The sequence below is a fragment of the Paraburkholderia youngii genome (assembly GCF_013366925.1).
Lineage (GTDB): Bacteria > Pseudomonadota > Gammaproteobacteria > Burkholderiales > Burkholderiaceae > Paraburkholderia > Paraburkholderia youngii.
In genome coordinates this window covers 455,215-569,804 of sequence record NZ_JAALDK010000001.1, presented here as the reverse complement: position 1 = coordinate 569,804, position 114,590 = coordinate 455,215, and the positions used below count along the sequence as shown (strand labels likewise).

The following is a 114,590-nucleotide window of genomic DNA, read 5'->3' as shown; positions in this document are numbered from 1 at the left end:
ACCGACGCCGGCAAATCGCCGTGCGGCGCCGACATCGGCTCGCCTTCCATATGGCGCATGCCGTGCGAGCACAGCAGCCGGTACAGCGTTACCCGCGAGATGCCGAGCTCCTGTGCCGCGTCTCCGAGCCGCCCGCGATGCCGCAGCAACGCAAGCTCGATCGCCTGACGTTCCGCCGCTTCGCGCGCCTGCGCGAGCGACACCGGCACGATCTCGACGTATTCGGCGAGTTCGAGGTCGCGCGCGGTGATCGCGCGTCCTTCCGACATCACGATCGCGCGCCGCACCCGGTTGATCAGCTCGCGCACGTTGCCGGGCCAGCCGTAGTTATGCAGCGCGGCGATCGCGTCGGGCGCGAAGCCGCGCAGACGGCGGCTCGCATCCTTCTTGAAACGTTCGAGCATGTGCCGCGCGAGCAGCTCGATGTCCTTGCCGCGCGCACGCAGCGGCGGCTCGTCGATCTGCAGCACGCAGAGGCGGTGATACAGGTCGGAACGGAAGCGTCCTTCGATCATCGCCGCGGTCATGTCCACGTGCGTCGCCGAAATGATGCGCACGTCGACATCGATCGCGGTATGTCCGCCGAGCCGCTCGACCTTGCGCTCCTGCAGGAAGCGCAACAGGCTCGCCTGGCTTTCGAGCGGCAGATCGCCGATTTCGTCGAGAAACAGCGTGCCGCCGTTGGCCGCTTCGACGCGGCCGATCTTGCGCTGGTTCGCGCCGGTGAACGCACCGCGCTCGTAGCCGAACAGTTCCGATTGCAGAAGATGCGGCGGAATCGCGCCGCAATTGATTGGCACGAACGGCGCGTTGCGCCGCGCCGAGCGTTCATGAATCGCGACCGCCGTCAGCTCCTTGCCGGTGCCCGATTCGCCGGAGATAAACACCGGTGCGTCGGTCATCGCGACTTTGCGGATCGAGCGGAACAGCGCGAGCATCGCGTCGCACGAGCCGACCATCTCGCCCTCGGCGCCTTGCAAGCCGTCGTGCGGGGTCGTATCGCTCAGCGAGATCATGCCGTACGCATGACCGACCGAGTCGACGATACGGTCGCCAGAAGACGGCACCGTCACATAATCAAAACAGTAGTCGCGCACGAGCCGGCGCAACGCGGCGTCTTGCAGTTGGCCAGGCGCAGTGGCAGCGACCCAGCCGACGTTCGGCATGGTCAAACAGGATTCAAAAGCGGCGATTTCGTGCGGCTGGAAATCGCTGGACAAATCGAGCAGGCCGCCAGCTGCCGAGCCGGTGCGCACTGCCCGGCGCGCATCGCGCGCCGATCCCACGACTTCCACATGCCAGCCACGCTGCATAAAACGCGTATTCAGTTCCGCGCTCGGGTCACGCGAAACGTAAATCAGTTGCCGCGCTGCGGGTTCCATTATTCAGATCCTCTCGTCAACGAACGTTAAGGACGACGCATGCACCTGAAACTGCGGTTCAGACACGCTGACTCGTCCGGGATTCGCGAATCGCAAAACCCGAACGGCCATTCCATTCCGTGCGGACAGCTGATCCCCAAGAAAGCGGCGTGTGTGTTTGAGACGGCCCGATATGGGCCTTTTTTAAATCTGAAGCTGTTTTCGAGAGCTTACTATACGTGCGCCGCTTCGAAAACAATTATGCGAATTTAATCGATGGACCCCTTGCCCATCATGGTTTAGCGGCCGATCGCCATATATTCAGCCGACAAATAAAACATTAGTGGAAGCGCTTTTCGTGGCGTTCCCGCGACGGTAGTTCGTACCTTACAGATTATCGAATTATAGGTATTTTCTGCTGACCCGTTTCAGGGCTGCAACGTTTTTTTCCGATTTGGAACGCATTAGTTGTCATTCCGCCGGTGGGCGCCAGACGCATCAATGGATTGCGAGTGATGGCACATGTTTCGCTAATTGGCGAACACCAGGGAGACACATCATGCGACTCGCATTCCGCATCGATCTGATAAGACGCCGCGCACCATTCTTCGCAATTTGCGCAGCCCTGGCGCTCAGCGCCCTGCCGGCGAGTGCCGGCACCCAGACAACGGTAGCCGCCCCGACGCGTTCCGTCACGCCGGCTGATTTCAACGATGCCACCGACCCCGCCTCCGCCAGCCCGCAAACCGCTTCGCCGGTTGCCGCGGAGGACGGCAGCCAGCTTGCCGCCAACGCGTCGAACCCGGCCGGCGATGCTGCATCGATGAACGATATTTCGCTCGACGACCAGATGCTGTCGCGGCAACGCGGCGGCGCGGTCGGCATGTTGATGGTCGCCGCGACGCCACAGTTGATGCAAGGCGGCGGCAACCAGGTGACGTTGTGGGACGAGATCGCCCCGCCCTCGCCGCTGCCCGTGCCCGTCGATGCGGCACGCGCCGCCCAGGGCAACGTCGCGACATACCAGCGCAAGTGAGCAGGACGAAGCAACGAACCGATAGCAAATAACCAGGGAATGCGGGACCGGTGGCCGCGCGAAAGTTGACGCGCCCCACGACGGCGGGACACAAGCAACAACAGAGAAGGGACCGGGACATGAGCACGAACCACCAGACGCCGCGCGCCCTCGGGCTGCCGGCGGCGTCGTTCAGCAACGCTCCCGTCGTGCCGCGCACCGCTTTGGCCGGCACCGCCCTCTTCGCCAGCGTCCTCGTCAGCGCCTGCTTCGCGAGCCATGCGTATGCCGAGCAGGTCGCCGATCCGGGCGACATCATCGTCGAGCGCAGCGTCACGCCGCGCGACGCGTTCGTCCCCGTGCCGCGCGACCAGGACCCGGTCGCGGTGCGCGCCACCACGTTCCCGGCCAACTCGTTCGACCCGACGATCGCGACGCTCGTCGGCGACACCGATCTGACCAACGCGCACGGCTCGAACGGCGTCGGCGCCGGCGGCGTGCTCGGCGGCACGGGCATGCAGGCCGTCACGCAGATCCTCTCCGGCAAGGCGACCGGCAATACGATCCCGCTGAACGCGGGCGGCATCGGCGGACCGGCGACGGGCGTCGGCGGCACGATCAGCTCGTCCGTGACGGGCGCGCTCGCGCCGCTATCGAACGTGCTCGGCGGCGCACCCGGAGGTCTGAAATGAGCACGCGCCTGCGCCCCTCGCTGCCATCGCTCGAATCACTGCAATTCACTTCGGCGCGCACTGCCCTGCGCGTCTGCGCGTGCCTGTGCATGGGCGTCGCCGCGCTCGTCGCCGGCGAGGTCCACGCGCAGTCGCCGGCGGCGCCGGTCGTCGGCGCCACCGCGACGATCGGCAGCGGCGCGGGCATGGGCGCGACGGGCGCGCTCTCGGTCAACGAATCCGCTGGCCTCGACAACGCGCAGATCAACCAGATCACGGTGACGAATGGCGCCGCCGTCGGCAACGCGAACGCGAGCGTGCAAAGCGCGTCGGTGGTCGCCAACGTGCCGCGCGCGCAAGCGTCGATCGAGGCCAATGCGTTTTCGAACACATCCGGCGCGGTGCTGGTGAACCAGTCGGCCGGAGCAGGGAATCTGCAGCGCAACAGCACCCGGATCGGGACTGCGGCGCTCGGAGTCGAGACCGTCTCGGATGGGGAGCTATCCGCGACGGCCCCGAAAAACGGCAGTCCGGGGCGGTCGAACACGATTCACGGCGTGCGCGAGGCAAGCATTTCCAGCGATGCCTTCCGTAACGCGAGCGGAATCGTGCAGATCAACCAGGCAGCCGGCGCCGGTAATGCCACGGCAAACAGTTTTGTGCTCCGTCCCCCGGCGGGCACTTTTTTTAACTGACCACACTTAAGTATCGGAGCGAATCATGAAGCGCACTCTTATTGCCACGGCCGTTCTCGTTGCCGCATCCGGCAGCGTGCTTGCCGCGCCGCAGAAGGCCTACCTGTTCAATACGACGGTCGTCGGCGAGATGGTCGGCGTCGAGGGTATGGTCGGACTGTTTGGCTGCGTGCATGTCTCCAGCACGGCTAACGCGGTGATCAACAACAATCAGATGGTCAACGTCAACGCGACGCTCGATCCGCAGGCGCAGACCTACACCACCGGCACCGTGACCACGACCATCAACAACAACAGGTCGTCGGTCAGAGGCGGCGGCACGGCATTCGCGTTCACGACGCAAAGCCATACCTCGTCGAGCTCGAGCGCGCAGGGCTTCGAAGCTTCGGGCGGCTATGCGTACGGCAGCCAGAGTGCGAGCGTGACGAGCGGCGGCTATGAAACGAGCCAGCAGGCAGCCGGCATCGCGGGCAGCTTCTCGCACACGAGTCAGAACTCGGGCGGCCATATCGCGGCGGGCGGCTCGATCGGCGGCAGCTACAGCTATCAGGACCACAACACGCCCTCGCACGGCAGCGGCTCGTTCAGCGCCCACGGCGGCCTGCACGCCGGTTATCGCGAGTCGAGCTACTCGAACTCGTCGGGCGTCGCCGGCGCCTTCGAAGCGAGCGAAGCGTCCGGGCAAAGCCGTTCGTGGGGCTTCAAGGCGAGCGAAGGCTCTGGCTTTGCGAGGGTCGGCGAGCAATCGTCGAGCTACTCGCGCAGCCGCTCTTCGTCGACCAACGCGTACGGCGCCGTATGGGGCATCGACGAAGGCCTCGCGACGACCGACGTGACGACGCGAGGCTCGATCACGCAGCACATCAACAACGAACGGGCCGCCACGCTGAACGCGACCACCGGCACCAACGCGGCCAGCAACGTGTCGGGCAACCTCGGCATCAACATCGCGGAAGGCATCGACAACGCACAGAGCAACGACGTGTCGCTCGCCTCGGTCGACGTCGGCAACGTGTTCGGCAACGCGCAGGACTTCAACGTGCAGTCCTCGGGCGGCAGCGCGGCGATCCATAACTTCAATCTGAACGCGTCGGTCGGCAACGGGTCGCTGTCGGGCGTGACGGGCAACGTCGGCGTGAACGTCGCGTCCGGCATCGGCAACGCGCAGGACAACGCGCTTGCCGGCGCAGTGACGACGACCTCGCCGGGCAAGGCGCTGACCACCGCGATGGATGCGACGGATGACAACTCGCAATCCGCCACGATGGTCGTTCACGGGCAATTCCAGGGCACCGCAAGTCTGGGCGCCGATACGTTGAAAGGCGCCTCCGGCAACATCGGCGTGAACATCGCCGGCGGCGCGGGCAACTTGCAGCACAACGGCCTTGCCATCGCGGCGCTGAACAGCGGCAAATAAGCCGACGGCGCGACGACCGCGGGCAAGCAGAAGAAGCAAAAGCAGTCGGAAGGGCGCGCCGGCAGCCATAGAAGCTGCCGGCGCGGATCGGGCAGGAGACCAGCATGACCGGGTTCAAGGGGTTCCCGGCGCTACCGCTCGCCGTAGCGCTGGCAGGCTGTGTGCTGTGCGCGAATCACGCCGCCGCACAGTCGAGCATCGACACGTCCACGTTCGTCGGCGTGCCATTGACGAAGACGGTCCGTTCGATGAAGGACCTGCGCTACAACCATATCGTCAATCAGCAGTTCGACTACAGCTGCGGCGCGGCGGCGCTCGCCACCCTCCTCAAGTACGGCTACGGCATCGATATTCCGGAAACCGAACTGATCCGCCGGATGATGGTTTTCTCGACGCCCGAAGTCGTCGTCAAGAACGGCTTCTCGATGCTCGACATGAAGCACTTCGTCGAGACCATCGGACTGCGCGGCCGCGGCTTTCGCGTCAACGTCGACGCGCTCCACCATCTTAAGATCCCCGTGATGGTCCTGATGAACATCGACGGCTACGAGCATTTCGTGATCGTCAAGCATGCGCAGGACGGCCGCGTGTTCATCGCGGACCCGGCGCTCGGCAATCGCGTCGTGCTCGAAGACGACTTCGCGAAGACCTGGAACGGCCTCGTGTTCGCGGTCCTCGGCAAACCCTTCAGGGAGGATTCACCGCTGTTGCAGGACAACGAGTCGCTCGCGCTGAAGCTGCGCGCTGCCGCGCTGGCAGCCGGCACCGCCGCGACGCCCTTTTTCGAGTACGGCTTGAACAAGGCAGACATGTTCTGATCCCGCCATGAAGTCACACCTGACACCGCTTGGGTTCGTGCTCTGCTCCATCGCCTGTGGCGCAAGCAGCATTGCCCATGCTTCGGAGGGCGCCGCCTCGCCACCGGCTCCCGAAGTTTCGACACGGTCCGCGCCGGGCGCCGAGCCGCTGCGAGTGCAGCTGGTCGGCGACGACGTGCTCGCGACCCAGACCGGCAAATACGCCGGCGCGACGATGATCTCCGGCTTCGTGCTGAACGTCATTTCGCAATGGCAGTTGCCCAACGGCGCGAGCGCGCTCGCTCAAGGCTCGCTGAGCGCGGTACAGAACGGTGGCGGCCAGCTCACGAGTTCCGTCAGCACGTTCGCGAGCGTGAGCGGCGGCGCGCACGGCCATGCCGGCGATTCGGGCGCCAATCCGAATGCGCAGGCGCGCGGCGGCCAGAGCATCGGCGTCAACGGCGTGTCGCAGGTTAGCCAGGTCGCGGGCGATCGCAACAGCGGCACCAACTCCGCGCTGATCGACTTCAACAACAGCGCCGCGACGCTGACCGGCTCCGCCAACGCGCCGTCGGCGACGGCCAGCAATTCGACCGGCTCAGTGAAAGCCGGCATTTCGTTCGGCAGCAACGGCGTGAAAGTCGCGCTGCAGACACCCGCTGGCCTCGCCACCCAGACCATCGCGCCGAGCAACGGGCAGATCGCCCAGTTGCTGCAGATTGCAGGCAATAACCAGCAAGTCGCCAACGCCCTGCAACTGCATCTGCAAACCCAGCAGATGTCGGCTTCGATGCTTCGTCAGTTGGGCGTACTGCAGGCACTGCAAAACAGGAGATAACGGAGCGGGCCGCCACCCGCCAGTTGCACCACAAGCAGAAAAGAGACGGCCGCGCAGTCAGGACCGCGCGGCCGGACCACCGGGGGAGCAAATAATGAAAAAAGTGTCATCGACCAGGGCACCGCGCATGGCTCTCGCGGCCATTCCGGCCGCCGTCATGCTTTGGGCTCTTTCTCAGCCAGCGAGCGCGCAGGCGCTCGCCGGTCAATCCGTGGAGGACCGTCTGAACACGCTGATGCGCGTCGTCGACGAGCAGCAGCGGCAGATCCATTCGCTCGAACGCCAGGTCACCGAACTCGAGATGGCGCAACGCGGCCGTGGCGTGCCGGGCGCCGGCGCTCCCGCGGGCAGCGGCGCGGTGGCCGAGCAGCCCGGCGCCGACGGCCTGCCGGTGCCGCTGCCGCCGCTCGCGCAGATCGCGCCTGGCGCGCCCGCGCCGGCGGGCACCACCGGCACCGCCACCGGCGTGCCGGTCAATCCGCCGACGCCGGACGGCAGCAACGCGGGCACCGCAAGCGCCGGCGGACTGCCCGCCGCCACCGACGGCAGCGGCGCGGTCGGCCAGACCCAGCGCGCGAACGAACCGGTGCGCACGCAAGCCGAGCAGGCGGTCGTGCAGCGCGAGCATGCGCCGCTGTTCGACCACAAGCTGACGATGGACTTCGGCATCAGCGACACCTACTACGACCGTCGCCAGTTGCAGTTGTCGGGCTTCCTCGCGCTCGACGCGATCTTCCTCGGCAACATCAACCTCGGCCAGACCAAGTCGCACCAGGTGATGGCGGACCTCGACACGCGCTACGGGGTGTCCGACCGCGTCAACGTCGACGTCGACGTGCCGTACGTGTACCGGCGCAGCACCTTCATCGTCGGCGGCGCGGGCGGCGCGGCCAGCACGCTGTCGGACGCGACGGTGTCGAGTCACGACATCGGCGACGTGAATTTCGGCATCTACTACCAGTTCGTCAGGGAAACCAATGCGCTGCCGGACGTGGTCGGCAGTCTGCGCGTGAAGGCGCCGACCGGCAGCTCGCCGTTCGGCGAAAAAGTCGTGCAGATCGACCCGAACAACACCAACCTCGTCGCGCCGACCCGACTGCCGACCGGCACCGGTTTCTGGAACATCACCGCGGGTCTGTCGGTGCTGAAGACCTACGACCCGGTCGTGCTGTTCGGCAGCGTTTCCTACACCTACAACATCGCGCGTTCGTTCGCGGACATTTCGTCGGTGCAGGGACAAACCGAACCGGCGACGGTCAAGCTCGGCGACATCGTGCAGTTCGGCGGCGGCGTCGCGCTCGCGTTCTCCGACAAGGATTCGGCCAGCGTGTCGTTCACGATGGCGCTCGAGCCCGAGTCGGAGACCAAGGCGCCGGGCGGCAGCTACCAGAAGGTGCCGGGCAGCGAAACCACGGCCGCGGCGATGAATTTTGGCCTGAACCACGTCGTGAACAAGCACCTGACCATCAACGGCTCGGTATCGATCGGACTCACACCCGACGCGCCGAACTTCGTGGTCGGCGTGCGCTTTCCGTACACCTTCTGACGTGTCAACGATACGAGGTCGAACGTGCGTGAATCACCTCATCTGAGCAGTGTGGCTTCCGTCGCGGCAGCGGGATCGCATCTGTCGCTCGCAGTGCCGAAGCAGCGCGCCGCGGTGTCGTCCGCCGGGGCCGCCGCGGCGCCGGCCGTCGGGTCACCGGCTAGCAACCAAACCGGCGCGCCCGCGAGCGCCGCGATGCCGGGCGTCGCGCGACAGCTGCTGTACGTCGCGCGCACCCCAGACGAAACGCTGATCGCGCACCTGAAAAGCCGCGGCTGGCAGGTCGCGGCCGCGCGCTCGGCGCACGAACTCGGGCGGCTTTTGAAGCCGGACATAACGTGCGCGGGCATCGTCGATCTGGCGAGCTTCGCGCCGCGCGACCTCGGCGGACTCGAGGCGAGCCTGCGTCAGCAGCAGATCGGCTGGATCGCGCTCGCGAGCAACGAGCGCCTCAGCGATCCGCTGGTGCGACGTCTCGTGCGCCACTACTGCTTCGACTTCGTGAAGCTGCCGGTCGCGCACGCGACGATCGACTATCTGGCCGGCCACGCGTTCGGCATGGTCACGCTGTGCGACCCGGAACTCCCGCCGCCCGCCAGCGAAGCGGGCGACGAGGAAATGGTCGGCACCTGCGAGGCGATGCAGCAGCTCTTTCGCACGATCCGCAAGGTCGCGAACACCGACGCGAGCGTGTTCATCGCGGGCGAATCGGGCACCGGCAAGGAGTTGACCGCGCTGGCGATCCATGAGCGCTCGCCGCGCCGCAAGGCGCCGTTCATGCCGATCAACTGCGGCGCGATTCCGCATCACCTTCTTCAATCCGAACTGTTCGGCTACGAGCGCGGCGCCTTTACCGGCGCAAATCAGCGCAAGATCGGCCGAGTCGAGGCTGCCGACGGCGGCACGCTGTTTCTCGACGAGATCGGCGACCTGCCGCTCGAAAGCCAGGCGAGCCTGCTGCGCTTTCTGCAGGAAGGGAAGATCGAGCGGCTCGGCGGACGCGAATCGATCCCGGTCGACGTGCGCATCATCTCGGCGACCCACGTGGATCTCGACGGCGCGATGCGCGACGGCCAGTTCCGCGCGGACCTGTTTCATCGCCTGTGCGTGCTGCGCGTCGACGAGCCGCCGCTGCGCGCGCGTGGGCGGGACATCGAGATTCTCGCGTACCACATCCTGCACAAGTTCAAGACCGACAACGCGCGCAAGATTCGCGGCTTCACGCCGTCGGCGATCGAGGCGCTCTACAACTACAACTGGCCCGGCAACGTGCGCGAGCTGATCAACCGCGTGCGCCGCGCGATCGTGATGGCCGAGAACAAGCTGATCTCAGCCGAAGATCTCGACCTCGCCGGTTTTACCGAGCAGCAAAGCATGACGCTCACCCAGGCGCGCGAGGCCGCCGAGAAGCGCGCGATCGAGGCCGCGCTGCTGCGCCATCGGCACCGCTTGAACGAGGCGGCGGTGGATCTGAACATTTCGCGCGTGACGCTGTATCGGCTGATGGGCGTGCACGGTCTGCGCGAACCGGGTGGCGCCGACGACAAGAAAGGGCTCGCCACGGACGGGGCGGCGCAGGGGTGAGCAGCGGGCGGGCATCGGTGCGCATCGGTGCGTCGGGTAGAATCGCCCGGTTACCCTCCTCTTTCCATTCGATGACGACGCTCACCCTGATCGTCGCTCGCGCCAGCAACGGCGTGATCGGCCGCGACAACCAGTTGCCCTGGCGACTGCCCGAAGACCTCAAGTTCTTCAAGCGCACGACGATGGGCGCGCCCATCATCATGGGCCGCAAGACACATGAATCGATCGGCCGGCCGCTGCCGGGACGCCGCAACATCGTGGTCACGCGCGATGCCTCGCGGCGCTTTCAAGGCTGCGATACCGCGACCAATCTCGACGAAGCGCTCGCGCTCGCCGCGCAGGACCAGGCGCCGCAGGCGTTTCTGATCGGCGGCGCGGAGTTGTACGACGAAGGGCTGCGCCACGCGGACAAGCTGATCGTCACCGAGATCGCCGCCGACTTCGCCGGCGATGCGACCTTCCCCGCGATCGACCCGCAGGTGTGGGAAGAAATCGCGCGCGAAGCGCATCACTCGAATGCGCCGAACGACTTCGATTACGCATTCGTCACGTATCAACGCAAGGACGTCTGACGGCACGCGCCACGCATGCAATAAAAAAACGCCACGCAACGTTGAGCTGCGTGGCGTTTTCGTTTGATACGGGACAGCGCCGGAACGCGCCGCCGCGCGGCTTACTGCCCCGCGATCGTCATCCTCTCGATCAGCACCGAGCCGGTCTGCTTGGTGCCGCGCGTGATCGTATCCGCGCCGATTGCGACGATATGGCGGAACATCTCCTGCAGCGTGCTCGCGACCGTGATCTCTTCGACCGGGTACTGGATCTTGCCGTTCTCCACCCAGAAGCCCGACGCACCGCGCGAGTAGTCGCCCGTCACGTAGTTGACGCCCTGCCCCATCAGCTCGGTCAGCAAGAGACCCGTGCCGAGCTTCTTCAGCATGGCTTCGAAGTCGTCGTCGGCGCGCGTGTTCGAGCTGAGCAGCGACAGGTTGTGCGAGCCGCCCGCGTTGCCGGTGGTCTGCATGCCGAGCTTGCGCGCCGAGTAGGTGGACAGGAAGTAGCCCTCGACGACGCCGTCCTTCACGACCGAGCGCTGACGCGTGCGCACGCCTTCCTCGTCGAACGGCGCGCTGCCCATCGCGCGCGCGACGTGCGGATCTTCGACCACCTGCACGTGCGGCGCAAACACCGGCTTGCCGAGGCTGTCGACCAGAAACGAGGTCTTGCGATACAGCGCGCCGCCGCTCGTCGCCTGTACGAACGCGCCGAGCAGGCCCGCCGCGAGCGGCGCTTCGAACAGCACCGGCACCTTGCGCGTGTCGAGGCCGCGCGCGCCGATGCGAGCGAGCGCGCGCTGCGCCGCGTAACGGCCGACCGCTTCGGGATCGGCGAGCTCGTCGGCGCTGCGCGTCGACGTGTACCAGTCGTCGCGCTGCATGTTGCGGCCGCTGCCGGCGATCGGCGCGCACGCGATGTAGTGGCGCGAGTACGGGTAGCCGGCGAGGAAGCCGCGCGAGGTCGCCAGCACGAATTGCGAATGCTGCGCCGACACGCTCGCGCCTTCGGAATTCTTGATCTGCGGATCGGTCGCGAACGCGGCGTCTTCGGCGCGGCGCGCGATTTCGACCGCTTCGTCGGCCGACAGATTCCACGGGTGATAGAGATCGAGATCGCGCGGCGCGGTTTCGAGCAGCTCGGCTTCGGCGAGGCCTGCGCAATCGTCTTCGGCGGTGAAGCGCGCGATGTTGTAGGCGGCCGCGACCGTGTCCTTCAACGCTTGCGGCGAGAAGTCCGAGGTTCTCGCGTTGCCGCGCTTGTTGCCGATGAACACCGTCACACCGACCATCTTGTCGCGGTTGTGCTCGATCGTCTCGACTTCGCCGCGCCGCACGGAGACGGACAGGCCGTCGCCCTCGGAGATTTCGGTTGCGGCGTCGGTGCCGCCGAGCGCCTTCGCGTGACGGAGGATGTCCGAGGCGATTTCCTTCAGTTCATCCTGGGTATGCGGAAAAAAGCGCTGCTTGACGTCCATGTCTGCTGCCATTGTGGTTGCCGTCCTGTTGGGGCCGCGCGGCCCTGGATATGCGCACCGTGTTCGGCGCGAGATGCGCGGGTGCGGGATAAATGCATCCCGCGATCATAGCAAGGTACGCGCCGCCGCGGGTCGGGCCGGCGCGGCAAGTTACAATACCGGCATGACACGCAAAACCCGCATTCAACCGATCGAATCGGTCGTCACGGAAGTCGACGAAAACGGCTACGATCGTCCGAGCAAGTCCCAGGTCAAACGCGAAATGCAGGCGTTGCAGGATCTGGGCGCGGCGCTCGTCGCGCTGCCGAAAGACGCGCTCAAGCGCATGCCGCTGCCCGAAAAGCTCGACGAAGCCGTGCGCGAAGCGCGCCGCATCACTGATCATGAGGGCAAGCGCCGCCAGATCCAGTACGTCGGCCGCGTGATGCGCTCGCTGCTCGACACCGAAACCGCCGCGCTGCGCACCGCGCTCGACACTTACAACGGCGTCAACAAGACGGAAACGGCGAAGCTCCACTGGATCGAACGCACCCGCGAAAAGCTGCTTGCCGACGACGCCGCACTGACCGAGTTCATCCGCCAGCACCCGGCCGCCGACCCGCAGCAGGGCCGCACGCTGATCCGCAACGCGCGCAAGGAAGCGCAGCAGAGCAAGCCGCCGCGCTACTTCCGCGAGCTGTTCCAGTGGATCAAGAACGCGGCCGGCGCCGGCGACGAAGCCGAAGACGCTGACCTCGCCCCGGAACACGACGATGACGACCGTGACGCCTGATCAACGCAAGCAACGTAACCACCCCGACGAAATCGTGATCGGCCTCGTGTCGATCAGCGACCGCGCGTCGACGGGCGTGTACGAGGACAAGGGCATTCCGGCGCTGCAGGAGTGGCTCGGCGCGGCCTTGAGCTCGCCGTGGCAAGTCGTCACGCGGCTGATCGCCGACGATGCGCCGACCATCTCGGCGACGCTGATCGAACTGGTCGACGAAGTGGGCTGCGATCTGGTACTGACGACCGGCGGCACCGGCCCGTCGCGCCGCGACGTGACGCCCGAGGCGACGCTCGCGGTGGCGACCAAGGAGATGCCCGGCTTCGGCGAGCAGATGCGGCAGATCAGCCTGAATTTCGTGCCGACCGCGATCCTGTCGCGCCAGGTCGCGGTGATCCGGGAAACCGATCAGCACGCCGCGCTGATCGTCAACCTGCCCGGCCAGCCGAAATCGATCCGGGAAACGCTGGAAGGCCTGCGCGATGACGGCGTGGTGAAGGTGCCGGGAATTTTCGCTGCGGTGCCCTACTGCATCGACCTGATCGGCGGGCCTTACGTGGAAACCAACGCGGACGTGGTGAAGGCGTTCCGGCCAAAGAGCGCGCAGCGCGCGCCGCGGCAGGACTGAGGTTGGCGGATTAGGGCCTGCAGGTGCAGGCCCGCGCTTTATTTGGCGCTCGCGGCGGCGTCGGGCGCCGACGGCACGAGGAAATGCTCGCGGTAGTACTTCAGTTCGTCGATCGACTCGTGAATATCGGCCAGCGCGGTGTGCATCGCGCGCTTCTGGAAGCCCTTGTAGATGACCGGCTGCCAGCGCCGGCACAGCTCCTTCAGCGTGCTCACGTCGAGGTTGCGGTAGTGGAAGAAGCTCTCCAGATCCGGCATCCAGCGCGCCATGAAGCGGCGGTCCTGGCAGATCGAGTTGCCGCACATCGGCGACTTGCCGGGCGGCACGTACTGGCCGAGGAATTCGCGGATCTGCGCGGTTGCGTCGGCCTCGCTGACCGTCGAGGCCTTCACCCGATCGATCAGCCCCGAGCGGCCATGCGTGTTCTGGTTCCACTCGTCCATCTTCGCGAGCGTCTCATCGCTCTGATGAATCGCGAGCACCGGACCTTCGACCATCCTGTCGAGCGTCGAATTCGTCACCACCACCGCGATCTCGATGATGCGGTCGGTGTCGGGCTCGAGCCCGGTCATTTCCATGTCCAGCCAGACGAGATTCATGTCGCTGCGCACGAGCGGCGGCTGTTCGGTGGATGCGAGGATGTCAGTCATGAAGGCAACCCTGAGGGCCGCGCCGCGGGCTTCGCTGCAAGCCCGTGCGGCGCGGCATGTGTTCGTTTGAAATGGATTCGCGCGGTTCGAGCCGGGCCGGCTGCGCTGAAGCGCCGCCTTGAACTGCTGCCCGGAGCTAATGCGTCAAACCGCCGCGTTAAACCGTATCTCCGCCCTGAGGCGGGAAGAAACATATAATTCTCGCATAGATACCACGGAATCCTCGGATGCCTACCCTGTACTTCACCGCCCTCTTCATCGTCGCCGTCGTCGCGATGGTCGGCATCAAACTCTGGCTCGCGTCGCGGCAGATCCGCTTCGTCGTCGCGCATCGCGAACAGGTGCCCAGCCAGTTCGTGAACACCATCGCGCTCACCGCGCATCAGCGCGCAGCCGACTACACCGTCGAGCGCACGCGGCTCGCGATGGTCGAGATCGTCGTCGGCGCGGCCGTGCTGATCTGGCTCACGCTGCTCGGCGGCGTGCAGATGCTCGATCTCGCGATCTCCGACTGGCTCGGCCGCGGCTATGCCGGTCAGATTGCGCTGGTTGCCGCTGTGATCGCGATCACGAGCGCGATCGACCTGCCGTTCGACTACTACCGGCAGTTCGTCGTCGAGCAACGCTTCGGCTTCAATCGCATGAGCAAAAGCCTGTTCTTCTTCGACCGTCTGAAGGGCGCGCTGCTCGGTATCGCGTTCGGCTTGCCGCTGTTGTTTGTCGTGCTGTGGCTGATGAACCGCGCGGGCAACCTGTGGTGGCTGTGGGCATGGGTCGTGTGGGTCGCGTTCCAGATGTTCGGCCTGCTGATTTTCCCGACCTTCATCGCGCCGCTCTTCAACAAGTTCGAGCCGCTGAAGGATGAAGCGCTCGTGACCCGCATCGAGGCGCTGATGAAGCGCTGCGGCTTCGCCGCGAAGGGTCTGTTCGTGATGGACGGCAGCCGCCGCTCGGCGCACGGCAACGCGTACTTCACCGGCTTCGGCGCGAGCAAGCGCATCGTGTTTTTCGACACACTGCTTGCGCGCCTGTCGGGCCGCGAGATCGAAGCGGTGCTCGCGCACGAGCTCGGCCACTTCAAGCGCCGTCACGTGATGAAGCGCATGCTCGTCACGTTCGCGATCAGCCTCGCGATGCTCGCGCTGCTCGGCTGGCTGACGCAATGCGTATGGTTCTACGAAGGGCTCGGCGTGCGGCCGTCGCTCATTGGCGGCAACAGCGGACTCGCGCTCGTGCTGTTCTTCCTCGCGCTGCCGGTGTTCATGTTCTTCGTCACGCCGCTCGGCAGCCTCAGCTCGCGCAAGCACGAGTTCGAAGCCGACGCGTTCGCCGCGTCGCAAACCGACGCGCACGATCTGATCAACGCGCTCGTCAAGCTGTACGAGGACAACGCGTCGACATTGACGCCCGATCCGCTCTACACCGCGTTCTACTACTCGCATCCGCCGGCCTCGCAGCGGATCGACCGACTGTTGCAGCACGCATGAGCGGCCGCGCTCCCAAGAAAGCGGCGCGCGGCGCCGGGTCCGGCATGCACGGCGCGCGCACGGGCGGGCTCGTGGTGGCCGCGCACGGCCGCCACTATCTGGTCGCCCCTGAAGACGGCGGCGCGCTGCTACAGTGTTTCCCACGCGGCAAGCGCAGCGAGGTCGCGGTCGGCGATCGCGTGGTCTACGAGCCGACTTCGGCGGATCAAGGCGTGATCGTCGAAATCGGCGAGCGGCGCAATCTGCTGTATCGCTCGGACCAGTACAAGTCGAAGCTGTTCGCCGCGAACCTCGACCAACTGCTGATCGTGCTCGCGACCGAGCCGCATTTCAGCGAGGATCTGCTCGGCCGCGCGCTCGTCGCCGCCGAGGCGAACGAACTGAAGCCGCTGATCGTGCTGAACAAGATCGACGTCACCGCTGCTCTGGATGGCGCGCGCAAGCGGCTCGAGCCGTATCGCGCGCTCGGCTATCCGGTGCTCGAAGTGTCGATCCGCATGCAGCCCGAGGCGGCACGCGCCACGCTGACCGAACATCTGCACGGTCACGCGACACTGCTGCTCGGTCAGTCCGGCATGGGCAAATCGACGCTGGTGAACCTGCTGATTCCCGATGCCGAAGTGGCGACGCGCGAGATCTCGACCGCGTTGAACAGTGGGCGCCATACGACGACGTTCACGCGTCTTTATCCGCTGCCTCAGTCGGAGGGTACGGCCGATTTGAATCACGTCAACGGCGCGGCCGGCGCGCTGATCGACTCGCCGGGCTTCCAGGAATTCGGCCTGCACCATCTGACCGAAGGCCGGCTCGAACGCGCGTTCCCCGAGTTCCGGCCGCTGCTGCCGAACTGCCGTTTCTATAACTGCCATCATCTGCACGAGCCTGGCTGCGCGATCCTCGAAGCGGTCGCCGACGGCCGCATCCGCCGCGAACGGCATGCGCTTTATGCGCAACTCGTGCACGAGGCGAGCCAGATCATCCGCTGACATGAAACTGATGCGCGCGCCGAACCTGATCATCGGACAGCATTGGGTCAACGTGCTGGAGACCGCGGGCATCGCCTGCGAGCTGCATAACCGCTATCTGAACGGCGCGCTCGGCGAGATTCCGGCCGATCAATGCGCGCCGGAGCTGTGGCTCGTCGATGAACGCGATGAGGCGGTCGCGCGGCGGCTGATCGAAGCGGCGTCGCGAGGACCGGCACCGGGCGCGCCTCTATGGCAATGTCAGCAGTGCGGCGAGATGCTCGAGGCGCAGTTCACCGTGTGCTGGCAATGCGGGACTGCGCGCGATCCTTTGAAGGGGTGAGGCGTCGTCAGGAATTGAAAAAGCCGGGCAACGCCCGGCTTTCTCTTGTGCTGCGCGCGCGTGGCCGCTTCAGGCGAGCCACACCGCGATGGTCAACATCAACAGCAGGATCATCCACAACACGACCGCGCGCCACACGAGCCCCACCGCCGATTGCAGCGTGCGCGGCGTGCAGTCGTCGCCGACCTGCATCGGACCGCCGTCGCCGGTGGCGAGCGCGTCGAGGCTCGACGGCTCCGCGAGTGGCCCAGCCAGGCGCGCGCCGAGCGCCCCGCTGCCCGCGGCGAGCAACACGCCGTCGTTCGTATCGGGCCATTGCCGCGCATGATTGCGCCACGCGTAAATCGCATCCTCGAAATTGCCGACGATCGCAAAGCCCAGCGACGTGAGCCGCGCCGGCACCCAGTCGATCACGAAGAACGCGCGCTGCGCGAAGCTCGAAAACGCGACGGTGCGGTCGTCGGCCGGCCGCGCCCATGCGCGCGCCAGATATTCCGCGCAACGGTACAGCACCGCGCCGGCAGGGCCGACCGGAATCAGGAACCAGAAGAACACGCCGAACACGTGGCGATGCGACGCGACCACCGCGTGAATCAACGTGTGACGCACGATCTCGCTGACCGGCATGTCGACTGTCTCGAGCCCGGTCCATTCGTTGAGGATTTCGCGCGCGCGTGGCACGTCGTCGTTGTTCAACGCGAGATGGATGTCGGTGAAGTAGTGGCTGAACTGCCGGAAGCCGAGCGTGAAGTACAGCACCACGACGTTCCACAGGAACGCGAGCATGAAGTGAATGTGATACAGCACGTAATAGACGAGCGCGACTGCGAGCGTCCAGGGTAGCACCACGACGAGCCACGCGAGCAGACCGTGACGTTGCTTGCCAGCATCGAATCCGTGCGCCGCCGACTCCGCATGGTATTGAAGCAACGCAGACACCGGATTGTTCGGCGATAGCGCGCGTACCTGTTCAATGATCAGAGCCAGCAATACGGAGAAAAAAGTCATGCGATGCGCCGTGCTTTTTAAGTTTTTACGATTGTTTTATAACGATAGCACAGGGTCGGATGAGTCTGAACGCGGACGCTGACAAAGCGCCAACAAGTGCGTCGTTCGCGCAACTCGCATCGTCGGCGCGTCGATGCGAGTCATATCTCTCACGCGGCGAGGAACCGATACAGGTTGCGCAGCATCGCGGCCGTCGCGCCCCAGATGAAATGATGGCCGCTTTGCACGGCCGCTGGCGTGGCCGTCTGCGCGTGTTGCCCGCCGTGCTGCTCGGCGGCTTCCGGAGCGACCGTCAATTCGCCGCGCGGATACGGCATCGCGAAGAAGCGGCGCTCCCCGCCCTCGTAGCGGAACAGCCGCTCTTCGTGGTTGGACGGGTCCATCAGGAACGCGAGCGGCACTTCGAAAACCTCGGCGACTTCGAGCGGATCGATCTCCAGCGAGAACGGCGGATGCACGAGAGCGATGATCGGCGACACGCGAAAGCCGGTGCCAGTCAGATAGTCGGGCAACGCGCCGAGAACTTCGACGCGCGACGCGTCGAGACCCACCTCTTCGCGCGCTTCGCGCAGCGCCGTGGCGGTCGCATTGGCGTCGAACGGTTCCTGGCGGCCGCCGGGGAAACTCACCTGGCCGGCGTGATCGCTCAGATGGTCCGCGCGCTGCGTGAGCAACACGGTAAGGCCTCGCGCACGCACGACGAGCGGCACCAGCACCGCGGCCACGCGTGGGTCGAGGTCGGTGTTGCGCCACGGCGCATCGGCAATTTTTTCAGGGGTCCAGGCAAGTTGCCGTTCGAAGCGCGCCCGCAGTGCATCGGGCGTCAGACGCTCGCCCGTGACCGGTGGCAGATCGGCGCCCGTCGCGATGACAGGCAGAGTTTCGGGCTCAAAGACGGGGCGGATCAACGGGTCTCTCTGATGAGCGGGGACATGCTGCTATTTTGACCTGGCCAACAAAAAAGCACCCGCGAGGGGTGCTTTTTCTTACAGCATTTACGCTTCGGAAGGAGCGCGGTCCTTCGAGACCAGCTTTTCCTTGATTCGAGCCGACTTGCCCGAACGCTCGCGCAGATAGTACAGCTTCGCACGACGCACATCGCCGCGACGCTTGACGACGATGCTTGCCAGCAGCGGCGAATACGTCTGGAAAGTACGCTCGACGCCTTCGCCCGACGAAATCTTGCGGACGATGAACGACGAATTCAGACCACGGTTACGCTTGGCGATCACGACGCCTTCGTAAGCCTGCACACGCTTACGCGTGCCTTCAACCACGTTCACGCTGACGATGACCGTATCGCCCGGACCAAAATCCGGAATGGTCTTTTCGCCGAGAACGCGCGCGATTTCTTCCTGCTCGAGTTTTGCAATCAGATTCATCACTGACTCCTAGATCCATCTTGTCGGCGTTCGTACCTGCCCACGCTTACTGCGTTGGGCTACGGCCCCGATAGAGGATGGGTTCACATCTGGCACCGCACACGCATATACGGCACCGCCTTTTGTCCGCTCGAAAGACCGGAGCCTCAGGCCTTCGGCTCTTCCTTCGCGAGACTTGCGAGCCACGCCTCGTCGGCACGGCTCAGCATTCTGTTCTTTCTGGCCTTCACGATCAGATCGGGCCGTTTGTTCAACGTGTTGCGCAGTGCTTCGCGCCGCCGCCACGCTTCGATTTCCGCATGATGGCCGCCGAGCAGCACATCGGGCACCCGCACGCCCTCGTATTCCTCGGGACGTGTGTAGTGCGGACAATCGAGCAGCACGTCGACGAAACTATCCTGCACCGCCGACTGCGAGTCGTTCAGCACGCCGGGCAACTGACGCACGACCGCATCCATCAATGCCATCGCGGGCAGCTCGCCGCCCGACAGCACGAAGTCGCCAAGGCTAACTTCCTCGTCGACGACACGGTCGAGCAGACGCTGGTCGATCGCTTCGTAACGCCCGCACAACAGGATCAGACCGGGTTCGGCCGCGAACTTCATCACGCGCTCGTGATTTAACGTGGCGCCTTGCGGCGACATCATCACGACGCGCGACGCGCCGATGCCCTGCTCCGCCTGCGCCGCCTTCGCGGCACTGATCGCATCTTCGAGCGGCCGAGCCAGCATGACCATGCCGGGGCCTCCGCCGTACGGGCGATCGTCGATGGTGCGGTAGTTGTCGGTCGTGAAATCGCGCGGATTCCACGTACGCAACCCATAACGCTGCTGTTTCGCGGCCCGGCTGGTGATACCCCAGTCAGTCAGCGCGCGGAACATTTCTGGAAAGAGCGTCACGACATCGAACTGCATCGCTCTCCCCACTCAACGATAGATTTCAATAGTCAGCTTCCCAGTCGACGACGATCTGCTTGGCCGTCTGGTCCACCGTTTTGACAAAGACGCCGACGAACGGAATCAAACGCTCGCCTGCGATCGGCTTGCCGCTTTTATCGGTAGCCGGGTATTCGATGCGCAGCACCGACTGCGCGCCGTTGTCGATCATGCTGGCGACCTTGCCGAGGCCGAGCCCAGCGAGATTCACCACATCCAGGCCGATCAGATCGACCCAGTAGAATTCGTCGGCTTCGAGCGCCGGAAATTCGCTACGGCTGATGTACACGCGAGAGCCGCGCAAAGCCAGCGCCACATCGCGGTCAGCGATGCCCCCCAGACGGGCGACCACGCTGTCGCTATGCGTTTTGGCCTGCAAGGTCGGCGCCGATTTGCGCTCCTGGCCTTTCAGCAACCACCAGCGCTTCGCGCTCAGCAAGGCGTCGCCGCCCTGCCCGGCATCCGCATGCGCGGCCACCTTGACCCAGCCTTTGAGACCATACGCGTCGACGATTGCGCCGACTTCGACCGCATCGGCCGGCCAGCTCGCCGCCGTTTCGATGCGCATTTCTGCAGCTTCGGAACCAGCGTTTGCTACCTTGGCCTGCGCCTCTTTCACCTTGCCGTCGGTTCGTTCGACCGGCTTGCGGACGAATGCGCCGAACGACGCCTGACCAGACGCCTTTGCGCGCGAAGCTGCCTTGACGCTACCAGAACTGCCGGAATCACGCTCAGACATCGAATAACCTCGACAACAACTTCACAGCCGGCTTTGGCGTCTGCTTCAGTAACACAAATTGCGCATCGGACTGCTCACGCGAGTTGCGCGAGCCGCCGGCCGAACCGACGACGATACGCCCGCGGGCTGCCATATCAAGCAGCCGGCTGTGCCTTTTGGGCTTCCTTCACGAGACGCTCGACGGTCGGCGACAGCTGCGCGCCAACACCTTGCCAGTACGTCAGGCGATCCTGAGCGATACGCAGGGACTCGCCCTTCGTAGCGACCGGGTTGTAGAAACCGACGCGCTCGATGAAGCGGCCGTCACGGCGGCTGCGCGAGTCGGTGGCGACGATGTTGTAGAACGGGCGCTTCTTGGAGCCGCCACGAGCCAAGCGGATGATGACCATACTAGAATCCTTGAAAACCGGGGTTCGGAACGACTGAAACACGCGATTATAGCGGGAAACCGACGCCATAACAAACACTTACCGGGATAAACTGAGGAACCGCGACGCACCGGCCTTCCACAAGAGGTGCGAGAACCCGCTCAAACGCCCGAATTACCTGAAGGAGCGCGTGTGCAACGCCAACTGAACCTCCTGTTTCCATTCGCCTTTTTTGCTTTTTTCGTGCGCTTTGCTGGACTTTCGCGCACCCCGCGCAGCCGGATTCTACGCGTGGCGGCGGCCACGTTGCTCACCGCGCAGGCGTTGACGGCAAACGCCGCGCTACCCATCGAGAAAATTAAACTGCCGCCGGGCTTTCACATCGAGGTGTTGTCGGACGACGTGCCGAGCGCACGCGCGATGACGTTATCGCCCAAGGGCATTCTGTATGTGGGCAGCAACGATGGGCACGTCTATGCGCTCGAACTGCGAAACGGCCGGGTGACGGGCCGCCACGTGATCGCGTCCGGGCTGCAGATGCCCGCCGGTGTCGCGTGGCGCGATGGCGCGCTGTACGTGTCGGCCGTGTCGAAAATCGTACGCTTCGATGCGATCGACTCGCACCTGAGCGATCCGCCGAAACCGGTCGTCGTCACCGACAAGCTGCCGACGGACACGCATCACGGCTGGAAATTCATCGCGTTCGGCCCGGATGGCAAGCTGTACGTGCCGCAAGGCGCGCCGTGCAACATTTGCCAGAGAGATCCGGACCGCTTTGCGCTGATTGGCCGCATGGACCCGGACGGTAGCCACTACGAGGTCGTCGCGCGCGGCATCCGAAATTCGGTTGGCTTCGCGTGGCATCCGATCACCCACGAACTGTGGTTCACCGACAACGGTCGCGACTTGCTCGGCGACGACATTCCGAGCGACAAGCTCAGCCGCGCGTCACGAGTCGGCATGAACTTCGGCTTTCCGTACTGTCACGGCGGCGACACGCCCGACCCCGAGTTCGGCAAGGATCATCCGTGCAGCGACTTCACGCCGCCCGTGGTCAAGCTTGGCGCGCACGTGGCGGCGCTTGGCATGCGCTTCTACGACGGCCCGATGTTTCCGCCCGACTACCGCAACAATATCTTCATCGCCGAGCACGGCTCGTGGAACCGCAGCAAGAAGGTAGGCTACCGCGTGGTGCGCGTGATCACCGACCCTGACGGCAGCCACGCACGCCAGCAAGTCTTTGCCGAAGGCTGGCTGCAACCCGGCGAATCGGTGTGGGGCCGTCCCGCCGACGTGCTGCCGCTGCCGGACGGTTCGCTACTGATCAGCGACGATACCGCCGGCGCGATCTATCGCGTCACGTATTCGGCGCCGTAGAGCGCGGATGCATGCATGTCCGGTTGAGCGGCTGCACTGGTCTTCAGCCAGTTGCGGCGCGTACCGCCGCCCCGCTTTCAGCGCGGGCGCTCGCCCTCAACGTAATCACCCGCCCGCCGCAGGCGTAGAATGCGCATCGGCCCGCGCCCTGCGGCACACCGCTCCTTTCGACCGCCTGTCACTCTGCCCACGCGTTCATGTCCACCGTTGCCTTGACCTCCCCGCGCTTCAGATCCAAGACGCTCACCGCCGCGCTGGCGTTCCTGTTCGGCAGCCTCGGCGCCCACCGCTTCTATCTGTATGGCATCCGGGACATCTTCGGCTGGACGCATCTGCTCGGCACGCTGATCGGCATTCCCGGCGTGATGCTGCTGATCGCGACCGAGCGCGCGTCGATCCTCGGCTGGGTGCTTGCGTCGATCGGTGCGGTTTCACTGTTCGCTGCGTTTCTGGCCGCGCTCGTCTACGGGCTGCGTCCGGATCAGAAATGGGATGCGCAATTCAACGCCCACACGCAACGCAAAAGCCGCTCGGGCTGGACGGTCATTTTCGTCGTGATCTTTTCGCTGCTCATCGGTGCGTTTCTGCTGATGACCGGTCTCGCGCTCGCGTTCCAGACCTACTTCGAAAGCCAGGTCGAAGCGGCCAAAGCGATTTCGCAGTAACACCCGTCGCGGGACCAGCAGGCCTTCCTGCGCGCTAGAAAAGCCTCAATTGCGGATTGTCACGCGCCGGTGCGCTCGCCTGCCCGGCGCGCGGCGACTCGATCCGGCGGAAGTGCGACATGTCGAGAATGCCGCGGTCACGCCCGCTCAGCCCCAACCGGCGCGCGGCCTTGTGAAAGCGCTGCTTGAGCAGATCCGCCCATAACCCCTCTCCCTTCATGCGGGTCGAGAACGACGAGTCGTAATCCTTGCCGCCCCGCATGTCGTGCACACGGTTCATCACGCGCTCGGCACGATCCGGGAAATGTGCGCTCAGCCAATCCTTGAACAGCGGCGCGACCTCCCACGGCAACCGCAGCACGATATAGCTCGCGTTGCTGGCGCCCGCTTCCGCGCACGCTTCGAGCACGCGCTCCATGTCCGGTTCGGTGACGAACGGGATAACCGGCGCGATGCTGACGCCGACCGGAATGCCCGCCTCGCTGAGCGTACGGATCGTGCGCAGCCGGCGCGACGGCGTGGCCGCGCGCGGTTCGAGCGTGCGCGCGATGTCGGCGTCAAGCGTGGTGATCGTGATCGCGGCCATGAATTGCCCGCGCTCCGCCATTGGCGCGAGCAGGTCGATATCGCGCTCGATCAGCGACGATTTGGTGATCGCCCCGAACGGGTGATTGCGCTCGCTGAGCACCTCGATCACCCGACGCGTAAGTCGCAAGTCGCGTTCGGCCGGCTGCCATGCGTCGGTCGCGACGCCGAGCGCGATCGGCTCGGGCACATAGGATTTCTTCGACAGTTCCCGCTCGAGCAGCTCGGGCGCGTTGATCTTCGCGTAGATGCGGCTTTCGAAATCGAGCCCCGGCGACAACCCCAGGTAACTGTGCGTGGGCCGCGCGAAGCAATAGATGCAACCGTGCTCGCAACCGCGATACGGATTCAGCGACACATTGAACGGAATGTCCGGCGACGCGTTGCGTGTGAGGATGGTTTTCGCGCGCTCCTCGAACACCTGCGTGCGCAGGAGCTTCGGCTCGCAGTCTTCGTCGGCCGCCTGCCAGCCGTCGTCGACGGCCTCGCGCTGGTCGACTTCGTAGCGGCCTTGCAGGTTCGTGACCGCACCGCGCCCCTTGCGAGGCGCCGGCGGCGCGATCGGAAATTCGGGAATGTCAGGGGTGTCGGGGTCATCCACGGCGGGCCACGCAAAGCTAGCACAAACACGAAGCGCCAAAAGAAAACGGCGCAAAACACCTGTATAAATATACAGTATTTGCGCCGTTTGTCGAGCACTTCGTGTGCCGCGAGATGCGCGACCAGTCCCGCCAGCGATCAGGCACTTTAGTCGGTCACCGCGATCGTCAGCGTCTCCTTGATTTCCTCCATCACCACATAGCTCTTCGACTGCACCGCTCCCGGCAACTGCAGCAGGATGTCGCCGAGCAACTTGCGGTAGTCGGCCATTTCGCCGATGCGCGCCTTGATCAGATAGTCGAAATCGCCCGACACGAGGTGGCACTCGAGCACCTCGGGGATCTTCTGCACCTCGCGGCGGAACTGGTCGAACATGTTGCCGCTCTTGTGATCGAGCGTGATCTCGACGAACACCAGCAGCGCCGCGCCCAGTTCTGCCGGATTCACGCGCGCGTAGTAGCCGGTGATCACGCCGTCGCGCTCCATCCGCTTGACGCGCTCGATGCAAGGTGTCACCGACAGACCGACCCGTTCCGCCAGGTCTTTCATCGCCATACGGCCGTCCTGCTGCAACAGCCGCAGGATCTTGTGATCGAGCTTATCGAGAGCCCGCACGGGATGGCGCTGGGTACGCATAGTGTTTTTGCTGAAAATGATGAAAATACGATAACAAAACCTGCTTCACTGTTAATAGTATAGCGGTTAACACTGGGCAGACGGCATTTCACCTCACGTTGCAGCTCGTTGAATCGAAGCAGATCGAATCCAGCGAAACGCGCCTTGCCCTCACTCAATTTTTGGACATCTGGAGCAGCTATGCGAGTCGTCGTTTTGGGCAGTGGCGTCGTCGGTGTAACGAGCGCGTACTACCTTGCACGCGCCGGTCACGAAGTGACCGTCATCGATCGCGAGGCCAGCCCGGCGCTCGAAACCAGCTTTGCCAACGCGGGCCAGATCTCGCCGGGCTACGCGTCGCCGTGGGCCGCGCCGGGCGTGCCGCTGAAGGCCGTCAAGTGGATGTTCCAGAAGCACGCGCCGCTCGCGATCCGCCTCGACGGCACTACGTTCCAGCTGCAATGGATGTGGCAGATGCTGCAGAACTGCACGGCGCCGCGCTATGCGGTAAACAAGGGCCGCATGGTGCGGCTCGCCGAATACAGCCGCGACTGCCTGCAGGCGCTGCGAGCCGACACCGGCATCCAGTACGAAGGCCGCACCGGTGGCACGCTGCAGGTATTTCGCACGCAGCAGCAGTTCGACGGCGCCGCGAAAGACATCGCCGTGCTGCAGGAAGCCAACGTGCCGTACGAGTTGCTGAGCGCCGACCAACTCGGCAAGGCCGAACCGGCGCTCGCCGCGGTGTCGCACAAGCTCACCGGCGGCCTGCGCCTGCCAGGCGACGAAACGGGCGACTGCCAGATGTTCACGACGCGCCTCGCGGCACTCGCCGAGCAACTGGGCGTCAAGTTCCGCTACAACACGCCGATCGACGCGCTCGCGATGGCAGGCGGCCGCATCGCCGGCGTGCAGTGCGGCGGCGAACTGGTGCGCGCGGACTCGTTCGTGGTCGCGCTCGGCTCGTACTCGACGCGCTTCCTCGACGGCATCGTGAAGATTCCGGTCTATCCGCTGAAGGGCTATTCGATCACCGCGCCGATCGTCGACGCGGCTGCCGCGCCGGTGTCGACCGTGCTCGACGAGACCTACAAGATCGCGATCACGCGCTTCGATGACCGGATTCGCGTCGGCGGCATGGCTGAGGTCGTCGGCTTCGACAAATCGCTGCGCGAGGCGCGCCGCAAGACGCTCGAGCTTTCGGTGAACGACCTGTTCCCCGGCGGCGGCGACACGTCGAAGGCGACGTTCTGGACCGGTCTGCGACCGATGACGCCGGACAGCACGCCGATCGTCGGCCGCACGCCGGTGCCGAACCTGTTCCTGAACACCGGCCACGGCACGCTCGGCTGGACGATGTCGTGCGGCTCAGGCCAACTGCTCGCCGACCTGATGTCGGGCAAGCAACCGGCGATCCGCGCGGACGATCTGTCGGTGCATCGCTATCTCGGCGAGACCGCGGGCGAACATCGGCCGGCGTATGCGTGAGTTCGAGTGCGTGCGCTGACGCGGCCCTGGCCGCAAGCGCACGCGGCAACCAACAGCAGCGGCAAAAACAAACGGCGCCTCGCGAGGCGCCGTTTGCTTTTCAATGTGCCGCCGCAATCGCGACAGGCATCAACGCATGCTCAGAACTGATCTTCCGACAAAGCCAGCACGCCCTCGCCACCCTTAGCGCTGACGATCGCCACTTCGAGCGCCGCCGCCTGTGGCAGCACATGCTCGGCGTAAAACCGCGCGGTCGCAATCTTCGCGTCATAAAACGCGGGATTCTCGTCGCGCCTCGCCGCCGCGGCAAGCTGCGCACGCGCCATCTGCCAGCCGCCCAACACGATGCCCGCGAGCTTCAGATAGGGCACGCTGCCCGCGAACACCGCATTTGGATCGCCCTTCGCATTCGCGACGACGAAATCGACGACCGCGCCAAGCGCCCGCTGACCCTCAGCGAGTTGCGTCCGCATCGACGCGAACGCCGCGCCCTGCTGCGCGCCGAGCGCTTCGACCGTTTCGGCGATACCAGCAAGCAGTTCCTTCGCGACCTTGCCGCCGTCGCGCAGCGTCTTGCGACCAATCAGGTCGTTGGCCTGGATCGCGGTCGTGCCTTCGTAGATCGGCAGAATGCGCGCGTCACGGTAGTACTGCGCGGCGCCGGTTTCCTCGATGAAGCCCATGCCGCCATGCACCTGCACGCCGAGGCTCGTCACGTCGATTGACAATTCCGTGCTCCAGCCCTTCACGATCGGCACCAGGTATTCGTAGATCGCCTGATGCTTGGCACGCGTCGCGTCGTCAGGATGACGATGCGCGATATCGCAGTGCGAGGCCGCGACGTACGCGAGCGCGCGCGACGCCTCGGTGAGGCAGCGCATCGTCGACAGCATGCGGCGCACGTCCGGGTGCTGGATGATCGCGACCGACTGCTTCGCGGAGCCATCCACGGGACGGCTCTGCACGCGCTCCTTCGCATACGCGACCGCTTTCTGATACGCGCGATCCGAAATCGCGACGCCTTGCATGCCGACCGCGAAACGCGCGGCATTCATCATGATGAACATGTATTCGAGGCCGCGATTCTCTTCGCCGATCAACTGACCGATCGCGCCGCCGTGATCGCCGAACTGCAGCACCGCGGTCGGGCTCGCCTTGATGCCGAGCTTGTGTTCGATCGACACGCAATGCACGTCGTTGCGCTCGCCGAGCGAGCCGTCTTCGTTGACGAGGAACTTCGGCACGAGGAACAGCGAAATGCCCTTCACACCATCGGGCGCGTTAGGCGTGCGCGCAAGGACGAGATGGACGATGTTCTTCGCCATGTCGTGCTCGCCCCAGGTAATGAAAATCTTCGTGCCGAACAGCTTGAACGAACCGTCGGCCTGCGGCTCGGCGCGCGTGCGCACCAGCGCGAGATCGGAGCCCGCCTGCGGCTCGGTCAGGTTCATCGTGCCGGTCCATTCGCCTGAAATCAGCTTCGGCACGAAGGTCTTTTTCTGCGCTTCGCTGCCGGCGGTCAGTAGTGCTTCGATCGCGCCGTCGGTGAGCAAAGGACACAACGCGAACGACAGATTCGACGCGTTGAGCATTTCGACGCATGGCGTCCCGATCAGCTTCGGCAACCCCTGTCCTTCGTAGTCGAGCGGGTGCTGCACACCCTGCCAGCCGCCCTCGGCGAACTGGCGGAACGCGTCCCTGAAACCGGGCGTCGCGCTGACGACCCCATCCTTCCAGCTGCTCGGGTTGCGATCGCCGTCGACGTTCAGCGGCGCGAGCACTTCGCCGCACAGTTTCGCCGACTCGTCGAGCACGGCCTGCGCCGTATCGAGGTTCGCGTCTTCGAAGCCGGGCAGCTTCGCGATGTCTTCGAGTCCGGCCAGTTCTTTCATCACGAACAGCATGTCCTTGATGGGCGCCGTATAGCTCATTTCGGTTCTCCTCCCTTGATATGAAAAAAGGGCGCGGGACTTGGTCGGTCCAGCGCCCTTCGCTTATTCTCGGCGGCCTGTTTCAGCCGCCGCGGCGCTTAGCCGAGTTCCTTCACGAGTTCCGGCACAATGGTGAACAGATCGCCGACGAGGCCGTAGTCGGCCACGCTGAAGATCGGCGCTTCTTCGTCCTTGTTGATCGCGACGATGACCTTACTGTCCTTCATGCCCGCGAGGTGCTGGATCGCACCCGAGATGCCGACCGCGACATACAGTTGCGGCGCGACGATCTTGCCGGTCTGGCCGACCTGATAGTCGTTCGGCACGAAGCCCGCGTCGACCGCTGCGCGCGATGCGCCCAGTGCCGCGCCGAGCTTATCGGCCAACGGCTCGAGCACCTTCGTGTAGTTCTCGCCGTTGCCCAGACCCCGGCCACCGGACACGATGATCTTCGCGCTCGTCAGTTCCGGACGATCGAGCTTCGTCACTTCGCGGCTCACGAATTGCGAGATGCCTGCGTCGGCTGCGGCTTCGATCTTTTCGACCGCTGCGCTGCCGCCTTCGGCTGCAACGGCGTCGAAACCGGTCGAGCGCACGGTGATGACCTTGATCGGATCAGCCGATTGCACGATCGCAATGGCGTTGCCCGCGTAGATCGGACGCTCGAACGTGTCGGCGCTGTCCACCGCGGTGATGTCGCTGATCTGCGCGACGTCGAGCTTTGCGGCGATGCGCGGTGCGACGTTCTTGCCGTAGGCGGTGGCCGGCGCGAGGATGTGGGTGTAGTTCTTCGCGATGGTGATCACCGTCGCTTCGACGTTTTCCGCGAGACCCGCTTCGAGTTGCGGCGCGTCGGCGAGCAGTACCTTGGCGACGCCGGCGATCTTCGCTGCGGCATCGGCCGCGGCTTGCGCATTGTGACCCGCGACCAGCACGTGAATCTCACCGCCGATCTTCTGTGCCGCTGCGATCGTATTCAGCGTCGCGGCCTTGATCGACGCACCGTCGTGTTCTGCTACTACCAGATTAACCAGATTCGTCATTTCTTGCGTCTCCTCACAGCACCTTGGCTTCGGTCTTCAGCTTCTCGACCAGCGTCTTCACGTCCGGCACTTTCACACCGGCGGAGCGCTTCGGAGGCTCGGCGACCTTCAGCGTCTTCAGACGCGGCGTGACATCGACGCCGAGGTCTTCGGGCTTCATCGTTTCCAGCGGCTTTTTCTTGGCCTTCATGATGTTCGGCAGCGTCACGTAGCGCGGCTCGTTCAGGCGCAGATCGGTCGTGACCACGGCCGGCAGCGTCAGCGACAGCGTTTCCGCGCCGCCATCCACTTCACGAGACACCGTTGCCTTGCCATCCGCCACGACCACCTTCGACGCGAACGTCGCCTGCGGCAGGTTCGCGAGCGCGGCGAGCATCTGGCCGGTCTGGTTGGAGTCGTCGTCGATCGCCTGCTTGCCCAGAATGACGAGCGAAGGCTGCTCCTTGTCGACCAGCGCCTTGAGCAGCTTCGCGACCGCCAGCGGCTGCAGGTCTTCGTTCGATTCGATCAGGATCGCGCGATCCGCACCGATCGCGAGCGCGGTGCGCAGCGTTTCCTGCGACTGCGTCACACCGGCCGACACGGCGATCACTTCGGTCGCGACGCCCGCTTCCTTCAGACGCACGGCTTCTTCAACCGCGATTTCGTCGAACGGATTCATCGACATTTTCACGTTCGCAATATCGACGCCCGTACCGTCCGATTTCACGCGGACCTTCACGTTGTAGTCGACCACTCTTTTCACTGGCACCAGAATTTTCATGCACACGCTCCAAAGTTACGAATACGTCAACCCGACAGACATTATAGCGACTGCCCTCATGGCAGCCGTGTCGCGAGCGCTTTGCGGAAGGATATCGCTCCTCCGCGGCGTGACGGCAATATCGAACGATCGTTCTATTTTAATCTCTAAAAAACCCGGGAAACAACCCCGGGTTCCGACTCCGACCTCTAATTTCCCATTGCCGTCGTGTTCTGCCTGGTTCGTGGATCATTGCATCACCAGGAGGTGATCACCGAGCCGCCGAATTTGCTGTCGACGAACTGCTTCACTTCCGGCGAGTGGTACGCCGCGACGAGCTTCGCGACCCACGGCTTGTTCTTGTCCGCTTCGCGAATCGCGATCACGTTCACGTACGGACCCTTCGGGTCCTCGATCGCGATGGCGTCCTGCTTCGGCTTCAAGCCCGCTTCCATCGCGAAGTTGGTGTTGATCGCGGCGGCATCGACGTCGCCCAGCGAACGCGGAATCTGCGCCGCGTCGAGCTCGACGATCTTCAGCTTCTTCGGATTGTCGACGATGTCGAGCGGCGTCGCCTTCAGGCCGGCATCGGCGCGCAGCTTCAGCAAGCCCTGCTTCTGCAGCAGCAGAAGCGCGCGGCCGCCGTTGGTCGGATCGTTCGGCACGGCGATCTTCGCGCCCGGCTGCAGTTCGGCGAGCGACTTCACTTTCTTAGAGTAGATGCCCATCGGGTACGTGACCGTATCGGCGACACGGATCAGCTTGTAGCCACGGTCCTTCACCTGCGCCTGCAAGTACGGGTCGTGCTGGTAGCTGTTCGCGTCCAGATCGCCGCTCGCGAGCGCCGCGTTCGGCTGCACGTAATCGGAGAATTCGACGATCTTGATGGTGAGGCCGTTCTTCGCGGCGACCGTCTTCACGACGTCCATGATCTGCGCGTGCGGGCCGCCGGTGACGCCGACCTTGATCGTGTCTTCGGCATGCGCCGCGGTGGTGGCGAACAGCGTTGCCGCGCCGAGCGCGGCGGCCAACTTGAGAATGAGGCGACGTTGCATGATGGACCTTTTCCGAATCTCTATGAGCGGGCTTCCGAACGCCCTTGTTTACTTATGGCTCAAACGACGCACGAGCCAATCCCCAAACGACTGCACCAGTTGCACGAACACGATCAGGATCAGCACGACCGCGAGCATCACTTCCGGCAGGAAGCGCTGATAGCCGTAGCGGATGCCGAGGTCGCCAAGGCCACCGCCGCCGATCGCGCCCGCCATCGCCGAATAGCCCACCAACGACACGAACGTGATCGTCAACCCGGCGACTACGCCCGGCAGCGATTCCGGCAACAGCACCTTGAAGACGATCTGGCTGGTGGTCGCGCCCATCGCCTGAGCGGCCTCGATGAGCCCGCGGTCGACTTCGCGCAGCGCCGTTTCGACGAGGCGCGCGATGAACGGCGCGGCGGCGATCGTCAGCGGCACGATGGCCGCCGCGGTGCCGATCGACGACCCGACGGCGAGCCGCGTAAACGGAATCACCGCGACCAGCAGGATGATGAACGGCGTCGAGCGCACCGCATTGACGATCACGCCCATCACGCGATTCACCGCGACGTTTTCGAGCACGCCCTGGCGGTCGGTCAGATACAGCAGCACGCCGAGCGGCACGCCAACCACGGCGCCAATCAGTCCGGAGATGCCGACCATGATCAGCGTCTCCCAGAACGACTGGACGAACATATCGAACATTTCACTCAACATGCGAGAGCTCCTCCACTACGACACCCTGCTCGCGCAGAAACGTGATCGCCTGCGCGACCTTGGCCGGATCGCCGCCCGCCAGAACCGCGAGCGAGCCGAACGTCTGCCCCTGGATCTCGTCGATCTGGCCGTGCAGGATATTGAAGTCGAGCTCGTAGCGACGAATCGTCTCCGACAGGATCGGCTGATCCACGCCCGAACCGGTGAACGCGAGGCGCAGCAGATGGCCGCTGCCGGTCTTCAGGCGCTGCGCGACACGCGCCTTCATGGCGGGCGGCAGTTCCTGCGCGATCACGTCGCCGATCAGCGCGCGCGTGACTTCGTGGTGCGGCTGCAGGAACACGTCGATCACCTTGCCTTGTTCGACGACGCGGCCAGCGTCAAGCACCGCGACGCGATCGCAGACCTGCTTGATCACGTCCATCTGGTGCGTGATCAGCACGACCGTCAGGTTCAGTTCGCGGTTGATGCGCTTCAGCAGATCAAGAATGGCGCGCGTGGTCTCGGGGTCGAGCGCCGAGGTCGCCTCGTCCGACAGCAGCACCTTCGGCTTGCTCGCGAGCGCGCGAGCGATACCCACACGCTGCTTCTGCCCGCCGCTGATCTGCGCCGGATAGCGGTCCTTCTGCGCCGACAGTCCGACCAGTTCGAGCAGCGGCAGCACGTTCGCCTCGATTTCGTCGCGCTTCATGCCGGCCAGTTCGAGCGGCAGCGCGACGTTCTCGTACACGGTGCGCGACGACAACAGATTGAAGTGCTGGAAGATCATGCCGATCTCGCGACGCGCGTCGCGCAGTTGCGCGGCGGGCAGCGTCGTCAGATCGCGGCCGTTGACGAGGATGTTGCCCTCGGATGGGCGGGTCAGCAGGTTGATCGTGCGCACGAGCGTGCTCTTGCCCGCGCCGCTGCGGCCGATGATGCCGAACACCTCGCCCGCCGGAATCGTCAGATTGACGTTGTGCAGCGCCTCGACCCAGCCCCGGGGTCCGGCGAACCGCTGGGAAACATTGCGTATTTCGATCATGGACAAACGAAAACGGCGGAGGCTGCCGGCGAGCGTCGTGCTCCCGACAAGCGGCCGCCGTTTCTTTTATTTGGGATTTAAGGTCGCCATTCTACCGCAGCGCCGACATACCCTTTAATAATCAATTCCGATCTTTTCATAACCAAAGGGCATTAGAGCCGCGCGTTACATACAAACCTCTCGTGCATCGCGCCGCTCCGACTATGATCGGACCACCCCCTTCCGCACAGCCTACCGCCATGCAAACTTCCCCGAGCCACACGGTGCGCGCGAGCGCCGGCAGTCTTAATAAAGACGCGCCGCAGCGCGCGTCGGTCACGACCGCCGACGGCATCGAGTTGCCGCTGTATCGCTGGCAGCCGAACGGGCCGATACGCGCGACGGTCGCGCTGCTGCACGGCCTCGCCGAGCACGCCGGCCGTTACGCGGCCGTGGCGGACCGGTTCAACGCGGCGGGCATCGAACTCGTCGCGGTCGATCTGCGCGGCCACGGCCACGCGCCCGGCAGGCGCGCCTATGTGAAGCGCTTCGACGACTACCTGCTCGATGCGCAGGCGCTGCTCGACGCCGCCGCGCAAAGCTGCGCGCCGCTCTTCCTGATGGGCCACAGCGTGGGTGGCGCGGTGGCCGCGCTGTACGCGATCGAACGCCTCGACGCCAGCGGGAGGCGCTTGAGTGGTCTGATCCTGTCGAGCCCCGCGCTTGCGCCGGGGCGCGACGTGCCGAAGTGGATGCTCGCGCTGAGCCAGGTGATCAGCCGCGTCTATCCGGGCTTCCCGGCGATGAAGATCGACCCCGCGCTGCTGTCGCGCCTTCAGCCGGTCGTCAAAGCCAACCTCAACGATCCGCTCGTGCATCACGACGCGATTCCGGCGCGCACGGGCGCCGAGTTGTTGCTGGCGATGGCGCGCATCGAACGTGGCCGCGCGGGGCTGCGCATGCCGCTGCTCGTGTTTCACGGCACCGACGACAAACTGACCGAGCCCGACGGCAGCCGCGCGTTCGGCGAGCACGCGGGTTCGCCTGACAAGACGCTCACGCTGCACGAGGGCAGCTATCACGAGACGATGAACGACCTCGACCGCGATCGGGTGATCGCGGGGTTGGTCGATTGGATTGAAAGACGGTCGGTGGGACGGAGTTGAGAAGATGCGGCGCGTGGTAGCCGTCGGCTAGCGCTTCCACTCCGGCGCGCGTTTGTCGATGAAAGCCTGCACGCCTTCGAGCGCCGAGTCGTCCATCATGTTGCAGGCCATCGTCTGCCCGGCGAGCTGGTACGCGGCCTCGATGCCCATTTCGAGCTGCCGGTAGAACAGGCCCTTGCCTGCGCTGACCGCTTCGACCGGCTTCGCGCAGATGCTCGCGGCGAGCCGCGCGACTTCGTCGTCGAGCGCATCGGCTGGGGCGACGCGGTTCACGAGCCCCTGCTTGCGGGCTTCGGCGGCGTCGATGAAATCGCCGGTCAGCAGCATTTCGAGCGCGGCCTTGCGCGACAGATTGCGCGACAGCGGCACCGACGGGGTCGCGCAGAACAACCCGAGGTTCACGCCCGATACGGCGAAGCGCGCGGTCTCGGCGGCGACCGCGAGATCGCACATGGCGACGAGCTGGCAGCCGGCCGCGGTCGCGATGCCGTGCACGCGCGCGATCACCGGCTGCGGCAGGCGCTGGATCGTCAGCATCAGCTTCGTGCAGCGCGCGAACAGCTGCTGGTAGTACGCGAGCGACGGCGCCGCGCGCATTTTCTTCAGGTCGTGCCCGGCGCAGAACGCGCGGCCCGCGCCGGCGATCACGACCACGCGGGCATCGGTCTTCGCGATGTCGGTCAGCGTCCGCTGAAGTTCGTCGAGCAGCGCTTCGGACAGCGCGTTGAACGCATCGGGCCGGTTCATCGTTACGCGCACGACGCCCGGTACACGATACGCGTCGGGTTCGATCGTGACCAGCGACGCGTCGCCGGTATTGACGGGGTTGACGTTCATGGCTCAGATCTCCGCGAGCGAGCGCACGTGCGCGACCACGCTGCGCCCGAGCGCCGACAGGTTGTAGCCGCCCTCGAGACAACTGACGATGCGCCCGCGCGCGTAGCGCCGCGCGATCTCGCGCACCTGGTCGGTAATCCACGCGTAATCGTCTTCGACGAGGCCCATGTTGCCAAGGTCATCCTCACGATGCGCGTCGAAGCCGGCCGAGATGAACAGCATCTCCGGCCTGAACTCGTGCAGGCGCGGCAACCACAGCATATCGACCGCTTCGCGCACGGCCATGCCGTTCGAGCGCGCCGGCATCGGCACGTTGCACATGTTGGACGCCTGGTTGTCGGCGCCCGTGAATGGATAGAACGGGTGCTGAAAGATGCTGCACATCAGCACGCGCGGGTCGCCCGCGAATGCGGCCTCGGTACCGTTGCCGTGATGCACGTCGAAGTCGATGATGGCGACCCGCGCGAGACCATGCACGTCGAGCGCGTGGCGTGCGGCGATCGCGACGTTGTTGAAGAAGCAGAAGCCCATCGCGCGCGCCGGCTCCGCGTGATGGCCGGGCGGGCGCACGCTGCAGAACGCGTTGTCGTAGCGGCCTTCGATCACCGCGTCGGTGGCGGCGACGGCCGCGCCCGCCGCGCGCAACGCGGCCCGCAACGTGTGCGGGTTCATCGTCGTGTCGGGATCGATTTCGGCGACGCCCTCGAGCGGCGAGCGACCGCGGATGTAGTCGACGTGCGCCTGCGTGTGCACGCGCAGCAGCGCGGCCTCGTCGACGAGCGGCGCCGACTCGCGCTCGATCAGCGCGTCGATGCGGCTCGCGATCAGCTGATCCTCGATCGCCTGCAGGCGCGCGGGGCACTCGGGATGCCACTGTCCCATGTCGTGCAGCAGACAGTCGGGATGGGAATAGAAACCTGTTGCCATAGTTCGTGTTGTGCGTCTCTTCTACGGCGCGGCGCATCAATTGCGCGCGCGGCGTGTCTCCGTCGAGCGGCGCGCGCCCCCGCGCGCCTACATTCGTCAAGTTACCACACGACACCGCTGTCGCCGATTCAGCACGGTTTTGCGGAAGCCGTCGGGTATACTTCCCCGACCCGTTATTCGCCGTTTCGTTCCTGCCGCTTTCCGACTGCTTCCAGCCTTTCACGCATCGCGCTCACTGCTCACCATGACCGTCAAGCTTGCTCTGTCCGCAGGATCCCCATGCAACCGGCTTCGCCTCAACAACCTCGCCGCCTCACTGACCGTCGCATCGTGCATGTTCATCGCGGCAAGTCCCGCGAACGCACAAAGCGCCACGCGCAAAGCATCGGTGCAGCTCGCGCAGAGCCAGCCGCAACAGCCGGTACCGCAAGGGCAAACGTTTGAGGAAGAGATCATTCCGCAGCGCTATGCGAACAACGCGAACGTCGATGCGTTCATCAACGAGATGGTCGCGCGCTACGATTTCGACGAAGCGTCGCTGCACGCGCTGTTCGCCGGCGTCAGCTACTCGGCGACCGCGGTGAAGCTGGTCACGCCGTCGCCGACGCCGTCGGTCAAGAACTGGCGCTCGTATCAGGCGCGCTTCCTCGACCCGGTGCGCGTCAATGCCGGCGTGCAGTTCTGGCGCGAGAACCGGGCCACGCTGCAGCGCGCGTATCAGGAGTTCGGCGTGCCGCCGGAGATGGTCGTCGGCATTATCGGCGTCGAGACGATCTACGGTCGCTACATGGGTAATTTCCGCGTGCTCGATGCGCTGACCACGCTGAGCTTCGATTATCCGAACACCGCGAATCGCGCGGACCGCCAAGCGACCTTCCGCAAGAATCTCGAAGACTACCTGGTGTGGACGCGCGACGCGCAGATCGACCCGAACACGGTGCTCGGCTCGTACACGGGCGCGATCGGCATTCCGCAGTTCCTGCCGAGCAGCATCGTCCAGTACGCGGTCGACTACGAGGGCAACAAGCACATCGATCTGCGCACGAGCGATGCCGACGCGATCGGCAGCGTCGCGAATTATCTGCGCCAGAATGGCTGGGAAAGCGGCCGGCCGGTGGTATGGCGAATCGGCTCGGACGCGGGCAGCCTCGGTGTCGCGCAGGCGGCGGCCACTGGCCAGCCGGAGCCGCACTGGCCGCTCGACCAGTTGCTGCGCGCCGGTCTCGTGCTGAACGAGCCGAACCTCGACATTGCTTCCGAAGCGGGCACGCCGGTCACGGTGGTCGATCTGCCGACCCCGGGACGGGGCACCGAGTTCGTGCTCGGCCTGAAGAACTTCTACGTGCTGACCCGCTACAACCGCAGCTTCTTCTATGCGCTTGCGGTGTATCAACTCGGTCAGAAGGTCAAGGCCCAGATGGAAGCAATCGACACTGCGAATGCCGCGAAGGCGGTCAACAACGGCGGCGCGTCGCAAGGTCAGACAGATCAGTCGAACTCAAATTCGCAGTGAGTCGCCCCGCGAGTCGCCATGCGCGCCTCGCGTTGAAGGACGTAAAAAAGCGCCGGCTCGACCGGCGCTTTTCATTGGCTCGTGCGCCCGCGAAGGCGCCCGGCGACCCGCTTACGCGGGAAATACTCCCGTGGACAGATAACGGTCGCCGCGGTCGCAGACGATGAACACGATCGTCGCATTCTCGACCTGACGCGCGATGCGCAGCGCGACTTCGCACGCACCGCCCGACGAAATTCCCGCGAAGATGCCTTCGACCGACGCCAGCCGGCGCGCCATCGCCTCGGCCGCGGATTGGCTGACGTTCTCCACACGGTCAACGCGGCTACGGTCGAAAATTTTCGGCAGATACGCTTCCGGCCACTTGCGAATACCCGGAATACGCGAGCCCTCTTCCGGCTGCGCGCCGATAATTTCGATCTGCTGGTTCTGCGTTTTCAGATACGTGGACACGCCCATGATCGTGCCGGTCGTGCCCATCGACGATACGAAGTGCGTGATGCGCCCTTCCGTGTCGCGCCAGATTTCCGGGCCCGTGCCTTCGATGTGCGAAGCCGGATTGTCCGGGTTCGCGAACTGATCGAGGATGATGCCCTTGCCTTCGCGCTGCATCTGCTCGGCGAGATCGCGCGCGTACTCCATGCCGCCTTTGACCGGCGTCAGAATGATTTCCGCGCCATAGGCGGCCATGCTCTGACGGCGCTCGACCGACAGATCTTCCGGCATGATCAGTACCATCCTGTAGCCGCGGACCGCCGCGGCCATTGCGAGCGCGATGCCGGTATTGCCGCTGGTCGACTCGATCAGCGTGTCGCCCGGTTTGATGCGCCCGCGCGCTTCGGCCTTCTTGATCATCGACAATGCCGGACGGTCCTTCACCGACCCCGCCGGGTTGTTGCCCTCGAGCTTCGCGAGGATCACATTGTTGCGGCTGCGGATCTCGTCGTCGGGAAGCCGGACGAGTTGTACGAGCGGCGTGTTGCCGACCGTGTCTTCAATCGTTTTGTATGCCATATGGGGTCTAGCGATCGATGCGCGAAAGAGTGTCTTCAATCCATCGATTCTAAACCACGAACTCCGGCGCTGGCCTGCAGCCCTTCTGTCCGCATGGATGCATGCCGCTTGCGGCGCAAAAAGCCCGCGGCTGCGAGCCGCGGGAAGTGGTGTGTGCAAATCGAAGCAATGGGATGTTCGCGGACCTTGCGCGCCGCAAGCCGCGAGTCAAAGCATGGCATGCGCAAGGCTCGCGGCCGCTTACTTCTTCACCGCCACTGCGGCGGCGCCCTTCTGCGTGGCGGCGGGCGCGGCCGCAGCGGCCGGCTCCTTGCCCGCTGCAGCTGCCGCAACCTGCGTGCTAGCAGCCGCGCCAGCCGGTCCGACAGCGAGACCCTCCGCCTGCAGGCGCTCGATGGTGTGGCCGCCCATGCCCTTGACGCGCTTGCCGAGATCGGCCGCGTCCTTGAACGGGCCGTGCGCATTGCGTTCGTCGACGATCGCTTTGGCTTTTGCCGGACCGATGCCCTTGATGCCGCGCAGCGCGTCCTCGTTAGCCGTATTGACGTCGACCGCCGCATACGCGTGGCCGAAAGCGGCGAGCATCGCCGCGGTAACCAGTACTTTTCGAAACATATTGGAATCTCCCTGTTGCCACTGACCGGCGACCATCACCGGCCAGGAGATTCCAGTTTAAAGAGGACGGCGTACTAATTACACCTGGCCGAACAGCCAACGCACGTAACGATCGACACCTTCCTGCACGCTCAGAAACGGCGCGTCGTAGCCGGCCGCGCGCAGCTTCGACTGATCGGCCTGCGTGAAGCACTGGTACTTGCCGCGCAGCGCGTCGGGGAACGGAATGTATTCGATCAGTCCGCGCTGCACCTGATCCGCGAGCGAGAGCGCCGGCTCGTTGTTCAGCGCGCGCAGCGTGTTGACCACGGTGCTCGCGATGTCGTTGAACGGCTGCGCGCGGCCGGTGCCGAGATTGAAAATGCCCGACTTCTCCGGATGATCGAAGAAGAACAGATTGACCTTGACGACGTCTTCGACGGAGATGAAATCGCGCGTCTGCTCACCAGCCGGATAGCCGTTGTATTCGCCGAACAGCTTGACCTTGCCCTCGGCGCGGAACTGATTGAAGTTGTGAAACGCGACCGATGCCATGCGCGCCTTATGCGTTTCGCGCGGACCATACACGTTGAAATAACGGAAGCCCACGATCTGGCTTTTCGCCGTGGGCAGCACGCGGCGAATCACCTGGTCGAACAGGAACTTCGAATAGCCGTACACGTTGAGCGGCTGCTCGAGCTCGCGCTCCTCGACGAAGCGGCTCGAGCCGCCATACGTCGCCGCCGACGACGCATACAGGAACTGGACGTCCTGCGCGAGACAGATGTCGAGCACGTCGCGGCTATAGCGGTAGTTGTTGTCCATCATGTAGCGGCCGTCGGTTTCCATCGTGTCCGAGCAGGCGCCTTCATGGAAAATCGCGCGCACCTTGCCGAAGTCGCCGCGCCTGAAGCGATCGACGAATTCGGTTTTGTCGAGATAGTCGTCGATTTCGCAATCAACCAGATTCCTGAACTTGTCCGCGCGCGTGAGGTTATCGACCGCGATGATGCGTTGTTCGCCGCGCTCGTTGAGCGCCTTCACGAGATTGCTGCCGATAAAACCGGCCGCGCCGGTGACGATGACGGTCATGATGATCCTGCCGTAGTGAGCTTTGTAGTGAGCTTCGTTCAGTCAACGCCGCGGGGTCCGCTGGTCCGTCGGACGACGGCAGCCCCGCGGGCTGCATCAGGAGAAGAGTTCGTCGTAGTCGACGGTGGCGGTGCCGAGTTTGCCGACCACGATGCCGGCCGCGCGATTCGCGAGCCCGACTGCGTCGACGAGAGAAAGACCCGCGCCGAGCATCGCGGCAAGCGTTGCGATCACGGTGTCGCCCGCGCCCGACACATCATACACTTCGCGCGCAACGGCCGACGCGTGCAGGATGCCATCGTCGGCAAACAGCGTCATGCCCTCCTCCGAGCGCGTCAGCAGCAGCGCCTTGAACTGGAGTTCGGCGCGCAGCTTCGTGACACGCGCGATCAGGTCTTCCTCCGACTTCCACTGTCCGACGACCTCGCGCAATTCCGCGCGATTCGGCGTGATCAGCGTCGCGCCGCGATAGCGCTCCCAGTCGTCGCCCTTCGGATCGACGAGCACCGGTTTGCCGGCCGCGTGCGCCTTCGCGATCATTTGCGTGACATGCGTGAGGCCGCCCTTCGCGTAGTCGGACATCAGGATCACGTCGTGCGACGGCAGCAGCTCATCGAAACGCGCAAGCCCCGCTAGCAGCACTTCATGCGCCGGCGAGTTTTCGAAATCGACTCGCAGCAGTTGCTGCTGACGCGACAGCACGCGCAGCTTGATCGTCGTCAGCAAGGCCGGATCGCGTTCGAGATGCGGTGTCACGCCGCTTTCGTCGAGCAACTGCACGATGCGCTCGCCGGGCTCGTCATGACCGACCACGCACAACAGACCCGCTTGCGCGCCGAGCGCGACCGCGTTGCGCGCGACGTTCGCCGCGCCGCCCAGGCGATCTTCCTGGCGCTGCACGTGCACGACCGGCACGGGCGCCTCCGGAGAGATGCGGTTGACGTCGCCGAACCAGTACCGGTCGAGCATCACGTCGCCGACCACCAGCACGCGCGCCGCATTGAGCTGCCCGCGCGGCACGAACGTGAGCTTCTGCGCCGTGGTGGACGCGGGCGCCGCGGGCATGGCCTCAGGCATCGGCCGGAAGTTCAGAGGGTTGGGCATAGGGGCGTCCAATGGCGTGGTAGTCGATCCCGAGCTCGATCATCGCGTCCGGTTCGTACAGATTGCGGCCGTCGAAAATCAGCGGTGTCTTCAGCACCGATTTCAGATGCACGAAATCAGGACTCTTGAACTCCTTCCATTCGGTCACGATCACGAGCGCGTCGGCGCCGGTCAGCGTTTCGTCCTGTGCGCTCGTGAACGTGAGACGTGCGAGCTGCTCGGGCGCCGCGTGCAGATCCATCGCGAACACGCGCTGCGCCTCGGTCACGGCGACCGGATCGTACGCGCGCACGTTCGCGCCGCGCGCGAGCAGCTCGCCGATCACGCGACGGCTCGGCGCCTCGCGCATATCGTCGGTATTCGGTTTGAACGCGAGGCCCCACACCGCGAACGTGCGGCCCCTCAGATCCTCGCCGAGCTTCGCGGCGATCTTGTTCACGAGCACGTCCTTCTGCTGGTCGTTCACTTCCTCGACCGCCTCGAGAATGCGCAGGTTGTGGCCGCTCTCGCTCGCGGTGCGAATCAACGCCTGCACGTCCTTCGGGAAGCACGAGCCGCCATAGCCGCAGCCCGCGTACAGGAAGTGATAGCCGATGCGCGGATCTGAACCGATGCCGCGGCGCACCGCCTCGATGTCGGCGCCGACCTTGTCCGCGAGATTCGACATCTCGTTCATGAACGAGATGCGCGTCGCGAGCATCGCGTTGGCCGCGTACTTGGTGAACTCGGCCGAGCGCACGTCCATGTACAGCGTGCGTTCGTGGTTGCGGTTGAACGGCGCGTACAGACGCTTCATCATTTCGCGCGCGCGCGCGCCCGATTCGTCTTCGTCGATACCGATCACGATACGGTCGGGGCGCATGAAGTCGTCGACGGCCGCGCCTTCCTTCAGGAACTCGGGGTTCGACACGACCGAGAAGCGATGCTGCGCGCTGCCGGCGAGCCCGCGCAACGCGAGCTCTTCGTTGATCACCGCGCGCACGCGTTGCGCGGTGCCGACCGGCACCGTCGATTTGTCGACGATCACCTTGAAGCCGTTCATCGTGCGGCCGATGTTGCGCGCGGCCTCGAGCACGTATTGCAGGTCGGCGGAGCCGTCTTCGTCGGGCGGCGTGCCGACCGCGATGAACTGCACGTCGCCGTGCGCGACGCTCGCCGCGACATCGGTCGAGAACGTGATGCGGCCGGCCGCGCGCGTGCGGGCGATCATCTCCTGCAAGCCCGGTTCGTGAATCGGCACGCCGCCTTTGTTGAGGATGTCGATCTTGCGCTGATCGACGTCGAGACAGAAGACGTCGTTGCCGATTTCGGCGAGACACGCGCCGGTGACAAGGCCCACATAGCCGGTGCCGATAATGGTGATTTTCATACGCTGTCCGGTAGATGGTTCCGGTGATGAATGCCGCTCGTGAGGCCGGCGATAAACTCGTTGCGAAATTCGCGGGGCGATTGCGCGCCAATGTACGCCGACGCGGCCACCGCCGCGCATGCGGCGTCAGTTCGGCGCGGCAATTGGCTCGACGCGGCGCGGCGCATAGGTTTCCCAACCGCTGCATCCCGGGCACTGCCAGTAGAAAAGCCGGGCCCTGAAACCACAATTCTGGCACGTATAGCGTGGCAGATTCTTGGTGCGCTGGCGGATCAGTGTGCGCATTAGTTCGAGCTCGCCGCGCCGCGGCTCTTCGGCGACGGCCTGCTGCGCTTCGAGCAGACGCGTCATGCCGGCCAGATTCGGCGACTTCTGCATCTGCGTGCGCGCGAGCGCATGCGCAGCATCGGCGCCGCGCAGCGATGCGACGTGCTGATACGCAACGTCGAGCAGATCGTTGCTCGGATGACGGTCGACCCACGTGGTCAGCAGATCGGCGCCCTCCTGCGCGCGGCCGAGCACTTCATATGCTTTCATGATCTTCTCGGCGACGAGCGGCAGATACGCGGGGTTCTGCTCCTCGACGCGGCGCCATTGCCCAATCGCCGCTTCCGGCGCGCCGCCGGCCGCGTCGACATCGCCGAACAGGATCGTCGCGCGCACGTTGGTCGGGTTCGCCTTCAGCGCGAGCCCGAGCTGATGACGTGCCTCGTCCGGTTTCTTCTGCTGCAGCGCTTCCTGCGCAAGTTCGCAGTGGAACTGCGCGATTTCCTTGTCGAGGGACGGTGCGCCCATCGTTTCGAGGTGGCGCGCGGTATCTATCGACTTGACCCAGTCTTTCTCGATCTCGTAGATCGTCAACAGCGCGCGTTGAGCACCCAGCGCGTAATCGCCCGCTTGCAGCGAGCGGAACGTTTCTTCGGCACGGTCGAGCAGACCCGCTTTCAGGAAGTCCTGGCCGAGTTCGTACAGCGCGTGATCGCGCTCGTTGACCGGCAGGTCCGCGCGGCTCAGCAGATTTTGATGCACGCGAATCGCGCGGTCCGTTTCGCCGCGCCGGCGGAACAGATTGCCGAGCGCGAAATGCAATTCGACCGTTTCAGGGTCGAGCTTGACGACTTCGATGAATGCATCGATCGCCTGGTCGGGCTGCTCGTTGAGAAGGAAGTTCAGGCCGCGAAAATACGACCGCGGCAGGTTGGCGCTTTCGGACAGCAGCGTCTTGAGGTCGTAGCGCGCCGCCATCCAGCCGAACGCGAACGCGACGGGTATGACCAGCAGCCACCAGAAGTCTAGATCCATGCGATTAATGCAAATGTGCGGAAAAGCGAAAACGAAAAGCCGCGCTCGGAGCACGCACGGCGCAAGACAGCTCAAATCAGCGGCGGCATCGGCGGCTGCTCTACCACGGCGGGAGTCTCGCGCGCCACGCGCAACTCGCGCCTGAGCCGGCTATTCTCCATGCGCAGACGCACGACGGCCGGCATCGCCGACACGAGCCCGGCGAGCAAGCCGATCACGAAAAACGCGAGGCCGATCAGAATCAGAGGCGCCGACCAGACGTAGCCGGCGAGGAAATTCAGCGTAGCGGGTTGCGTGTTGGAGAGCGCGAGCACGAGCAGCAGCACGAACACCAGCACACGGATCAGCCAGACGATAAATTTCATGAATAGATCTCTTCACGGCAGTTGCGGGATGACGCCGGCTTGATGACGCGTCGCGCCACGGTGTTGCCCGCGCCGAAGTGACCCGTATTGTAATGGATGCCCTCGCGGCTGGGCAGCAAGTGGCGGGATGCCGGACTTACGGGCCATTCGCGAAATGCAAAGGCCGCAGCGGAAGGCGCGACTTCTCAAATGATGGACGAAAAAAAAGCGCCCGAAGGCGCTTTTCCTGGTCTTTTGCCGACTGGCCTTGGCCGCTGACGCTAGCTATGCCACGCTGCAACATACACATACAGCGGAGTCATTAAAGGTCGTCATCCGGCTCCTCGGCCTTCAGCGGCTCGCCCGCGCGACGATCGACCCGCTCGCGCAATTCCTTGCCCGGCTTGAAGTGCGGTACGTACTTCTCGGGTACCAGCACCTTCTCGCCCGACTTCGGATTGCGTCCGACGCGGGAGGGACGGCGGTTGAGGCCGAAGCTGCCGAAGCCACGAATTTCGATGCGATGACCTTTGGCAAGCGCCTCCGACATCGCATCAAGCATCGTCTTCACCGCGAAATCCGCATCCTTGAGAACAAGTTGCGGAAATCGCGTAGCCAGCTGGGCGACCAATTCCGATTTGGTCATACTGCAGCAGACCTCTCAGGCTTACTGGTTCTGGCCGTCGAGCTTGGCCTTCAGCAGCGCGCCGAGGTTCGTCGTGCCGGTAGCGGCTGCGCTCGAATCCGAAGCAGCGAGACCGCGGATGGCTTCCTGCTGCTCAGCCGAGTCCTTCGCCTTGATCGACAGGTTGATGCCGCGCGACTTGCGATCGATGTTGATGATCATCGCGTTGACCTTGTCGCCTTCCTTCAGCACGTTGCGAGCGTCTTCCACGCGGTCTTGGGCGATTTCCGAAGCACGCAGGTAGCCTTCGACTTCGCCCGACAGCTGGACCACGGCACCCTTCGCGTCGACCGACTTGACGGTACCGTCGACGACGGAACCCTTGTCGTTCATTGCAACATAGTTGCTGAACGGGTCACCTTCGAGCTGCTTGATACCCAGTGAAATACGTTCCTTCTCGACGTCGATGCCGAGAACGATCGCTTCCACTTCGTCGCCCTTCTTGTACTTGCGAACGGCTTCCTCGCCGGTTTCGCTCCACGACAGATCCGACAGGTGAACCAGACCGTCGATGCCGCCCGGCAGACCGATGAACACGCCAAAGTCGGTGATCGACTTGATGGCGCCGCTGATCTTGTCGCCCTTCTTGAAGTTGCGGCTGAAGTCGTCCCACGGGTTCGGCTTGCACTGCTTCATGCCGAGGCTGATACGACGGCGGTCTTCGTCGATTTCGAGAACCATCACTTCGACTTCGTCGCCCAACTGGACAACCTTCGACGGAGCAACGTTCTTGTTGGTCCAGTCCATTTCCGACACGTGGACGAGGCCTTCAATGCCCGATTCCACTTCGACGAATGCGCCGTAGTCGGTGATGTTCGTGACCTTACCGAACAGACGCGTGCCCGACGGGTAACGGCGCGAGATGCCTTCCCACGGATCGTCGCCCAGTTGCTTGATACCGAGCGAAACGCGGTTCTTTTCCTGGTCGAACTTGAGGATCTTCGCGGTGACTTCCTGGCCAACCGACAGAACTTCGCTCGGGTGACGCACGCGACGCCATGCGATGTCGGTAATGTGCAGCAGGCCGTCGATGCCGCCGAGGTCCACGAACGCGCCGTAGTCGGTGATGTTCTTGACCACGCCTTCGACGATCGCGCCTTCCTTCAGCGTTTCGAGCAGCTTCGCGCGCTCCTCGCCTTGCGTTGCCTCGATGACAGCGCGGCGCGACAGCACGACGTTGTTACGCTTGCGGTCGAGCTTGATGACGCGGAATTCGAGGGTCTTGCCTTCGTACGGGGTCGTGTCCTTGACCGGACGCGTATCAACCAGCGAACCCGGCAGGAACGCGCGGATGCCGTTGACCATCACGGTCATACCGCCCTTGACCTTGCCCGTGATCGTGCCGGTCACGAGTTCGTTGTTGTCCAGCGCCTTTTCCAGCGACAACCACGAAGCCAGACGCTTCGCCTTGTCACGCGACAGGATGGTGTCGCCATAGCCGTTTTCCAGCGCGTCGATCGCGACGGAAACGAAGTCGCCCGCCTGCACTTCTACCTCGCCCGCGTCGTTCAGGAACTCTTCGAGCGGGATGTAGGCTTCGGACTTCAGACCAGCGTTCACGACCACGAAGTTGTGGTCGACACGCACGACTTCGGCGGAGATTACTTCGCCAGCGCGCATGTCCTGCTTGGTCAGCGACTCTTCGAACAGAGCCGCAAAAGATTCGGTATTCGGGGTAGAGGTTTGCAGGTCGGACATAAAAATCAGAGTTTGCATGGTCTTCGCAACGCCTGGCTCACCGGACCGGTCAGCAACTGCGGCATATACGCGAACGCCACGCGGGGTTAAAGGGTTAAAAACAACGCTTCGCGACCATTGCGAAGCACCTACCAACAACGGGACTGCCGCTGCTGGCCACTTCTGCGCGACCGTTTTCAGTCACGCATGCGGGACCAGCGCTTCATACCATTGCACCACCTGCTCGACCGCCTGGTCGACCGACAATGCGGAGGTATCAAGCAGCTTTGCATCCGCCGCGGGCTTGAGCGGCGCGGCCGCGCGCTGACTGTCACGCTCGTCACGCTCACGCAAATCCCGGAGCAAGTCATCTATATTAGCAGAAAATCCTTTTTGGATCAATTGCTTATGCCGGCGCATCGCGCGGGCCTCGACGCTCGCGGTCATGAACACCTTCAGCGCGGCGTCCTGGAAGATCACGGTGCCCATGTCGCGGCCGTCGGCGACCAGTCCCGGTTCCTTGCGAAACGCCCGCTGGCGCGCCACCAGCGCGGTTCGCACCGGCGCATGCACGGCGATCGCCGAAGCGCGGCTGCCCACTTCCTCGGCGCGGATTTCGGTCGATACATCGACCCCGTCAAGCTGCGCGAGCCCCTCGCGAAACGTGATATGGAGGTCATCGATCAGGTTGACAAGTGCGTCGACGTCGTCCGCCGCAATGCTATAGCGCAGGCTCGCGAGCGCCGCGAGCCGATACAGCGCGCCGCTGTCGAGCAGGTGAAAGCCGAGGTTGGCGGCCACCATCGCGGCCACAGTGCCTTTGCCGGAGGCACTAGGGCCGTCGATCGTAATGACGGGCGTCTGGTGAAAGGGACGAGTCGGTTTCATCTAAAAATGTCGCACATCGGGCGATTCGCACGCGAATCCGGGTTGCATCAGGGTTGTGTGAGCGCCGTAAAGCGCTCGAAATAATCGGGGAACGTCTTGGCGACGCACCTCGGGTCGTTGATGCGGATCGGCACACCGCCCAAGCTCACGAGCGAGAAGCACATCGCCATGCGGTGGTCGTCGTAAGTGTCGATCGCGGCATTCGGGATCAGCTTTTCGGGTGGCGTGACGACGAGGAAATCTTCGCCTTCCTGCACCTTCGCACCGACTTTGCGCAGCTCGGTCGCCATTGCGGCGATGCGGTCGGTTTCCTTCACGCGCCAGCTCGCGATGTTGCGCAGCGTGCTCGTGCCGTCCGCGAACAGCGCGGCGACCGCGATCGTCATCGCGGCATCGGGGATCAGGTTGAAGTCCATGTCGATCGGATCGAGCTTGCCGTGGTCGTTGCCGACGCCACGCACTTCAATCCAGTCGTCGCCCATCTGCAGGTTCGCGCCCATCTTGATCAGCGCATCGGCAAATCCGACGTCGCCCTGGATGCTCGCGCGGCCCACGCCTTCGACTCTGAGGGGCCCGCCGCCGAGTGCGCCCGCGGCGAGGAAATACGACGCCGACGACGCATCCCCTTCCACCATGATCGTGCCCGGCGACTGATACCGCTTCCCGGCCGGCACCACGAACTGGTGCCAGCCGTGGCGCTCGACCTCAATGCCGAAGCGCGCCATCAGCTTGATCGTGATCTCGATGTACGGCTTCGAGATCAGTTCGCCGTCGACCTGCACGGTGGTGACGCCGGTCGCGGTGCGCAACAGCGGCAGCGTCATCAGCAGCGAGGTCAGGAACTGGCTCGACACGTCGCCGCGTACGCGGATCGGCGCGTCGGCCGTTATCTGGGCGGGACGGATGCGCAGCGGCGGATAGCCTTCGTTCTGCTCGTAGTCGATCTTCGCGCCGATCTGGCGCAGGCCGTCGACGAGATCGCCGATCGGCCGTTCATGCATGCGCGGCACGCCGTGAATCCGGTAGTCGCCGCCGTTCACGGCGAGCGCCGCGGTCAGCGGGCGCACCGCCGTGCCAGCATTGCCGAGGAACAGGTCGGCCGTGCGCGCGGTGAACGCGCCGCGCGTGCCGGTCACGACGCAGGTGTCGCCGTCGCGCTTCAAACGTACGCCGAGCTTTTCGAGCGCGTCGAGCATCACGCGGGTGTCGTCGGAGTCGAGCAGGTTCGTGATCGTCGTCTCGCCTTCGGCGAGCGCGGCGAGCAGCAGCACGCGGTTCGAGATGCTCTTCGAGCCGGGCAGACGAACCGTGCCGGACGCACGGGAAAAAGGTCCGAGATCGAGGAATTCCATGATGTGTCCAGTTTCCGGTTATTTCGACGCGTCGCCGCTGGCCACGCCAGCCGCGCGCTGCTCCTGCCACTGACTGCGTGCGACGCGCGAGCGCGCGAACACGGCTTCGAGCGCGGCGCCGTCGCCGGCTTCGATCGCCGTGCGCAGGCGCGCGAGTACCGCGGTGTACGCGTCGAGTTCGTCGAGCAGCGCCACGCGATTGGCGACACAGACGTCGCGCCACATCTCCGGACTCGACGCGGCGATGCGCGTGAAGTCGCGAAAACCGCCCGCCGCGAACGAGAACTTCAACGCAGCGTCGGGCGAATTGAGGATCTGCTCGACGAGCGCGAACGACAGCACGTGCGGCAGATGACTGACCGACGCGAACACGCGGTCGTGCTGCTGCGGCGTCATGTCCCGCACCAATGCGCCGGTGGCGCGCCACATCGCCGCGACGCGCTCGACCGCGTCCGGCGTATTCTCGGGCAGCGGGCACAGCACGACGTTGCGGTTCACGTACAGATCGGGCAACGCGGCATCGACCCCGCTGGACTCGCGACCGGCGATCGGATGGCCCGGCACGAACTGGCCGATCCGGGCGCCGAGCGCCGTGCGGGCGGCGGCGACCACGTCGGACTTGGTGCTGCCCGCATCGGTGACGATCGTGTTGGCGTCGAGATGGGGCGCGATGCGCTCGAGCAACGGCTGGGTCTGCGCGACCGGCGCCGCGAGCAGCACGAAGTCCGCGCCCGCGAGCGCGCCGCGCAGCGCGGCGTCGTCGGTGAGCGCCGCGGCGCCGTCGATCACACCAAGCGCCAACGCCCGTTCGCTCGACGCGGAGGTCCGTCCGACCCCAACCACCATGCGTGCCCCGCCAGCCTCGCCGCGTTCACGCAACGCGCGCGCGAGCGATCCGCCGATCAGGCCAACACCGAAAATCACCAGCTTGTTAAAGGAAAACGCGGCCACGTCGCTCACACAATACGGACATTAAGCGCGCCACTCCTGCCGGTCGACGCGCGGGGTCAAGGATCAAGGCTTACGCTGCGTCAGGCTCGGCAAGCGTCTTTTCGAGCGCCGCGAGGAACGCTTCGTTTTCCTCCGGCAAGCCGATCGTGATGCGCAGCCACTGCGGCAAGCCGTAGCTGTCGACCGGTCGCACGATCACGGCCTGCTTCAGCAGCGCAAGGTTCACGCGGGCGCCGGCTTTGTCGTCGCTGCCAACGCGCACGAGCACAAAGTTGCCTTCGGACGGCACGTATTCGAGGCCAAGCTTGTCGAACGCCTCTGTCAGAAGCGTATAGCCCTGCGCGTTCAGCGCCGCGCTTTTCTGCAGAAACGCGCTGTCGTTCAGTGCCGCGATCGCCGCGGCTTGCGCGAGCGTATTTACGTTAAACGGTTGACGCAGTCGATTCAGCAAATCGGTCAACCCGGGCTGCGCGATCGCGAAACCGATGCGCAAGCCCGCAAGCCCGAACGCCTTCGAGAACGTACGCGAAACCAGCAGGTTCGGATAGCGGCGCACCCAGTCAATGGAGTCATAGCGTTTGTCCGCCGACAGATACTCGGTGTACGCCTCGTCGAGCACGACGGCCACGTGGCGCGGCACCTTGTCGAGAAACGCCTCGAGCGTCGGGCCGTCGACGAACGTGCCGGTCGGATTGTTCGGATTCGCGACGAACACGAGACGCGTGTCGTTGTCGATTGCGGCGAGCATCGCGTCGAGGTCGTGACCATAGCGCACCGCCGGCACGACGATGGCGCGCGCGCCGACGCCTTGCGTCGCGAGCGCATAGACCGCGAACGAATACTGCGAGAACACGACCGCCTGGCCCTTCTCGACGAACGCGTGCGCGGCGAGTTCGAGGATGTCGTTGCTGCCGTTACCGAGGGTGATCCACTCAGCCGGCACACCGTAGCGCGCGGCGAGCGCCGCCTTCAACTCGAAACCGTTCGAGTCCGGATAACGGCCAAGATCGGCGATCGCCTGCGCCATCGCGTGCTGCGCGGATTCCGGCATGCCGAGCGGATTCTCGTTCGATGCGAGCTTCACGATGCTCGCCTCGTCGAGACCGAACTCGCGGGCCACTTCCGAAATCGGCTTGCCGGCGATGTACGGCGCGATCGCGCGCACATAGGAAGGGCCGAAAGACGCTGTCATGAAAATCTCCGAACGACGATGGATAAGTGAAACCTGCGTTCGGGCAGCGCACGCGGCGCCGCCCGGACTGCGCTGCCAGCCCTTAGCGGGCGCGCGGATATGAGCCGAGTATTTTGAGGAACGCGGCCTTCTCGCCGAGACCGGCGAGCGCGGCAGCCACAGCCGGATCGTCGCGATGGCCTTCGACATCGATATAGAAGTAGTACTCCCACGTGCCGACGCGCGCCGGACGCGATTCGAAACGTGTCATCGACACGCCGTGGCGAGCGAGCGGCTCGAGCAGCTTGACCATCGCGCCCGGTTCGTTCGCGACCGACACGATCAGCGAGGTCTGGTCGTAGCCGCTCGGACCGGTCGGCTCCTTGCCGATCATTACGAAGCGCGTGCGGTTGTGCGGATCATCCTGGATCAGCGCGTTGGTGACCTGCAGGCCGTAGTGGATCGCGGCGCGATCGCCGGCGATGGCCGCGACAGTCGGATCTTCGGCCGCCATCCGTGCAGCTTCGGCATTACTCGACACCGCCTGGCGCTCGAGATGCGGCGCATTGGTCGACAGCCAGCGCTGGCACTGCGCGAGCGCCTGCGCATGCGCGCATACGCGCGTGACGCCAGCGAGCCCGTTTTGCGTGAGCAGGTTGTGATGGATCGGCAATGCGAGTTCGCCGCCGATGGTCAGCTGGGTTTGCAGCAGCAGATCCAGCGTGCGCGACACCGCGCCTTCGGTCGAGTTCTCGACCGGCACGACGCCGTAGTCGGCGGCGCCCGCCTCGACCGAGCGGAATACTTCATCGATCGAGGGGCACGGCAGCCCTTCGATAGACTGACCGAAGTACTCGTGCATCGCCTGTTCGCTATAGGTGCCGACCGGCCCGAGATACGCGGCCTTGATGCTCTTTTCTAGCGCGCGGCTCGCGGCCATGATCTCGCGCCAGATCGCGCTGATGTGTTCGTCCGCGAGCGGCCCCGCGCTCATTTCCTGCAGGCGCGCGATCACCTGCATCTCGCGCTCGGGCCGGAACACCGGCGCGTTGAAATGCTTCTTGATCTCGCCCACTTCGAGCGCGACCGACGCGCGCTGGTTCAGGAGCGCGATCAGCTGCGCGTCGAGCGCGTCGATGCGATCGCGCAGAGGTTTGAGTCGTGTATTGAGTTCGTCGTCCATGCGTAAAACGGCTCTGCCGGGTAACTGCTGGAAAAGATGCGCACGCCTGCCGGTCAGTGTGACTCAGGCGCTGCGCTGTTCGAATTCCTTCATGTATTCGACAAGCGCTTTGACGCCTTCGAGCGGGACGGCGTTATAAATCGACGCCCGCATGCCGCCGACGGACTTGTGGCCCTTTAGCTGCACCAATCCCCGCGCTTTCGCGCCGGACAGGAAATCTTCGTTGCGCGACTCGTCGGCGAGGAAGAACGGTACGTTCATCCGCGAGCGCGAGCCACGTTCGACCTTGTTCAGATAGAAGCTGCTCGAGTCGATCGTGTCGTACAGCAGCTTCGATTTTTCGAGGTTGCGCGCCTCCATCGCCTGGAGGCCGCCCTGGTTCTTCAACCACTTAAACACGAGCCCGGCAATATAGATCGCATAGGTGGGCGGCGTGTTGTACATCGAGTTGTTCTCGGCGACGGTCTTCCATTCGAACGCCGATGGGCAAATCGGCATTGCGCGATCGAGCATGTCCTCACGCACGATCACGACCGTCACGCCCGCCATGCCGATATTCTTCTGCGCGCCGCCGAACAGCACGCCGTATTTGGCGATGTCCATCGGGCGCGAAAGGATGTGCGACGACGCGTCCGCCACGAGCGGAATATCGCCGAGGTCGGGAATCTCGAAGGTTTCGACGCCGTGAATGGTCTCGTTGGTGCACAAATGCACGTAAGCCGGATCGTCCGACAGTTGCCATTCCGCACGCGCCGGCGCGCGCGTGTAGCCCTCGGCCGTCTTGCCGGTCGCGGCAAGATGCACGCTGCCGTATTTTTCCGCTTCCTTGAACGATTTCTGCGACCACGAGCCGGTGACGACGAAATCCGCCCGCGGTTTCGAGCCGAGCAGGTTCATCGGCACGATCGCGTTCTCGCCGAGGCCGCCGCCCTGCAGGAAAAGGATGCGGTGACTTGCCGGCACCTGCAGCAACTCGCGCAGATCGGTCAGCGCTGCTTCGTGGATCGACATGAATTCCTTGCCGCGATGGCTCATTTCCATCACGCTCATACCACTACCTTGCCAGTTCAGCATCTCGTCGGCTGCCTGGCGCAGCACTTCTACGGGCATGGCCGCCGGGCCGGCGGAGAAATTAAAAACGCGCATGTGAGGTCCTGGAAGCGGGCGTGAAATAACGAAGTCGCGCGGGAATCGGCGAAAAGAACTGCGAAATGGCTCGCCGAAAAAGAAAATGGCCGTCTGCGCCAGTGCGCAAACGGCCATTATCGCATTGTCGCCGCCAACCCGCCACGCCGGGTGGCCCAATGGGCGCGGCGACAGGCCGGCTGATTAGCGCGGCCTGCGAGCGGAATTTACTTGGCAGCCGGCTTGACCGATGCGACTTCCTTGTCGGCCTGGTCACGCGTTGCCTTGATCGATTCCGGCATGTACTTCTGCATCAGACCGTTCACGACGTCGCGGCCAACCTGGTCTTGCACCTGGATAAACTTGCGTCCGGTCGGGCTCTTGTAGAACGTGGTCAGGTCCTTGATTTCCGACACGCTGTAGTACTTCGCGTATGCATCGTACTGAGCTTGCATCGCGTCCTGACGGAAGCCGTCGGTTGCGAAGACCTGGCCTGCCGCGTCCACCAGCTTCGGCACCGCGTTCTTCTGCAGCGTCGGCACGGCGGCCTGCTTCTGCTTGTCCGTCATCGTCTTGTTCTCGGTCAGCGCGTCCGACAGGATTGCCGGCACGAGCTGCTTGGCCTGCATCTGCGCGCTATTGCCGATTGCGCCAACCAGCTTCTGCGCGTCGATGGCGTCGAGCAGGTCCTTGATGGCAGCTTGCTTGGCCGGATCAACCGGTGCTGCTGCGGCAGCCGGAGCTGCGGGCGCCTGGTTCTGCAGCGCTTGAGCCATGGCGAAGGTCGGCACGATGGCAGCCAGCAACATCAGTTGTTTGAATCGTTTTTGCATCATTACTCCCTAAGAGAAATTAACTTGAACCGCACGCCGCACGGGAAAGCGTACCGGCCTGATACGCGTTGACCCGCAGCGTAGCTTCAACGTATTAACTGAGACTGAAAGCCGCTGGCACGGATCAAGCCGCGCCGCCGCCCTCACCGCCGTTATCACCTTCAGCGGAGCCGTCGGAATCGCTTTCCGACTCGCCCTCGGCCTCAGCTACCTGTTGCAGACCGGACAGCTTGGTCCCTTCGTCAAGGCTGATGAGTGTAACACCTTGCGTTGCGCGTCCCATTTCACGAATTTCCGACACGCGCGTGCGAATCAGCACGCCCGTCGTGGTAATCAGCATGATCTGCGCTTCCGAATCCACGAGCGTCGCGGCAACGACCCTGCCATTGCGCTCCGACGTCTGGATCGCGATCATGCCCTTCGTGCCGCGGCCGTGACGCGTGTACTCGGTGATCGGGGTGCGTTTACCGAAGCCGTTCTCGGTTGCGGTGAGCACGGACTGTTGCTCGTCGCCGGCCACCAGCAACGCGATCACGTTCTGGCCGTCCTCGAGTTGCATGCCGCGCACGCCGCGCGCCTCGCGGCCCATCGGACGCACGTCGTTCTCGTCAAAGCGCACTGCCTTGCCCGAATCGGAGAACAGCATCACGTCGTGCTGGCCATCGGTGATCGCGGCGCCGATCAGGTAATCACCCTCATCGAGACCGACCGCAATAATACCCTTGCGCAGCGGCCGGCTGAATGCCTCGAGCGGCGTCTTCTTTACCGTTCCTAACGCGGTTGCCATGAACACGAACTTGTCGGCCGAGAACTCCTTGACCGGCAGCACGACCGTGATCTTTTCGCCTTCCTGCAGCGGGAACATATTGACGATCGGCCGGCCGCGCGAATTGCGCGAGCCCTGCGGCACCTCGTAGACCTTGACCCAGTACACCCGGCCGCGATTCGAGAAGCACAGGATGTGGTCGTGCGTATTGGCGATGAACAGCGTGTCGATCCAGTCGTCTTCCTTCATGGAAGTGGCCTGCTTGCCACGACCACCGCGCTTCTGGGCCCGATATTCGGACAGCGGCTGCGATTTCACGTAGCCCGCGTGCGACATCGTCACGACCATTTCCTGCGGCGTGATCAGGTCTTCGGTGTTCAGTTCGGTCGCGTTCAACTCGATCTTCGAGCGACGCGCATCGCCGAATTCGGCCTTGATCGACGAGAGTTCGTCGACGATGATCGCCGAAATGCGTTCCGGGCGAGCCAGAATGTCCAGCAGGTCAGCGATCTGCGCCATCACATCGCGGTATTCGCCAATGATCTTGTCCTGCTCGAGACCGGTCAGGCGCTGCAGACGCATCTGCAGGATTTCCTGCGCCTGGGTATCGGACAAACGGTATAGGCCATCGGCCTGCATGCCGAACGACGGGTTCAACCCCTCCGGACGATATGCTTCGCGACCGCCCGCCGACGCGTTATCCGTCTCGGCGCGCGACAGCATTTCGCGCACGAGCGACGAATCCCACGAGCGCGACATCAGTTCCTGCTTGGCGATAGGCGGCGTCGGCGCGGCCTTGATGAGCGCGATGAATTCGTCGATGTTCGCGAGCGCAACCGCCAGACCTTCGAGCACATGGCCACGTTCGCGCGCCTTACGCAGCTCGTAGACGGTGCGCCGCGTCAGCACTTCCCGGCGATGCGACAGGAAGCACGTCAGCATTTCCTTCAGATTCAGGAGCTTCGGCTGGCCGTCGACGAGCGCGACCATGTTCATGCCGAACGTGTCCTGGAGCTGGGTCGCCTTGTACAGATTGTTCAGCACGACCTCGGGCACTTCGCCGCGCTTGAGCTCGATCACGACACGCATGCCGCTCTTGTCGGATTCGTCACGGATGTCGGAGATGCCTTCGAGCTTCTTCTCGTTGACGAGCTCGGCAATACGCTCGAGCAGCGAGCGCTTGTTCACCTGATACGGCAATTCGTCGACGATGATTGCCATGCGCTGGCCGCGGTCGATTTCCTCGAAGTGCGTCAGCGCGCGCATCACAACGCGGCCGCGACCGGTGCGATAGCCGTCGCGCACGCCGGCCACGCCGTAGATGATGCCGGCGGTCGGGAAGTCGGGTGCGGGGATGATCTCGATCAGTTCGTCGATCGTCGCTTCCGGGTTTTTCAGCAGATGCTGACACGCGTCGACGACTTCGTTGAGGTTGTGCGGCGGGATGTTGGTCGCCATGCCGACCGCGATGCCGGACGAGCCATTGATCAGCAGATTAGGGATGCGCGCGGGCAGGATGGCCGGTTCATTCTCGCTGCCGTCGTAGTTCGGCACGAAGTCGACCGTTTCCTTGTCGATGTCGGCCAGCAGTTCGTGGCCGATCTTCGCCATGCGGATTTCGGTGTAACGCATCGCCGCGGCGTTGTCGCCGTCGACCGAACCGAAGTTCCCCTGGCCGTCGACGAGCATGTAGCGCAGCGAGAAGTCCTGCGCCATCCGTACGATCGTGTCGTAGACAGCAGTGTCGCCGTGCGGATGGTATTTACCGATGACGTCGCCGACGATACGCGCCGACTTCTTGTAGGCGCGGTTCCAGTCGTTGTTCAGCTCATGCATCGCGTACAGCACGCGCCGGTGCACCGGCTTCAGGCCATCGCGGACATCGGGAAGCGCTCGCCCTACGATCACGCTCATCGCGTAATCGAGATACGAACGGCGCATTTCCTCCTCAAGGGAGATTGGCAGAGTCTCTTTGGCGAATTGATCCATTATCCGTATCTTTTACGTGCGAAGGCGGGGGTTCGCCGCAACTTCGCGTAAGCATTGCAGGCGCAACGCATCACGCGATTCTAACATGCCACGCATCCGCGCCCGACGCAGGTACGTATACATATTAGAGGGGCACCCGCCAACACCTCGCCGATCCCGCACTTTCAGGCTCACCAGGCTCGATTCCTGCGTAGGGCCAATTCCCGCTCAGCCAGAGCCGGCGGACCGCTCAGACGAAAACATTTGTTGCGCATGCACCACATTTGGAGGGGGATTTGAATGGGGGCAGATTTTTTTTTCGTCGGAGGGGAACGATATGGCAAAATGCCAACGCACAAAGAGTCAGACACTGCTCGAAGTCTATACAGCCGGTTTTTGTTCCGCACCAATGTTATACTTCGAGCAATGTATGACTGGTCATCCGTCAACAGGCTCGCAGTAAACCTGCGGTAATCTCAATTTCGAGAGGAGAAATATGAATAAACTTTCAAAGCTCGCGTTCATTGCAGCTACCGCAGTTATGGCTGCATCCGCCATGGCGCAGTCGGTGCCGGCGTCGCGACAAGCTACCAACGACAACTGGGTGAATGGTACTGGCGAATACGTGTGGATGAACGGCACGAACGAGCTTTGCTGGCGCGATGCATTCTGGACGCCCGCAACGGCTAACGCCAAGTGCGACGGCGCTCTGGTTGCTCAGGCTCCGACCCCGCCGGCACCGGTCGCTCCGGCCCCGGCAATCTCCAGCGAAAAGATTACGTATCAAGCTGATGCGCTGTTCGACTTCGACAAGGCAATCCTGAAGCCGGCTGGCAAGGAACGTCTGAGCGAACTGGCATCGAAGATCCAAGGCATCAACCTCGAAGTCGTCGTTGCTACGGGCCACACCGACCGCATCGGTTCGGACGCTTACAACGACCGTCTGTCGCTGCGTCGTGCTCAAGCTGTGAAGGCCTTCCTGGTCAGTAAGGGCGTCGAAGCCAACCGTATCTACACGGAAGGCAAGGGCCGCCGCAACCCGGTTACCACCGGTTGCAACCAGAAGAACCGCAAGCAACTCATCGCCTGCCTCGCACCGGACCGCCGCGTGGAAGTCGAAGTTGTCGGTACGCCGAAGCAGTAAGCTGGAAAATTACCGCAGTATCGAAAGCCCCGCTTCGGCGGGGCTTTTTTTATGTGCGGGTGCCGCCACGTGGCGTGATGCGCGGCGGAGGAACACCCCGTTCCGCTACTAGCGGCTCGCAGCTCGGATTGGCAGCCGCTCGCTGGCGCGCTTTTGCCGCTCTTTCTCTTGCCCTATATACTCAGAGTTTATCCTCGAGCGTCCGCTCACCGCTTTCATCGAGGCAGCCTTCGCCATGACCAACGCCGATCCCCACGAACTACAGAAATTCAGCGACCTCGCGCATCGTTGGTGGGACCCGAACGCCGAATTCAAACCACTGCACGAACTGAATCCAATTCGCCTGCGCTGGATCGACGCGCACGCGCATCTCGCCGGCAAAAAGGTGCTCGATATCGGTTGCGGCGGCGGCATCCTGTCGGAATCGATGGCAGGCTTGGGCGCGCATGTTAAGGGCATCGACCTGTCGACGCAGGCACTCGGCGTCGCCGATCTTCACAGCCTTGAAAGCGGTGTAACTGTCGATTACGAAGAAATCGCGGCCGAGGCGCTGGCCGCGCGCGAACCGGGCACCTATGACGTGGTCACCTGCATGGAAATGCTCGAGCACGTGCCCCAGCCGGCCGCGATCGTCGAGGCCTGCAAGAATCTCGTGAAGCCGGGCGGGTGGGTGTTTTTCTCCACGCTGAACCGCAACGTGAAGTCGTATCTGTTCGCGGTGATCGGCGCCGAATACATCGCACGAATGCTGCCGAAGGGCACGCACGACTACGCGCGCTTCATCCGCCCGTCGGAACTCGCCGGCTTCGTGCGCGCCGCCGATCTGCGCACGGCCGACATCAAGGGCATCGTGTACAACCCGCTCAGCAAGCATTTCGCGCTGTCGTCCGACACGAGCGTCAACTATATGCTCGCCTGTCGCCGCGACGCCTGACCTGCCAGAACCGCCCCGATCCGCCGTATCCGAAACGAACAATGAGCGACCCGACTCCCCTGCCGCAACGCGAAGACAACGACGACACGCTCGGCTTTTGCCTCGCCGTGCTTTTCGACCTCGACGGCACGCTTGCCGACACGGCGCCCGACCTCGCGGCAGCCGTCAATAAAATGCGCCACGACCGGGGACTCGAGATGGTGCCGCTCGAGAAGCTGCGCCCGCTCGCCTCGGCCGGAGCGCGCGGACTGATCTGCGGCGCGTTCGGCATCGGGCCCGATCATCACGAATTCGCATCGATGCGCGAGGAGTTTCTCGCGAACTACGAAGCGGACCTGTGCATCGAGACGACGCTCTTTCCGGGCATCGCGGAAGTGCTCGACGAACTCGACGCGCGCGGCGTGCGCTGGGGCATCGTCACGAACAAGGTCGCGCGGCTCACCGAACCGCTCGTCGCGCAACTCGGGCTCGAGGAGCGCGCCGGCTGCGTGGTGAGCGGCGACACGACCCCACATTCGAAGCCGCACCCCGCGCCGCTGCTGCACGCGGCGCGTGAGCTGGACATCGCGCCGGAGCGCGTCGTCTATATCGGCGACGATCTGCGCGACGTGCAGGCCGGTTTTGCTGCCGGCATGAAGACCGTCGCCGCCGCGTACGGCTATTGCGGCAACGACATTCCGCCGACACGGTGGCACGCGCAACACGTGGTGGAGTCGACGGCCGAGTTGCAGACGCTGCTGCGCGACATTGTCTGACCAGGTCCGGCCAGCCAATGCGTGCGACCCGTGCCGTCAATCTATTGTAAAATCTCCTTTGGCTCATATATGTGAGCAACGAACCGCGGGGGCGACCTGGTTTCGACAGGGGTTGCGAAGCGGCTAGGGCATGTCGAGGACCCGTCACCTCGTTAATCAATGGGAAAAACGTAACTGCAAACGACGATACGTTCGCACTGGCAGCCTAAGGGCCGCCGTCCTCTGCCTAGTTCACTGACGGGCTAGTGTCGCAAGACCGGTAGCAATACCGACAGAGGTCATATACGTCAGTTAAGCCTTGGCGGCGTCACGACGTCCGGGTCGAAAATCTAGTGAATCGCCGTAGCGCAGCGTGTTCGTCCGCGTCGCTGCGGTTAAATCAAAAGACAGAACTAAACATGTAGAACTGGTCGTAGAGGACTTCTGGACGCGGGTTCGATTCCCGCCGCCTCCACCAAACACCTGGCACGTTCGCAATGAACGGCTCCGAAAAACCCCGGTAGCTTCACGCTGCCGGGGTTTTCTATTTTCAGTACCGTCCGCGACCAACAACATGACCCGGTAGCACCGCCGGCTGCATGAGCAACTGGCCGGCGGCCACGGCGGGGCCGGCCGACAAGCCGTCGGGCGACTGGACTCTAATCCCAAGCTCGGACGGCAAGCAGCGATGGGCGTACAAGGGCCATCCGCTGCACCACTACGCGGCCGACAAGCAAGCCGGCGATGCAAAGGGACGGCTTCAAGGACACAGCCGGTCCGCAAACTGCGCCACCATTGCACCCGCCACAAAGCACAACGCCGGCCCAAGGACCGGCGTTGCGTCAAACCTCGAAGCTCGGGCGAAGCCCGCGCCGTTCCTTAGTCGTCCTTCGGGCACTGCAGATTGCAGCCGCTCGGATCGCCCATGTCACCGCGCTTGCGCGCTGCCGATCGTTTGCCGTGCTGATACTTGTCCGACGGCGCGGACGCGGCGAACGGCATCTGCGGATGCTCGTTGAGGCGGAATTCATCGTTCAGAATGCCCCCCGGCACGCCAGGCGAGTTTTGCGCGAAAGCGACGGAGACGGTGGCACAGAGCACACCAGCCGCGGCAGCGGCGGCGCATGCGTGGAAAAGAGCTTTCATGTTGGTTCGGCGCGCTTGCCGCGCGGTTAGAGCGGATACGAAGCCAAGAGAGTAGCCGAAACCGGCTTGCCGCGCAGCAGCGCGCGCCGAGCGCCATCGAGTTTCTGATTACGAGCTCTTACGCCGCCGTTAAGCTAGCGCGCCGCCGAGCCCCTCGTCGAGATCGACGAGCCTGCCGCAGTCGCACGGATCGTAGCCGGCGAGCTGCTCGACGCGATGGTGAAACGCGCTGCCGCGCAACAGATTGATCACCGTCGCGAGCGGCGCGCGTGACAGGTGCGCGCGGTCGCACGCGAAGTAATAGTCCTCGTCGACGATCGGAATGAAGTCGAGCCCGAAATGATGCGCAGCGGGCTGCACGCCGAAGCCTATGTCCGCCATGCCGCTCGCGACGAACGCCGCGATCGCGGAGTGCGTCAGCTCGGTCGACGCATAGCCGTTCACGCGGTCCGGGTCCACCCCGATCTGTCGCAGCGCGAGATCGAGCAGCATCCGCGTACCCGAGCCGGGCTGGCGGTTGACGAAACGGATGTCGTCGCGCGCCAGATCGCCGAGCCCACCGATTCCCTTGGGATTGCCCTTGCCGATGAAGAGCCCTTGCTTGCGCCGGGTCAGATGCACGAGCACATGCCGTTGCGGATCGAGCCAGCGCCGGTAGGTATCGGCGCACACCGCGCGAAACTCGCCGAGCGGCAGGTGAAAGCCCGCCAGATCGCACTCGCCGCGCGCGAGCGCGCTGACCGCGTCGGCGCCGTCGCGGTACTTGATCTCGACCGGCAGATCGTTGGCGACTAGTGCAGTCACGAGCGCGGCCACCGCATAACCGTGCGACGCGTGGATGCGCACGTTATCGGTGGGGGGCGCGAGCCAGCGGTTCAGATCGCTCGCCACTTCGCTCGCGAGCGCCTGCAGATTGCCGTCGAGCCGCTCACCGCAGAGCCGCTGCCCATGCAGCACCGCGTGTCCGAGGTCGGACAAAACCGAGCCGCGCCCCCGCTCTTTCGCTATCAGCGGACCGCCAAGCCGCTCCTCGATGCTGCGCAGCAAACCCCACGCGTGCCGGTAGGACAAACCCTTAAGCGCCGCCGCCTGCGCAATGCTGCCAGATTCATCGACAAGCGCGAGTAGCGGCACCACGTCAGACAGGCTGGCCTCGCGGCCGTCCGCACCCTTCACGACCAGCTCGACCTGACATTCGATCCTGACCATATATGTTTGACCGTTTCCTATTGCACGCGCCGGTTAGCCCGCCTATCTTTCGGCTATACCATATCGAATAAGCGAAGCATACGTGCACATATTATGAATAACAAGTGCATATATCGCTTTGGAGGAGCCCCCACTTTGGACGATTCTCTCGCCACGGCGCCGGATCAGCTCGTGCAACGACACGCGCAACCGGGCCGCACGCTCATGACGATCCTGCATGCGATCCAGGACGAACTCGGCTTTGTGCCACCTGCCGCAGTCGGACCGCTCGCCCGCGCGTTGAACCTGTCGCGCGCGGAAGTGCACGGCGTCATCACCTACTACCATCACTTCCGCACCACGCCGGCCGCGCCCGTCACGGTACAGCTGTGCCGCGCCGAAGCATGCCGCAGCATGGGCACCGAGGCGCTCGCCCCGCACATCGAGGCGCACACGGGTTGTCGCTTTGACACCGGTCACCATGACGGCGCGACGGTTGAGCTCGAATCGGTGTACTGCCTCGGCCAATGCGCGCTGTCGCCGGCGATGATGCTGAACGGCACGCTGCACGCACGCGTTACGCCACAGAAATTCGACGCGCTGCTCGCCGCAGCCAGCAAACGCGTGGAGGTGCCGGCATGACGCGCATCTATGTTCCGCGAGATTCGTCGGCGCTCGCGCTCGGCGCCGATGCGCTGGCCGAAGCCATCGCCAGCGAAGCCGCGCGCCGCGGCATGGCGATCGAACTGATCCGCAACGGTTCGCGCGGGTTGCTGTGGCTCGAACCGCTGGTCGAAGTCGCGACGCCCGAAGGCCGTATCGGCTACGCGAATGTCGACGTGGAAGACGTCGCTGCGTTGTTCGACGCGGGCTTCGTCGACGGCGGCGAGCATGCGCGGCGCGTCGGCGTGGTCGACGAGATTCCGTATCTGAAGAAGCAGCAGCGCCTGACCTTCGCGCGGATCGGCATCACCGACCCGCTGTCCATCGACGACTACGTCGCACATGGCGGCCTCGAAGGCCTACGCAACGCGCTGCAAACCGACGGCGATGCCGCGTGCGAAGCGCTGATCCAATCCGGCCTGCGTGGCCGCGGCGGCGCGGCCTTCCCGGCCGGCATCAAGTGGCGCACGGTGCGCGGCGCGAAGGCCGCGCAGAAGTACGTCGTCTGCAATGCCGACGAAGGCGATTCGGGCACCTTCTCCGATCGCCTGGTGATGGAAAGCGATCCGTATGTGCTGATCGAAGGCATGATCATCGCGGGCATCGTAACTGGCGCAACCGTCGGCTACATCTATGTGCGCAGCGAATACCCGCACTCGATCGCGACGCTCGAAGCGGCCATCGCCCGCGCGCGCACAGCCGGCTGGCTCGGCGACAGCGTGCTCTCGAGCGGGCAGCGCTTCGAGCTGTTCGTCGCGAAAGGCGCGGGCTCGTACGTGTGCGGCGAAGAAACCGCGATGCTGGAATCGCTCGAAGGCAAGCGCGGCATCGTCCGCGCGAAGCCGCCGGTGCCCGCCCTCGTCGGTCTCTACGGCCAGCCCACCGTGATCAACAACGTGATCACGCTCGCCACGGTGCCGATCATCTTCGCGCGCGGCGCGGCGTTCTATAAGGACTTCGGCATGGGCCGCTCGCGCGGCACATTGCCGTTCCAACTGGCCGGCAACATCAAGCGAGGCGGCCTCGTCGAACTCGCGTTCGGCGTGACATTGCGCCAACTGCTCGACGACTTCGGCGGCGGCACCGCGAGTGGCCGACCGGCGCGCGCAGTGCAGGTCGGCGGTCCGCTCGGCACATATTTGCCGGAAAGCCAGTGGGACATCCCGATGGACTACGAAGCGTACGCGGCAGTCGGCGCGGTGATCGGCCACGGCGGTCTCGTCGTGCATGATGACACGTCGAACCTGGCCGAGCTCGCGCAATACGCGATGCACTTCTGCGCGCTCGAATCGTGCGGCAAATGCACACCGTGCCGGATCGGCTCGACGCGCGGCGTCGAAGTGATCGAGCGGATTCGTAATGGCGATACCTCGACGCGTCAGGTGCAACTGCTGCGCGATCTGTGCGACACGATGGTGTCCGGTTCGCTGTGCGCGATGGGCGGCATGACGCCGTTCCCGGTGCTGTCCGCGCTCGATCATTTCCCTGAAGACTTCGGTCTCGCCGCCGATCCCACTGCCGACCACGCCAGCAAAGCGGCCGCGGCCTGACACCAGGAGTTCACCATGTCCGACCAGTTCAACTCTCCCGTCCCCCTGGGGGGCGGCTGCGGCTCAGGCAACTGCGCGTGCAAGTCGCAAGCCATGGCACGCGCCGCCAACCCGTTCACCGACGACACCGACTACGGCACCCCCGCGCGCCATTCGGACGTCGACGTGACGCTCGAAATCGACGGCCAGGCGGTGACCGTGCCCGCCGGCACGTCGGTGATGCGCGCGGCGGCCGAAGCCGGCGTCAACGTGCCGAAGCTGTGCGCGACCGATTCTCTCGAACCGTTCGGCTCATGCCGTCTGTGTCTGGTCGAAATCGAAGGACGGCGCGGCTATCCGGCCTCGTGCACGACGCCGGTCGAAGCCGGCATGAAGGTGCGCACGCAGACCGACCGTCTGCAGACGCTGCGTCGCAACGTGATGGAGCTGTACATCTCCGATCATCCGCTCGATTGCCTGACCTGCCCCGCCAACGGCGACTGCGAACTGCAGGACATGGCCGGCGTGACGGGCTTGCGCGAAGTGCGCTACGGCTTCGACGGCGAGAATCACCTGAAGGACAGGAAGGACGAATCGAATCCGTACTTCACGTACGACCCGTCGAAGTGCATCGTCTGCAATCGCTGCGTGCGCGCGTGCGAGGAAACCCAGGGCACGTTCGCGCTGACGATCACCGGACGCGGCTTCGAATCGCGCGTCGCGGCGAGCGAGAACCAGCCGTTCATGGAATCGGAGTGCGTGTCGTGCGGCGCGTGCGTGGCCGCGTGCCCGACCGCGACCTTGCAGGAAAAGACCGTCGTGATGCTCGGCCAGCCCGAGCACTCGGTCGTCACCACTTGCGCGTATTGCGGCGTCGGCTGCTCGTTCAAGGCCGAGATGAAGGGCAATCAGGTCGTGCGGATGGTGCCGCACAAGAACGGCCAGGCCAACGAAGGCCATGCATGCGTGAAGGGCCGCTTCGCGTGGGGCTACGCGACGCACAAGGACCGCATCAAGAAACCGATGATCCGCGCGAAGATCACCGACCCGTGGCGCGAAGTCAGCTGGGACGAAGCGATCTCGTATGCGGCGTCGGAATTCCGCCGCATCCAGGCGAAGCATGGCCGCGATTCGATCGGCGGTATCACGTCGTCGCGCTGCACGAACGAGGAAACCTACCTCGTGCAGAAGCTCGTGCGCGCCGCGTTCGGCAACAACAACGTCGACACCTGCGCGCGAGTCTGCCATTCGCCGACCGGCTACGGCCTGAAGACGACGATCGGCGAATCGGCGGGCACCCAGACGTTCGCCTCGGTCGATAAGGCCGACGTCATCATGGTGATCGGTGCGAATCCCACCGACGGCCACCCGGTGTTCGCCTCGCGCCTGAAGCGCCGCGTCCGCGAGGGTGCGAAGCTGATCGTGGTCGATCCGCGCCGCATCGATATCGTCGATACGCCGCACGTGAAGGCGTCGCATCATCTGCAATTGCGGCCCGGCACCAACGTCGCGATCGTCAACGCGCTCGCGCATGTGATCGTCACCGAAGGCCTGCTCGACGAAGCGTTCATCGCCGAGCGCTGCGAAACACGCGCGTTCGAGCAGTGGCGCGATTTCGTCGCGCTGCCGGAGAACTCGCCGGAAGCGACCGAAGCGGCAACCGGCGTGCCCGCGCAACAGGTGCGCGAAGCCGCGCGCATCTACGCGAGCGCCGGCAATGCGGCGATCTACTACGGCCTCGGTGTCACCGAACACGCGCAAGGCTCGACGATGGTGATCGGCATCGCGAACCTCGCGATGGCGACCGGCAACATCGGCCGCGAAGGTGTCGGCGTGAATCCGCTGCGCGGCCAGAACAACGTGCAGGGCTCGTGCGACATGGGCTCGTTCCCGCACGAGCTGCCCGGCTATCGGCACATCGGCGATCCGCTCGTGCGCACGCAGTTCGAAAACGCCTGGAACGTCACGCTGCAACCGGAACCGGGCCTGCGCATTCCGAACATGTTCGACGCCGCGCTGCACGGCAGCTTCAAGGGCCTGTACTGCCAGGGCGAGGACATCGTGCAGTCGGACCCGAACACGCATCACGTGGCGGCGGCGCTGTCGTCGATGGAATGCATCGTCGTGCAGGACATCTTCCTGAACGAGACCGCCAAGTATGCACACGTGCTGCTGCCCGGCTCGTCGTTCCTCGAAAAGGACGGCACGTTCACCAATGCCGAGCGCCGCATCTCGCGCGTGCGCAAGGTGATGCCGCCGCTCGGCGGGTACGCGGACTGGGAAGTCACGCAGTTGCTGTCGCGCGCGCTCGGCTACGAGATGGACTACACCCATCCATCCGAGATCATGGACGAAATCGCACGGCTCACGCCGACCTTCCACGGCGTGTCGTTCCAGAAGATCGACGAACTGGGCAGCATCCAGTGGCCATGCAACGAGGACGCGCCCGACGGCACGCCGACGATGCACGTCGGTACCTTCGTGCGCGGCAAGGGCAGGTTCGTGATCACGAAATTCATCGCCTCGCCGGAGAAGGTCACGCGCAAGTATCCGCTGCTGCTGACGACCGGGCGCATCCTGTCGCAGTACAACGTCGGCGCGCAGACGCGCCGCACCGACAACTCGCTCTGGCATGACGAAGACCGGCTCGAACTGCATCCGGACGATGCGGAGGAACGCGGTATCAAGACCGGCGACTGGGTCGGCATCGAATCGCGCGCGGGGCAGACCGTGTTGCGCGCGAAGGTGACGGAGCGCATGCAGCCGGGCGTCGTCTATACGACGTTCCACTTCCCCGAATCGGGCGCGAACGTGATCACGACCGACAGTTCCGACTGGGCGACCAACTGCCCCGAATACAAGGTGACCGCGGTGCAGGTGATGCCGGTCGAGCAGCCGTCGCAATGGCAGAAGGACTATTCGCGCTTCAGTAGCGAACAGCTCGATCTGCTGAAACGGCGCGAACAGGCCGATTCGGCCGCGGCCGTTACCGCGGGCAAGTGAGGCGAACCATGGACAATCGGAATCTGATCGACATGGCGAACCGGATCGGCGACTTCTTCGAGTCGATGCCCGACCACGAGGAAGCGCTGACCGGCGTCGCCGAACACATTCGCCGCTTCTGGGAGCCGCGCATGCGTCGCGCGCTGCTCGCAACGCTCGACGAAGCGCCGGACACTTATGACATCGCTCTGACGAACTTCACGCGCGAGGCGATCGTCAGGTATCGCGAGAAGTTGACGCCGGCCCAGGCTCAGGCTTAGGCCATTTCTTTAGTCAGCAAGGCGCGGCGGCAAGATTCGCCGCCGCGCAACGGGCAATCCTGATCACAACGTCGCCTGCTCCGCTATCTCTCCGCCCACCGCAAACCACGCCTCGCAGTGCCGTACGAGACCGTGCAGGTCCGAGCCGGTGCGTCCGCGCGCGCTGATATAGCCGTCGGGCCGCACCAGATAAAACGACGGCCGCGTACGCCCATACGATTCGGAAAGCGCCGGGCCGCCATCACCGGTCGTATCGGTGACGCGCCAGATCCGCACCGCGTTCGGCAGCAGCCGCTCGACCTCAGCGGCGAGCTTTTCCACCTCCGGGTCCGGCGGCGCCGCATGCTTCGCGGCCGGATCGAGCGGCGTGCCATCGACGGGCAGCGGCGGCACCAGCAGAAACAGCGAGAAGAACGCCGGATTGTGCAGATCGAAAATGCAGCCGACGCCGGGCGCGCGCCCGAGCGGACCGTCGACGACATGCACCAGCGCATCCGGCGCGCGCTCGCCCGCGCGCGGGCCGCCGTCGAGCACGCGCTCGAGCGTCAGTGGACTGCGCCGGTACTGGATCGACAGCTCGCTGATGGTCGCGCGCGCGGCATCGCGCAGCGGCCCGAGCGCGGCCAGCACCGGCATCACGCGCTCGCGCAGCAGCTTCAGCGGACCGTGATCGGCCTCGGCCATCTGCGTGATGAAGCCGGTCTGCCGCAGCACCTCGCGCTCGATCGGATGCCGTTCGGCGTGGTACGTGTCGAGCAGGCGATCCGGCGCCGCGCCGCCGATCACGCGCGCGAGCTTCCAGCCGAGATTGAGCGCTTCCTGGATGCCGGTGTTCATGCCTTGCGCGCCGGCGGGGCTGTGCACGTGTGCGGCGTCACCGGCGAGGAAGATGCGGCCCACGCGCAGCCGATCGACCATCCGGCTATTCACGTGGAAATACGCCGACCACGCGAGATCCGACACGTCGACACGCTCGCGCACGCGTCGCGCGATCAGCGCCTTGCATTGTTCGAGCGACGGCGCCGGAGCCTCGTCCAGCGGAGGCTCGCCGAGCACCGCGGGGGTCGGCGCCGCGGCGCTGCCGGACGGCTCGACCGCGTGATCGGCGATCAAACGATGGCGGCCGTGGCCCATCGGAAACAGCGCGACGAGACCGTCGCCCGACGCGAAGATATGGAACTCGTCGTCGGGCCAGTCGGTTTCCGCGTGCAGGTCGGCGAGCAGGAAGGTCTGCTCGAAGGTCTTGCCCTCGAAGTTCAGGCCGAGGCGATGGCGAATCGAGCTATGCGCGCCGTCGGCGGCGATCATGTATGACGGGCGCATGCCTTCCGTACGGCCGTCCGCGCGGCGCAGGGTCGCCTGAATGCTCGCGGAACCTTGCATGAACGCCATCAGTTCGACGCCGCGCTCGACCTTCACGCCGAGCGTCGTCAGATGCTCGGTCAGGAGCCGTTCGGTCACCGACTGGTCGAGAAACAGCAGATAGGGATAGCGCGTGTGCAGCGGGTCGAAATCGAGCTGCGCAAGCCGCATGCCGTTCGAAAACAGATTCGCGACGCGCGCGCGATGGCCGAGTTCGAGAAACGGCTCGATCAGCCGATGCTGCTCGAGCAGCTCGAGCGTGCGTGCCTGAATGCCGATCGCGCGCGAGTAAGGGTTCGGCTGCGGCGCCTTGTCGATCAAACGCACGGGGATGTGAGCACGCGCGAGACTCATCGCTGCGGCAAGTCCAGTGGGACCGGCCCCGACGATCAGCACCGGCGACGCGTCGTAGGCGGCAGCGTCCATGCGGAACTCCGGAGGCAACAATGCGTTCTAGTGTACGCCGCCGCCCTCGCGCACACCGGTGCGCTGCATCAATCGCGCAGAAGGGACGCCGCGGCGCTGTAGAGGCGCCTGCGAGCCGCGCAAATCCGGGCCCCTTGCGCAAGTATGGGAAAATGCGGCCCAGTCTGATTGATCCGAATGCCCTCCCCGTCATGCAACCTGTATTTGACCGCGCGTTCGCGGCGCATCGTGACGGCCGCCTCGACGACGCCGAACGCGGCTACCGCGCCACGCTCGACCACGACCCCAGCCATGTCGATGCGCTGCATCTGCTCGGCGTGCTGCGCCACCAGCAGGGCCAGCACGCCGAAGCCGCGGCGCTCGTGCGGCGCGCGGTCGACCTGCGCCCCGAAGATGCGGCGCTGCAGCTGAACCTCGGCAATGCTCTGAAGGCGCTCGGCCAGATCGACGCCGCGATCGAGCAGTTCCGCAATGCGCTGACGCTCGCGCCGACGTTCCCGATGGCGCACTACAACCTCGGCAACGCATACGCGTCGCTGGGCCGTCACGAAGACGCCGCCGATGCGTTCGAACGCTCGCTGCGCCTGCAGCCGGATGACGCGTCGTCGCACAACAATCTCGGCAATGCGCTGCACGCGCTCGGCCGTCACGCGGACGCGATCGCGTCGTTCCGGCGCGCGCTCGAACTGCGCCCCGGTCACGCGGGCGCGCTGAACAACATGGGCATGTCGCTGAACGCGCTCGATCGGCCGAACGAAGCGGTGCCCTGCTTCGAGGCCGCGCTCGCCGCCGAACCGCGCTTCGTCGCCGCGCACTTCAACCTCGCGAACACGTTCGATGCGACCGGCCGACATGCGCAGGCAGTCGCGTCATTCGAAGCGGCGCTGCGGCTGCAGCCGAACCTGCCGCCCGCGATCTATGGCATGGGCAACGCGCTCGCGGCGCTCGGCCGGGCCGAGCAGGCCTTGCCGTATCTGGAGCGCGCGGTCGGACTCGACCCGCAATTCGCACTCGCGTGGCTCGCGCTCGGCACCGCGCACCAGGCGCTCGGCGCGCACGCGGCCGCGGTGCGCGCGCTCGATCAGGCGCTGCGGCTGCGCCCCGACCTCGCGTCCGCGCATATGAACCGAGCGCTCGCGTGGCTTGCGATGCGCGACTTCGAGCGCGGTCTGCCCGAATACGAATGGCGCCTGCAAACCGTCGTGCAACCGGCGATCCAGACGCTGCCGCGCTGGCACGGCGAGTCAATCGACGAGTACACGCTACTGATCCATGCCGAACAGGGTTTCGGCGACACGCTGCAATTCGTGCGCTTCGTGCCGCTCGCCACGCAACGCGCCGCGCGCGTCGTGCTCGAAGTGCAGCCGCAGCTGGTGCCGCTGCTCGCGCCCGTCGCGCAGGCGTGGCGCGTCTCGCTGATCGCGCAAGGTCAGCCGCGCCCCGCCGCCGATCTGCAGATTCCGCTGCTGAGCCTGCCGCTCGCGCTCGGCACGCGCTACGACACGATCGAAGCACGCACGCCCTATCTGAGCGTGCCGCCGGCCTATCGCCGCAAATGGCGCGGCTCGCTCGGCGGTCAGGCGAAGCGCAAGATCGGGCTCGCGTGGTCGGGGCGCATCCAGCGCAACGAAACCCGCACGATGCCGCTCGCCGCGCTGGAGCCGCTGTTCGCCCTCGACGGCATCGACTGGATCGTGCTGCAGCCCGATCTGTCCGACGACGAACGCGCGGCGCTCGACGCACATCCGCGCGCGGCCGCGATCCATCGCTTCGACCAGCGCATCGGCGACTTCGCGGATACCGCGGCGATCGTCGAGCGGCTCGACGCGGTGGTGTCGATCGACACCTCGATCGCGCACCTTGCCGGTGCGCTGCGCAAGCCGCTGTGGCTGATGCTGCCGTTCGCCGCCGACTGGCGCTGGTTCGACGGCGACACGCGCAGCCCGTGGTATCCGGGCGCGACGCTGGTGCGTCAGCCGCGGCCGGGCGCGTGGGATGAAGTCGTCGAAGCGGTCGCCAACGAATTGCGCCACGGGTAGCGACGGACCACGCTCCGCCAACAAGCAAAAACCCCGCTTGCGCGGGGTTTTTGCTTTCAGAACATCGGGCGAACCCGTCAGGCCGCCCGATACTGATTGCGCGCCTCCGGCGTGCGATACAGGAACAGCGTCGCGAGCAGACCGCAGATCGCCGCCACGCCGAGAACCAGACCCGGCGCCGCCTTGTTGTTGGTCACGTGGATCAGCAGCGTGGCGATGGCCGGCGTGAAGCCGCCGATCGTGGTCGCGAGACTGTACGCGAGCGAGAAGCCGGCGGTCCGCACTTCGACCGGCATCACTTCGGTCAGCGCGACGACCATCGCGCCGTTGTAGCAGCCATACAGGAACGACAGCCACAGCTGCACGGCGAGAAGACGCGCGAACGACGGCTCCGCGACGAGCCATTGCAGCGCCGGATACGCGGTGAGGATCGTCAGGATCGTGAACGCGAGCAGCACCGGACGGCGGCCGATGCGATCCGACAACGCGCCCGACACCGGCAGCCAGATCAGGTTCGAGATACCGACGCAGACGGTGACGACCAGCGCGTCGATCGCCGTCAGCTTCAGCACCTCCTTGCCAAAGGTCGGCGTATAAGCCGTGATCATGTAAAACGACACGGTCGTCATGACGACCATGCCCATGCCGCCCAGCACTACGGGATAGTTCGCGGCCATCGACTTCAGGATCTCGCCCATGCCCGGACGATGCTTGCGAGCCGTGAACTCCTCGGTCTCCTGCAGCGAGCGGCGGATGATGAACAGGAACGGCACGATCAGACAGCCGATCAGGAACGGCACGCGCCAGCCCCACGCGAACATCTGATCGGCGGGAAGAATCTTGTTGAGCCCCACGCCGATCAGCGCGGCGAATACCACCGCGACCTGCTGGCTGCCCGACTGCCACGAGCAATAGAAGCCCTTGTTGCCCTTCGTCGCGATCTCCGACAGATACACCGACACGCCGCCGAGCTCGGCGCCGGCCGAGAAACCTTGCAGCAGCCGGCCGAGCAGCACGAGCACGGGCGCCACGAGCCCGATGGTCGCGTAGCCCGGTATCGTCGCGACCGTCAGCGTGCCGAGCGCCATCAGGCTCAGCGTGAGGATCAGGCCTTTGCGACGGCCGTGATGGTCGATGTAGGCGCCGAGCACGATCGCACCGAGCGGACGCATCAGGAACCCCGCGCCGAACACGGACAGCGACAGCATCAGCGACGCGAAATCGCTGCCGCTCGGGAAATAGGTCTTGGCGATCGCGGAAGCGTAATAGCCGTAGACCATGAAGTCGTACATCTCAAGAAAGTTGCCGCTGACGACGCGGAACACTGTCTTGACCTTGGATTCTTTGGTATTGGAAGCGGCGTGGGTCGCGGTAGACATGACACTCTCGGAGAGGCCCGCCGCCCAGTCGGACGGATCGACGCGGACGGTGACGAGCGGGCAGTTGGAACGATCCACCGCGATTGGCAAGCGGATCACACAGGCGGACACGCGGTTATCGATTAGGGAAGCGCGCCCGGGGACGCCGCATCCTGCTGTCCACGGCGTTCATCCAGGATCAGGGTAAACGCTGAGCTTGATGCGGGGCCGATGCCACGTAATGTTACTGCTGATAAGGTCGCCGCGAAACGCATACAGTTTGCTTACGCGCGACACCTGCGGGCGGCGGTAGACTGCCCGCGCAAGCCATTCAGTTGATTACTCCGATGCAAACCACCCCTGCTCTCTCCCTGCGCCCCGCCACGCTCGAGGACGCCGCGCTGATCGCGTCGATCCACAGCGCCAGCTGGCAGGCGACCTATCGCGGTCTGTTGCCCGACGCGTTCCTCGACGGCGAAGTCACGCGCGAACGCGCCGCCTATTGGGAAGCGCGTCTCGGCGCGCCGGGCGGCGAGCGCCGCATCGTGCTGATCGCCGAATTGGCCGGCGAGCCGATCGGCTTCGTGTGTGTCGAGCGACAGCCCGAGTCCGCATGGGGCGTGCTGCTCGACAACCTGCATGCGCTGCCCGGTTATCAGGGCATCGGCGTCGGTAAAACACTGATGCACGCAGCCGTTGACTGGACCCGCGCCCAAGGCGAGGCACAGCTGTATCTGTACGTGCTCGAGGGCAATACGGCGGCGATTGGCTTTTACGAGCGGCACGGCTGGCAGTTGGTCGGCGCGGAGCCCGACCATATGGGCGGCGTCGATATCACCGCGCTGCGCTACGTGTACCGGTTGAAGCCCTGAGGATCGCAGTTGGGCTGCGCGAAGCGAACACCCGTGATGTCCCCGTTTTCGGAGTCATCCGAAGGGTGGACAAGGTAGTTTCGAGGCACGATATTCTGTCGCCGATGGCTTCATCGGTCCCCTACAGATTCCGTCCCTGCCTCGCCGGTCGTCCTGTCACGAGACACCGGAAGAAACCGATGACCAGCACGCCGCTCACCTTGATCGAAGGCGCATTCGCCCTTCCCCCTCTCCGTCCGCTCAATCAACTTTCCGAACGGTTCGGCCGCGATTGGGCATTGCTGCCCGACGCTCAGTGCTGGCGAGCCGGATTCGATTCGCTGTATGCCGCGCTGCTGCGCACCGTCTGCATCAGGGATCAGCCGTTGCTGTCGTATGGGCAGTGGGTGTCGATCGAGGGCGCGCTGAGCGACGTGAAGCGTCCGGCCGAGGCTCCGGTCGCGGACGCCACGCAGCATGCCGCGGAAGCGGCGCATACCGCGACGGTGACGCGTCCCGCCATGCAACGGAAGGTGCCTCAGGGTCCAATGCGTATCGCGCTCAAGGCCCGCTCGCCGCGAATCGCGCAACGGCGCTCAGTTTGGAATCGACGTACGGTCGCGGCGAGTGCCGGGGTAGTCGGCTGCGTCGCGGCGCTAGTGTGGTGGATCGTCGATCAGCCTCTGGCGCCGCGGCAGATGGCCTCCGAGATGCTGAAGTCGGCGCAGGCTTTGATGCCGCATCGCGATGCGCCGGTGATTGCCGAGGCCGTCACACCGGCCGCTGTGCTTCCGCCATTACCTGTCGACGTGGCCGCCGCTGCACCCGCGCCCATAGCGGCTTTGCCTCAGCGCAACACCACGCGAAATCCGCGCACGCCGCGTGATGCGATTCACTCCGCGCCTGCGAGTCGTGCGCTTCGCGCGCAAACGCGTCCGCTTTCGGTAAATCGCCATGCCGCGAACGAGTCGTCGCATGAAGCGCGCGTTCGAACCCGGGTCGGCGATCACGAATACGCCGATGTGACGACCTTCGCGATGATGTCTTCACGCGACGCCGCGCCGCTGCCGCGCTCCACCGTGTCGAACGATCGGCCGGCGGACAGCTCCGAGTGGATGAATCACATATCGCAGCGACGCGTCACCGAAATCCCGGAACAATTCGCGCAATGATCGCCGCCAGCCACATAGCGTGGCAGTGCGTCAAATGGGTGGGACGGCCCCGTCGGGCCGACGCGAACCCGCCCTGCTCAAAACCGGGTCTCCCGCGCGACCCGCAGGAACGTATCGAGCAACGGCGTGCAATCGAGTAGCTCCGGCCCGCCCGCGCGATGAAACTCCGGATGCCACTGCACGCCCATCACGAACGGCGCCCGCCGATAGCGCACGGCCTCGATGATGCCGTCCGACGCCGACACCGCCTCGATATTCAGATCGCGGCCCAGCGTCTTCACCGCCTGATGGTGGATCGAGTTGACGATCGCGTCGCGTCGTCCGGGGAACATGTTCAGCAGCGTCGAACCATCGGGAAAATGCACGCCGTGCCGGTGCTGATCGTAGTTCTCGTTGACGTGGGCGTTCGCGGTAGGCACATCGGTCGCGATGTCCTGATACAGCGTGCCGCCGAACGCGACGTTGATCAGCTGGCAGCCGCGGCACACGCCGAGCACCGGCTTGCCCGATTCGACGAACTCGTGCAGCAGTTCGAGCTCGTACATGTCGCGCACGCGGTCACCGGGCCATTCGTGGCTGCTCGCCGTTTCCGCGTAGGTCTGCGGCGACACGTCGGCGCCGCCTTGCAGCAGCAGGCCGTCGAGATGCTTCGCATAGTCGCGCAAACGGATGTTGCTCGGGTGCAGCATGCCCTGATGACCGACGGTCGGGATCATGAATACCAGCACGTCGCGCGACATCACCCAGTGCGCGATCGACTCTTCCAGATACTGCAGCGTCTTGCCGCGCAAGCCCTTCGCGCCCGGTTCCGGGTGGAAGATGCGCGCCGACACGCCGATGCGCAGCGTGCGCTGCGTGATCCGCTGTCCCGCGCGGTCGAACAGCTGCCGCGCGCGCGCCGCGACGATACGGCCGAACACGCTCCACGCCGAATCGCTCTGCTTCAGATAACGCGGCGGCGACGGCGGAAGCGCGTTGGGCGGAGGCGGATTGGTGGCGCTGAAATCGGGTGCCGCGCCGAATCCGGGCGGCGGCGAGCCGGGCGCGCGCGCCGCGCGCGCGGCGGTTTCCTCGGTGGCGATCTCGCCGTCGGTGGCGACGTCCGCGGCGCTGAGGCCGCCACCCACTAGAGGCTGGCCGGCGGCCGCCGTCGGTTTGACGGCTGGCTCGGGTTTCACCGTGGTCGCGCCGCCGGGGCGCGTACCGGCGCGCCGCGCTTCGCGCTCGTGCACCGCGGCTTCCTGGCGCGCGGTCGATTCGGCGGCGGCGCTGCGTGCCTCCACCGCGTCGCGCAACCGCGCCGCGCGCGGATCTTCGCGAGTGACTGACGATGCGCTGATCGGATCGTCGGTCGACGATCGCGCGGTCGCCTCCTCGGTGGCCGGGCTCGTGTCTTTGGCGGCCGACTGGGTGGCATCTTCATGCGACGGAGGAAGCGAGGGCGCCGGTGCGGCCGGCGTGCCGCTCGGCGCGGGCGAGCTCGGCGGTGGGCTGCCGGTCGTGCCGGCGTTTTCGGGTTTGTCGCTCATGACTGTCGGACGGGCGCCTTCCGCGCGAACGAATGAATATGCCCTGATTATCCGTCAGTGCAGCAGGCCCGGCAAACCCGCAAACAATTACTCACATTGTTGCGAAGCTTTACACAAACCCTCTGAATCAAGGGTCTGGCCGCTCGTCGAAAGTCTCCCGCAACGCGATCTGCATCGACGCGTGAATCTTCACGCACCATCGCCACACGAGCGTGAGCAGCAGCGCGGCGCACGCGAGCACTGCGACGAGCAGGCCCGTCGGCGGCAGGATGCTGCCCGACAGCGCCGCCACCAGCAGAAACACGCCGATCATCGACACGATCGGCACGAGGTCGGCGATCGCGTGACGCAGCGCGCTGGTGAAGCGCCCGGCAGCGGTCGGCAGCACGCTGACTTCGGCGAGCAGCAGCGCGAGCGACTTGGTCTTGCGATACACGGCCACGAGGAACGGCAGCGACACCACCAGCGCGACACTCCACTGCACGACGCGTTGCAATGGCTCCTCGTCGAGCCAGTGCGCGAGCAGCCGGCCGCTATGCGGCGCGCTATATGACACGACCAGGAAAATCGCCGCGACGAGCGCGAGATTCACACCGATCTGCACGACGATGCGCCGCGTCATGCTGATCAGCGTCGGCTCGCCGCGCGCCGCGACCAAACTGCGCAGCCATTGCCCGTACATGCCGAACGCGTTGGATAACGTGGCGGGCATCGCATTCGCGATGCGGCGCGTCAGCGGATCGGCGACGCGGATCAGATAGGGTGTCGTCAGCGTGGTCAACGCCGACACGGCGACCGCGATCGGATACAGAAACCCGCTCGTCACCTTCAACGTCAAACCGAGCGTCGCGATGATGAACGAGAACTCGCCGATCTGCGACACGGTCATGCCGACGCGCATCGACGTGCGCCCGTCCTGCCCCGACAGAAACGCGCCGAGCCCGCACGACACGATCTTGCCGACGATCACCGCGAGCGTGATCACGGCGATCGGCCATCCGTAGTCGAGTATCACGGCCGGGTTCAGCATCAGTCCGATCGTCACGAAGAAGATCGCGGAAAACGCGTCGCGCAGCGGCGCGATCAGATGCTCGATCCGATGCAGATGGCGCGACTCGGCCATGATCGCGCCGATCAGAAACGCGCCGAGCGCGATGCTGTAATCGAGCTTGACGACCAGCAGACAGAAGCCGAAGCAGAAGCCGAGCACGGACACGAGCATCATCTCGTTGCTGCCGGTGCGCGCGACGTAGTTCAGCGCGCGCGGCACGAGCAGCACGCCGACCAGCAGCGACACCGTCATGAACAGCAGCAGCTTGCCGAGCGTGACGGCCGCGAGCCCGGCCGACAACTGCCCGGTCTGCGCGATGCCGGTCAGCAGCACGAGCATCGCGATGCCCAGAATGTCTTCGACGATCAGGATGCCGAACACGAGCTGCGCGAAGCTTTCGCGTTTGAGTCCGAGGTCGGACAGCGCCTTCACGATGATCGTGGTCGACGAGATCGCGAGGATCGCGCCGAGGAACAGCGAATCCATCGGGCTCCAGCCGAACGCATTGCCGATCGCGTAGCCGATCCACAGCATCAGCACGATCTCGGACAGCGCGGCGACGATCGCCGTCGCGCCGACCTTGAACAGCTTGCGCAGGCTGAATTCGAGGCCCAGCGAAAACATCAGGAACACGACGCCCAGCTCGCCGAGCGTCTGAATCGTCTGTTCGTCGTGGATCAGCTGGAACGGCGGCGTGTACGGTCCGATGATCACGCCGGCCACGATATAGCCGAGCACCACCGGCTGCTTCAGGCGATGGAACAGCACGGTGACGACGCCCGCCAGCGCCATCACGACGGCCAGATCCTGGATGAAGCCAATGCCATGGTGCATGAGCGTTTTCCTTACAAACGGTAATCTCGGAAGGCGCAGTGTAACAAACGGGCCGGCGATGTTTTTGGCGAATTCGCGCGCCGCGCCGCGCCGGCCCTGGCAGGCCGCTCGGCCGCAAAACCTTGCTCTACAATGCGGACGGACCTTTCCGTTGGCTCGACACCGCCCCGCTCATGCGCCCGAGCCGCGCTCAACCGGATCTCTACCGACATCATGGCCACTGACTTCGCTCCGTTCCCGCCGCTTGCCCAGCTTGCCGCCGATCTCGCCGCCGGCCGCACCACCAGCCGCGCGCTCGTCGAAACCGCGCTCGACCGGATCGCCGACCCCGCCGGCCAGGGCGCCGCCGTCTTCATGCACGTCGACGCCGATGCCGCGCGCGCCGCCGCCGACGCGCACGACCGCCTGCGCGCGGCCGGCACCGTGCTGTCGCCGCTCGCCGGGATTCCGGTGTCGGTCAAGGACCTGTTCGACATCGAAGGCCAGCCGACCCGCGCGGGCTCCGTCGTGCTCGCCGATGCGCCAGCCGCGAAAGCCGACGCGGTCGCGGTCGCGCGGCTGAAGCGGGCCGGCGCCGTGATCGTCGGGCGCACCAACATGAGCGAGTTCGCGTTTTCCGGGCTCGGCCTGAATCCGCACTACGGCCATCCGTTGTCGCCGTACCGGCGCGGCGTGAAGGGCGACGAGCGGGTTTCGGGCGGCTCGTCGTCGGGCGCGGCGGCATCGGTCGCCGACGGCATGGCGGCGGTCGCGCTCGCCACCGACACCGGCGGCTCGATCCGCATTCCAGCCGCGTTGTGCGGGCTGACCGGCTTCAAGCCGACCGCCGCGCGCATCCCGAAACAGGGCGGCGTGCCGCTGTCGTCGACGCTCGATTCGTTCGGGCCGATCGGCGTATCGGTCGCCTGCTGCGCGCTGGTCGACCGGATGCTCGCCGGGCTCGAGCCGCGCATCCCGGCCGCGCGGCCGCTCGAAGGCGTGCGTCTCGGCGTGCTGACCAACTTCGTGACCGACGGCGTCGAGCCCGAAGTCGCGCGCGCGATCGACACCGCGCTCAAGCACCTGGAGGCGGCCGGCGCGATCGTCAGCGAGGTGCGCTTTGCGCCGCTCGACCGCCTGCCGGAAATCAACCGCTTCGGCTTTTCGCCGATCGAGGCGTATGCGTGGCATCGCCCGCTGCTCGACAAGCATCGCGAGCAGTACGACCCGCGCGTGCTCGTGCGCATCATGAAAGGACAGCCGGCCACCGCGGTCGACTATCTGGACCTGCTCGCCGAGCGCGCCGCGATGCTCGACGAAGCCGCGCGCACGCTGTGGCAGCGTTTCGATGCGGTCGTCGCGCCCACCGTGCCGGTCGTGCCGCCGCGCCTCGCCGACCTGCTCGACGACGACGACACGTTCGGCCACACTAACGCGCTGATCCTGCGCAACCCGAGCGTGTTCAACTTCCTCGATAGCTGCGCGCTGTCGCTGCCGTGCCATCTGCGCGGCGACGCGCCGGTCGGACTGATGCTGGCGGGCGCGCCGCACGCCGACGACGCGCTGCTCGCAATCGGCCGCGCGGCCGAGGCGGTGTTGAAAGCGATCCGCTAAAGCGCGGCAATCGTCAGGCGAGAAGCGGCGCGAAAGGCGTTCGCGCTAGAATCGCCGGCACCCGCTCTATCGTCTCCAGACCAATCGAAGATCCATGACTAACGACTCCGCGATGCTGCGCCGCGAGCGCACCCTGCTGAATCTGCTCGGCCTGATCTGTCTCGCCCTCGTGGGCGGTGCGCTGTACCTGCAGTTCGGCCTGCGCGAAGACCCGTGTCCGCTGTGCATCATCCAGCGCTATTTCTTTCTGCTGATCGCGATCTTCGCGTTCCTTGGCGCGCGCTTCAAGAACTGGCGCGGCGTGCGCCTGCTCGAAGTGATGGCGGCGCTGTCGGCGCTCGCCGGCATCGCGACCGCCGCGCGCCATGTGTACATCCAGGCGAATCCTGGCTTCAGCTGCGGCTTCGACGAGCTGCAGCCGATCGTTGACAGCCTGCCGCCCGCGCACTGGCTGCCGAGCGTTTTCAAGGTCGCGGGCCTGTGCGAAACCGCATATCCGCCGATTCTCGGGCTGACGCTGCCAATGTGGTCGGGGGTCGCGTTCATCGTCGCGTTTGTCGCGCTGGTGCTGAGCCTGGTGCGCAATCGCCATCGGGTGTCCTGACGACCGATCCGCATTGCCAATGACGCCGGACTTCGTGTCGCCCATGCTTGGGCCACCGGAGTCCGGCGTTTTTTTCTGCGCGATGTCCACCGATCGCGCACCATTGTCGTCGCTCCCTGCCCCGCGCACGCAACTTCTCGCTGCCGCGCGAATCGTACCAGGATCATGATCGCCGCCGCATGAGCTTCATGCGACGCGGGAAATATTTTCGGGCCGGGGTAGTGCTATCTTCGGGTATGGATGGCGATCTACGTGCGCGAGGCCGGCTTTTGCGACCCCATGCGTAACGCGCGCCCGGTCCGCACTGTCTTCCGATCCGCCATGACAACGCAAACCATCCGCTTCTATCACCAGGGGTCCGTCCGCGAGGTCGCGGGCGTTCCGGCGACGCGCACCGTGCTGCAGCACCTGCGCGAGGACTTACGCTGCACCGGCACCAAGGAAGGCTGCGCGGAAGGCGACTGCGGCGCGTGCACGGTCGTGATCGGCGAACTCGACGCGCGCGGCGAGCTCGCGCTGAAGGCGGTCAACGCCTGCATCCAGTTCCTGCCGACGCTCGACGGCCGCGCCCTCTTCACCGTCGAAGACCTGCGCGCCGCGAACGGCGCGCTGCATCCGGTGCAGCAGGCGCTGGTCGACTGTCACGGTTCGCAATGCGGCTTCTGCACACCCGGCTTCGTGATGTCGATGTGGGCGCTCTACGAGAACCAGCCCGCCAGCGCCGGCCTGCCGACCCGCGACGAAATCGACGCCGCGCTGTCCGGCAATCTGTGCCGCTGCACCGGCTACCGGCCGATCATCGATGCCGCGCAGAAGATGTTCGACTACGCGCAGCATCCGCGCGTCGGGCTCGACCGCGATGCGGTCGCGGCCACGCTGCGCACGCTGCAGCGCAAAGACACGTTCGAATACAGCGCCCCCGACACCCGTGGCGCCGCGTTCGGCGCACCCACCTTCCACGCCCCGCTCACGCTCGACGCGTTCGCGACGCTGCGCGCGCAGTATCCGGACGCGCGCATCGTCGCGGGCAGCACCGACGTCGGCTTGTGGGTCACCAAGCAGTTTCGCGATCTCGGCGACCTGCTGTACATCGGTAACGTCGCCGAATTGAAGACGATCGCGCGCGACGCGCAAACGCTGACGATCGGCGCGGCGGCCACGCTCGAAGACGCGTACGCGGCGCTCACCGCCGACTACCCCGAGCTCGCCGAACTATGGACGCGCTTCGCCTCGCTGCCGATCCGCAATGCGGGCACGCTCGGCGGCAACGTCGCGAACGGCTCGCCGATCGGCGATTCGATGCCGGCACTGCTCGCGCTCGGCGCCGAGGTCGAACTGCGCCGCGATCGCACGACCCGCACGCTGCCGCTCGACGCGTTCTACCTCGGCTATCAGAAGACCGCGCTCGCGGCCGGCGAATTCGTCAGCGCGCTGCGCGTGCCGCGCCCGGCAGGCGCGCTGCGGTTTCGCACCTACAAGGTGGCGAAGCGTTACGACCAGGACATCTCGGCGGTGTGCGCGGCGTTTGCGCTGCACGTCGCGCAAGACGGCACGATCCGCGCGGCGCGCGTCGCGTTCGGCGGCATGGCGGCGACACCGAAGCGCGCCGCGCATGCCGAAGCCGCGCTCGACGGCGCGGCGTGGAACGAACAAACCGCCCGTCGCGCGATGGACGCGCTCGCCGCCGACTACCAGCCGCTCACCGACATGCGCGCATCGAGCGCGTATCGGCTGAAGGTCGCGCGCAATCTGCTGTGGCGCTTCTACCTCGAAACGCGCGACGACGCGCCGCTCGCGCTCTGCGATGTCAACGCGTTCGCGTTCGAAGCGGACACAGCCGTCGCGAAGGAGTCGCCGTGATGAACCGGACCGATGCCTTTATCGAACGCGCGGGCGAGCGTGCCGATCAACGCGATGCGACGCCTAACGATGGCATTAGCAGCGCGTCGATCGGCGTGCCGCTGCCGCACGAATCCGCCGCGCTGCACGTGAGCGGCGAAGCGACCTACACCGACGATATCGCCGAGCTGCACGGCACGCTGCACGCGGCGCTCGGCCTATCGCGCCATGCGCATGCGCGGATCGTGTCGATGGATCTCGACGCGGTCAGAAACGCGCCCGGCGTGATCGCGGTGCTGAGCGCCGACGATATTCCCGGCGAAAACAATTGCGGCCCGGTGCTGCACGACGATCCGATTCTCGCCGACGGCGAAGTGCTGTACCTCGGCCAGCCGGTCTTCGCGGTGATCGCCGAAACTCACGAACTCGCCCGCCGCGCGGCCGCGCTCGCGAAAAGCGACGACGTGATCCGCTACGAGCCTCTCGACGCGATCCTCACCGCCGCCGATGCCAAAGCCGCGAAGCAGTTCGTGCTGCCGCCGCTGCATCTGCGGCGCGGCGATCCGGACGCGAAGATCGCCGCCGCGCCGCATCGGCTGGCCGGCACGTTCGAGGTCGGCGGCCAGGAGCAGTTCTATCTCGAAGGCCAGATCGCCTATGCGGTGCCGAAGGAGATGGACGGAATGCTCGTCTACAGTTCGACGCAGCATCCGAGCGAAATGCAGCAGGTGGTCGCGCATATGCTCGACTGGCCCGCGCATAACGTCGTGTGCGAATGCCGGCGCATGGGCGGCGGTTTCGGCGGCAAGGAATCGCAATCGGCGCTATTCGCGTGCGTGGCCGCGCTCGCGGCGCAACGCTTGCGTCGGCCGGTCAAGCTGCGCGCCGATCGCGACGACGACTTCCTGATCACCGGCAAGCGCCACGACGCGGTCTACGAATACGAGGCGGGCTTCGACGATCAGGGCCGCCTGCTCGGCGTGCGCGTCGAAATCGCGCTGCGCGCCGGCTACTCCGCGGATCTGTCGGGCGCGGTCGCGACGCGCGCCGTATGCCACTTCGACAACGCGTACTACCTGCCCGACGTCGATATCGTCGCGCTGTGCTGCAAGACCAATACACAGTCGAACACCGCGTTTCGCGGCTTCGGCGGACCGCAGGGCGCGCTCGTGATGGAGGTGCTGCTCGACGGCATCGCGCGCGAGTTGCGGCTCGATCCGCTCGACGTACGGCTCGCGAATTACTACGGCGTCGGCGAACGCGATACGACGCCATACGGACAACGCGTCGAAGACAACATCATCGCGCCGCTGACGGACGCGCTGCTCGCTTCGAGCGACTACCGCGCGCGGCGCGCGGCGCTCGCCGAATTCAATGCGAAGAGTCCCGTGCTCAAACGCGGCCTCGCGTTTTCGCCGGTCAAGTTCGGCATCTCGTTCAACGTGCCGTTCCTGAATCAGGCCGGTGCGCTCGTGCACGTGTACAAGGACGGCTCCGTGCTCGTCAATCACGGCGGCACCGAGATGGGCCAGGGGCTCAACACGAAGGTCGCGCAGGTGGTCGCGAATCAGTTCGGCTTGCCGCTATCGCGCGTGCGGGTGACGGCGACCGATACATCGAAGATCGCCAACACCTCCGCGACCGCGGCTTCCACCGGCAGCGATCTGAACGGCATGGCAGCCGAAGCCGCCGCGCAGACGATCCGCGCACGGCTCGCCGAAGTCGCGGCGCGCCAGCTCGGCGGCGACGCGAGCGACGTGCAGTTCGCGCGCGGCAGCGTATCGGTGAACGGTGGCGCGCTGCCGTTCGAACAGCTCGTCAACGCCGCGTATCTCGCGCGCGTGCAGTTGTGGTCGGACGGCTTCTACGCGACGCCGAAAGTGCATTGGGATGCGAAGACGCTGACCGGTCATCCGTTCTATTACTTCGCGTATGGCGCGGCGGTGTCGGAGGTCGTCGTCGATACGCTGACCGGCGAGTGGAAGCTCGTGCGCGCGGACGTGTTGCACGACGCGGGCCAATCGATCAATCCGGCGATCGATCTCGGCCAGATCGAAGGCGGCTTCATTCAGGGCATGGGCTGGCTCACCACCGAAGAGCTGTGGTGGAACCGCGACGGCCGCCTGATGACGCACGCGCCGTCGACATACAAGATTCCCGCGGTCAGCGACACGCCCGCCGCGTTCCACGTGCGGCTCTACGACAACAGCAATGCGGAGCCGACCGTGTTCCGCTCGAAGGCCGTAGGCGAGCCGCCGTTGCTGCTGCCGTTCTCGGTGTTTCTAGCGATTCGCGACGCGATCGCAGCCGCGGTGCCGGGCGCACAACATGCTCCGCTGTTGCGCGCGCCCGCGACGCCCGAGGCGATACTCGACGCGCTGGACGCGTTGAGCGCGTCGGACGCGTCGCAGCACGCAGATCCGACCGAAGCCGCCGCGCACCCCGACAGCGCGGACACCCCCACGCCACCCGCCGCGCCGACACCCGACGCGGCCCCGCAAGGAGAATCGCCGGATGCAAGCCTGGCTCACTGACCTGCAACATCTGCTCGCACATGGCGACGCCGCCGTGCTGGTGACGGTCGCGCGCGTCGAAGGTTCGGCGCCGCGCGAAGCAGGCACCAAGATGATCGTCACGCGCGAGGCGGCCAGGCATACGATCGGCGGCGGCCATCTCGAGTGGAAGGCGATCGAGACCGCGCGCCAGGTGCTGCGCGACGGCATGCGCGCGCCGCACATGCGGCGGCTCGAACGCTTCGCGCTGGGGCCGAGCCTCGGGCAGTGCTGCGGCGGCGCCGTGGTCCTCGCATTCGAGCGGCTCGACGTCGGCGATCTCGGCTGGCTCGCGTCGCTCGCCAAGCGCCTCGCGGCGGGGCAATCGACGGTGCGTAGCGTATCATTCGGCCCCGCGCCGGATGCGGTGATGCTGTCCGAGCCCGAGCCCGGCATCGACGGAGCCGACTGTCTGCTGTGGGACGGCGCCGGCTTCGACGACAGCAGCGCGTTGCTGACCGAAACCATCGCGCCGGGCGAATTCGCCGTCGTGCTGTTCGGCGCCGGTCACGTAGGCGCGGCGCTCGTGCGCGTGCTCGCGACGCTGCCCTGCACGGTGCGCTGGGTCGACGAGCGCGACGCGCAGTTTCCGCCGCTCGATACGCTGCATGCGCCGAACGTGACGATCGACGCGAACGACGCACCCGACGAAGCGATCGATCAGGCCGCGCCGAACACGTACTTCATCGTGATGACGCACAACCACGCGCGCGATCTCGACCTCGCCGAGCGCATCCTGCGGCGCGGCGATTTCGCGTTCTTCGGCATGATCGGCTCGCACACCAAGCGCAAGCAGTTCGAGCACCGGCTCGCGGCGCACGGCATCGATCCGGCGCGGATCGCGCGGATGAAGTGTCCGCTCGGCGTCGAGGGCATCGTCGACAAGTCGCCCGAGGTCATCGCGATCTCGGCGGCCGCGCAGGTATTGCAGGCGGTCGAGGCGAACGCGGGCGCGCGCCACGCGACGCAGTCGGTCTGATCCACGAGCCGCATCGCTCACTACCCCATACACAATTCCAAATCACCATGAATACGACAACCGCTACTCCCGTTTCCGCCGTTACGCTCGCCGAGAAAACCGCGCGCGCACCGAAGGCCGAGCTGCATATCCACATCGAGGGCTCGCTCGAACCGGAACTGATTTTCGCGCTCGCGCAGCGCAACGGCGTGAAGCTCGCGTACGACTCGGTCGAAGCATTGCGCGCGGCTTATGCGTTCACCGATCTGCAATCGTTCCTCGACATCTACTACGCGGGCGCGAGCGTGCTGCTGCACGAGCAGGACTTCTACGACATGACGATGGCCTACGTCGAGCGCTGTGTCGCCGACAACGTCGTGCATAGCGAAATCTTCTTCGACCCGCAGACGCACACCGAGCGCGGCGTGCGGATCGCAACCGTGGTGGCCGGCATCGAACGCGCGCTGGCCGACGCGGAGAAGCGCGGCATCACGAGCAAACTGATCCTGTGCTTCCTGCGCCATCTGTCCGAGGACGATGCGCTCGCCACCTTCGACGAAGCGCTGCCCCTCTTCGAGCAGTACCAGCATCGGCTGATCGGCGTCGGGCTCGATTCGTCGGAGCGCGGTCATCCGCCGTCGAAGTTCGAGCGCGTATTCGCGAAGGCCCGCGCGCTCGGTCTGAAGCTCGTCGCGCATGCGGGCGAGGAAGGCCCGCCGTCCTACATCTACGAAGCGCTCGATGTGCTGAAGGTCGACCGCGTCGATCACGGTGTGCGCAGCATCGAGGATCCGGCGCTCGTCACGCGCCTCGCCGACACGCGCGTCGCGCTCACCGTGTGCCCGCTGTCGAATCTGAAGCTGTGCGTGTTCGACGACCTGACCAAACACACGCTGAAGGACCTGCTCGATCGCGGCGTCGCGGTGACCGTCAATTCCGACGATCCGGCCTATTTCGGCGGCTACGTGAACGCGAACTATCTGGCGACGATCGACGCGCTGAAGCTCGACGACGCCGAGGTCTACACGATCATCCGCAATGGCTTCGAGGCGTCGTTCGTGACGCCCGAGGAACGCGCGATGCTGATCGCTAAGCTCGACGCGCACTGGCGGCAGTAAGCCACGCGTTAATGGATTTCAACTGACCGGCCTCGACTGACGTCGGCGGCCAGCGGTTTCGGTTAGTTTGGGGATCGGTAAGACCCCGAACCGGGAAACCGTTGCCTGCGCCGCCCAGCTTTCAACATTCGGAGACAGCTTTTCCATGACTGAATCGGCTCATACCGCGCAAGCGGCACAAACTGCATTCCGTGCACCGCTGCTGACCTTCAATGGCGATCCGGCGCACGCGCCAAACGCCGCTGTGTTTCACGAGGACGGCCTATTGATCGTCGAAGACGGCCGCGTCGTCGCGGCGGACGCGTATGCGGCGCTCGCGTCGCGGCTCGCGCCCGGCGCTCAGGTCGTGGAGCGACGCGACAAGCTGATCGTGCCGGGCTTCATCGATACGCACATCCACTATCCGCAGACGGACATGATCGCGTCGCCGGCGCCGGGTCTGCTGCCGTGGCTCGATACGTACACGTTCCCGACCGAGCGCCGCTTTGCCGACATCGACCACGCGCGCGACGCCGCGAGCTTTTTCGTCGATGAACTGCTCGCCTGTGGCACGACGACTGCACTCGTGTACTGCACGGTGCACAAGGAATCCGCCGATGCCCTGTTCGCCGAGAGCGAAGCGCGCAATCTGCGCATGGTCGCGGGCAAGGTGCTGATGGACCGCCACTGCCCCGAGTTCCTGCGCGACACCGCGCAATCGGGCTACGACGACAGCGCCGAGCTGATCGGCCGCTGGCACAATCGCGGCCGCCAGATGTACGCGCTGACGCCGCGCTTCGCGCCGACCTCGACCGAGGCGCAGCTCGAAGCATGCGGCGCGCTCGCGCGACTGCATCCGGACGTGTTCATCCAGAGCCACGTCGCGGAGAACACCGACGAAGTGAAATGGGTCGCCGAGCTGTTCCCCGGCCACCGCAGCTATCTCGACATCTACGATCACTACGGGCTTTTACGCCGTCGCGCGGTGTACGGCCATTGCATCTACCTCGACGACGAAGACCGCAAGCGCATGGCGCAAACCGGCGCGCTCGCCTCGCACTGCCCGACGTCGAACCTGTTCCTCGGCAGCGGGCTGTTCAACTTCGAGAAGGCCGACTCGGCCGGCATGCCGATCGCGCTCGCGACCGACGTCGGCGGCGGCACGTCGTTCTCGATGCTGCAGACGATGAACGAAGCGCATAAGGTTGCGCGCCTCGGCGGCCATCATCTGACGGCGACGCGCATGTTCTATCTGGCGACCGCGGGCGCGGCCGAAGCGCTCGATCTCGGCGACAAGGTCGGCACGCTGAGGGACGGCTCGGAAGCGGATTTCGTCGTGCTCGATCCGCAGGCGACGCCGCTGCTCGCGCGCCGCACCGCGCGGCGCGAATCGCTCGAAGAGTTGCTGTTCGCGTTCGCGCTGCTCGGCGACGATCGTGCGGTATATGAAACGTATGCGGCCGGCAGGCGCGTGCATCGCCGCGACGACGCGCGCCAGCACGTGCCGGGGCGCGCGAAGATCGCGGCTTGAGACTCGCTCGGTTGACGGGGGCCTCAGCCCGCCTTGCACACCTCGTGCAAAGCGTTGAGCCGCCGCGCCGGGTCCGCGACATACGGATTCGACTCGTCCCACGCATAACCGGCGAGCACCGCGCAGATCATCCGACGGATCGGCGTCACCTGCTCCGGGTAGTAGATGATGTCCTGCAGCTCGCCCGTGTACCAGCGCTCGACGAACGCGCGGAACGTGTCGATGCCCTTGCGCAACGGCACGTCGTAATCGGCCGACCAGTCCACCTTCTCGCCGTCGAGCTGCCGGTTCAGCGCGCGCGCCGCCAGATGCGCGGAGCGCAGCGCGATGGTCACCCCCGACGAAAACACCGGATCGAGAAACTCGCCCGCATTGCCGAGCAGCGCATAGCCCGGCCCGTGCAGACTCGCGACGTTCGCCGCGTAGCCGCCGATTCTCCGCACCGGCATCAGGAACGGCGCCTGCCCGATCAGCCGGTTCAGCGTCGGCTCCTGCTGGATCAGCGCGCGCAGCGTCGCCTCGCGCTCGCCTTCCGGCACGTCGAGAAAGCTCGCCTCGGCGACACATCCCACCGACGAGCGGCCGCCCGCGAGCGGAATCATCCAGAACCACACGTCGCGACGCTCGGGATGCGTCGCGATGCAGATCTTGTTGCGATCGATGACATCGAGCGCGAGGCCGTCGCGCACGTGCGTAAACAATGCGGCGCGCGTCGGCATGCGCGTCGGGGTCTCCAGCTTCAGCAGGCGCGGCAGCACGCGCCCGAAGCCGCTGGCGTCGAGCAGGAATCCCGCTTCGACCTGATATGTGTGCCCAGCTTCATCGACGACGTCGAGCACCGGCGCCGCACCCGTTTTTACTGCGCTCACGGTATGACCGAAGCGCACGTCGGCGCCTTGCCCGGCGGCGCAGCGAATCAGCACGTCGTCGAACAACGCGCGTTCGACCTGGTACGTGGTGCCCCAGCCCGGCGAATGCTTGTCGCGGAAGTCGAACGACGAGGTCTGGTCGCGATACACGAAATACGCACCGTTCTTGTACTGGAAACCCGCCTCGACTACGGCCTGCAGCATGCCGGCCTCTTCGAGGTACGCCATGCTTTGCGGCAACAGGCTCTCGCCGATCGAGAAGCGCGGAAAATGCTGACGCTCCAGCACCAGCACCGAGCGGCCGGCCTTGCGCAATAGCGCGGCAGCTACCGCGCCGGCCGGACCCGCGCCGATGATCGCAACGTCGACCACGGTCCGCTTTGAAGAATCGCTGTTCAAATCACTCCTCCAACGGTTTGCATGGGCAGCCGCGCCGTATGCGGACCGCGCCACGCTTCGAACATCAGGCTCGCGCAACTACCGCCGAACCCGAATGAAACCGACATCGCCGTGTCGATGCGCGCGTCGCGCGTCGCGCGCACGAGCGGCATATCACGCACTTGCGGCTCCGGCGTATCGACCAGCGCCGTGCCCGCGATAAAGCCGTCGCGCATCATCAGCAGCGTATAGATCGCCTCGTGCGCGCCGCACGCGCCGAGCGAATGCCCTGTCATGCCCTTGGTCGACGAAAACGCGGGCACCCCTTGCGCCGATGCACCGAACACGTCGCGCAACGCATGCAGTTCTTCGAGATCGCCGAGCGGCGTAGACGGCGCATGCGTGTTCACGTAGTCGGGACGGCGGCCCGCCAGCGCGAGCGCGCCGCGCATCGCGCGCGCGATGCCGGCCGCACGCGGCGCGACCATGCCCGCGGGATCGGTGCAATCGTCGAAGCCGCTCAGCTCCGCGTAAATGCGCGCGCCGCGCGCGAGCGCATGATCGAGCGCTTCGAGCACCAGCACGCCGCCGCCCGACGCGATCACGAAGCCGTCGCGCTGCGTGTCGTACGGACGCGATGCGCTCGCCGGCGTGTGGTTGAAACGGCGCGATAACGCGCCCATCGCGTCGAACATCAGCGTCGTGTTGTCGTGCAGCGCTTCGCTGCCGCCCGCGAGCACGATCTGCTGGCGGCCGGTCTGGATCAGTTGCATCGCCTGCCCGATCGCGAGCGCCGATGTCGTGCATGCCGACGACGGTGAATAGCTGACGCCTTCGAGCCCCAACATCTGCGCGACGTTCGCCGACGCGGTGCTGCTCATCGCCTGCGGCACCGTGTACGGCGGCACCTTGTCGACGCCGCGCGTTTGCGCGATTGCGAGCGCCGCGTCGTAGCTCGCTAACGTGCCGACGCCCGAGCCGATCACGACGCCCGCGCGCGGCGACTGCAATGAAACGAGGTCTAGCCCCGCATCGGCGATCGCGCGTTGCGCCGCGTGGCACGCGAAGCGCGCGGTGTCGCCCATGAAGCGTTCGAGCTTGCGCTCGAACGGCGCCTCGTGCGCGACCGACGCGACGCCGGCAACCTGCGATGCAAACCCGCGCTCGCGCCACGCGTCGATACGCTCGATGCGCGAGCGCCCCGCACGCAATGCAGCGGAAACTTCGTCGAGCGTATTGCCGAGACACGACACGATGCCCATGCCGGTCACGACCACGCGTTGCAGGCCGCCGCTCATCGAACGTGCCGGAAAATCAGCGACGTGTTGATGCCGCCGAACGCGAAGTTGTTACTCATCACGTACTCGGCGTCGATCTCGCGCGCGCCGCCGACGATGTAATCGAGCGGCGCGCAAGCCGGATCGACGTGATCGAGATTCAGCGTCGGCGCGTACCAGTTGTGCTTCATCATCTCGATCGTCCACCACGCTTCGATCGCGCCGCACGCGCCGAGCGTGTGGCCCACATAGCTTTTCAGCGAGCTGATCGGCATGCGCGCGCCGAAGGTCTGCGCGGTCGCATGGCTTTCGGCGATATCGCCGCGATCGGTCGACGTACCGTGCGCGTTCACATAGGCAATCGCTTCGGGCGCCAATTGCGCGTCGCGCAGCGCGAGCTGCATCGCGAGCGCCATCGTGTCGGCGGTCGGTTGCGTCATGTGCGCGCCGTCCGAGTTGCAGCCGAAGCCGACCACCTCGGCATGAATCCGCGCGCCGCGCGCCATTGCGTGCTCGTACTCTTCCAGCACCAGCGTCGCCGCGCCCTCGCCGACCACGAGGCCGTCGCGCGCGGCATCGAACGGACGCGGCGTCAGATGCGGCTCGTCGTTGCGCGTGCTGGTCGCGTACAGCGTGTCGAACACGGCGACCGCCGGACCCGACAACTCTTCCGCGCCGCCCGCCAGCATCAGCGTCTGCTTGCCGGACTGGATCGCCTCGTACGCATAGCCGATCGCCTGGCTGCCCGACGCGCACGCACACGAGGTCGGGATGATGCGGCCTTTGAGGTCCCAGAACAGGCTCACGTTGACGGCGGCCGTGTGCGGCATCATCTGCACATAGCTGTTCGACGTGACGTTGCTCATCGAGCCGGTTTCGAGCATCGTGCCGAACGCGCGGATCGGCTGCACCGAGCCCGACGACGAACCGTACGCGACGCCCATGCGGCCGTCGGCGATGGCCGTGTCTTCGGCGAGGCCTGCATCGGTGAGCGCAAGTTCGCTCGCGCGCACCGAGTACAGCGACACCGGGCCCATCGAGCGGACCTTCTTGCGCGGGTAATGCGCGGGGGTCGTGAACTCGGGCAGCGGACACGCGAGCCGCGTATGCAGCGACTCGAAGTAGTCCCACTCGGGCATGCGGCGCACCGCGTTCTCGCCGCGCTTCAGGCGCGCTTGAACCGCGTCCCAGTTATCGCCGAACGCGGTCACGCCGCCCATGCCGGTGATGACGACACGCTTCATCAGACCATCCCGCCGTTCACGCCGATCACCTGGCGCGTCACGTACGACGCGCCATCCGACATCAGAAAGCTCACCACCGACGCGACCTCCGCCGGCTGGCCGACGCGGTTCATCGGCACGGTCTTCAACGCGTGGTCGACCGTGACCTGTTCGAGCATGCCGGTTTCGATCAGCCCGGGCGCGACGCAATTGACGGTGATACTGCGCGACGCGAGTTCGACCGCGAGCGCCTTGGTCGCGCCGATCAGCCCCGCCTTCGCCGCGCTGTAGTTGACCTGGCCGCGATTGCCCATCACGCCCGACACCGAAGCGATCGTGACGATACGACCGCCCTGACGCGCGCGCACCATCGGCATCGTCAGCGGATGCACGACGTTGTAGAACGCATCGAGGCCGGTTTCGATCACGACGTCCCAGTCTTCTTCGGTGAGCGCTGGAAACGCCGCGTCGCGCGTGACGCCCGCGCTGCACACGATGCCGTAGTACGGACCGTGCGCGGCGACGTCGGCTTCGAGCGCCTCGCGGCACGCGGCGCGTTCGCGCACGTCGAACTGCAGCACGCGCGCCGTGCCGCCCTGCGCGGCGATGCCTGTCGCGACCGCGTCGGCTTCGCTGCGTCCGGTGCGGCAATGCACGGTCACGGCGAAACCGTCGGCGGCCAACTTGTACGCAATCGCTCGGCCGATGCCGCGGCTTGCGCCGGTAACGAGAACTCGCCGGCTCATGTACTGATACTCCCTTCGATGAATGACTGGAAATCGGGCGGTTGAAACACCTTGATCACGGCTTCGGCGCAGCGCGTCTCGCCATCGTCGATCGTGCATTCGTAGGCGCTGTGACCTGCGTCGCTGCGCAGCAGTTCGCTCACGTGAACGCGCAAGCGCGCGCCGCTTCGGAACACCGGCTGCAACGCCTGATAGCTGCGCGAACCTAGCAGCACGCCGTGACGCGCATGGCCGCCGCCGCGCATCGCGACGAGCGCGATGTGCGCGGCGATCGCCTGCGCCATCACCTCGATGCCGATCCACGCGGGCATTGCGCCGGCGGCGTCGGCATACCATGCGTGCGGATCGACGCAGGCGAACGCGCTGAGCGCGGAGTCGGCGAACGTATCGATCGCGTCGAGCAGCAGCATGCTGCCGCGATGCGGGATGATCGCTTCGATCGGCTGACGCACGAGTTGCTCGACGGTGAGTGGCGGAGTCGTCATGCGCTTTACCGGGCGAGGATCAGGCTGACATTGCTGCCGCCGAACGCGAATGAATTGCTCATCGCGTACTGCGTGCCCGTGCCGCGCGGCAAATGGCGCGCGCCGGCGACGAGGTCGAGCGCGGGCAGCGCGGGATCGGCTTCGCCGTCCCACAGATGCGGCGGCAGCGTCGCGTTCTCGTGCGCGAGCGTGAGCCACGCGAAGCCGAGTTCGGTCGCGCCGGCCGCGCCGAGCTGATGGCCGGTCAGCGGCTTGGTGCCGCTCGCGGCGACGCCAGCGGGGAACACGCGCGCCATCAGATGCGCTTCCATTTCGTCGTTCTTCTGCGTGGCGGTCGCGTGCAGATTCACATAGCCGACCGCCGACGCCGCGATGCCCGCGTCCGCGAGCGCGTCGCGAAGCGCGAGTTCGCCGCCGACGCCCTGCGGGTCCGGCGCCGAAATATGATGCGCGTCGCTCGACTCGCCGACGCCGGCGAGCCGCACCGCCGCTTCGTCGCGGCTCATCAGGAACACGGCCGCGCCCTCGCCGACGTTGATGCCGCGGCGATTGCGGCTCATCGGATTGGTGCGCGTGCCGCTGGTCGATTCGAGCGACGCAAAGCCCTGCACCGTCAATTCGCAGAGCGAATCGACGCCACCGACGACGACCGCATCGCACAGCCGCAATTGCAGCAGCCGACGCGCCGATGCGAACGCCTTCGCGCTCGACGTGCACGCGGTCGAAATCGTAAACGCCGGCCCGTGCACGCCGAGCGCGGCGGCCGCGAATGGCGCGGCGGTGCCGATTTCCATCTGCCGGTAGTTGAAGCTCTGCGGCAGCTCGCCGGCTCGGGCGTGATAGACGAACGCGGTTTCGGCCGCTTCGATGCCCGACGTGCTGGTGCCGAGCACGACGCCGATCCGCTCCGGCCCATAGCGCTCGCGCGCGGCTTCGATCGCGGGCGCGATCTGCGCCAATGCCGCGAGCAGCAGCCGGTTGTTGCGGCAGTCGTAGCGCGCGAGATCGGCGCGCGGCGCGAGTTCGAGCGGCGTCAGCACGCTGCCGACGAACGCGTCGCCGATGCCGGTATGCACGTTGCCCATGCCGGGCGAATTCGCGGCGGCGAGCGCCGGCACGATCTGGCCGACGTCGCCACCGAGCGCGTTGATCATGCCGAGCGCGTGCAAATAAACTGTTGGCGCTTTCATGCCGCTCTCCGTGATTCTGATGACTTGCCGGATGACTTCGCCGATGGCATGCCGATAGGCGCGAGCAACACGGCAACCGCGATGCCGAGCGCGAGCGTGGTGCCGAAACTCCTGAGCGCGGGCATCGCACTGAGGCCGAGCATGCCGAACGACAACAACGTGGTCGCCGCCGACAGCAGCACGCCGGTCCACACCGCGCCGAGATCCGCGTCCGCGCGGGCGCAGCCTTCGCGCAGGAACACCGCATAGTTTGCGCCGACGCCGAGCACCAGCATCAGCGCGAGCCAGTTGAACATATTGAGCGGCACGCCCGCGTAGCCGAACACCGCCAGTGCGACGCCGACCGCGAACAGCACGGGCAAGGTCGTGGCGATACCGCCGCGCGCCCCGTAACGCACCATCAGCAGCACGCACACGAGCACGAGCGCGCCGCCCAGCCACCAGCCGCTATCCACGCGATACGCACCGAACAGCTTCGACACGCTCGCGGCCTTGTCGACGAACACGACGCCGGGCAGGCCTTGCGCGAGCGCGATCAGCGCGGGTTCGTTGCGCGGCGTCACGCCTTGCGGAATCACGACGGCCGCATAGCTTGTTTCATGCGCCCGATTCGCGTCGTTCGATCCGACCGCGCCGAGCCACAAATGCCGGTACGGCTGCGACCAAGGCGCCGCGAGCCAGCGCTCGACGGTCAGCGGCGCGGACGGCCGGGCGAAGCCGGCGAGCCACGCCTCGGCGACTTCGTCCTTGAAGCCCGCTTGCAGCAGCGTCGCGCGCAACGCGGCGGAGTCGCCGAACACATGCTGTGCAAGCAGCGCGCGATCTTCGCTCTGACGTTGCGCGGACGGCACGAAGTGCGCGACCGACTGATAGCCGCCGACGCTATCCGCGCTGCCGTTCAGCGCATCGAGCTTCGCGCCGAGCGCTTCGGCGCGTTGCAGCACCGCTTCCTCGCTCGCGCCGCGCACGACGAAAAACTGCGCGCTGTTATCGACGCCGACCGCTGCGCGCACCGTGTCTTCCTGCGCGGCCAGCGACGCATCGCGCTGGATCAGCAGATGGATGTCGTCGTCGCTGCTCAGCCGCAGCCAGCCGGGCACCGACGCGATCAGCAGCAGCGCGGCGACCAGCCACGCGCGCTTGCCGCCGAGCGCATGCCGCCAGCGCGCGAGCAGCCGCGCCGCGCTCGCGAACAGGTGTCGCGGGCTGTGCTTCGGCGCGCGCGTGAGCAGCGCGGGCAGCAGCCACAGCACCGACGCGAACGCGGTCGTGATGCCCACCATTGCGAAGCACGCGATCTGCTTCAACGCGGGGAACGGCACCCACATCAGGATCGCGTAGCCGAGCAGGCTCGTCGCCAGCGCCACGCCGAGCGCGGGTCGCACGCTGCGCGCGCCGTGCCGCGCGTCCCAGTCGCGGCCCGCGCCGAGATAGACGACGAAGTACTGGATCGAATAGTCGACGGCTTCGCCGATCAGGCTCGCGCCGAACACAAGCGTCAACAAATGCAGCTTGCCGAAGATCAGCAGCGTCGCCGCCAGCGCGCAGACAATGCCGAGCGCGGTCGAAACGAAGCCGAGCAGCAACAGACGCGGCGAGCGGAACACCCACATCATCAGCAGAGCGATGCCACATAGCGATGCGATGCCGATCACGTGCACCTCGCGTTCGGCAGCGCTGCGCGCAGCCTCGGCGTAGAACACGGCGCCGGTGCGCGCGACCGATACATCGGGGAACGCCTGACGCAACCTGTTTTCGGCGTCGGCGAGCGCCGCGTGTACCGCGCGCTGCGTCTTCGTTTCATAAGCGGAGCCAGGCAGCGTCGCGACGATCAGCACGCTGGTCTTATCGCCCTGCGCGTCGTGACCATGCGACACCAGCAGGTTGTCCTCGACCGCGAGATTCGTGGCCGCGAGCGGCAGATCGCCGAGCCAGCGTTCGAGCCAGCCGAACGGATCGTCGGCGAGTTGCGTGCTGAGGCCGCCTTGCAGCGGGCTGTAGATGCGCTGCGCGAGCATGTCGTGCAACGTCGTCGCGCTGGCGCTCGCGAGCGCGCTGCGATCGGCCGGCGCGAGCAGGCCGAAGCGGTACGGCAGATACAGCGCCGAGATCTGCGACAGGTCGAACGGCGGCAGTTCGGCCGTCACCGACGCGAATGCGCCGCTCTTTCGCAACGACGCGCCCAGCTGCTTCGCGGCCGCTTTCGCGTGCGCATCGTCGCGGCTCGTGACGAGCAGCACGGTGCGATCGCCGAGCGCGCTCGCGAGCGTGTCGACCGCCTTTTCGGCGACCGGGTCCGCTTCGGTTGCGGGCAAGAGCGTGAGCAGATTGGTTTCGAGCGGTGACGGTCCGGTGAAGCGCCAGCCGCAATACAGCGCCGCCAGCAGCGCGAGCGCGAGCCATGCCGCGCGCACGCCCCATGCGCGTTTCGCGGCTCGCTGCTGCGGTATCTCCATCACGGCGCTCCGAACAGGCTGCGCTCGTCCGGCGTCGGCTCGGCGACGGCCGTGCTGTTCGCGAACTCGAGCTTCGTCACGTCGCCGTTAGCGAGCGTGATGCGCAGGCTTTGCAGATAAGCGCCGCCGCTCATGTCGAGGCCCTTGATCGATTGCGCGAGCTGCGGTTGATTCGGCGTGAGGCGCATGCGCCATTGCGCGGCGCTGCCTTCGGCACTCACGTCGAACTGCGAGTACAGCGCCGACAGATCGCCGCCGAGCATCGCGCGCATCATCTTCGACACCTGTGCGACGCCTCGCGTGCCCTGCGCGCTATGTGTGCTTGCGCGGCGGCCGCTGGCGTCGACCTGCACGACGCCAGCATCGGTGATCACGTAGGTGGCCTTGTACGGCGTGTCGATTTGCCAGATCACGCCGCGCTCGCGCAAGAACAGCAACGTGCCGTTGCTGACGAGCGGCTGCTTCATCGCGGCGAGCGTCTGCGTCTGCGTGAATTGCGAGCGCACGCCCTTGGGCTGCGCGAGATGCGCGGCGATCTGCGAGACGAGCGCGGCGTTGGCGGGCGCAGTGTTGGCCGTTGCCGCATGCGCTGGTGCCACCCATCCAGGCACGCACGTCGCGCCGATCGTGCCGATCACGCCCGCGATCCGCAACACGGACGCACCTCGGTTCATCGTCCCCATACGCGCTCCAGCTTGTCGAATACGACCTGCGGCGACACGAACTGCAATTCCTCGGTGGCGGCATCGACGGCAACCTGGATCGTATAGCCCTTCGTGAGCCGCGCACCGGATGCGCAATCGACGATTTCATAGCCTATTTTCAGGCGGTTTTCGTATTCGAGCAGTTGCGCGCGCACTTCGAGCTTCTGTCCGTACACGGCGGCCCGCACGTACTTCAGATGCGCCTCGACGATCGGCCACAGATAGCCGGACGCCCGCATCTGGCGATAGTCATAGTCGAACGCGCGCAACAGCGCCGCGCGGCCCAGCTCGAAGTACTTCAGATAATTGCCGTGCCAGCACACGTTCATCGCGTCGACGTCGTGAAACGGCACTTCGACGGTCGCGCTCGCGGCGAGCACGTGCTGCGTTTTCGCGGGCACGCTCATAGCTTGACTCCTTCCTGATCGTCGATCATGTCCAGCAGTTCGCACGCGGCAATGCGCGCGGTGAGCGCGCGCAGCTCGCCTTCGAGCGCACGGTCCTCGTCGACGAAGGGCGAATGCGCGCCCACCTCGTCGATGAATGCGCGCAGCGGCGCGGGCACCGGCGTCGCGCTATCGATGCGCAAGCGCAAATGCACGGCCTGCACCGTCGCGAGCGTGTGCGCGGCGGCGACCTGCTCTGTCAATTCGAGCACGCGCAGGCAGTCGCGCGCGGCGATCGTGCCCATGCTGACCTTGTCCTGATTGTGCGCTTCGGTCGAGCGCGAAAACACACTCGCGGGCATCGTGTTCTTCAGCGCCTCGGCGGTCCAGGCGGACGACGAAATCTGCACGGCCTTGAACCCGTGATTGATCGCCGAGCGTGCGGGCGCCGCGCCCGACAGATTGCGCGGCAGGCCATTGTTGAAGTTGATATCGACCAGCAGCGCGAGCTGCCGGTCCATCAGATCCGCCAGATTCGCGACGGCGACCTTCAGCGCATCCATCGCGAACGCGATATGGCCGCCGTAGAAGTTGCCGCCGTGCAAGATGCGTTCGTTGTCGGGATCGATGAGCGGATTGTCGTTCGCGCTGTTCAGCTCGTTTTCGACGTCGCGGCGCACCCAGCCGAGCGCATCGCGCGCGACGCCGATCACATGCGGCGCGCAGCGAATCGAATAGCGGTCCTGCAGACGATGCCCGGGCGTGTCGGCGCGGCCGGCCAGATCGGCGCGAATCCACGCGGCCGCTTCGGCCTGGCCCGCGTGCGGCTTCACGTCGAACAGCGCCGCGTCGAAGTGCGCGGCGCGGCCGTCGAGCGCGACGGTCGCCAGCGCGGTCAAACGCGCGGCCAGCCGCGTCAAGTGCTCCGCGCGCGCCACTGCGAGGCACGCGAGACCCGTCATCACGGCGGTGCCGTTCATCAGCGCGAGGGCTTCCTTTGGCGCGAGCGCCAGCGGCTCCACGCCCAGCTCGGTCCACACGTCGCGCGCCGCGCGCCGCGCGCCGGCGTACTGCACGTCGCGCTCGCCCGCGAGCGCCGCCGCCACGTATGACAGCGGCGTCAGATCGCCGCTCGCGCCGACCGAGCCCTCGGACGGGATGCGCGGCAACACGCGATGATTGATCAACGCCGCGAGGCGTTCGAGCAGCACCGTGCGCACGCCCGAAAAACCATACGCGAGCGAATTCAGACGCGCGGCGATCACGGCGAGGGTTTGCGCATCGTCGAGATACGCGCCCATGCCGCAGCCGTGATAACGCGTCAGTTGCAGCGGCAATGCCTCGACGAGCGCCGTCGGCACGTCGACCACGCAGGCGTCGCCATAACCGGTGTTGACGCCGTACACGGTCGCGCCGGCGGCCAACTGGCGGCGCAGGAACGCCGCGCCGCGCTCGATGCGCGCACGCCATACGGCATCGTCGCTCAGCGCGACGCACGCCCGCTGCCGCGCAATCGCGACGACCTCTTCGATCGTCAGTCGGCGCGCACCGACGACGATCGGCGTGCAGCCGGCGGCGGAAGCGGCATCCGCAACAACGCGCGCGGGTCGCACATCGTTCAGATCATGATCGGCCATTCGCGCCTCGCTCGGAACTGGCCCAGAAATCGAAGAAGTTGAACCATTGATATGGGGCCTTGCGGCAATAGTGCTCGAGGCGCAGCGCATAGCGTTGCGCCCACGCGGCCAGATGCTGCGCGCGATCGCGGCGCGGCAGCTCGATTCGCTCGGCGAACGGCTCGAAATACATGCGATAGCCGTCGCGTTCCTTCAGGCAGAAGAACAGGTAGACCGGACAGCCGAGCGCATGCGCGAGCACGTAGGGCCCTTGCGCGAACGGCGCGCTCGCGCCGAGAAATTGCGCGTCGGTGGTGCGCCCCGCCTCACGCGCCGGCACCCGGTCGCCGACAATCACCAGCAATTCGCCCGCATCGATGCGCTGCTGCATCAACACCGCGGTCTCGGGACCGAAGTCGCCGACTTCGAGCAAATGCCGCGCGAACTCGCGATTCGACGCCGCCAGCACGTCGTTGAAGCGGCGCGCGTGCTCGGTGTAGACGACCGCCGTGACCTTCGCGTGAGCGCCGCGGATCGCGAGCGCGCGCATCATCTCCAGATTGCCGAGATGCGCGCCGATCACGAGCGCGCCCTTGCCGCTCGCGATCAAGGCTTCGAATGCCGCGGGATCGTCGAACGTCACGTCTGTGTCGTCGACGCGGCCGGTCCATGCGGCGAGCTTGTCGAAGCCAGATTGCGCGAACGCGAGCATATGGCGATACGCGGACAGCCACCCCGGGCGCGGCATCTCCGCCGACGGCGCGACCGCGTTCAGATGCGCGAAGTAGTTGCCCGACGCGGCGCGCGCGGCGCGGCCCGTCACCAGAAAGTACGCGACGACCGGATGCAGCCACAGCGCGGTAAGGCGGCGGCCGAACAGCTTGCAGCTCAGCGCGAGCAGGCTCATGCCGAGCCGGCTGCCGCGTTCGGCGATACGCCACCAGGCTTCGGGCCGGGGTTCGTCGGCACAGTCGTCCGCTGTGTCGGCAAGCGCGCCGCGGCGTGGCATCAGCTTGTGCGCGAGCAGCATCGGCAGACGCATCAGCATGCCGAACACGAGCCGCGTATGGCTGCGGCTGATGCGCACGTTGTCCCACAGCACGTCGAAATGCGACACGCCGTCGGCCGCGTAGGTCACGCGGGTCGGGATCGAGCGGAACGCGGCGCGCCGCCAGTGCAGTCGCACGAGGATCTCGATGTCGAAGTCCATGCGCGTCGGCAGCCGCACGCCGTCGATCAGCTCGCACGCGAGCGCGAGCGGATACAGACGAAAGCCGCACATCGAATCGCGGATCGTCAGCGACAGCGTCTCGATCCACACCCACACGTGAGTCAGATAGCGGCCGTACAGGCGTGCCTTCGGCACGCTGTCGTCGTACACGGGACGGCCGAGAATCACCGCGCCGGGTTCGGCGCGCGCGGCATCGATGAAGCGCGGCACGTCGGTCGCGTCGTGCTGGCCGTCGGCGTCGATCTGCAGCGCATGCGTGTAGCCCGCGGCGCGCGCCGCGCGCAGACCCGCCATCACCGCCGCGCCCTTGCCGCCGTTTTCGGGCAGACGCAGCAGCGTCATCTGCTGCGCGCATTGCAGCGCGAGCGCGGCGAGTACCTGCTGGGTCGGCTCGTCGCTGCCGTCATCGACGACGAAGATCGGCAAGCCGTGCACCGCGAGATTGGCGACGGTCGCGCCGATCGCGTCCTTGTGGTTGTAGATCGGGATGACGATGCAGGGCGCGAACTTCATCACGCGTCCTCCCGATGCACGAGCACGCCCGACGCGCATTCGCGTCCATCGAGCCGGTACGCGAACTGCATGCGCCGGCGCGCGGCATCGTAGGCGAGCGTGAGCTCGAGCACCGCGCCGGGCGCCACCGGCGCCATGAACTTCAGGCGATCGACCGACGCCACCGCGCGCACCCGCGGCCAATGCCCGGCCGCGAGCCGCGCCGCCCAGTCGACCTGCACGACGCCCGGCAGAATCGGCAGGCCCGGAAAGTGGCCGGCGAAATGCTGAAGCGACAGCGGCACACGCAGCACAAAGTGCAGCGTGTTGCCGACGCGCGTTTCGGCGAGCACTTCCATGCCCTCGGCGAGCGGCGCGAACGCGGCCGCGACCGCGCTTGCGGGCAGCTTGCCGCGCGCGTCGAATGGCAGACCCACGCGAAAACGCCAGTGACGCGGCAGCACGACCGCATCGAAGTAATCGGCCAGATGCCGGCGCAGCGCTTTCGCGAGCGCGACGCGGCCTTCGTTACGCAATGTCGCGCCGCCCGCTTCGGTCAGCGCGACCACTGCGCCGACCCGCTCTCGCGTCGCGCCTTCGAGCGGCACCAGCGCCGCCTGCGCGACATACGGATGCAGCGCGAGACGCGCCTCGAGCTCCGGCAGCGACACGCGCTTGCCGCCGAGCTTCAGCACGCGGTCGAGGCGCCCTTGCAAATGGAAGCGCCCGTCGGCATCGAACGCGATCCGATCGCCCGTGCGATGCCAGCCGTCGTGGTCGAGATGCGGCGAGCGCACGCACAGCGCTCCATCGTCGTCGCGGCGCACCTCGGCGCCGGCGACCGGCTGCCACGCGTCGCCCTGATCCTGACGCCGCCACGCGATCCCGCCGGTTTCCGTACTGCCGTAGATTTCGAGCGGCGCCGCGCCATAGCTCACCGCATAGGCCTGCGCGGCGTCGGTCGCGAGCGGGCCACCCGACGAAAAGAACGCGCGCGGCGCGGGTGCGAGCGCGCCGAAGCCCGGCAACGCGGGCCAACGCGACAACTGCGCGGGCGTCGAGACGACCGCCGTCGCGCCGCATTGCGCGATACGCGCCTGCAGTTGCAGCGGCTCCATGCCGATTGCGCGATCGAACGCGCGGCCCGCCGCGAGCGGCCACAACACACGAAACAGCAGACCGTAGATGTGGTGATGCGGCACGCTCGCGAGCATCGTCACGTCGCCGAGCAATGCGCCCCACTCCTGTTCGAGTGTGTGGACTTCGGCGTTGAATTGCGCGAGCGTCTTGCGGATCGGCTTCGGTGCGCCGCTGCTGCCGGATGTGTAGAGCGTCAGCGATGCGCGGGGGTCAATCGGCTGCGCGGTGTTGGCCGTGACGACATGCGTCGCTGCGACGAACGGCGGCAGATCCGCGTCCGTCAGCAGAAAGTCGTACGCATCCGCGAGATCGGCGAGATAGCCCGGCGTTGCATTGGCAGGAATCACCGGCTCCTTGCCGCACGCGAACAGCGCGAACAACGCGCAGGCGAACTCGAACGGATCGTCGATACAAAGCGCGCAGCGCCGCGCATCGTGCGTTTGCACGAGTTCGATCAAGCCCGCGACGCGCGCGCGGAACGCCGCGCGATCGAGCAGCACGGCGCCGTCGCGGCACACCGGTGCGGCGGGCGTCGCGAGCGCGGCATCGGCCGACAACAGGTCATGCAACGCGATCATCAGGCCGACTCCGAATCCGCGCGCGCGGCGCGCGGCAGCACGAACAGGCGTCGCCAGACGTATTCGCCCGCCAGCAGCAGGCCGATCAGTCCATAAGCGATCGCGCCGTTGTACAGCGACCAGGCCGCGCGGCTCCAATAGAGGGCGGTATAGGCGGAAAACGCGCCGTTCAGCACGAAGAACGCGCACCACACCTGGGTCACGCGCCGCGTATAGCGCACCGCGCCCGGCGGCAGATCGGGACTGCCGAGGCGCGCGAATTTTTCGATCATCGACGGCCCGCGCACGAGCGTCGCGCCGAACGCGATCAGCAAACCGAGATTGACGAGCAACGGATAGAAGCGCAGCAGCAGTTCGCTATCGGTGACGACGATCGTCGCCGACGCGCAGCTCAGCATCGCCACCACGCTCCAGTCGAGTCTGGAAAGCTGCCGCAGCGGTATCGCTACCGGACCGCCGCCGGCCCAGCGCTGCAGCCACAAGGTCACGAGCAGCATGCCGCCGACGAGGCGCGGCGCATCCCAGCGCCAGGCACACAGGATCAGCACGGGGTAAGCGAGTTTCAGCAGCACCAGCACGACGGTCCTGCTCCAGCGAGGCCGCGCGCCGGACCCGCTTGCGGCGTGCGGTGGCTCCGACATCTGCATGCGCGGGTGCGCGGCCCGCATCAGCCTTGCGCCGCGAGCAGCGATTCGACCGCTCCGATCACGTCGCCGACCGTGCGCACGGATTTGAAGTTCTCCGGCTTGATGCGGCGGCCGGTCATCTCCTGCAGCTTGATCGCGAGATCGACCGCGTCGATGCTGTCGAGATCGAGGTCTTCGAACAGATGAGCGTCCGGCGTCACGCGCTGCGGCTCGACCGCGAAGTTTTCCTGAAAGATCGCGCGGATGCGCTCGAGAATCTCGGTCTCGGTCACGATTCAATCCCCTTCCTTGCGGTTTCGTTCGCAGCGTGCGCCGCTTCGCGCTGACTCGCGACCAACGCGGCGAGCGTGTTGATCGAGCGGAAGTGCTCGCGGGTACGTTCGTCGTTCGCCGCGATGGTCAGTTGGTATTGTTTGCGCAGCACGATGCCGATTTCGAGCGCGTCGATCGAATCGAGACCGATGCCGTCGGAACCGAACAACGGGGCGTCGTCGTCGATATCGGCGGGGCTTAGGTCTTCGAGATCGAGGGCTTCGATCAGAAGCTTTTTAATTTCCAGTTTTAAAGAATCCATAATCGAACAGGTGCTGGGTAATGTGGGCTTCTACGGCATTCGTCACGCTGCGCGCCGCGATGGCCGGGGTGGTGTCGTGCGCGGCCAGTTCGGCGACGCCAAGCGGCGCGAGCACGTTCACGCGCATCCGGAAAGCGCGCGCCGGCACGTGGTACCAGCGCATCTGCCGCGTGAACGCGGGCGGATCGCAATCCATCAACACCGGCACGATCGGCGCACCGGCCTTAAGCGCCATGTGCGCGAAACCGCGCGAAAACGCGTGCAGCCGGTTGGGCGCGGGGCTGCGCGTGCCCTCCGGAAAAATGATCATCGTGTAGCCGGCCGCGAGCTGCCTGGCTCCCGCCTCGACGAGCGCGATCGCGTCCGCGTTGCTCACGTATTCGGCCGCGCGCACGATGCCCCAGAAACACGGGTTGTGCCAGTGCGCGTGCTTGACGACACAGCATGCGCGCGGCGCCAGCGACAGCAGGACCATCACGTCGAGGTAAGTCGGGTGATTCGCGACGACGATCGCCGGTCCGCCCGCGCGCAACGCCTCGGCACCGGATACTTCGAGTTCCATCACGCCGAGGCGGCGCAGCACCGCGACGAGCGCGCGAAAGAACCGATGGATCACGACGCTCACCGCACGCTGCCGCGACGCGCGATGCGGCCACAGCCACGCGAGCGGAAACACGAGCACCGAAAACAGCACGCCGCACACGCCGAACGCGACGAAGGCGAGGCCGGTCGCGCAAAAACGCCACGCGTAATCAAGCCGCGCGCTCATCCCACCTCCAGTGCCACAGCGCGCCGGCGCGCTGCCAGCGCGCGGGCTGGCCGGTTTCGAGGCAGTGCAGCAGCGCCTGACTCTGGGTCGGAAAGCTCGCGGCGCCGCTCAGTGGGGTTCGCGGCTCGCCGGGTTGCCCGGCCGCCTCCTCGTCGGCGCGGGTCAGGGAGCAAACAACGCGCCCTGCCGACGCATCCTTGTCGAGCAACACCGCAATCGCTCCGCCGTGCACTTCGTCTTCGATCGTGCCGTACGCGAGATCGGCCGGTTCGTCGGCATAGACGAGCAGCACCGGCACGTCCGGTTGTGTCGCGAATTGCGCGTACGCTTCGAGCAGCGCATAGCCGAGCGTTTGCGCACCAGCCGATACCGCGCTCGCGGCCGAACGGTCGCCGCGCGCGATCCCGAACACGCCGGTCATCGCGTTCAGCACCGACAGGCTGAAGGCGGTCGGCGACACCGGTTCGCCCGCGCTGATGCTGCGCAGGATGTCGGTGGTACGCCGCAATTCCCCGTGCCGCGACGCGAACACCACGCGCGCGGGTTCCTGCGCGACGCAGTCGTGCGCGACCTTGAGCGCGACCTTGGACAGCGTGCTGAGACGCCGCCGCACGATCGGCTCGATAAAGCCGACATCGGGTGCAGCAGACGAGGTAGCCGGCCAGCTAGACCAGCGACCGACCGGAATGGTCCAGTGCAGATCGGGCATATGGTGTTCGCGCGTAGAAACGGGAAAGGGGCTCAAGCGCCTGACGGAATACACAGCCGTCACAGCGAGCGGCGCCGCGCGGATCGGGAGGTTCCAGCCGGGATCGACCGGTCAGCTGGCATGGGAATGCAGCACCGGCGATCGGCCTGACTTGTCAGGCGCCCCTGACAATCGGTGTGGTGGATGGCGGCTCGGGCTCCTTTTGTGGCCGAATAGTAGCGGATATTTTGAAGCAAATCGTCGAGGAAAGACGTATCCATCTGTATCCGCGCCTGAGGCGCAACACATTGTTAGACGATTTGACAAAGCCGGCTGCGGAGACGCACCGCAAGGCCGTTTCGCGCGTCGACGCTGGCGTGCCAACGCCGACAGAATCCACCAAAAAACCTTTCATTGGTCTTTCGCGGAATACGTCGTAGAGCGAAAACACCTCCGCAGGGTCGTCGTCCGCACGCGAACAACATTCGTCACAGCGATGCTGCGGCGCCTGTTATACTCCGCCCCTCATTGGGGAGTAGCCGCCCCGCGGCACGTCCGCACCGCTTCGCCGGTGCGTCGCACGTGTGGCTCGCGGGGGCGCCTGTCAACACACTTGGCCAGCACGGCCATGGCAGTCGCAGCCTCTGGCCTGGCGAGACCGATGATCCACACGCGCCGCAACAGGGCCCGGCGTGTCGTGGGTCGTCGCTCGTTCATCTTCGGCCCGAGGAATCCATTCAACGTGACTCAAGCTTTTCTCATTTCGACCGGTGCGGTCGCGCTCGCCGAAATCGGCGACAAGACGCAACTGCTGTCGCTCGTGCTGGCCGCGCGCTATCGCAAGCCCGTGCCGATCATTCTCGGCGTGTTCGCGGCAACGCTGATCAATCACGCGGGCGCCGGCGCGCTCGGCGCGTGGCTCGGTTCGATGCTGACGCCGACCGTCATGCGCTGGGCGCTGGCGGCGTCGTTCGTCGGCATGGGGCTGTGGATTCTGGTGCCCGACAAGCTCGAAGACGAGGAAGCCAACACGAACCGCACGCACTTCGGCGTGTTCGGCACCACGGTCGTCACGTTCTTCCTCGCCGAGATGGGCGACAAGACGCAGATCGCGACGGTCGCCCTCGCCGCGCGCTTTCACGATTTCTTCGGCGTGGTGGCCGGCACGACGCTCGGCATGATGATCGCGAACGTCCCGGCGATCCTGCTCGGCGACCGCTTCGCGCATCGTCTGCCGACGAAGCTCGTGCACGGCATTGCCGCGGTGATGTTCGTCGTGCTGGGCGCGATGGCCTTGTTCGGGGTCGGGGTTTAAGCTACTGCGCGGCCTTCGGCGCCGACGCCGAACCCGCGGGCGGCGTCGCCGCTGGCAGAGACACTTCGTTCGCAGCCGCGCCGCCGCCGAGCGGGATCTTCACGGTGTGCACGGCGCCGTTGGCCAGCGGGAAGTCCGCCAGCGCGCTACGCGCCAGATAAGGCATCGCCCGCACCAGCGACGACTCCTCGCCGAAATTGCGCGCCGTCACGTTGTAGACCTCCCGGCCGCTCGCACGCTCGGTAATCCGGATGCCGAGCAGATGCGTGAATACCGGGTAGCTCTGGTTCACGTATGTCGCCGGGAACGGCCCCCACGGACCCCACGGATCGAACGGCCGGCCCCAGTAAGGGCCGGGCCACGGGTTGTAGTAGACCGGCTGCGCGACGGTCACGACATCCGAGCGGATGCCATAGGCGAGTTCCACCAGATAGCGCGCTTCGTCGCGAGGGACTTCGCGGAACGCGTGCACGGCGAGCTCGTTTGCGACGATCCGCTCGTAGGCGCTCAGTTCGAGATTGTTCTTCTGATCCTCGTGGCGCGTGAACGCATAGGTGCGGGTTGCGTCGCTGCCGGTCCAGTCGGAGAACGCCGTGACCTGTGTCGTCACGTAGGTCGTGCAGCCGGACAACAGCACGCTCAGCGCGACGAACAGCAACGCGACGCGGCGGGTCCATCGATCGAAGTTCATGGTCTGCCTCGTGATGCCTCTGGTTGCATCTATTCAGCTTCGGTTAAAACTCTGCTTCGGCCGCAATTATTCCGTCGTGCGATGCGCTCGCCGGCTGACGCTGCCGGGTCCCCGCCGCGCACGGCGCCCGATAATACGCTGACCTCGGCAGCGAGCAAAAGGTTCTTGCCCTGCCCGTCCAAAACCGGACGCGCTGCCCGGCGCCGAAACTCGGCCCCCTTCCCCTCCGCACGATCGCCCGAGGCTTTGTACAATGAGTCGACCAAGCCCGGCTCGCGCGCCGTTTGCGCGCCCGACCGCTCGAGTACACCACCAAAGAACACCATGGCCGATACCGCAACGCCCAATGTGATCCGCCGCGCCGATTACGCGCCGCCCGCCTTCCTGATCGACACCGTCGCGCTGGAGTTCGATCTGGTCCCCGAACGCACGGTTGTCAGAAATACGATGCGCGTGCGCCGCAACCCGGATGCTTCGCGCGCCGCGCATTTCGAACTGATGGGCGAGCAGCTGGAGTTCGTCAGCGCGGAGATCGACGGGCAGCCGTTCCCGAACGCCCACCCGCACGAACATGGCCTGCTGCTCGACAACGTGCCGGACAGCTTCGAGCTGACCCTCACGAGCATCTGCAATCCCGCGGAAAACACCACGCTGTCGGGGCTGTACGTGTCGAGCGGCAACTTCTTCACGCAGTGCGAAGCCGAGGGCTTTCGCCGCATCACCTACTTCCTCGACCGCCCCGATGTGATGGCGAGCTTCACGGTCACGCTGCGCGCGAGCAAGACCGACTATCCGGTGCTGCTGTCGAACGGCAATCTGCTCGAAGAAGGCGAGCTGCCCGACGGCCGTCATTTCGCGCGCTGGGAAGATCCGTTCAAGAAGCCGAGCTATCTGTTCGCGCTCGTCGCGGGCAAGCTCGTCGCGCTCGAAGAACGCGTGAAGACTGGCTCGGGCAAGGAAAAGCTGCTGCAGGTGTGGGTCGAGCCGCATGATCTCGACAAGACCCGTCACGCGATGGATTCGCTGATCCACTCGATCCGCTGGGACGAAGAGCGCTTCGGGCTCGAGCTCGATCTGGACCGCTTCATGATCGTCGCGGTCAGCGACTTCAACATGGGCGCGATGGAGAACAAGGGGCTCAACATCTTCAACACGAAGTACGTGCTCGCGAATCCCGAAACGGCCACCGACACCGACTTCGCGAACATCGAGGCGGTGGTCGGCCACGAGTACTTCCACAACTGGACCGGCAACCGCGTGACCTGCCGCGACTGGTTCCAGCTGAGCCTGAAGGAAGGCCTGACCGTGTTTCGCGACCAGGAGTTCTCGGCCGACATGGCGGGCGGCGCCAGCGACGAAGCCGCGCGCGCGACCAAGCGCATCGAGGACGTGCGCGTGCTGCGTCAATTGCAGTTCGCCGAGGACGCGGGTCCGATGGCGCATCCGGTGCGCCCGGAGAGCTACGTCGAGATCAACAACTTCTACACGATGACCGTGTACGAGAAAGGCTCGGAAGTCGTGCGGATGTATCAGACGCTGTTCGGCCGCGACGGCTTTCGCAAGGGCATGGACCTGTACTTCAAGCGTCACGACGGCCAGGCCGTGACCTGCGACGACTTCCGTCACGCGCTCGCCGACGCGAACGGCCGCGACCTCGCGCAGTTCGAGCGCTGGTACAGCCAGGCCGGCACGCCGCGGGTGTCGGTGTGCGCGCGCTACGACGCCGCGCAGCAGCGCTACAGCGTGACGCTGCGCCAAGGCTACGGCGATGCCGTGCCAGCCGCGCGCGAAACGCAGAAGGGTCCGCTGCTGATTCCGTTCGCGATCGGTCTGATCGGCAAGGACGGCCGCGATCTGCCACTGCAGCTCGACGGCGAGGCGAAGGCGTCGGAGTCGACCACGCGCGTGCTCGAATTCGCGCAGACCGAGCAGACCTTCACGTTCGTCAACGTCGGGCAGGAACCGCTGCCGTCGCTGCTGCGCAATTTCTCGGCACCGGTGATCGTCGAATACGACTACACGGCCGAACAGCTCGCGTTCCTGCTTGCGCACGACAGCGATCCGTTCAACCGTTGGGAGGCCGGCCAGCGGCTCGCCACCCGCGAGCTGCTCGCGCTCGCCGGGCGTGCGGCCACGGGCGCGGCGCTGCAGTTCGACGACTCGGTGGTCGCCGCGTTCGCGCGTGTTTTGACCGACGAGACGCTGTCGCCGGCATTCCGTGAACTCGCGCTGATGCTTCCGTCCGAAGCGTATCTGGCCGAGCAGATGGCCGAGTCGAATCCGGCCGCGGTGCACGCGGCACGGCAGTTCGTGCGCAAGCGCCTCGCCAATGCGCTGCGTGACGACTGGCTGAAGGTCTACGAGCAGCATCGCACGCCGGGCGCCTACGAGGCGACGCCGGAGGCGGCCGGTCATCGAGCGTTGAAGAATCTCGCGCTGTCGTATCTGACCGAGCTCGACGATTCCGCGGACGCCGTACGTCTTGCCTCCGCGCAATATGAAGCCGCGAACAACATGACCGACCGCGCGGCCGCGCTGTCGGCGCTGCTCAACGCGGCCGCGCCGCAAGGCGGCAGCCCCGAGGCGCAGCACGCGCTCGACGACTTCTATCGACGCTTCGAGAAGGAGCCGCTCGTCATCGATAAATGGTTCGCGTTGCAGGCCACGCAGCGCGGCGGCGCACAGCATCCGGTGATCGATACGGTGCGCAAGCTGATGACGCATCCGGCCTTCAACCTGAAGAACCCGAACCGGGCACGTTCGCTGATTTTCAGCTTCTGCGCGGCGAACCCCGCGCAGTTCCACGCGGCAGATGGCTCCGGCTACGCATTCTGGGCCGAGCAGGTGATCGCGCTCGACGCGCTCAATCCGCAGGTGGCCGCGCGCCTCGCACGTTCGCTCGAGCTGTGGCGACGCTTCACGCCGGCGCTGCGCGACAGCATGCGCGCGGCGCTCGAGAAAGTGGCCGCGCAGGTCAAGTCGCGCGACGTGCGCGAGATCGTCGAGAAGGCGTTGGCGTGATGCCTCGCTGAGTTCTCGAGTCGCATCGGAAAGCCGGCACGCGTTGCCGGCTTTTTTTCGCGCTGCTTTTTCGTTGATGGGCTGCGCTCCCCGGTCGTGGCACGGCGTTAGCCATTTGGCCGACTGTTCATCGGACCTCGGCGGGTAGAAAGTATACGCACACGTTTAATGGTTTACATTTAACGCAATGCGTAATACGATTCGATGATCACGACGTTCGCAGACAAGGCCACCGCAAGAATTTTCCAGGGCAGGTTCGTGCATACGTTGCCGCACTCGATCCAGCCGCTAGCACATCGCAAGCTGCTGATGATCGACGCCGCGAGCTCCATCGCGAATTTGCACGCGCCGTCCGGAAACCGGCTCGAAGCGTTGCAAGGCGAGCGCAGCGGGCAATGGAGCATCCGCATCAATGCGCAGTGGCGCATCTGTTTTCATTTCGTCGGCGAGGACGCGCTGAATGTCGAGATCGTCGACTATCACTGACTACTGGGAGACCGACATGGTCATCAAACGCTCCGCGCTGAAAAGCATCGATTTCTCCGACATCGATACGGGCGCGGCCATTGACGAGATCCATCCTGGCGAAATTCTGCGCAGCGAGTTTCTCGAGCCGCTCGGCATGTCCGTCAACGCGCTCGCCCTTGCACTGCGGGTGCCGGCGCCGCGCATCAACGACGTCGTGCGCGGCCGCCGCGCCATCTCCGCCGATACCGCGCTGCGGCTCGAGCGCTATTTCGGCGCCAGCGCGCAGTTCTGGCTCAATCTGCAGATTGCCTACGATCTGCGCGTCGCCACCGCCGCCGCCGGCGAGCAGATCGAACGGGAAATCGAACCGATGCCGCGCGCCGAGCGCCCGAAACTGCCCAGCGTGCCCGCCGGGCACGCCCGGGCCGCGGCGCTCGCGGCCAGCGTCCGCGGCACCGTCTCGGCCAGGACGCGCCGCAAGACCTGAAGGCGGCCGTGCGGCCAAAAGCACGGAGCCGACACACACGAGCGGTTAAAATCCCATCATTCTTCTAGCCTTCCCGGAGTACAGCAATGTCTTTGCAACGTCGTACCACTCTCACGAAGTACCTGATCGAGCAGCAGCGTGAAACCAACAACCTGCCCGCCGATCTGCGCCTGTTGATCGAAGTCGTCGCGCGCGCGTGCAAGGCGATCAGCTACCACGTCAGCAAGGGCGCGCTCGGCGATGCCCTCGGCTCGGCGGGCAGCGAAAACGTCCAGGGCGAGGTGCAGAAGAAGCTCGACATCCTGTCGAACGAAATTCTGCTCGAGGCGAACGAATGGGGCGGCAACCTCGCAGGCATGGCCTCCGAGGAAATGGAACAGTTCTTCCCGATTCCGGCCAACTATCCGAAGGGCGAATATCTGCTCGTGTTCGATCCGCTCGACGGCTCGTCGAACATCGACGTCAATGTGTCGATCGGCACGATCTTCTCGGTGCTGCGCTGCCCGGACGGCCACCAGGCCACCGAGCAATCGTTCCTGCAGCCGGGCACGGAGCAGGTCGCCGCGGGCTATGCGGTGTACGGCCCGCAAACAGTGCTCGTGCTGACCACCGGCAACGGCGTGAACTGCTTCACGCTCGATCGCGAACTCGGCTCGTGGGTGCTCACGCAAAGCGACATGCGTATTCCCGTCGAAACTCGCGAGTACGCGATCAACGCTTCGAACGAACGTCACTGGTATCCGCCGGTTCAGCAATACATCGGCGAACTGAAAGCGGGCAAGGACGGTTCGCGCCAGGCCGACTTCAACATGCGCTGGATCGCATCGATGGTCGCCGACGTACATCGCATCCTGAATCGCGGCGGCATCTTCATGTACCCGGCCGACAAGCGCACACCGGACAAGCCCGGCAAGCTGCGTCTGATGTATGAAGCCAATCCGATGGCCTTCATCGTCGAGCAGGCGGGCGGCGCCGCAACCAACGGCGAGAAGCGTATTCTCGACGTCCAGCCAAAGAGCCTGCACGAGCGCGTCGCGGTGTTCCTCGGCTCAAAGAACGAGGTCGATCGCGTAACCCGCTATCACCTCGAAGCGAAGAAGTGATCGCGAAAGAAAAAATGCATCAAGGGGCTTGCCAAGTCACTGAAGTAGTCCCTATAATCTCGTTTCTCCTGATGCCGGAATAGCTCAGACGGTAGAGCAGCGCATTCGTAATGCGAAGGTCGGGGGTTCGATTCCTCTTTCCGGCACCATCAAGTTTCAAGCAAAAAGCCCAGTCCTCGTGACTGGGCTTTTTGTTTTGCCGTCGCGCGAGACGTTGCCGACCTCCCACTGGATCGACCACGACACGAAGCTCCTGCTGAGCCTGTTCCCCGTGCGTGGACGAGCAGCACGTTCTCTAGCGCGGTGCGCGCGGGCCAGCCTGGTCGGGAACGTGGAGCGGGTCGTATGACCGTGGCATCGCGAGGTTCCGCGCAACGACAGTATCGGCCTGTGGGGTCGGCTGCTCGGACGCGCCGTATGCGGCTAGCGCTTGCGCGGGTGCCGACGCGAACCACAAGATCCTGCCGGCGCACTCGATGCCAACCTGACGTCCGCTCCAGTAGACAGCGTTTTCCATCGGCGACCTCTCCCCCAACATGAAGAACGTCATGATCCGCTCTGCGGGTCGCGTGTCCGTCTGTCAACGCACGTCGAAACATCGGTAGTCGCTTCAATCATAGGAGGCGCGATCGCGTATGTTCGACATGTCGCAAAATGCGTTCCTTTTGTCACAGCAATATGGGGAATGGGTACGCCAACCAACTGTCAGCATTTAATTAACGACAAAAATCTTTAAACAGCGCTTGGTCCGGTCAACGCGGCGCGGAATGTGCCGTTTACCAAGTATTAGGCACGCAGTTATGCAATCGGCAAATTACGAACGTTCAATTCAGAAAACGGGAAAATCCTGCCGATGCGGCAATGCACAAATTTGTCACGTTTTTTCACACGAGAACGTCAGATGCAGTGCGGGGAAATATCGATCGGACGTACTCAAACCGGGGTGTGGCAAGGCGCGAGAGCGAATGGCGGAGGGAGCCGGATCGAGATCATTTCACGCTGGGAATTAAGCGGATCAGGCAGATCGCCAAACCCAAGCGATAGTTAGACGATAAATTTTATTCAATCCCTCTGCTGATGTGTCGGCTTGTGCCGTTAAAGCAACAGAGTATGTTTGACTCGCATTGGGCACTGGTGCCATGCGGGGAACGAGGCCGATAATCGGTTCGCAAAGGAGAAAGATCATGGATGCCAAACCACCGAAGATTCCGACCCCGGACAAGGTTTTTTACCCGGATCCGGAACCTGTGGCCGTCGAGTTTTTGGGAGCCGAGCTGCCCGAGCATGTTCGCGCTTTCTTCGACGAACAACGCAAGTCGTGCGATCCGAAGTAACGGACCACTGGCGCGATGCAGCATTCGCGTTCGTTGATGTCATGCGCGGTGAGTACTCGCGCCCTCATTACGCGTCCGACACCTCCGTGAGGACGCTGGATCAGTCCGCCTGATCGCAGCAGCTACACTGGGCCACACGGCTCGAGCGTACGAATACGCGCGTCCTTCACGCACCACTTTCCTCTCCGACAACTGTGTAAAGTGGCCCGTCGCGCGAGGTTTGCCGGGCATCATTTATTCTTCTGGTTTTTCCGTCAACGGCCGCCCGGCCACGTCCACCTCATGAATCGTTTGCATCGCTTCGCCGCGTCCTGCGCGCTCGCCATCGCCGCCACCGTCGCTTTCTCGCCCACCCCCGCCCTTGCCGATGGTGACGACACCGCGCTCACGAACCTGGTCGCACTGGTTTCGCAGCGCCTTGCGCTCGCGGA

103 protein-coding genes, 1 tRNA gene, 1 other RNA gene, 1 pseudogene and 1 riboswitch (2 of these 107 only partly in view) are annotated in these 114,590 nt (G+C 65.4%); of the genes and pseudogenes, 46 read left to right on the top strand and 60 right to left on the bottom strand.

All coding sequences use genetic code 11. The features are described from left to right. A protein-coding gene (locus tag G5S42_RS02695; protein WP_176105423.1) for a sigma-54 dependent transcriptional regulator crosses the window boundary here: on the bottom strand, positions 1 to 1,382 show its 5' portion. Its footprint begins 13 nt before the window's first position; the window shows 1,382 of its 1,395 coding nt (coding positions 1-1,382); it begins with the start codon at positions 1,380 to 1,382; its stop codon lies beyond the left edge, outside the window. A 538-nt stretch (positions 1,383 to 1,920) separates the two neighbouring features. Here G5S42_RS02695 and G5S42_RS02690 point away from each other — a divergent pair. The 9 genes from G5S42_RS02690 to G5S42_RS02650 all read left to right on the top strand — a co-directional run bounded on the left by G5S42_RS02690 (position 1,921) and on the right by G5S42_RS02650 (position 10,496). After that, positions 1,921 to 2,397, top strand: coding sequence for a hypothetical protein (locus G5S42_RS02690; RefSeq protein ID WP_176105422.1), 477 nt, complete (start codon positions 1,921 to 1,923; stop codon positions 2,395 to 2,397). Between the two features lie 119 nt (positions 2,398 to 2,516). After that, on the top strand, positions 2,517 to 3,068 hold the full coding sequence (locus G5S42_RS02685) for a FapA family amyloid fibril periplasmic chaperone (RefSeq protein ID WP_176105421.1): 552 nt from the start codon (positions 2,517 to 2,519) through the stop codon (positions 3,066 to 3,068). Between the two features lie 89 nt (positions 3,069 to 3,157). Continuing rightward, positions 3,158 to 3,742 carry a FapB/FapC family functional amyloid domain-containing protein gene (locus G5S42_RS02680; protein ID WP_376776861.1) on the top strand — a complete coding sequence of 195 codons (585 nt, stop codon included), beginning with the start codon at positions 3,158 to 3,160 and terminating at the stop codon, positions 3,740 to 3,742. Between the two features lie 25 nt (positions 3,743 to 3,767). Next, positions 3,768 to 5,159: a FapB/FapC family functional amyloid domain-containing protein gene (locus G5S42_RS02675; RefSeq protein ID WP_176105419.1), complete on the top strand. Its 1,392-nt coding sequence runs from the start codon at positions 3,768 to 3,770 to the stop codon at positions 5,157 to 5,159. Positions 5,160 to 5,263: 104 nt separating this feature from the next. Then, complete coding sequence (locus G5S42_RS02670; RefSeq protein WP_176105418.1) at positions 5,264 to 5,977, top strand: C39 family peptidase; 714 nt, start codon at positions 5,264 to 5,266, stop codon at positions 5,975 to 5,977. Positions 5,978 to 5,984: 7 nt separating this feature from the next. After that, the gene (locus G5S42_RS02665) at positions 5,985 to 6,794 is read left to right on the top strand and encodes a peptidase C39 (RefSeq protein ID WP_176105417.1); all 810 of its coding nucleotides are present in this window, start codon (positions 5,985 to 5,987) and stop codon (positions 6,792 to 6,794) included. A gap of 94 nt (positions 6,795 to 6,888) precedes the next feature. Then, positions 6,889 to 8,340, top strand: a complete 1,452-nt coding sequence (locus G5S42_RS02660) for a hypothetical protein (RefSeq protein WP_176105416.1) — start codon at positions 6,889 to 6,891, stop codon at positions 8,338 to 8,340. Between the two features lie 24 nt (positions 8,341 to 8,364). Then, a complete protein-coding gene (locus G5S42_RS02655) occupies positions 8,365 to 9,924 on the top strand; it encodes a sigma-54 dependent transcriptional regulator (protein ID WP_176105415.1) in 1,560 nt (519 codons plus the stop codon). Between the two features lie 71 nt (positions 9,925 to 9,995). Further along, positions 9,996 to 10,496 carry a dihydrofolate reductase gene (locus tag G5S42_RS02650; RefSeq protein ID WP_176105414.1) on the top strand — a complete coding sequence of 167 codons (501 nt, stop codon included), beginning with the start codon at positions 9,996 to 9,998 and terminating at the stop codon, positions 10,494 to 10,496. A gap of 101 nt (positions 10,497 to 10,597) precedes the next feature. On the opposite strand, the gene pmbA is transcribed toward G5S42_RS02650, so the two are convergent. Beyond that, a complete protein-coding gene (pmbA, locus tag G5S42_RS02645) occupies positions 10,598 to 11,968 on the bottom strand; it encodes a metalloprotease PmbA (protein WP_176105413.1) in 1,371 nt (456 codons plus the stop codon). A gap of 151 nt (positions 11,969 to 12,119) precedes the next feature. Between pmbA and yjgA the strand changes: the two genes are divergently transcribed. Further along, positions 12,120 to 12,728 (top strand): ribosome biogenesis factor YjgA, encoded by a 609-nt coding sequence (yjgA, locus tag G5S42_RS02640; protein ID WP_176105412.1) that lies wholly within the window; start codon positions 12,120 to 12,122, stop codon positions 12,726 to 12,728. After that, a complete protein-coding gene (gene mog / locus G5S42_RS02635; protein WP_176105411.1) occupies positions 12,709 to 13,350 on the top strand; it encodes a molybdopterin adenylyltransferase in 642 nt (213 codons plus the stop codon). Before yjgA ends, mog begins: the two co-directional genes overlap by 20 nt. A 38-nt stretch (positions 13,351 to 13,388) precedes the next feature. On the opposite strand, the gene orn is transcribed toward mog, so the two are convergent. After that, positions 13,389 to 14,000 carry an oligoribonuclease gene (orn, locus tag G5S42_RS02630; protein WP_152853925.1) on the bottom strand — a complete coding sequence of 204 codons (612 nt, stop codon included), beginning with the start codon at positions 13,998 to 14,000 and terminating at the stop codon, positions 13,389 to 13,391. Positions 14,001 to 14,227: 227 nt separating this feature from the next. On the opposite strand from orn, the gene G5S42_RS02625 reads away from it, so the two are divergent. From G5S42_RS02625 to G5S42_RS02615, 3 genes are read left to right on the top strand one after another with little or no spacing between them, the layout of a single operon-like run. After that, positions 14,228 to 15,487, top strand: a complete 1,260-nt coding sequence (locus tag G5S42_RS02625) for a M48 family metallopeptidase (protein WP_176105410.1) — start codon at positions 14,228 to 14,230, stop codon at positions 15,485 to 15,487. After that, complete coding sequence (rsgA, locus tag G5S42_RS02620) at positions 15,484 to 16,473, top strand: ribosome small subunit-dependent GTPase A (RefSeq protein ID WP_176105409.1); 990 nt, start codon at positions 15,484 to 15,486, stop codon at positions 16,471 to 16,473. Before G5S42_RS02625 ends, rsgA begins: the two co-directional genes overlap by 4 nt. 1 nt (position 16,474) lies before the next feature. Beyond that, a complete protein-coding gene (locus G5S42_RS02615; protein ID WP_176105408.1) occupies positions 16,475 to 16,795 on the top strand; it encodes a putative signal transducing protein in 321 nt (106 codons plus the stop codon). Positions 16,796 to 16,864: 69 nt separating this feature from the next. Here G5S42_RS02615 and G5S42_RS02610 read toward each other — a convergent pair whose 3' ends face one another. The 6 genes from G5S42_RS02610 to rpsP form a co-directional block, all read right to left on the bottom strand. After that, positions 16,865 to 17,803, bottom strand: a complete 939-nt coding sequence (locus G5S42_RS02610; protein ID WP_176105407.1) for a CobD/CbiB family protein — start codon at positions 17,801 to 17,803, stop codon at positions 16,865 to 16,867. Between the two features lie 149 nt (positions 17,804 to 17,952). After that, positions 17,953 to 18,711: an NUDIX hydrolase gene (locus G5S42_RS02605; protein WP_176105406.1), complete on the bottom strand. Its 759-nt coding sequence runs from the start codon at positions 18,709 to 18,711 to the stop codon at positions 17,953 to 17,955. Between the two features lie 87 nt (positions 18,712 to 18,798). Then, positions 18,799 to 19,185 (bottom strand): 50S ribosomal protein L19, encoded by a 387-nt coding sequence (gene rplS / locus G5S42_RS02600; protein ID WP_176105405.1) that lies wholly within the window; start codon positions 19,183 to 19,185, stop codon positions 18,799 to 18,801. A 146-nt stretch (positions 19,186 to 19,331) separates the two neighbouring features. Further along, on the bottom strand, positions 19,332 to 20,099 hold the full coding sequence (gene trmD / locus G5S42_RS02595; RefSeq protein WP_176105404.1) for a tRNA (guanosine(37)-N1)-methyltransferase TrmD: 768 nt from the start codon (positions 20,097 to 20,099) through the stop codon (positions 19,332 to 19,334). A gap of 25 nt (positions 20,100 to 20,124) precedes the next feature. Continuing rightward, positions 20,125 to 20,859, bottom strand: coding sequence for a ribosome maturation factor RimM (gene rimM / locus G5S42_RS02590; protein WP_176105403.1), 735 nt, complete (start codon positions 20,857 to 20,859; stop codon positions 20,125 to 20,127). 134 nt (positions 20,860 to 20,993) lie between these two features. Then, positions 20,994 to 21,248: a 30S ribosomal protein S16 gene (rpsP, locus tag G5S42_RS02585; RefSeq protein ID WP_013090118.1), complete on the bottom strand. Its 255-nt coding sequence runs from the start codon at positions 21,246 to 21,248 to the stop codon at positions 20,994 to 20,996. Between the two features lie 261 nt (positions 21,249 to 21,509). Here rpsP and G5S42_RS02580 point away from each other — a divergent pair, with 261 nt between their 5' ends. Together G5S42_RS02580 and G5S42_RS02575 are read left to right on the top strand one after the other, a co-directional pair. Beyond that, positions 21,510 to 22,604, top strand: a complete 1,095-nt coding sequence (locus G5S42_RS02580; RefSeq protein WP_446686553.1) for a PQQ-dependent sugar dehydrogenase — start codon at positions 21,510 to 21,512, stop codon at positions 22,602 to 22,604. A 197-nt stretch (positions 22,605 to 22,801) separates the two neighbouring features. Continuing rightward, positions 22,802 to 23,269 (top strand): NINE protein, encoded by a 468-nt coding sequence (locus tag G5S42_RS02575; RefSeq protein ID WP_176105401.1) that lies wholly within the window; start codon positions 22,802 to 22,804, stop codon positions 23,267 to 23,269. A gap of 34 nt (positions 23,270 to 23,303) precedes the next feature. Here G5S42_RS02575 and G5S42_RS02570 read toward each other — a convergent pair whose 3' ends face one another. Both G5S42_RS02570 and G5S42_RS02565 read right to left on the bottom strand, forming a co-directional pair. After that, on the bottom strand, positions 23,304 to 24,455 hold the full coding sequence (locus G5S42_RS02570; RefSeq protein ID WP_176105400.1) for a PA0069 family radical SAM protein: 1,152 nt from the start codon (positions 24,453 to 24,455) through the stop codon (positions 23,304 to 23,306). Between the two features lie 146 nt (positions 24,456 to 24,601). Further along, complete coding sequence (locus tag G5S42_RS02565; protein ID WP_013090122.1) at positions 24,602 to 25,090, bottom strand: Lrp/AsnC ligand binding domain-containing protein; 489 nt, start codon at positions 25,088 to 25,090, stop codon at positions 24,602 to 24,604. Positions 25,091 to 25,270: 180 nt separating this feature from the next. Here G5S42_RS02565 and G5S42_RS02560 point away from each other — a divergent pair, with 180 nt between their 5' ends. Continuing rightward, positions 25,271 to 26,557, top strand: a complete 1,287-nt coding sequence (locus tag G5S42_RS02560) for a D-amino acid dehydrogenase (RefSeq protein ID WP_176105399.1) — start codon at positions 25,271 to 25,273, stop codon at positions 26,555 to 26,557. Positions 26,558 to 26,697: 140 nt separating this feature from the next. Here the strand turns inward: G5S42_RS02560 and G5S42_RS02555 are convergent, their stop codons facing one another. The 6 genes from G5S42_RS02555 to G5S42_RS02530 all read right to left on the bottom strand — a co-directional run bounded on the left by G5S42_RS02555 (position 26,698) and on the right by G5S42_RS02530 (position 33,054). Continuing rightward, a complete protein-coding gene (locus tag G5S42_RS02555) occupies positions 26,698 to 28,488 on the bottom strand; it encodes an acyl-CoA dehydrogenase (protein ID WP_176105398.1) in 1,791 nt (596 codons plus the stop codon). 98 nt (positions 28,489 to 28,586) lie between these two features. Beyond that, positions 28,587 to 29,522 carry an electron transfer flavoprotein subunit alpha/FixB family protein gene (locus G5S42_RS02550; RefSeq protein ID WP_176110275.1) on the bottom strand — a complete coding sequence of 312 codons (936 nt, stop codon included), beginning with the start codon at positions 29,520 to 29,522 and terminating at the stop codon, positions 28,587 to 28,589. A gap of 22 nt (positions 29,523 to 29,544) precedes the next feature. Further along, positions 29,545 to 30,294 carry an electron transfer flavoprotein subunit beta/FixA family protein gene (locus G5S42_RS02545; protein ID WP_176105397.1) on the bottom strand — a complete coding sequence of 250 codons (750 nt, stop codon included), beginning with the start codon at positions 30,292 to 30,294 and terminating at the stop codon, positions 29,545 to 29,547. Between the two features lie 236 nt (positions 30,295 to 30,530). Further along, positions 30,531 to 31,328, bottom strand: coding sequence for a MetQ/NlpA family ABC transporter substrate-binding protein (locus tag G5S42_RS02540; RefSeq protein WP_176105396.1), 798 nt, complete (start codon positions 31,326 to 31,328; stop codon positions 30,531 to 30,533). 48 nt (positions 31,329 to 31,376) lie between these two features. Continuing rightward, positions 31,377 to 32,030, bottom strand: a complete 654-nt coding sequence (locus tag G5S42_RS02535) for a methionine ABC transporter permease (RefSeq protein WP_176105395.1) — start codon at positions 32,028 to 32,030, stop codon at positions 31,377 to 31,379. Beyond that, a complete protein-coding gene (locus G5S42_RS02530) occupies positions 32,020 to 33,054 on the bottom strand; it encodes a methionine ABC transporter ATP-binding protein (protein WP_176105394.1) in 1,035 nt (344 codons plus the stop codon). The genes G5S42_RS02535 and G5S42_RS02530 overlap by 11 nt, the downstream gene beginning before the upstream one ends. A 239-nt stretch (positions 33,055 to 33,293) precedes the next feature. On the opposite strand from G5S42_RS02530, the gene G5S42_RS02525 reads away from it, so the two are divergent. Continuing rightward, positions 33,294 to 34,199, top strand: coding sequence for an alpha/beta hydrolase (locus tag G5S42_RS02525; protein WP_176105393.1), 906 nt, complete (start codon positions 33,294 to 33,296; stop codon positions 34,197 to 34,199). Between the two features lie 27 nt (positions 34,200 to 34,226). Here G5S42_RS02525 and G5S42_RS02520 read toward each other — a convergent pair whose 3' ends face one another. Both G5S42_RS02520 and G5S42_RS02515 read right to left on the bottom strand, forming a co-directional pair. After that, on the bottom strand, positions 34,227 to 35,036 hold the full coding sequence (locus G5S42_RS02520; protein WP_176105392.1) for an enoyl-CoA hydratase: 810 nt from the start codon (positions 35,034 to 35,036) through the stop codon (positions 34,227 to 34,229). Between the two features lie 3 nt (positions 35,037 to 35,039). Further along, on the bottom strand, positions 35,040 to 35,963 hold the full coding sequence (locus tag G5S42_RS02515; RefSeq protein ID WP_176105391.1) for a histone deacetylase family protein: 924 nt from the start codon (positions 35,961 to 35,963) through the stop codon (positions 35,040 to 35,042). 334 nt (positions 35,964 to 36,297) lie between these two features. Here G5S42_RS02515 and mltB point away from each other — a divergent pair, with 334 nt between their 5' ends. After that, the gene (mltB, locus tag G5S42_RS02510; protein WP_176105390.1) at positions 36,298 to 37,476 is read left to right on the top strand and encodes a lytic murein transglycosylase B; all 1,179 of its coding nucleotides are present in this window, start codon (positions 36,298 to 36,300) and stop codon (positions 37,474 to 37,476) included. Positions 37,477 to 37,587: 111 nt separating this feature from the next. On the opposite strand, the gene cysM is transcribed toward mltB, so the two are convergent. The 17 genes from cysM to gyrA all read right to left on the bottom strand — a co-directional run bounded on the left by cysM (position 37,588) and on the right by gyrA (position 56,915). Continuing rightward, on the bottom strand, positions 37,588 to 38,490 hold the full coding sequence (gene cysM / locus G5S42_RS02505; RefSeq protein WP_176105389.1) for a cysteine synthase CysM: 903 nt from the start codon (positions 38,488 to 38,490) through the stop codon (positions 37,588 to 37,590). A 240-nt stretch (positions 38,491 to 38,730) separates the two neighbouring features. Further along, positions 38,731 to 39,105, bottom strand: a complete 375-nt coding sequence (locus tag G5S42_RS02500; RefSeq protein WP_176105388.1) for a ComEA family DNA-binding protein — start codon at positions 39,103 to 39,105, stop codon at positions 38,731 to 38,733. A 78-nt stretch (positions 39,106 to 39,183) separates the two neighbouring features. Beyond that, entirely contained in the window at positions 39,184 to 40,176 is a 993-nt protein-coding gene (gene rfaD / locus G5S42_RS02495) for an ADP-glyceromanno-heptose 6-epimerase (protein ID WP_176105387.1), read from the bottom strand. 96 nt (positions 40,177 to 40,272) lie between these two features. Next, on the bottom strand, positions 40,273 to 41,280 hold the full coding sequence (rfaE1, locus tag G5S42_RS02490) for a D-glycero-beta-D-manno-heptose-7-phosphate kinase (RefSeq protein ID WP_217709831.1): 1,008 nt from the start codon (positions 41,278 to 41,280) through the stop codon (positions 40,273 to 40,275). Next, positions 41,246 to 42,649 (bottom strand): UDP-glucose dehydrogenase family protein, encoded by a 1,404-nt coding sequence (locus G5S42_RS02485; protein WP_176105386.1) that lies wholly within the window; start codon positions 42,647 to 42,649, stop codon positions 41,246 to 41,248. Before G5S42_RS02485 ends, rfaE1 begins: the two co-directional genes overlap by 35 nt. 126 nt (positions 42,650 to 42,775) lie before the next feature. Next, positions 42,776 to 43,951, bottom strand: a complete 1,176-nt coding sequence (lapB, locus tag G5S42_RS02480) for a lipopolysaccharide assembly protein LapB (RefSeq protein WP_176105385.1) — start codon at positions 43,949 to 43,951, stop codon at positions 42,776 to 42,778. 71 nt (positions 43,952 to 44,022) lie between these two features. Continuing rightward, on the bottom strand, positions 44,023 to 44,316 hold the full coding sequence (locus tag G5S42_RS02475) for a LapA family protein (RefSeq protein ID WP_176105384.1): 294 nt from the start codon (positions 44,314 to 44,316) through the stop codon (positions 44,023 to 44,025). Positions 44,317 to 44,617: 301 nt separating this feature from the next. After that, on the bottom strand, positions 44,618 to 44,941 hold the full coding sequence (locus G5S42_RS02470) for an integration host factor subunit beta (RefSeq protein ID WP_006050255.1): 324 nt from the start codon (positions 44,939 to 44,941) through the stop codon (positions 44,618 to 44,620). 21 nt (positions 44,942 to 44,962) lie between these two features. Beyond that, a complete protein-coding gene (gene rpsA, locus G5S42_RS02465; RefSeq protein WP_008921410.1) occupies positions 44,963 to 46,696 on the bottom strand; it encodes a 30S ribosomal protein S1 in 1,734 nt (577 codons plus the stop codon). Between the two features lie 162 nt (positions 46,697 to 46,858). After that, a complete protein-coding gene (gene cmk, locus G5S42_RS02460) occupies positions 46,859 to 47,545 on the bottom strand; it encodes a (d)CMP kinase (protein ID WP_176105383.1) in 687 nt (228 codons plus the stop codon). Positions 47,546 to 47,592: 47 nt separating this feature from the next. Beyond that, positions 47,593 to 48,897 carry a 3-phosphoshikimate 1-carboxyvinyltransferase gene (gene aroA / locus G5S42_RS02455; protein ID WP_176105382.1) on the bottom strand — a complete coding sequence of 435 codons (1,305 nt, stop codon included), beginning with the start codon at positions 48,895 to 48,897 and terminating at the stop codon, positions 47,593 to 47,595. Positions 48,898 to 48,915: 18 nt separating this feature from the next. Then, on the bottom strand, positions 48,916 to 49,857 hold the full coding sequence (locus G5S42_RS02450; RefSeq protein ID WP_176105381.1) for a prephenate dehydrogenase: 942 nt from the start codon (positions 49,855 to 49,857) through the stop codon (positions 48,916 to 48,918). Between the two features lie 61 nt (positions 49,858 to 49,918). Continuing rightward, a complete protein-coding gene (gene hisC, locus G5S42_RS02445) occupies positions 49,919 to 51,040 on the bottom strand; it encodes a histidinol-phosphate transaminase (RefSeq protein WP_176105380.1) in 1,122 nt (373 codons plus the stop codon). 82 nt (positions 51,041 to 51,122) lie between these two features. Further along, a complete protein-coding gene (pheA, locus tag G5S42_RS02440) occupies positions 51,123 to 52,202 on the bottom strand; it encodes a prephenate dehydratase (RefSeq protein WP_176105379.1) in 1,080 nt (359 codons plus the stop codon). Positions 52,203 to 52,265: 63 nt separating this feature from the next. After that, the gene (serC, locus tag G5S42_RS02435) at positions 52,266 to 53,348 is read right to left on the bottom strand and encodes a 3-phosphoserine/phosphohydroxythreonine transaminase (protein WP_176105378.1); all 1,083 of its coding nucleotides are present in this window, start codon (positions 53,346 to 53,348) and stop codon (positions 52,266 to 52,268) included. A gap of 206 nt (positions 53,349 to 53,554) precedes the next feature. Continuing rightward, a complete protein-coding gene (locus G5S42_RS02430) occupies positions 53,555 to 54,160 on the bottom strand; it encodes a DUF2059 domain-containing protein (RefSeq protein WP_176105377.1) in 606 nt (201 codons plus the stop codon). A 124-nt stretch (positions 54,161 to 54,284) separates the two neighbouring features. Further along, positions 54,285 to 56,915, bottom strand: coding sequence for a DNA gyrase subunit A (gyrA, locus tag G5S42_RS02425; RefSeq protein ID WP_176105376.1), 2,631 nt, complete (start codon positions 56,913 to 56,915; stop codon positions 54,285 to 54,287). A gap of 475 nt (positions 56,916 to 57,390) precedes the next feature. Here gyrA and ompA point away from each other — a divergent pair, with 475 nt between their 5' ends. The 5 genes and pseudogenes from ompA to G5S42_RS45665 all read left to right on the top strand — a co-directional run. Next, on the top strand, positions 57,391 to 58,038 hold the full coding sequence (gene ompA / locus G5S42_RS02420) for an outer membrane protein OmpA (protein ID WP_026228725.1): 648 nt from the start codon (positions 57,391 to 57,393) through the stop codon (positions 58,036 to 58,038). A 235-nt stretch (positions 58,039 to 58,273) separates the two neighbouring features. After that, positions 58,274 to 58,972 (top strand): bifunctional 2-polyprenyl-6-hydroxyphenol methylase/3-demethylubiquinol 3-O-methyltransferase UbiG, encoded by a 699-nt coding sequence (gene ubiG, locus G5S42_RS02415; protein ID WP_176105375.1) that lies wholly within the window; start codon positions 58,274 to 58,276, stop codon positions 58,970 to 58,972. A 41-nt stretch (positions 58,973 to 59,013) separates the two neighbouring features. Beyond that, complete coding sequence (gene gph, locus G5S42_RS02410) at positions 59,014 to 59,727, top strand: phosphoglycolate phosphatase (RefSeq protein WP_176105374.1); 714 nt, start codon at positions 59,014 to 59,016, stop codon at positions 59,725 to 59,727. Between the two features lie 87 nt (positions 59,728 to 59,814). Further along, positions 59,815 to 60,184, top strand: a transfer-messenger RNA (tmRNA) gene (gene ssrA, locus G5S42_RS02405). A gap of 121 nt (positions 60,185 to 60,305) precedes the next feature. Next, positions 60,306 to 60,419 (top strand): annotated as a pseudogene (locus G5S42_RS45665) (hypothetical protein); the annotation flags it as partial. 166 nt (positions 60,420 to 60,585) lie between these two features. On the opposite strand, the gene G5S42_RS02395 reads toward G5S42_RS45665, so the two are convergent. Both G5S42_RS02395 and G5S42_RS02390 read right to left on the bottom strand, forming a co-directional pair. After that, positions 60,586 to 60,852 (bottom strand): hypothetical protein, encoded by a 267-nt coding sequence (locus G5S42_RS02395; protein ID WP_176105373.1) that lies wholly within the window; start codon positions 60,850 to 60,852, stop codon positions 60,586 to 60,588. A 129-nt stretch (positions 60,853 to 60,981) separates the two neighbouring features. Beyond that, complete coding sequence (locus tag G5S42_RS02390; protein ID WP_176105372.1) at positions 60,982 to 62,061, bottom strand: substrate-binding domain-containing protein; 1,080 nt, start codon at positions 62,059 to 62,061, stop codon at positions 60,982 to 60,984. A gap of 135 nt (positions 62,062 to 62,196) precedes the next feature. Here G5S42_RS02390 and G5S42_RS02385 point away from each other — a divergent pair, with 135 nt between their 5' ends. The 4 genes from G5S42_RS02385 to G5S42_RS02370 are packed head-to-tail and all read left to right on the top strand — an operon-like array spanning position 62,197 to position 67,495. After that, entirely contained in the window at positions 62,197 to 62,682 is a 486-nt protein-coding gene (locus G5S42_RS02385; RefSeq protein ID WP_176105371.1) for an NAD(P)H-dependent oxidoreductase subunit E, read from the top strand. Continuing rightward, entirely contained in the window at positions 62,679 to 64,253 is a 1,575-nt protein-coding gene (locus tag G5S42_RS02380) for a formate dehydrogenase beta subunit (protein ID WP_176105370.1), read from the top strand. The genes G5S42_RS02385 and G5S42_RS02380 overlap by 4 nt, the downstream gene beginning before the upstream one ends. A 15-nt stretch (positions 64,254 to 64,268) precedes the next feature. Further along, on the top strand, positions 64,269 to 67,235 hold the full coding sequence (fdhF, locus tag G5S42_RS02375; protein WP_176105369.1) for a formate dehydrogenase subunit alpha: 2,967 nt from the start codon (positions 64,269 to 64,271) through the stop codon (positions 67,233 to 67,235). Positions 67,236 to 67,243: 8 nt separating this feature from the next. Further along, the gene (locus G5S42_RS02370; RefSeq protein ID WP_176105368.1) at positions 67,244 to 67,495 is read left to right on the top strand and encodes a formate dehydrogenase subunit delta; all 252 of its coding nucleotides are present in this window, start codon (positions 67,244 to 67,246) and stop codon (positions 67,493 to 67,495) included. Positions 67,496 to 67,558: 63 nt separating this feature from the next. Here the strand turns inward: G5S42_RS02370 and G5S42_RS02365 are convergent, their stop codons facing one another. After that, on the bottom strand, positions 67,559 to 69,283 hold the full coding sequence (locus tag G5S42_RS02365; RefSeq protein ID WP_176105367.1) for an FAD-dependent monooxygenase: 1,725 nt from the start codon (positions 69,281 to 69,283) through the stop codon (positions 67,559 to 67,561). 191 nt (positions 69,284 to 69,474) lie between these two features. On the opposite strand from G5S42_RS02365, the gene G5S42_RS02360 reads away from it, so the two are divergent. After that, a complete protein-coding gene (locus G5S42_RS02360; RefSeq protein WP_176105366.1) occupies positions 69,475 to 71,322 on the top strand; it encodes a tetratricopeptide repeat protein in 1,848 nt (615 codons plus the stop codon). Positions 71,323 to 71,399: 77 nt separating this feature from the next. Here the strand turns inward: G5S42_RS02360 and G5S42_RS02355 are convergent, their stop codons facing one another. Continuing rightward, the gene (locus tag G5S42_RS02355) at positions 71,400 to 72,701 is read right to left on the bottom strand and encodes an MFS transporter (RefSeq protein WP_176105365.1); all 1,302 of its coding nucleotides are present in this window, start codon (positions 72,699 to 72,701) and stop codon (positions 71,400 to 71,402) included. A 326-nt stretch (positions 72,702 to 73,027) separates the two neighbouring features. On the opposite strand from G5S42_RS02355, the gene G5S42_RS02350 reads away from it, so the two are divergent. Next, positions 73,028 to 73,552, top strand: coding sequence for a GNAT family N-acetyltransferase (locus tag G5S42_RS02350; protein ID WP_176105364.1), 525 nt, complete (start codon positions 73,028 to 73,030; stop codon positions 73,550 to 73,552). Positions 73,553 to 73,731: 179 nt separating this feature from the next. Beyond that, positions 73,732 to 74,703, top strand: coding sequence for a hypothetical protein (locus G5S42_RS02345; RefSeq protein WP_176105363.1), 972 nt, complete (start codon positions 73,732 to 73,734; stop codon positions 74,701 to 74,703). 77 nt (positions 74,704 to 74,780) lie between these two features. On the opposite strand, the gene G5S42_RS02340 is transcribed toward G5S42_RS02345, so the two are convergent. Both G5S42_RS02340 and G5S42_RS02335 read right to left on the bottom strand, forming a co-directional pair. Then, positions 74,781 to 76,232 (bottom strand): gamma-glutamyl-gamma-aminobutyrate hydrolase family protein, encoded by a 1,452-nt coding sequence (locus G5S42_RS02340; protein WP_176105362.1) that lies wholly within the window; start codon positions 76,230 to 76,232, stop codon positions 74,781 to 74,783. A gap of 127 nt (positions 76,233 to 76,359) precedes the next feature. Then, positions 76,360 to 78,117, bottom strand: coding sequence for a cation:proton antiporter (locus G5S42_RS02335; RefSeq protein WP_176105361.1), 1,758 nt, complete (start codon positions 78,115 to 78,117; stop codon positions 76,360 to 76,362). Between the two features lie 213 nt (positions 78,118 to 78,330). On the opposite strand from G5S42_RS02335, the gene G5S42_RS02330 reads away from it, so the two are divergent. The 7 genes from G5S42_RS02330 to guaD all read left to right on the top strand — a co-directional run bounded on the left by G5S42_RS02330 (position 78,331) and on the right by guaD (position 88,291). Then, on the top strand, positions 78,331 to 79,710 hold the full coding sequence (locus G5S42_RS02330) for an amidase (RefSeq protein ID WP_176105360.1): 1,380 nt from the start codon (positions 78,331 to 78,333) through the stop codon (positions 79,708 to 79,710). A 94-nt stretch (positions 79,711 to 79,804) separates the two neighbouring features. Then, a complete protein-coding gene (locus G5S42_RS02325; RefSeq protein WP_176105359.1) occupies positions 79,805 to 80,314 on the top strand; it encodes a disulfide bond formation protein B in 510 nt (169 codons plus the stop codon). Positions 80,315 to 80,635: 321 nt separating this feature from the next. Beyond that, a complete protein-coding gene (gene xdhA / locus G5S42_RS02320; protein ID WP_176105358.1) occupies positions 80,636 to 82,174 on the top strand; it encodes a xanthine dehydrogenase small subunit in 1,539 nt (512 codons plus the stop codon). Further along, a complete protein-coding gene (gene xdhB / locus G5S42_RS02315) occupies positions 82,174 to 84,687 on the top strand; it encodes a xanthine dehydrogenase molybdopterin binding subunit (RefSeq protein ID WP_176105357.1) in 2,514 nt (837 codons plus the stop codon). The genes xdhA and xdhB overlap by 1 nt, the downstream gene beginning before the upstream one ends. Then, positions 84,668 to 85,684 (top strand): xanthine dehydrogenase accessory protein XdhC, encoded by a 1,017-nt coding sequence (xdhC, locus tag G5S42_RS02310; RefSeq protein ID WP_176105356.1) that lies wholly within the window; start codon positions 84,668 to 84,670, stop codon positions 85,682 to 85,684. The genes xdhB and xdhC overlap by 20 nt, the downstream gene beginning before the upstream one ends. A 47-nt stretch (positions 85,685 to 85,731) precedes the next feature. Further along, a complete protein-coding gene (locus G5S42_RS02305; RefSeq protein WP_176105355.1) occupies positions 85,732 to 86,781 on the top strand; it encodes an adenosine deaminase in 1,050 nt (349 codons plus the stop codon). 145 nt (positions 86,782 to 86,926) lie between these two features. Next, the gene (gene guaD / locus G5S42_RS02300) at positions 86,927 to 88,291 is read left to right on the top strand and encodes a guanine deaminase (protein ID WP_176105354.1); all 1,365 of its coding nucleotides are present in this window, start codon (positions 86,927 to 86,929) and stop codon (positions 88,289 to 88,291) included. 23 nt (positions 88,292 to 88,314) lie between these two features. Here the strand turns inward: guaD and G5S42_RS02295 are convergent, their stop codons facing one another. The 17 genes from G5S42_RS02295 to G5S42_RS02215 are packed head-to-tail and all read right to left on the bottom strand — an operon-like array spanning position 88,315 to position 105,761. Further along, positions 88,315 to 89,559, bottom strand: coding sequence for an NAD(P)/FAD-dependent oxidoreductase (locus G5S42_RS02295; protein WP_176105353.1), 1,245 nt, complete (start codon positions 89,557 to 89,559; stop codon positions 88,315 to 88,317). Next, the gene (locus G5S42_RS02290; RefSeq protein ID WP_176105352.1) at positions 89,556 to 90,836 is read right to left on the bottom strand and encodes a beta-ketoacyl synthase N-terminal-like domain-containing protein; all 1,281 of its coding nucleotides are present in this window, start codon (positions 90,834 to 90,836) and stop codon (positions 89,556 to 89,558) included. The genes G5S42_RS02295 and G5S42_RS02290 overlap by 4 nt, the downstream gene beginning before the upstream one ends. After that, the gene (locus G5S42_RS02285; RefSeq protein ID WP_176105351.1) at positions 90,833 to 92,059 is read right to left on the bottom strand and encodes a beta-ketoacyl-ACP synthase; all 1,227 of its coding nucleotides are present in this window, start codon (positions 92,057 to 92,059) and stop codon (positions 90,833 to 90,835) included. The genes G5S42_RS02290 and G5S42_RS02285 overlap by 4 nt, the downstream gene beginning before the upstream one ends. After that, complete coding sequence (locus G5S42_RS02280) at positions 92,059 to 92,784, bottom strand: 3-ketoacyl-ACP reductase FabG2 (RefSeq protein WP_176105350.1); 726 nt, start codon at positions 92,782 to 92,784, stop codon at positions 92,059 to 92,061. Before G5S42_RS02280 ends, G5S42_RS02285 begins: the two co-directional genes overlap by 1 nt. Then, complete coding sequence (locus G5S42_RS02275; RefSeq protein WP_176105349.1) at positions 92,781 to 93,269, bottom strand: ApeP family dehydratase; 489 nt, start codon at positions 93,267 to 93,269, stop codon at positions 92,781 to 92,783. Before G5S42_RS02275 ends, G5S42_RS02280 begins: the two co-directional genes overlap by 4 nt. 5 nt (positions 93,270 to 93,274) lie before the next feature. After that, positions 93,275 to 94,459, bottom strand: coding sequence for a beta-ketoacyl-[acyl-carrier-protein] synthase family protein (locus tag G5S42_RS02270; protein WP_176105348.1), 1,185 nt, complete (start codon positions 94,457 to 94,459; stop codon positions 93,275 to 93,277). Then, positions 94,456 to 96,915: an MMPL family transporter gene (locus G5S42_RS02265; RefSeq protein WP_176105347.1), complete on the bottom strand. Its 2,460-nt coding sequence runs from the start codon at positions 96,913 to 96,915 to the stop codon at positions 94,456 to 94,458. Before G5S42_RS02265 ends, G5S42_RS02270 begins: the two co-directional genes overlap by 4 nt. Then, positions 96,915 to 97,598 carry an outer membrane lipoprotein carrier protein LolA gene (locus tag G5S42_RS02260; RefSeq protein ID WP_176105346.1) on the bottom strand — a complete coding sequence of 228 codons (684 nt, stop codon included), beginning with the start codon at positions 97,596 to 97,598 and terminating at the stop codon, positions 96,915 to 96,917. Before G5S42_RS02260 ends, G5S42_RS02265 begins: the two co-directional genes overlap by 1 nt. Further along, a complete protein-coding gene (locus G5S42_RS02255) occupies positions 97,586 to 98,026 on the bottom strand; it encodes an acyl-CoA thioesterase (protein ID WP_176105345.1) in 441 nt (146 codons plus the stop codon). Before G5S42_RS02255 ends, G5S42_RS02260 begins: the two co-directional genes overlap by 13 nt. Then, on the bottom strand, positions 98,023 to 99,642 hold the full coding sequence (locus G5S42_RS02250) for an HAL/PAL/TAL family ammonia-lyase (RefSeq protein ID WP_176105344.1): 1,620 nt from the start codon (positions 99,640 to 99,642) through the stop codon (positions 98,023 to 98,025). Before G5S42_RS02250 ends, G5S42_RS02255 begins: the two co-directional genes overlap by 4 nt. Further along, positions 99,629 to 101,365 carry a glycosyltransferase family 2 protein gene (locus tag G5S42_RS02245; protein ID WP_176105343.1) on the bottom strand — a complete coding sequence of 579 codons (1,737 nt, stop codon included), beginning with the start codon at positions 101,363 to 101,365 and terminating at the stop codon, positions 99,629 to 99,631. Before G5S42_RS02245 ends, G5S42_RS02250 begins: the two co-directional genes overlap by 14 nt. Continuing rightward, positions 101,365 to 103,062 (bottom strand): ApeI family dehydratase, encoded by a 1,698-nt coding sequence (locus tag G5S42_RS02240; protein WP_176105342.1) that lies wholly within the window; start codon positions 103,060 to 103,062, stop codon positions 101,365 to 101,367. The genes G5S42_RS02245 and G5S42_RS02240 overlap by 1 nt, the downstream gene beginning before the upstream one ends. After that, a complete protein-coding gene (locus G5S42_RS02235) occupies positions 103,062 to 103,730 on the bottom strand; it encodes a COG4648 family protein (RefSeq protein ID WP_176105341.1) in 669 nt (222 codons plus the stop codon). The genes G5S42_RS02240 and G5S42_RS02235 overlap by 1 nt, the downstream gene beginning before the upstream one ends. Further along, positions 103,730 to 103,981: an acyl carrier protein gene (locus G5S42_RS02230; protein WP_176105340.1), complete on the bottom strand. Its 252-nt coding sequence runs from the start codon at positions 103,979 to 103,981 to the stop codon at positions 103,730 to 103,732. Before G5S42_RS02230 ends, G5S42_RS02235 begins: the two co-directional genes overlap by 1 nt. Further along, entirely contained in the window at positions 103,978 to 104,283 is a 306-nt protein-coding gene (locus tag G5S42_RS02225; RefSeq protein WP_176105339.1) for a phosphopantetheine-binding protein, read from the bottom strand. Before G5S42_RS02225 ends, G5S42_RS02230 begins: the two co-directional genes overlap by 4 nt. Then, a complete protein-coding gene (locus tag G5S42_RS02220; protein WP_176105338.1) occupies positions 104,258 to 105,052 on the bottom strand; it encodes a 1-acyl-sn-glycerol-3-phosphate acyltransferase in 795 nt (264 codons plus the stop codon). Before G5S42_RS02220 ends, G5S42_RS02225 begins: the two co-directional genes overlap by 26 nt. After that, complete coding sequence (locus tag G5S42_RS02215) at positions 105,036 to 105,761, bottom strand: beta-ketoacyl synthase chain length factor (RefSeq protein WP_176105337.1); 726 nt, start codon at positions 105,759 to 105,761, stop codon at positions 105,036 to 105,038. Before G5S42_RS02215 ends, G5S42_RS02220 begins: the two co-directional genes overlap by 17 nt. Before the next feature lie 497 nt (positions 105,762 to 106,258). Beyond that, a riboswitch (yybP-ykoY riboswitch) is annotated at positions 106,259 to 106,472 on the top strand. A 10-nt stretch (positions 106,473 to 106,482) separates the two neighbouring features. Here G5S42_RS02215 and G5S42_RS02210 point away from each other — a divergent pair. Continuing rightward, entirely contained in the window at positions 106,483 to 107,055 is a 573-nt protein-coding gene (locus tag G5S42_RS02210; protein WP_176105336.1) for a TMEM165/GDT1 family protein, read from the top strand. Between the two features lies 1 nt (position 107,056). Here G5S42_RS02210 and G5S42_RS02205 read toward each other — a convergent pair whose 3' ends face one another. Continuing rightward, positions 107,057 to 107,746: a DUF4136 domain-containing protein gene (locus tag G5S42_RS02205; RefSeq protein WP_176105335.1), complete on the bottom strand. Its 690-nt coding sequence runs from the start codon at positions 107,744 to 107,746 to the stop codon at positions 107,057 to 107,059. Between the two features lie 324 nt (positions 107,747 to 108,070). Here G5S42_RS02205 and pepN point away from each other — a divergent pair, with 324 nt between their 5' ends. The 7 genes from pepN to G5S42_RS02170 form a co-directional block, all read left to right on the top strand. Continuing rightward, positions 108,071 to 110,767: an aminopeptidase N gene (pepN, locus tag G5S42_RS02200; protein WP_176105334.1), complete on the top strand. Its 2,697-nt coding sequence runs from the start codon at positions 108,071 to 108,073 to the stop codon at positions 110,765 to 110,767. A 204-nt stretch (positions 110,768 to 110,971) separates the two neighbouring features. Then, positions 110,972 to 111,253 (top strand): type II toxin-antitoxin system RelE/ParE family toxin, encoded by a 282-nt coding sequence (locus tag G5S42_RS02195; RefSeq protein WP_176105333.1) that lies wholly within the window; start codon positions 110,972 to 110,974, stop codon positions 111,251 to 111,253. Positions 111,254 to 111,269: 16 nt separating this feature from the next. Further along, positions 111,270 to 111,722, top strand: coding sequence for a HigA family addiction module antitoxin (locus tag G5S42_RS02190; protein WP_176105332.1), 453 nt, complete (start codon positions 111,270 to 111,272; stop codon positions 111,720 to 111,722). Between the two features lie 86 nt (positions 111,723 to 111,808). After that, the gene (locus G5S42_RS02185) at positions 111,809 to 112,825 is read left to right on the top strand and encodes a class 1 fructose-bisphosphatase (protein ID WP_176105331.1); all 1,017 of its coding nucleotides are present in this window, start codon (positions 111,809 to 111,811) and stop codon (positions 112,823 to 112,825) included. Positions 112,826 to 112,898: 73 nt separating this feature from the next. After that, positions 112,899 to 112,974, top strand: a tRNA-Thr gene (locus G5S42_RS02180). Between the two features lie 1,035 nt (positions 112,975 to 114,009). Then, complete coding sequence (locus G5S42_RS02175; RefSeq protein WP_008921206.1) at positions 114,010 to 114,159, top strand: hypothetical protein; 150 nt, start codon at positions 114,010 to 114,012, stop codon at positions 114,157 to 114,159. Between the two features lie 282 nt (positions 114,160 to 114,441). Beyond that, on the top strand, positions 114,442 to 114,590 hold the beginning of the coding sequence (locus tag G5S42_RS02170) for a chorismate mutase (RefSeq protein ID WP_176105330.1). The gene runs 448 nt beyond the window's last position; only the first 149 of its 597 coding nucleotides appear in the window; the start codon lies at positions 114,442 to 114,444; the stop codon falls past the right edge of the window.

Bases quoted from the DNA above. Each gene is read 5' to 3' on its own strand.
- cmk (WP_176105383.1), bottom strand. From the start codon at position 47,545: ATGAAACCGACTCGTCCCTTTCACCAGACGCCCGTCATTACGATCGAC.
- ubiG (WP_176105375.1), top strand. From the start codon at position 58,274: ATGACCAACGCCGATCCCCACGAACTACAGAAATTCAGCGACCTCGCG.
- G5S42_RS02575 (WP_176105401.1), top strand. From the start codon at position 22,802: ATGTCCACCGTTGCCTTGACCTCCCCGCGCTTCAGATCCAAGACGCTC.
- trmD (WP_176105404.1), bottom strand. From the start codon at position 20,099: ATGCAGTTCGATGTCGTGACGCTCTTTCCAGAAATGTTCCGCGCGCTG.
- G5S42_RS02365 (WP_176105367.1), bottom strand. From the start codon at position 69,283: ATGGACGCTGCCGCCTACGACGCGTCGCCGGTGCTGATCGTCGGGGCC.
- G5S42_RS02215 (WP_176105337.1), bottom strand. From the start codon at position 105,761: ATGCCCGATCTGCACTGGACCATTCCGGTCGGTCGCTGGTCTAGCTGG.
- pheA (WP_176105379.1), bottom strand. From the start codon at position 52,202: ATGGACGACGAACTCAATACACGACTCAAACCTCTGCGCGATCGCATC.
- G5S42_RS02520 (WP_176105392.1), bottom strand. From the start codon at position 35,036: ATGAACGTCAACCCCGTCAATACCGGCGACGCGTCGCTGGTCACGATC.
- G5S42_RS02350 (WP_176105364.1), top strand. From the start codon at position 73,028: ATGCAAACCACCCCTGCTCTCTCCCTGCGCCCCGCCACGCTCGAGGAC.
- G5S42_RS02335 (WP_176105361.1), bottom strand. From the start codon at position 78,117: ATGCACCATGGCATTGGCTTCATCCAGGATCTGGCCGTCGTGATGGCG.
- G5S42_RS02690 (WP_176105422.1), top strand. From the start codon at position 1,921: ATGCGACTCGCATTCCGCATCGATCTGATAAGACGCCGCGCACCATTC.
- G5S42_RS02540 (WP_176105396.1), bottom strand. From the start codon at position 31,328: ATGCAACGTCGCCTCATTCTCAAGTTGGCCGCCGCGCTCGGCGCGGCA.
- G5S42_RS02675 (WP_176105419.1), top strand. From the start codon at position 3,768: ATGAAGCGCACTCTTATTGCCACGGCCGTTCTCGTTGCCGCATCCGGC.
- xdhB (WP_176105357.1), top strand. From the start codon at position 82,174: ATGAACCGGACCGATGCCTTTATCGAACGCGCGGGCGAGCGTGCCGAT.
- rpsP (WP_013090118.1), bottom strand. From the start codon at position 21,248: ATGGTCATCATCCGCTTGGCTCGTGGCGGCTCCAAGAAGCGCCCGTTC.
- G5S42_RS02360 (WP_176105366.1), top strand. From the start codon at position 69,475: ATGCAACCTGTATTTGACCGCGCGTTCGCGGCGCATCGTGACGGCCGC.
- G5S42_RS02500 (WP_176105388.1), bottom strand. From the start codon at position 39,105: ATGTTTCGAAAAGTACTGGTTACCGCGGCGATGCTCGCCGCTTTCGGC.
- G5S42_RS02390 (WP_176105372.1), bottom strand. From the start codon at position 62,061: ATGGTCAGGATCGAATGTCAGGTCGAGCTGGTCGTGAAGGGTGCGGAC.
- G5S42_RS02475 (WP_176105384.1), bottom strand. From the start codon at position 44,316: ATGAAATTTATCGTCTGGCTGATCCGTGTGCTGGTGTTCGTGCTGCTG.
- G5S42_RS02430 (WP_176105377.1), bottom strand. From the start codon at position 54,160: ATGCAAAAACGATTCAAACAACTGATGTTGCTGGCTGCCATCGTGCCG.
- G5S42_RS02305 (WP_176105355.1), top strand. From the start codon at position 85,732: ATGAATACGACAACCGCTACTCCCGTTTCCGCCGTTACGCTCGCCGAG.
- G5S42_RS02280 (WP_176105350.1), bottom strand. From the start codon at position 92,784: ATGAGCCGGCGAGTTCTCGTTACCGGCGCAAGCCGCGGCATCGGCCGA.
- orn (WP_152853925.1), bottom strand. From the start codon at position 14,000: ATGACTGACATCCTCGCATCCACCGAACAGCCGCCGCTCGTGCGCAGC.
- rimM (WP_176105403.1), bottom strand. From the start codon at position 20,859: ATGTCTGAGCGTGATTCCGGCAGTTCTGGTAGCGTCAAGGCAGCTTCG.
- G5S42_RS02260 (WP_176105346.1), bottom strand. From the start codon at position 97,598: ATGGGGACGATGAACCGAGGTGCGTCCGTGTTGCGGATCGCGGGCGTG.
- G5S42_RS02515 (WP_176105391.1), bottom strand. From the start codon at position 35,963: ATGGCAACAGGTTTCTATTCCCATCCCGACTGTCTGCTGCACGACATG.
- G5S42_RS02245 (WP_176105343.1), bottom strand. From the start codon at position 101,365: ATGAAGTTCGCGCCCTGCATCGTCATCCCGATCTACAACCACAAGGAC.
- gyrA (WP_176105376.1), bottom strand. From the start codon at position 56,915: ATGGATCAATTCGCCAAAGAGACTCTGCCAATCTCCCTTGAGGAGGAA.
- G5S42_RS02660 (WP_176105416.1), top strand. From the start codon at position 6,889: ATGAAAAAAGTGTCATCGACCAGGGCACCGCGCATGGCTCTCGCGGCC.
- rsgA (WP_176105409.1), top strand. From the start codon at position 15,484: ATGAGCGGCCGCGCTCCCAAGAAAGCGGCGCGCGGCGCCGGGTCCGGC.
- rplS (WP_176105405.1), bottom strand. From the start codon at position 19,185: ATGAATCTGATTGCAAAACTCGAGCAGGAAGAAATCGCGCGCGTTCTC.
- G5S42_RS02195 (WP_176105333.1), top strand. From the start codon at position 110,972: ATGATCACGACGTTCGCAGACAAGGCCACCGCAAGAATTTTCCAGGGC.
- G5S42_RS02290 (WP_176105352.1), bottom strand. From the start codon at position 90,836: ATGAGCGGCGGCCTGCAACGCGTGGTCGTGACCGGCATGGGCATCGTG.
- G5S42_RS02330 (WP_176105360.1), top strand. From the start codon at position 78,331: ATGGCCACTGACTTCGCTCCGTTCCCGCCGCTTGCCCAGCTTGCCGCC.
- G5S42_RS02610 (WP_176105407.1), bottom strand. From the start codon at position 17,803: ATGACTTTTTTCTCCGTATTGCTGGCTCTGATCATTGAACAGGTACGC.
- yjgA (WP_176105412.1), top strand. From the start codon at position 12,120: ATGACACGCAAAACCCGCATTCAACCGATCGAATCGGTCGTCACGGAA.
- mltB (WP_176105390.1), top strand. From the start codon at position 36,298: ATGTTCATCGCGGCAAGTCCCGCGAACGCACAAAGCGCCACGCGCAAA.
- xdhC (WP_176105356.1), top strand. From the start codon at position 84,668: ATGCAAGCCTGGCTCACTGACCTGCAACATCTGCTCGCACATGGCGAC.
- G5S42_RS02355 (WP_176105365.1), bottom strand. From the start codon at position 72,701: ATGTCTACCGCGACCCACGCCGCTTCCAATACCAAAGAATCCAAGGTC.
- G5S42_RS02285 (WP_176105351.1), bottom strand. From the start codon at position 92,059: ATGAAGCGTGTCGTCATCACCGGCATGGGCGGCGTGACCGCGTTCGGC.
- pmbA (WP_176105413.1), bottom strand. From the start codon at position 11,968: ATGGCAGCAGACATGGACGTCAAGCAGCGCTTTTTTCCGCATACCCAG.
- G5S42_RS02340 (WP_176105362.1), bottom strand. From the start codon at position 76,232: ATGAGCGACAAACCCGAAAACGCCGGCACGACCGGCAGCCCACCGCCG.
- aroA (WP_176105382.1), bottom strand. From the start codon at position 48,897: ATGGAATTCCTCGATCTCGGACCTTTTTCCCGTGCGTCCGGCACGGTT.
- ompA (WP_026228725.1), top strand. From the start codon at position 57,391: ATGAATAAACTTTCAAAGCTCGCGTTCATTGCAGCTACCGCAGTTATG.
- G5S42_RS02265 (WP_176105347.1), bottom strand. From the start codon at position 96,915: ATGGAGATACCGCAGCAGCGAGCCGCGAAACGCGCATGGGGCGTGCGC.
- G5S42_RS02225 (WP_176105339.1), bottom strand. From the start codon at position 104,283: ATGGATTCTTTAAAACTGGAAATTAAAAAGCTTCTGATCGAAGCCCTC.
- G5S42_RS02235 (WP_176105341.1), bottom strand. From the start codon at position 103,730: ATGCGGGCCGCGCACCCGCGCATGCAGATGTCGGAGCCACCGCACGCC.
- G5S42_RS02240 (WP_176105342.1), bottom strand. From the start codon at position 103,062: ATGATCGCGTTGCATGACCTGTTGTCGGCCGATGCCGCGCTCGCGACG.
- pepN (WP_176105334.1), top strand. From the start codon at position 108,071: ATGGCCGATACCGCAACGCCCAATGTGATCCGCCGCGCCGATTACGCG.
- G5S42_RS02250 (WP_176105344.1), bottom strand. From the start codon at position 99,642: ATGGCCGATCATGATCTGAACGATGTGCGACCCGCGCGCGTTGTTGCG.
- G5S42_RS02625 (WP_176105410.1), top strand. From the start codon at position 14,228: ATGCCTACCCTGTACTTCACCGCCCTCTTCATCGTCGCCGTCGTCGCG.
- rpsA (WP_008921410.1), bottom strand. From the start codon at position 46,696: ATGCAAACTCTGATTTTTATGTCCGACCTGCAAACCTCTACCCCGAAT.
- lapB (WP_176105385.1), bottom strand. From the start codon at position 43,951: ATGGATCTAGACTTCTGGTGGCTGCTGGTCATACCCGTCGCGTTCGCG.
- hisC (WP_176105380.1), bottom strand. From the start codon at position 51,040: ATGACAGCGTCTTTCGGCCCTTCCTATGTGCGCGCGATCGCGCCGTAC.
- G5S42_RS02680 (WP_376776861.1), top strand. From the start codon at position 3,158: ATGGGCGTCGCCGCGCTCGTCGCCGGCGAGGTCCACGCGCAGTCGCCG.
- G5S42_RS02530 (WP_176105394.1), bottom strand. From the start codon at position 33,054: ATGATCGAAATACGCAATGTTTCCCAGCGGTTCGCCGGACCCCGGGGC.
- mog (WP_176105411.1), top strand. From the start codon at position 12,709: ATGACGACCGTGACGCCTGATCAACGCAAGCAACGTAACCACCCCGAC.
- G5S42_RS02220 (WP_176105338.1), bottom strand. From the start codon at position 105,052: ATGAGCGCGCGGCTTGATTACGCGTGGCGTTTTTGCGCGACCGGCCTC.
- G5S42_RS02650 (WP_176105414.1), top strand. From the start codon at position 9,996: ATGACGACGCTCACCCTGATCGTCGCTCGCGCCAGCAACGGCGTGATC.
- cysM (WP_176105389.1), bottom strand. From the start codon at position 38,490: ATGGCATACAAAACGATTGAAGACACGGTCGGCAACACGCCGCTCGTA.
- G5S42_RS02380 (WP_176105370.1), top strand. From the start codon at position 62,679: ATGACGCGCATCTATGTTCCGCGAGATTCGTCGGCGCTCGCGCTCGGC.
- G5S42_RS02665 (WP_176105417.1), top strand. From the start codon at position 5,985: ATGAAGTCACACCTGACACCGCTTGGGTTCGTGCTCTGCTCCATCGCC.
- G5S42_RS02370 (WP_176105368.1), top strand. From the start codon at position 67,244: ATGGACAATCGGAATCTGATCGACATGGCGAACCGGATCGGCGACTTC.
- G5S42_RS02555 (WP_176105398.1), bottom strand. From the start codon at position 28,488: ATGAGCTATACGGCGCCCATCAAGGACATGCTGTTCGTGATGAAAGAA.
- G5S42_RS02565 (WP_013090122.1), bottom strand. From the start codon at position 25,090: ATGCGTACCCAGCGCCATCCCGTGCGGGCTCTCGATAAGCTCGATCAC.
- guaD (WP_176105354.1), top strand. From the start codon at position 86,927: ATGACTGAATCGGCTCATACCGCGCAAGCGGCACAAACTGCATTCCGT.
- G5S42_RS02255 (WP_176105345.1), bottom strand. From the start codon at position 98,026: ATGAGCGTGCCCGCGAAAACGCAGCACGTGCTCGCCGCGAGCGCGACC.
- G5S42_RS02395 (WP_176105373.1), bottom strand. From the start codon at position 60,852: ATGAAAGCTCTTTTCCACGCATGCGCCGCCGCTGCCGCGGCTGGTGTG.
- G5S42_RS02685 (WP_176105421.1), top strand. From the start codon at position 2,517: ATGAGCACGAACCACCAGACGCCGCGCGCCCTCGGGCTGCCGGCGGCG.
- G5S42_RS02275 (WP_176105349.1), bottom strand. From the start codon at position 93,269: ATGACGACTCCGCCACTCACCGTCGAGCAACTCGTGCGTCAGCCGATC.
- G5S42_RS02670 (WP_176105418.1), top strand. From the start codon at position 5,264: ATGACCGGGTTCAAGGGGTTCCCGGCGCTACCGCTCGCCGTAGCGCTG.
- rfaE1 (WP_217709831.1), bottom strand. From the start codon at position 41,280: ATGCCCAACCCTCTGAACTTCCGGCCGATGCCTGAGGCCATGCCCGCG.
- G5S42_RS02185 (WP_176105331.1), top strand. From the start codon at position 111,809: ATGTCTTTGCAACGTCGTACCACTCTCACGAAGTACCTGATCGAGCAG.
- gph (WP_176105374.1), top strand. From the start codon at position 59,014: ATGAGCGACCCGACTCCCCTGCCGCAACGCGAAGACAACGACGACACG.
- G5S42_RS02525 (WP_176105393.1), top strand. From the start codon at position 33,294: ATGCAAACTTCCCCGAGCCACACGGTGCGCGCGAGCGCCGGCAGTCTT.
- G5S42_RS02325 (WP_176105359.1), top strand. From the start codon at position 79,805: ATGACTAACGACTCCGCGATGCTGCGCCGCGAGCGCACCCTGCTGAAT.
- G5S42_RS02470 (WP_006050255.1), bottom strand. From the start codon at position 44,941: ATGACCAAATCGGAATTGGTCGCCCAGCTGGCTACGCGATTTCCGCAA.
- G5S42_RS02615 (WP_176105408.1), top strand. From the start codon at position 16,475: ATGAAACTGATGCGCGCGCCGAACCTGATCATCGGACAGCATTGGGTC.
- G5S42_RS02345 (WP_176105363.1), top strand. From the start codon at position 73,732: ATGACCAGCACGCCGCTCACCTTGATCGAAGGCGCATTCGCCCTTCCC.
- G5S42_RS02205 (WP_176105335.1), bottom strand. From the start codon at position 107,746: ATGAACTTCGATCGATGGACCCGCCGCGTCGCGTTGCTGTTCGTCGCG.
- G5S42_RS02560 (WP_176105399.1), top strand. From the start codon at position 25,271: ATGCGAGTCGTCGTTTTGGGCAGTGGCGTCGTCGGTGTAACGAGCGCG.
- xdhA (WP_176105358.1), top strand. From the start codon at position 80,636: ATGACAACGCAAACCATCCGCTTCTATCACCAGGGGTCCGTCCGCGAG.
- G5S42_RS02535 (WP_176105395.1), bottom strand. From the start codon at position 32,030: ATGTTGAGTGAAATGTTCGATATGTTCGTCCAGTCGTTCTGGGAGACG.
- G5S42_RS02175 (WP_008921206.1), top strand. From the start codon at position 114,010: ATGGATGCCAAACCACCGAAGATTCCGACCCCGGACAAGGTTTTTTAC.
- serC (WP_176105378.1), bottom strand. From the start codon at position 53,348: ATGCGCGTTTTTAATTTCTCCGCCGGCCCGGCGGCCATGCCCGTAGAA.
- G5S42_RS02485 (WP_176105386.1), bottom strand. From the start codon at position 42,649: ATGAAAATCACCATTATCGGCACCGGCTATGTGGGCCTTGTCACCGGC.
- G5S42_RS02270 (WP_176105348.1), bottom strand. From the start codon at position 94,459: ATGAAAGCGCCAACAGTTTATTTGCACGCGCTCGGCATGATCAACGCG.
- G5S42_RS02545 (WP_176105397.1), bottom strand. From the start codon at position 30,294: ATGAAAATTCTGGTGCCAGTGAAAAGAGTGGTCGACTACAACGTGAAG.
- fdhF (WP_176105369.1), top strand. From the start codon at position 64,269: ATGTCCGACCAGTTCAACTCTCCCGTCCCCCTGGGGGGCGGCTGCGGC.
- G5S42_RS02190 (WP_176105332.1), top strand. From the start codon at position 111,270: ATGGTCATCAAACGCTCCGCGCTGAAAAGCATCGATTTCTCCGACATC.
- rfaD (WP_176105387.1), bottom strand. From the start codon at position 40,176: ATGACCGTCATCGTCACCGGCGCGGCCGGTTTTATCGGCAGCAATCTC.